Genomic DNA, 115,343 nt, shown 5'->3' on the forward strand with positions numbered 1-115,343 from the left:
TAATGACTTTCAGGTGAAGATCCGCGGCTTGCGTATCGAAATCGGCGAAATCGAGGCCGCCCTGGCTAAACACCCGGCGGTCCATGAAGCGGTGGTCACTGCTCGCGAAGACATACCCGGCGACAAACGTCTGGTGGCTTACTACACGCAGTCTGCCGAGCACACTGCTGTCGATCTCGAAACCCTGCGCGGTCACCTGCAGCAAGTGTTGCCGGAGTACATGGTTCCGGCCATTTATGTGCTGCTTGAAGCGATGCCACTGACCTCGAACGGCAAGCTGGATCGCAAGGCGCTGCCGGCACCCGACGGTGACGCGCTGATCAGCCGTGGCTACGAAGCCCCACAAGGCGAAATCGAGGAGCAGATCGCGGTAATCTGGCAAGACCTGCTGGGCGTCGAGCAGGTCGGGCGTCATGACCACTTCTTCGAACTCGGCGGCCACTCACTGCTGGCCGTCTCTCTGATCGACCGTCTGCGCAAGCAGGACCTGAATCTCAACGTAAACACCGTATTCACTGCGCCCAGCGTGCGTGAAATGGCCTTGGCCATCAGCCAGGAAAAACAAGCCCTGTTCCGGGCGCCGGCCAACCGCATTCCGGCCCATTGCACGCAGTTGACGCCAGACATGTTGCCGCTGGTGGAACTGAGCGTCGCTCAGATTGAACTGATCGCCTCCGCGGTTCCCGGCGGAGCCGCCAATATCCAGGACATCTACCCGCTGGCACCGCTGCAAGAAGGCATTCTGTTCCATTACCTGCTGAGTCTTGAACGCGACGCCTACCTGGTGCGCTCGACGATCGAGTTCGACAGCCGTGCGCGCCTTGACGCCTTTCTTGAGGGCCTGCAAACGGTTATCGACCGCCATGATGTCCTGCGCAGTTCAGTGCATTGGGTCGGCCTGCCGCAAGCGGTGCAAGTGGTGCACCGCCAGGCGCAATTGCCGATCCATACCCTCACCCTGAGGCCGGATGAAGACGCACTCAGCCAACTGGATCGTCTAAGTGATCCAGGTCGTCTGCGCCTTGATCTGCGACAGGCCCCGCTGCTGCTGGCCTACATTGCTCGCGACCCAGACTCGGAACGTTGGCTACTGGCGCTGATTGATCACCACATGATCAGCGACCATGTCACCCTGGAACTGATACTCGAAGAAATTCGCCTGTTGATGCGAGGCCAGAGCGCAGACCTGCTGCCACCGCAGCCTTATCGGGAGTTTGTCGCACAGACCCTCGCCAGCCCTTCAAGTGCCCACGAAGCTTACTTCACACGCCGCCTGGCTGATGTTGATTCACCCACCGCTCCGTTCGAACTGCTGGAAGTTCAGGGCGACGGCAATGACGTCGAAGAGTCCGAACTGGCATTGAGCAGTGACCTCTGCGCACGTATCCGGACTCAGGCCCGGGAGCGCGGCATGTCCCCGGCGGTGCTGTTCCATGTCGCCTGGGCTCAGGTGCTGGCACGTTGTACCGGTCGCGATGATGTGGTGTTCGGCACCGCGGTCACCGGCCGTCTGCAAGGTACGTTAGGCGCCGAGCGGGCCATGGGCATGTTCATGAACACCCTGCCGGTTCGCGTGCAACTGGCCACGCAAAGTGTCCAGGAACTGGTCATGGCCACCCACCGTGATCTCAGCGAGTTACTGAGCCACGAGCAGGCATCATTGGCCCTGGCCCAGCGCTGCAGTAGCGTGTCCACGGGTGTGCCGTTGTTCTCCAGCCTGCTCAACTACCGGCACCAGAACGAGGACAGCCAGTTGCAATGGCCGGGCCTGCGCCTGCTCGACAGCGCCGAGCGCACCAACTATCCGCTGTGCTTGTCGGTCAACGATTACGGCAGTGACCTGGGCCTGTTGATACACAGTGTGCAACCTGCGGATCCGCAACGCCTGTGCGCCATGATGCAGTGTGCGTTGGAGCAATTGACCGACGCGCTGGCGCACACACCACAGAAGGAAGTTACGCAGCTGGATGTGCTGCCCGCCGCCGAGCGCAACCTGCTGCTGGAGACCTTCAACCAGACCCGCCAGGACTACCCGACGGACCTGTGCATTCAGCACCTGTTCGAAGCACAGGTCCGCACGCAACCGGATGCCATCGCCGTGGCTTTCCAGGCGCAGCGCCTGAGCTATGCCGAACTGAACCGCCAGGCCAACCGTCTCGCTCATCACCTGATCGGCCTGGGCATTGTTCCGGATGATCGGGTGGCGATCTGCGTCGAACGCGGTGTGGAAATGATGGTCGGCCTGCTCGGTGTACTCAAGGCCGGTGCCGCTTATGTGCCGCTGGACCCGGCTTACCCTGCCGAGCGCCTGGCCTACATGATCGAAGACAGCCAGCCAGCGGCGTTACTGACCCAGCGTCACTTGCAGGAATATCTGCCGACCCTGACCTTGCCACTGGTGTTGCTCGACGATGATCAGCGCAAAACCTTTACCGAGCGTGACGATAACCCTGTGGTGGAAGCCCTTGGCGTGCGCAACCTGGCGTATGTGATCTACACCTCGGGCTCCACCGGTAATCCGAAGGGCGTGATGATCGAGCATCGCGGTCTGGTCAACTACAGCGTCGATGCTGCACGCCTGTTCGGCCTGTCCCAGAGCGACACCGTGCTGCAACAAAACACCCTGAACTTCGACCTGTCGGTGGAAGAAATCTTCCCGGCCTTGCTGGCGGGGGCCACCCTGACGCCGAGCCGCGAGATCTTCGGCAGCGAAGGGACTGAAAACCACGGGATTAATCCGACTGTCCTGCACTTGACCGCCGCACACTGGCATACGCTGGTGGCCGAGTGGCACAAGCAACCGCAGGTGGCGGCTCAGCGCCTGCAGCATGTGCGCCTGATCAACGTCACGGGTGACGCACTGTCGGCGCAGAAGCTCAAGCTCTGGGACGAGATGCGCCCTGCGCACACTCGCCTGATCAACACCTACGGGCCAACCGAAGCGACGGTATCCTGCACCGCGGCCTACGTCAGCCATGACGCCGTGGCCGGCAGCGAAGGCAGCGGCAACGCGACCATCGGCAAGCCGATGGCCAACACGCGCATCTACCTGCTTGATGCCCACCAGCAGCCGGTACCGTTTGGCGTGGCCGGCGAGATTTTCATCGGTGGCGACGGCGTGGCGCGGGGTTACCTGAACCTTGAAGAGGTCAACGCCGAGCGTTTCCTCACGGACCCGTTCAGCAGCAGCCCTGATGCCAGAATGTACAAAACCGGCGATCTGGCGCGCTACATGGTCGACGGCCGTATCGAGTACCTGGGTCGTAACGACTTCCAGGTCAAGGTTCGCGGTTTCCGCATCGAACTGGGTGAAATCGAAGCCCGCCTGGGCAATTGCGCCGGGGTCAAGGAAGCCGTGGTGGTCGCTCGGGAAGATAACCCGGGAGACAAGCGCCTGGTGGCCTATGTGGTTGCCGAGCCGCAAAGCCAGATCACAGCCGCTGACCTGCGCGCCGAACTGGCACCGCAACTGGCCGAGTACATGCTGCCAAGCGCGTTCGTGCTGCTTGATGAACTGCCGCTGACGCCGAACCGCAAGCTGGACCGCAATGCCTTGCCAGCCCCGGATGCTGATGCGCTGATCAGCCGTGGCTACGAAGCACCGCAAGGTGAAATCGAGGAAAAGATCGCGTTTATCTGGCAAGACCTGCTGGGCGTCGAGCAGGTCGGGCGTCATGACCATTTCTTCGAGCTCGGTGGCCACTCACTGCTGGCCGTCTCTCTGATCGAACGTCTGCGCAAGCAGGGCCTGAATCTCAACGTAAAGACTGTATTCACTGCGCCTACCGTGCGTGAAATGGCCTTGGCCATCAGTCAGGACAAACACGTTCTGTTCCAGGTACCCGCCAACCGCATTCCGGCCCATTGCACGCAATTGACGCCAGACATGTTGCCGCTGGTGGAACTGAGCGTCGATCAGATTGAACTGATCGCCTCCGCCGTTCCCGGCGGAGCCGCCAATATCCAGGACATCTACCCGCTGGCACCGCTTCAGGACGGCATCCTGTTCCATTACCTGCTGAATCGTGAGCGCGACGCCTACCTGATGCGCTCGATGATCGAGTTCGACAGCCGTGCGCGCCTTGACGCCTTTCTTGAGGGCCTGCAAACGGTTATCGACCGCCATGACATCCTGCGCAGCTCGGTGCATTGGATCGGCCTGCCGCAAGCGGTGCAAGTGGTGCACCGCCAGGCGCAATTGCCGGTCCATACCCTCACCCTGACGCCGGATGAAGACGCACTCAGTCAGATGGACCGGCTAAGTGATCCAGGTCGTCTGCGCCTTGATTTGCGACAGGCACCGCTGCTGCTGGCCTACATTGCTCGCGACCCAGACTCGGAACGTTGGCTACTGGCGCTGATTGATCACCACATGATCAGCGACCACGTCACCGTGGAACTCATACTCGAAGAAATTCGCCTGTTGATGCGAGGCCAGAGCGCAGACCTGCTGCCACCGCAGCCTTACCGGGATTTTGTCGCACAGACCCTCGCCAGCCCTTCAAGTGCCCACGAAGCTTACTTCACCCGCCGCCTGGCTGATGTTGATTCACCCACCGCTCCTTTCGAACTGCTGGAAGTTCAGGGCGACGGCAATGACGTCGAAGAGGCCAGACTGGCATTGAGCAGTGACCTCTGCACACGTATCCGGACTCAGGCCCGGGAGCGCGGCATGTCCCCGGCGGTTCTGTTCCATGTCGCCTGGGCTCAGGTGATGGCCCGTTGTACCGGTCGCGATGACGTGGTGTTCGGCACCGTGGTCACCGGCCGCCTGCAAGGTACGGCCGGCGCCGAGCGGGCCATGGGCATGTTCATGAACACCCTGCCGGTCCGCGTGCAACTGACCACACAAGGCGCCCAGGAACTGGTCATGGCCACACACCGTGATCTCAGCGAATTACTGAGCCACGAGCAGGCGTCACTGGCCCTGGCCCAACGTTGCAGTAGCGTGGCCACAGGGGTGCCGTTGTTCTCCAGCCTGCTCAATTACCGGCACCAGGGCGAGGACAGCCGGTTGCAATGGCCGGGCATGCGCCTGCTCGACGGCACCGAGCGGACCAACTATCCGCTGTGCTTGTCGGTCAACGATTACGGCAGTGAGCTCGACCTGATAATACACAGCATGCAGCCCGCAAATCCGCAACGCCTGTGCGCCATGATGCAGTGCGCGCTGGAGCAACTGACCGACGCGCTGGCGCACACACCGCAGATGGCCGTTACGCAGCTGGATGTGCTGCCTGCCGCCGAGCGCAACCTGCTGCTGGAGACCTTCAACCAGACGCGCCAGGACTACCCGACGGACCTGTGCATTCAGCACCTGTTCGAAGCACAGGTCCGCACACAACCTGATGCCATCGCCGTGGCTGTCCAGGGGCAGCGCCTGAGCTATGCCGACTTGAACCGTCAGGCCAACCGTCTCGCTCATCACCTGATCAGCCTGGGCATTGTTCCGGATGATCGGGTGGCGATCTGTGTCGAGCGTGGCGTGGAAATGATGATCGGCCTGCTCGGTGTGCTCAAGGCAGGGGCGGCTTATGTACCACTTGACCCGGCCTATCCGGCCGAGCGCCTGGCATACATGATCACCGACAGCCAGCCAGCGGCGTTGCTCACTCAGCGCGGCTTGCAGGAGCGCTTGCCCGCATTGTCCATGCCGCTGGTATTGCTCGATGACGAGCAATACCAGGGCTTGGCCGAGTGTGATGACAACCCGGTCGTACCGACCCTCGGCGTGCGCAACCTGGCGTATGTGATCTACACCTCGGGCTCCACCGGTAATCCGAAGGGCGTGATGATCGAGCATCGCGGCCTGGTCAACTACAGCGTCGATGCGGCGCGGTTGTTCGACCTGTCTCAGAGCGACACGGTGCTGCAGCAGAACACCCTGAACTTCGACCTGTCGGTGGAAGAGATCTTCCCGGCACTCCTGGCCGGCGCGACCCTGGCACCAAGCCGCGAGATCTTCGGCAGCGAAGGGACTGAAACCCATGGCATTCAACCCACCGTCCTGCACCTGACCACTGCGCACTGGCATACGCTGGTTGCCGAATGGCACAACCAGCCGCAGGCTGCTGAGCAACGTCTGCAGCATGTGCGTCTGATCAACGTCACAGGTGACGCATTGTCGGCGCAGAAGCTCAAGCTCTGGGACGAGGTGCGCCCGGCGCACACTCGTCTGATCAACACCTATGGGCCGACCGAAGCGACGGTGTCCTGCACTGCGGCCTACGTCAGCTACGACGCTGCGGCCGGCAGCGAAGGCAGCGGCAATGCGACCATCGGCAAGCCGATGGCCAACACGCGCATTTACCTGCTCGACGCTCATCAGCAGCCAGTGCCGTATGGCGTGGCCGGTGAAATCTACATTGGCGGCGACGGCGTGGCACGCGGTTACCTGAACCTTGAAGAGGTCAACGCCGAGCGCTTCCTCGCTGATCCGTTCAGCAAAAGCCCTGATGCCAGGATGTACAAAACCGGTGACCTGGCACGCTACATGGCTGACGGCCGGATCGAGTACCTGGGCCGTAACGATTTCCAAGTCAAGGTGCGCGGTTTCCGCATCGAACTGGGCGAAATCGAAGCCCGTCTCGGCAATTGCAAAGGGGTCAAGGAAGCGGTGGTGATCGCTCGGGAGGACAATCCCGGTGAAAAACGTCTCGTGGCCTATGTGGTTGCCCAGCCGCAAACCCAGATCACAGCCGCTGAACTGCGCGCCGAACTGGCACCGCAACTGGCCGAGTACATGCTGCCGAGCGCGTTCGTGCTGCTTGATGAACTGCCGTTGACGCCGAACCGCAAGCTCGACCGCAAGGCCTTGCCGGCTCCGGCTGACGATGCCTTTGCCAGCCGCGAGCACGTGGAGCCTCAAGGGGCTACCGAGATTGCGCTGGCGCAGATCTGGCAAAACCTGCTCGATCTGGAACGGGTGGGCCGTCATGATCAGTTCTTTGAACTGGGCGGCCACTCCTTGCTGGCGATGCGCCTGATTTCCCAGGTGCGTCATCAATTGGGCGTCGAACTTGGTCTGGCTGCACTGTTCGCCCATCCCGAACTGAGTGCCCTGGCCGTAGCCATCGCTCAGGCCGGACGCAGCAAATTGCCGGACATCGTACCGGTGGCACGCGATCAGGCGTGGCCATTGTCATTCGGCCAGCAACGTCTGTGGTTTCTCGCCCAGATGGAAGGCGCCAGCGCGGCCTACCACATACCTGCCGGCCTGAGCCTGCATGGCAACCTGAATCTCAAGGCATTGCAACGGGCGTTGGAGCGTATCGTGGCGCGCCACGAAGGTTTACGCACCACGTTCATGCAGGGCGATGACGGACAGCCGGTGCAACGCATCAGCCCGGCGGACACCGGTTTCAACCTGCAAATGCACGATCTGCAAGGGTTGGCGGATGCCGAGGAAAAACTTCAGGCACTGGCCAGCGAAGAGTCGCTGCAAAGCTTCGATCTGCAACAGGGCCCGTTGATTCGTGGCCGCCTGATTCGTATGGCCGAGGACCATCACGTATTGTTGCTGACCCTGCACCATATCGTTTCCGATGGCTGGTCGGTTGATGTGCTGACCCGCGAATTGTCCGCGCTCTATGCCGCATTCAGTCAGGACCAGGACGACCCGCTGGCGCCGCTGGAGCTGCAATACCTGGACTACGCCGTGTGGCAACGTCGCTGGCTGAGTGGCGATGTGCTGCAACAGCAAAGCAATTTCTGGCAGCAAACCCTGGCAGATGCTCCGGCGTTGTTGATGTTGCCCACCGACCGTGCGCGTCCGGCGCTGCAGGACTATGCCGGTGCAGCACTGCCCGTCGTGTTCGACAAAGACCTTACCCGAGGTCTCAAGGCATTGAGCCAACGCCGCGGCAGCACCCTGTTCATGACGGTCATGGCCGCGTGGGCCGGCCTGCTGGGACGCCTGGCTGGCCAGGATGATGTGGTCATCGGTACGCCAGTAGCCAACCGTACTCGCAGCGAAGTCGAAGGGCTGGTGGGCCTGTTCGTCAACACTCTGGCCATCCGCGTCGACCTCAGTGACAAGCCCACGGCAGAGACGCTGCTGGCGCGGGTCAAGCAGCAGACTCTCGATGCCCAGGCGCATCAGGACTTGCCGTTCGAACAAGTCGTGGAAGTCATCAATCCGCTACGCAGCCTGTCCCACAGCCCGATTTTCCAGGCCATGTTGTCGTGGGAAAACAACGAGGCGTCTGATCTGACGCTCGGCGACATGACTCTGAAAAGCATCGAATTGGCCGCTGATACTGCCCAATTCGACCTGACGCTGGACATGGCCGAGGTGGATGAGCAACTGGTCGGCACGCTGGAGTACGCCACAGCGTTGTTCGACGAGAGCACCATGCGGCGCTATCTGGGCTACTTCCAGCGTGTGCTGGAGGCCATGGTCGCCGACGACCAGCAGGTGCTGGAGCACGTAGCCTTGCTGGGTGCCGACGAACGTGAACATTTGCTGGCAGGCCTCAACGCAACAGAGGCGCCCTTCCCTCAGGATCGCACGATTCATCAGTTGTTCGAAGAAAGGGTTCAGGCGCAGCCCGACGCCATCGCCGTGGCCTTCGGGGCGCAGCGCTTGAGCTATGCCGAATTGAACCGTCAGGCCAACCGTGTGGCTCACCATCTGATCAGCCTGGGCATCAAACCGGATGATCGGGTGGCGATCTGCGTCGAGCGTGGCGTGGAAATGCTGATCGGCGTGCTCGGTGTGCTCAAGGCCGGTGCTGCTTATGTGCCACTGGATCCGGCTTACCCCGCCGAGCGTCTGGCCTACATGATTGAAGACAGTACGCCGTCGGCACTGTTGGCCCAGCGTGATGTGCAGGCGCATCTGCCGACGCTGGACTTGCCGCTGGTGCTGCTCGATGAGGATCAGCGCACCACCCTCTCCGAGCGTGGCGACAACCCGGTGGTGGAAACACTCGGTGCGCACAATCTGGCGTACGTGATCTACACCTCGGGCTCCACCGGCGTGCCGAAAGGCGTAATGGTCGAGCATCGCGGATTGTTCGCCGTCAGCGCGGCGTGGGAGCAACTGTACGCACTGCACGCGCCACTCAATCACTTGCAGATGGCCGGGTTTTCCTTCGATGTGTTCAGCGCCGACCTGATCCGCTCTCTGGCTTTCGGCGGCACACTGGTACTGTGCCCACGCGAGACATTGATGGACCCGCCTGCGCTTTACCGCCTGTTGAGCGAGGAGTCGATCGGATTTGCGGATTTCGTGCCAGCCGTACTCAACGCATTGCTGGGCTGGGTGGAAGAGACGGGGCACGACCTGTCGTTCATGCGCACAGTGGTCTGTGGTTCGGATATCTGGACCGCGCACAGCGCCCGGCAACTGCGCAAGCTTTGTGGCGATCACGTGCAGATCGTCCAGGCCTACGGTGTCACTGAAGCCAGTATCGACAGCACCTGCTTCGAGTTCGAGGCAACCAGCCAGGTCGACGGGGTCTTGCCGATTGGTCGGGCATTGGCCAATACGCGGATTTATCTGCTCGATGAGCTTGGCCAAGCGGTTCCGCCGGGTGTCGCGGGCGAGCTGTATATCGGCGGCGCGGGTATTGCTCGCGGCTATCTGAATTTGCCGCAACTGACTGCCGAACGCTTCATGGACAACCCCTTCGTGGCGGGCGAACGGCTGTACCGCAGCGGCGACATGGCGCGCTACCGGGCTGATGGCAATATCGAATTCCTCGGCCGCAACGACTCCCAGGCCAAGCTGCGTGGGTTGCGTCTGGAGCTGGGCGAAATCGAAGCACGCCTGGCCGAGGTTGCAGGTGTGCGCGAAAGCCTCGTCGTGATTCGCGAGGACAGCGGCGGCACGCCGAAACTGATCGCGTATTTTGTGGAATATGCCACTCGCGACGAGTCTGGCCCTGCCCTGACCCCGCGCGCGCTGCGCCAGCAACTGCAACTCAACCTGCCGGAATACATGATCCCGGCAGCGTTCGTGCGCATGGCCGCATTGCCGCTGAGCGCCAACGGCAAACTGGATCGAAGAGCGTTGCCCGAGCCGGATGCCGACGCCTTCGATCAGCATGATTTCGAAGCAGCCGATGGCCCGCTGGAGACGGCAATCGCCGCAATCTGGGCCGATGTGCTGGGCGTCGCACAAGTCGGCCGTCATGATGACTTTTTCGCGCTCGGCGGTCATTCATTGCTGGTCATGCGCGTACTGGCTCAGGTTCGTCAGCAATTGAATCTGGAGGTTTCACCGTCAGTGTTTTTCGCGGCACCGGTGCTGCGGCAGTTCGCCGAGCGGCTGGGCAACACGCAGGACAACGCTCGCGTGGCGATCAAGCCTGTGCAACGTTCGGGTGCGCTACCGCTGTCGTTTGCCCAACAGCGCCTATGGTTACTCGCGCAACTGGAAGGTGGCAGCGCCGCTTACCATATTCCGGCGGGACTGCGTCTGCGTGGCAACCTTGATCAGGCTTCGCTGCAACGCGCACTGGACCGTATCGTGGCCCGCCATGAGGCGCTGCGCACGACCTTTGTCCAAGAGCAGGGACAGCCTGCGGAGCAGCGTATCTCTGCCGCAGAAACAGGTTTCAGACTGCAACTGCAGGTACTGGCCGGGCAGACCGATGCCGAAGACAAGCTGCTCGCCATCGCGGCACAAGAGGCCAGCGAGCACTTCGACCTCGTCAATGGACCACTGGTGCGCGGGCGTCTGGTGCGCATGGCCGATGACGACCACGTGTTGCTGGTGACCATGCACCACATCGTCTCCGATGGCTGGTCAACCGGGGTGTTGAATCGCGAGCTGGGTGCCCTTTACGACGCCTTCCGCCAGGGTGCGGATGATCCACTGCCGGCCTTGCCAGTGCAATACGTCGACTACGCACTGTGGCAGCGTGACTGGTTGAGTGGCGACGTGCTGCAACAACAGCGTCAGTACTGGCAGCAGGCCCTGGCTGGTGCGCCGGCCTTGCTGACCCTGCCGACCGACCGACCACGTCCGGCGCAACAGGACTACAGCGGGCAGACGCTGGAACTGGTGCTCGATACACAATTGACCCGTGGCCTCAAGGCCTTGAACCAACGCCACGGCAGCAGTCTGTTCATGACCGTCATGGGCGCCTGGGCCGCGCTGTTGGGACGGCTGTCCGGTCAGGATGACGTGGTGATCGGTACGCCGGTGGCCAACCGTATGAGCGCCGAGGTGGAGAACCTGATTGGCTTCTTCGTCAACACCCTCGCTATACGGGTCGACCTCTCAGGCACGCCGAGCGTCGAAGCGCTGGTACGGCAAGTCAAACAGCGAACTCTGGCTGCCCAGGCAAATCAGGACCTGCCGTTCGAACAAGTGGTTGAAGTGGTTCAACCGCAACGCAGCCTGTCCCACAGCCCGATTTTTCAGGCCATGCTGTCATGGCAAAACAACGAGGACACCGCGCTGGTGCTTGGCGACCTGACCCTGCAAGGCGTCGCAGTGGCCGGTGATACGGCAAAGTTCGACTTGGCGCTGGACATCGGCGAGGTGGACGGGCAACTGATCGGCACGCTGGAGTACGCCACGGCACTGTTCGACGAAAGCACCATGCGTCGGTATCGAGGCTACTTCCTGCGCTTGTTGGAGGCTATGGCGGCCGATGATCAGCAAGTGCTGGAACAGGTACCGTTGCTCGACACTGCCGAGCGCGAGTACCTGCTGAAGGATATCAATGCCACAGAGCGCACCTACCCTGTCGGTCAGTTGATGCATCGCTTGTTCGAGGCCCATGCCGAAGCTGCACCGCAGGCAATTGCCGTCCGCCAGGGTGAGCAGACACTGACCTACGCTGAACTCGACAGCCGCGCCAATGCCCTGGCTCAGCACCTGCGCAAACACGGTGTGGGACCGGGAACCCGGGTGGCGATTCTGCTGGATCGTTCGGTGGAATTGCTGGCCAGCATGCTGGCCACCCTCAAATGCGGCGCGGCTTATCTGGCGCTGGATCGTCTGGCCCCTGAAGAGCGCCTGCGCTTCATGCTCGAGGACAGCGAAGCCATCATGCTGCTGAGCCGTAGCGACCTGACGGCACCTGACATGACGCCAAGGCTGGATCTGGACACACTGGAGCTGTCAGCGCTGAACCAAGAGCCAGTCGTGCCTGCAACTGAAGTCGCAGGCGAGACCCCCGCGTGCATCATCTACACCTCTGGCTCCACCGGTGTGCCCAAGGGCGTGATCGTGACCCACAACGGCATTGTGCGGCTGGTTCAGGACAACGGCTACTACGACTTCTCCGCCGAGGACCGTGTGGCGTTTTCGTCCAACCCGGCGTTCGACGCCAGCACTCCGGAAATCTGGGGTGCATTGCTCAATGGCTGCCAGTCGGTGATTATCGAGCCGCAGGTGCTGCTTGAGCCGGTGGCCTTCGCCGCCCTGCTCAAGCGCCATGGTGTAACAGCCATGATCAGCTCGACCGCCCTGTTCAACCTGTATGCCGGGTTGATTCCCGAGGCCCTGGCAGGCCTGCGTATGATCATGTGTGGCGGCGAGCGCGCTGATCCGGCCTCGTTCCGTCGGGTCCGGGAGCACTCCGCTCAGGTACGCCTGTTCAACGGCTATGGCCCGACCGAGGGCACCACCTGTGCCACCAGCTACGAAATCTTCGATGTACTGCCTGACACCCTCAGCCTGCCGATTGGCAAGCCCAACGCCAACGTGCGGGTCTATGTGCTTGACGCCCGGCGCGAGCCGGTGCCGATGGGCGTGGTCGGCGAGATCTATATCGGTGGCACAGGCGTCGCACTCGGCTACCTGAACCGCCCGGAGCTGACCGCTGAACGTTTCAGCGAAGACCCGTTCAGCCAGCAGGCCGGCGCGCGACTCTATCGCACCGGCGACCTGGCGCGCTGGTTGCCGGACGGTAACCTTGAATACCTGGCGCGTAACGATGGGCAGGTCAAGGTCCGCGGCTTCCGCGTCGAGCTTGGCGAAATCGAAAGCGTCCTGCATTTGTGCGACGGCGTTCGCAACTCCGTGGTGGTGGCGCATGAAGCCAGCCCGGGTGACACCCGTCTGGTGGCTTACTACACCGTGCATGCGGGCGTTGATGCACCTGATCCGGAGGATCTGCGTGCGCAATTGAGTGCCGATCTGGCGGAGTACATGGTTCCGAGTGTGTTCGTACGCCTGGATGCCTTGCCGCTGACGCTCAATGGCAAGGTTGATCAGAAGGCGTTACCGGTCCCCGACCTGAATGCGATGTTCGAGCGAACCTACGTTGCGCCGGAAGGTGCCACCGAACAGGCCCTGGCGGAAATATTCCAGGAACTGCTGGGCCTTGAACGCGTGGGTCGTCATGACGGCTTCTTCGAGCTTGGCGGTCATTCGCTGCTGGCTGCGCAACTGGTTTCCCGTGTGCGTCAGCAACTGAACGGTGACATGGCGCTGCGCCAGCTGTTCAATCACCCGACCGTGGCCGAGCTGGCGAAGGTGGTCGACGGCCTGCAAACGGTCGATTCCGACAGCATCGAACCCATCGAGCGTAACGCGCCGCTGGCACTGTCCTTTTCCCAGCAGCGTCTATGGTTCCTCGACAGGCTCGACCCTGGTGCCAGCAGTGCTTACCACATGCCGATGTCGCTGCTGCTGCGCGGCGAGCTGGATCACCGCGCGCTCAAGGCTGCGCTCGACCGTCTGGTTGCACGTCATGAAAGCCTGCGCACCACCTTCGAGCTGCACGGTGAACAGCCGGTGCAGGTCATCGCTGCGGCGGACAGCGGTTTCGCCCTGGCAGAAGACGACTTGCGCTCGCAGCCTTATGAACAGGCCAGCCTCAACGCTTCACGCATCGCCGACAGCGAGGCCGCTGCGCCGTTTGACCTGCGCCAGGGCCCGCTGATTCGCGGGCGTCTGCTGCGCCTGGCGGATGATGAGCACATGTTGCTGATCACCCAGCACCACATCATCTCCGACGGCTGGTCGGTGGGGGTGCTGATCAACGAGTTCACCGCCCTCTACCAGGCCTTCACTGAGCAGCGGTCGGACCCGCTGCCGGCCCTGTCAATCCAATACGCCGACTACGCCGCCTGGCAACGCCGCACCTTCACAGGCGAGCGCCTTGCCGAGCAGGCCGATTTCTGGCGTGAGCACCTGGGTGGCGCGCCGACGCTGCTGTCGCTGCCCACCGACCGGCCACGTCCGGCGGTGCAAAGCTACCGCGGCGGCGCTGTACCCGTGACGATCGACGCAGCGCTTCATCAGCGTCTGGAGCGCTTCTGCCAGGCCCATAACGTCACCTTGTTCATGGGCCTGCTCAGTGCCTGGTCGGTGCTTATGGCCCGTCTGGGCAACGAACGCGATGTGGTGATAGGTGTGCCGAGCGCCAACCGTGGCCGCACCGAAACCGAGAACCTGATCGGTTTCTTCGTCAACACCCTGGCCCTGCGCGTTGATCTGACGCAGAACCCGAGCGTGGCGCAACTGCTGGAACAGGTCCGCCAGACCACGCTGGCGGCCAATGAGCATCAGGACATTCCATTCGAGCAAGTGATCGAAGCCTTGCAGCCGCCACGCTCGATGAGTCATAGCCCGCTGTGTCAGGTCGCCCTGTCGCTGGATAACACCAGCATCGGCGGCGAGTTGAAGCTGCCGGGCCTTAGCCTGCACCCCGTGCTACAAGCCCATGAAACCGCGCAGTTCGACCTGATGCTGACCCTGGCTAGCGAAAACGGCGCCCTGAACGGGGTCATCGAATACGCCAGCGATCTCTTCGATCGCTCCACCGTCGAGCGTTTTGCCCAGCATTTCCATACGCTGCTGGAAGCGATGGTCGAGGATGTCGCGCAACCTGTGCTCGGCCTGCCGTTGCTCAGCCCGGCGCAGCGCCTGGCCTCGCCAGCGCTACTGCAGCCCAAGGCGGTATTCGCCTCGGGGCTGATGGTGCATCAGCGCTTTGAACAGTTCGCCGCCGCCCATCCGCAGAACATCGCGCTGGTCTTTGGCCGGCATGAGGTGAGCTACCAGGCGCTCAATCGCCGAGCCAACCGCCTGGCCCATGAACTACTCGCCCAAGGCGTGCGTCCCGATGACCGGGTGGCGATCCTCGCAGAGCGTGGTACGCAGATGATCTGCGCAGTGCTGGCCGTGCTCAAGTCCGGTGCGGCCTACGTACCGCTGGACCCGACTTACCCCACCGAGCGTCTCGGCTACCTGCTGACAGACAGTGCGCCGGTGGCGTTGCTGGCCCAGTCGGCCTGCCTTGACGTGCTGCCGGCACACAGCGTGCCGGTACTGACCCTCGGCGCGGACAACGACAGTGCCGATTTGGCAGATGAATCACTGGACCGCAACTCTGAGCCTGCTGCGCTGGGACTGTCTCGCGAGCATTTGGCGTATGTCATTTACACCTCAGGGTCGACAGGCCTGCCCAAAGGTGTGCTGGTCGAGCACGGCAACGTGGCACGCCTGTTCGACGCCACCGCCGGGCAATTCAACTTCGGGCATGAGGATGTCTGGACGCTGTTCCACTCCTTCGCCTTCGACTTCTCGGTCTGGGAAATCTGGGGCGCGCTGTGCTACGGCGGCAAACTGGTCATCGTCCCGAGTGAGGTGGCGCGTTCGCCGGATGACTTCTATGCGCTGGTCTGCGAGCAGCAGGTCACCGTTCTGAACCAGACGCCAAGCGCTTTCCGCCAGTTCATCCAGGCCCGCGAACGCAGCCCGCAGGAGCATGCGCTGCGTGAAGTGGTGTTCGGTGGTGAGGCTTTGGACTTCCGCAGCCTGCAGCCCTGGACCGCACGCACACCGCTGTCGCGTACCCGTCTGGTGAACATGTACGGGATCACGGAAATCACCGTGCATGCCACCTACTACCCGATCAGCCAGTCGGAAATCGACACCGCCATGCCAAGCCTGATCGGCCCGGCACTGGACGACCTGTGCCTGCGTATCCTCGATGACTATCAGCAGCCGGTACCGGTGGGCGTCAATGGCGAGATTTATATCGGCGGCGCCGGCGTTGCCCGGCATTACCTGAACCGCACGGAACTGAATGCCGAACGTTTTATTGCCGACCCGTATGCCATGCAAAACGGCGCTCGCCTCTATCGTACCGGTGACGTTGCGCACTACCGCAGCGACGGCGGTGTGGTCTACGTCGGCCGTAATGACTCGCAAATCAAGATTCGCGGCTTTCGTATCGAATTGGGCGAGATCGAGGCGCAATTGCTCGCCTGCCCGGAGGTCCGTGAAGCAATGGTTATCTTGCGTGAGGATCGCCCTGGCGACAAACGCCTGGTCGCCTACCTGATTGCCGAGGACGGCGCTGCTCCCGAGTCAGCGCTGCTGCGCAGCCAACTGGCCAGCGTGCTGGCCGAACACATGCTGCCCAGTGCCTTTGTGACCCTTGAAACCTGGCCATTGACCACCAACGGCAAGCTGGACCGTGCCGCCCTGCCCGCGCCGGACCAGTTCGCGACGGTGAGTCGTGACTACGAAGCACCGCTAGGCGCTATCGAAACGACCCTGGCCGCTGCCTGGCAGGAATTGCTCGGGGTTGAACGTGTCGGTCGTCAGGATCACTTCTTCGAACTGGGTGGTCACTCCTTCCTCGTCATCAGCCTGATCGAGCGCTTGCGTCAGATCGGCTTGTTGCTGGACGTGAGTACGGTGTTCTCGGCACCAACCCTGCAAGCCATGGCCGCGGTCCTGGCGGGCGGTACTGCGGCGGAACGGGTCGCCCCGGCGAACCTGATTCCCGTCGATTGCACGGCGCTGACCCCGGACATGCTGCCGTTGGTGAAACTGACCCGGCAGGAACTGGAGCATATCGTTGCCGATGTGCCAGGCGGCGTCGCCAATGTTCAGGATATCTATCCACTGTCATCGTTGCAGGAAGGCATCCTGTTTCACCATCTGTTGCAGTCAGAAGGCGACGCCTACCTGATGCGCACCCTAGCGACGTTCGACAGCCGTGCGTTGCTCGACAAATTCCTCGGCGCGCTGCAAGTGGTGATCAACCGCCACGACATCATGCGCAGCTCCCTGCGCTGGCAGGGTCTGCCGCAGCCGGTGCAGGTGGTGCATCGTCAGGCACAGTTGCCAGTCATTCAGCTCGACACCGCGCCGGGTGAAGACGCCTTGCAGATGCTGCGCGAACGCACCAATACCTACCATATGCGCCTGGACCTGCAACAGGCACCGCTGATAGCCGCGTATATCACTTACGATACCCGGCAGGAAAAGTGGCTGATGGCACTGCTGGACCATCACCTGATCAGTGACAACGTTACCCTGCGCCTGATCATGGGCGAGATCCAGGCAGTGATGGACGGACGCGCCGACGCCCTGCCGCCATCCCAGCCGTACCGCAACTTCATCGCCCGGGCCGCGTGTGTTTCCCAGGCCGAACATGAAGCCTACTTCCGTCAACTGCTGGGCGATGTCGATACCACCACTGCGCCCTACGGCGTGCTCGATGTGCGTGGCGGCGATGCAACAATCCTGCGTTCGGTGCAGGATCTGAGCGACGATCTCAGCGCGCGGATCCACAGCACCGCACGGGCCCAGGGCGTACCAACCTCGGTGCTGTTCCACGCGGCATGGGGGTTGGTGGTGGCCGCCACCAGCGGCCGTGACGACGGGATTTTCGGTACCGTGCTTTCGGGACGTTCCCAGGGCACCTCCGGCGCCAACCATGCGCTGGGGATGTTCATCAATACCTTGCCGATGCGTATTCGCCTGCAACAAAACAGCGTGCGCGATATCGTTCAGGATGCCTACCAACAGCTGAGCGGGCTGCTGACCCACGAGCAGGCGCCTCTGGCCCTGGCGCAGCGCTGCAGCGCAGTGGATGCATCGCTGCCGATGTTCACCGTGATCCTCAATTGCCGTCACGGTGATCTGGTGAACACTGCCGGGGAAAACATCGAGGACATGGGCGAGGAGCAGGAAGGTGTTCATTTCCTGGGCTCCGAAACCCGTACCAACTACCCGATCGAAATTGCCGTAGCCAATGAGGCCAATGGCTTTTCGCTGACCGCGCAGTCTATAGATGGCATCGATCCGCACCGGATTGCCGCCTACCTCGGTCAGGCGGTTGCCGAGCTGGTCAACGCCCTTGAGCAGGATCCGGCACGCCTGGCGAGCAGTCTTGAAGTGATTCCGCAAGCCGAGCGGCAGCTGCTGCTCAATGACTTCAACGACACCGCCAGCGACTTCGCACCGGCCGTGCCGATCCATGCCCTGTTCGAAGACCAGGTCCGCCGTAATCCTGATGCCGTAGCGCTGGTCTACGAAGACCGCCAACTGAGCTATCGCCAGCTCAACCGCCGCGCCAACCACGTGGCCCGGCAGTTGCTGCAACTCGGTGTGCAGCCGGACGAGCGCGTGGCCATCTGCGCCGAACGCAGCCTGGACATGATTGTCGGCCTGCTGGGCGTGCTCAAGTCCGGTGCCGCCTACGTGCCGATTGACCCTGCCCACCCTGCTGACCGTATGGCCTTCATGCTGCAGGACAGTCAGCCGCGCGCGCTGCTGACGCAGGGCGCGCTCAGCCTGCCGGTCGGCGACACGCCGTTGATGCTGCTGGACAGCGCTGAATCGCTGCTCGCGGCGGATGATCAGGCGTTCGACGCCAATCCCGTGGTCGACGGCCTGACGGCGGAAAACCTGGCCTACGTGATCTACACCTCAGGCTCGACCGGCCAGTCGAAAGGTGTCATGGTCGAGCACCGCTCGGTGTTCAACTTCTGGAACGTGCTGACCCGCACGACCCATCAGCATTGCCCGACACCGGCCACTGTGGCGCTGAATGCCGGCTTCTTCTTCGACATGTCGATCAAAGGCATCTCGCAATTGTTCTCTGGCCACAAGCTGGTGATCATCCCGCAACTGCTGCGTGCCAACGGCAGCGAACTGCTGGACTTCCTCGAAGCGCATCAGGTTCATGCCTTCGACTCCACCCCGTCGCAGCTCGACACCCTGCTCTCGGCCGGTCTGCTGGAACGCAGCAGCTATCAGCCGGTCAGCGTGCTGCTGGGTGGTGAGGCGATCAACGCCAGCACCTGGGAGAAACTGCGTAACTGCCCGACCATCCGCTTCTACAACATGTATGGCCCGACCGAGTGCACAGTGGACGCGACCATCGATCTGATCCGCGACCTGGGTGAAAAACCAAGCATCGGCCGGCCTATTGCCAACGTCCAGGTGCATGTTCTGGATGCGCGTGGCGAGCCGGCACCACTGGGCGTCGCCGGGGAAATTCATATCGGCGGTAGCGGTGTGGCCCGTGGCTACCTCAACCGTGACGAGCTGAGTGCCGAGCGTTTCATCGTTGACCCGTTCTCCGATGTCGCCAACGCCCGGCTTTACAAAACCGGCGACCTGGGTCGCTGGCTGGCAGACGGCACGCTGGAATACATGGGCCGCAACGACTTCCAGGTGAAGGTTCGCGGTTTCCGTATCGAGCTGGGTGAAATCGAAAACGTTCTGCTGGCCGTACCAGGCATCCGCGAGGTGGTGGTGATTGCCCGCAACGACAGCCAGGGTGATTCGGACAGCCAGCGCCTGGTCGCTTATGTCTGTGGTGAATCGGTGGCAGCCGAACACTTGCGCAGCGAATTGCTCAGGCATCTGCCGGAGTACATGGTGCCCAGCGCTTTCGTCCAGCTGGACGCCCTGCCGCTGACCGCCAACGGCAAACTCGACCGCCGTGCGCTGCCGGCCCCCGGTCAGGATGCGTTGGCCAGCAAGGTTTACGAGGCGCCGCAAGGCGAAACCGAAGAGGCCATCGCCGAGATATGGAAAGCCTTGTTGCATCTGGACCAGGTAGGTCGCAACGACGGCTTCCTTGAACTGGGTGGTCATTCGTTGCTCGCCGTGCAGTTGCTGTCGCGACTGCGGCGCAAACTTGGTACACGAATCACCTTGCGTGAACTCTTCGACGCCCCGACCGTGCGTGGCCTGGCTTCACTGGTCAACGCCGCAGCGCCAGGTGAAGCACAATCGATTCCGAGGGCCAATCGCTCTGGCCGTCTGCCGCTGTCCTTTTCCCAGCAGCGCTTGTGGTTCCTCGATCACCTGGATCACGCCGCGGGTGCGGCCTATCACTTGCCGATGGCGTTGCGCCTTACAGGGGCACTTGACACCGCTGCCCTGGAGGCAACGCTGGATCGCCTGGTTGCCCGCCACGAAACCCTGCGCACGCGTTTTGAACTGGTGGACGGTGAACCGGTGCAGAAGATCGCTCCGGCCGATAGCCGCTTTCCGTTGTTGAAACAGGATCTGCGCGACCTGTCCGGTGACGAGCGCACTTCGACCCTGGCCCGTCTGGGTCAGGAAAATGCCACGCAACTGTTCGATCTGACCAAGGGGCCGATGCTGCGCGGGCATTTGCTGCGGGTTGCGGATGCTGAGCATGTGCTGTTGATCACGTTGCATCACATCGTCTCCGACGGCTGGTCCAACAGCGTCCTTGCTCAGGAAGTGAGCGCGCTTTACGCCGCCTTCAGTCAAGGCCAGAAAGACCCGCTGCCCGCGCTGCCACTGCAATACGTGGACTACGCCGCCTGGCAACGGCAATCCCTCGACGGCCCCGCCCTGCAGGCCCAGATCGACTTCTGGCGCAAGCATCTGGAAGGTGCGCCGAGTGTGTTGAATCTGCCACTGGACCGTCCGCGCCCGGCCATCCAGAGCTATACCGGCGGGATGGTCGAGCATGTGTTTTCGCCAGCATTGAGTGCCGACTTGCGTGCCTTCAGCCAGGCTCAAGGCAGCACGCCGTTCATGGTTCTGCTGGCAGGATGGTCGATGCTCATGAGCCACCTGAGCGGGCAGACCGATGTGGTGGTAGGTACGCCTGTCGCTAACCGCCAGCATCCCGAGCTGGAGCCAATGATCGGCTTCTTTGCCAATACGCTGGCATTGCGTGTGGCAACCGACCGAGAGACGCGTTTGAACGACATGCTCGACCGGATCAAGAGCCTTACGCTGGCTGCCTACAATCATCAGGACTTGCCGTTCGAGCAAGTGGTGAGCGCCTTGCAGCCAACCCGCAACATGAGCCACAGCCCGTTGTTCCAGGTGATGTTGAGCCTGGATAATACGCCGCCTTCGCTGTTGCAATTACCTGACCTGGAAGTCGAGTTGCTGGACAGCGAGCATCACACCACTCAGTTCGACCTGTCGTTGTCACTGGTGGATTCCAGCGAAAGCCTGAGCGGCGGCCTGCAATACTCCAGCGACCTGTTCGACAAAACCACTGCGCAGGCCATCATGCAGCTGTTTGCAAGAGTTCTGGAGAACATGGTGAGCGACGCTCGGCAGTCGATTGGCCAAGTGCTGGACAACACGCCAGCGCTGCCGCGTTCGGCGCATACCGCGACTATCGCTGCGACGGTCGAAGACGAACAGCCTGAAGCCCTGCCTTACGAAGCGCCCGAAGGCGAGACCGAGATCGCCCTCGCCAACCTCTGGAAAGAGTTGCTCAAGCTGGAAAAGGTCAGTCGCCATGACGACTTCTTCAAGCTGGGCGGTATTTCGCTGATGGCGGTGCAAATGGCCTCGCGCCTGCGCAAGGTGCTCGGCAAACCGATCGCGGTCCGCGATCTGTTCATCGAGCCGACCATTGCCGGTTTTGCCAGAACCCTGGACGGCCAGGCACGCCCCGGCCAGCACAGCAACCTGGTGCCGGTCCGCCGCACTGGCTCGCAAAGACCGCTGTTTCTGGTGCACCCACTGGGCGGCGAAGTGCAGTACGTGCGCGATCTGGCCGCGGCAATCGACCCGCAGGTGCCGCTGTATGGCTTGGCCGCCAGTGGTCTGGCGGCTGGAGAGACGCCGCTGTTTGAGGTGCCGGCCATGGCTGCGCGTTACCTGGCGGCGATTCGCCAGGTACAACCGAAAGGGCCTTACCGGATCGGCGGCTGGTCTGCAGGTGGTCTTATCGCTTATGAAATGGCCCGCCAGCTGCAATCCAGCGGTGAAAAACTGGAGTTCCTGGGCATCATCGACACCTCCGCGCGTCTTGAGCAGCAAGCGCCGGAGGCATTGAGCGAAGGTCAATTCCTGATGGACTGGCTACCAGAGCAGCTCGACCCCGAAGTATTCCGGCAGCTCACCGAGCTGGCCGGCACGGATGCCATCGATGAAATGCTGGCACTGTGCATGGCACACCGCCTGCTCCCGGAGGAACTGCCACAGGACGTCGATGCCACCTTGTTACGCAGCCATCTTGCTGTGGCCCATGCAACCCATATCGCCATCGGTAACTATGTCAGCCCGCCTGCCCCACTTACGGTGACACTGTTTACCGCCAGTGCAGAGGAGCGCGACGATCCGCTGCTGGGCTGGACGGCCTTGCTCGATTCCCCGGTGAACGTTACTGAGCTTCCCGGCACCCACGAAACGCTGGTCAGGGCGCCTCAGGTCAGCGCACTGGGCCAGGCGATCTCCCGGGCGCTGAACAAGGAGCCCAACCAGGAGCCCCGCAGAGAAGAGGTTTTACGTTCGATAACCGCGCCAGCTGAGTAGTAACCGCCAGGTTGCGCAGGATGTCCCGGTATCCAGTGACAGACTTTTCCTGCGCAACTCAGCTTAATTGGAACCTAGAGCTGAATCGTTTTTTGTGAAGACTTTCATGCGTGATGCCGGATTCTAGTGATGTTAAGGCGCGAAGGATTTGAGCGTCCTGAGGGCGGAATTCACAGTCTGGTCGACAGAATTGCACGCAACTTCTGATCTTCAGGAATGGACATATGAACCGACAAGTGAATGCCAAAGATGAAGTGAAAACGCACATTTATCTGGAACTCGGGAAGCTGGTGTCTAGCGTCGGAGATGACATGTTTCTGAGCAACATGTACCAGTTAATCAATACATCGCTGGCTGTAAGCCGTGTGGAACTGAGCGAGTGGACCGTTGATGACAGTCAGGCGACGGTGACCGATGTACAGCTGCTGGGCTACGCGGGCGCTGAGTTGAATCCGCAGATGCAAACGGTGTGTCCGACCCGTGCCAGACACCGCAGCGACCATCCACTGGTCAAGCGCGTGCTGGAGGTAGACGACGACCTGCTGATTCACCTGAACGCCCGGATGAAAAACCAGCAAGGCAATGACTGTCTCGGAACCTCCCACCAGTGCAGCATGATTTCGCGCAAGGCCAATCGCTGTTGTGTGATCTCACTGCACCGTCCGCAAGCTGACAAGGATTACTCGTTGCAAGAGCTGTCTTTTTTGAAATACCTCTCGGAGGCCCTGTTGCCTTTGTCGGAACGGCATGCCCGCGTACATCGCCAATCCGGTATGAAAAACGCTGGTGGCATGCTGTCTCACGGCTCGGTTCCCATTGAGTACAAGTACCTGCAACGCGAGTTCAACGAACGCTTGCTTGCCTGCGACGTCTCGCTATCGGCACGCGAGAAGGAGGCCTGTCTGGAATTCCTCGCGGGCGGCACAGTCCCTGAGATCGCCGAAAAACTCTGCGTCAAGAGCAGTTCCATCGAAACCTACCTGAAACGTTCCGCCGCCAAGCTGGGCATCAGCGGTCGACATGGACTGGCCAAATGGATGATAGGCGCAGAATGAACAGATCAATTGGCCCCTGGCTGTTTACGGCACTGTCCTTGAGCGGCTGCTCGTTGATTCCGGACTATCAGCGCCCGGCGGCACCGGTTGCCGCGCACTACCCACAATCCTCAGCCTATGCGCCAGCACTCTCTGGTCCGCTGGCGGCGGACATGGGCTGGCGTGACCTGTTCCGCGACCCGACGCTGCAACAGCTTATCGAAAGCGCCCTGCTCAACAATCGTGACTTGCGCGTTGCAGCGCTCAACGTCGAGGCCTATCAAGCGCAATACCGCATTCAGCGCGCCGATCTGTTTCCCGCGATCAGCGCCACAGGCAGCGGTACCCGGCAACGCCAGCCCGCCAGTATCACGCAGACCGGCGGCCCGGTGACCAGCGGTACTTATTCGGCAACGCTGGGTATCAGCTCTTACGAGCTTGATTTGTTCGGACGCATACGCAGTCTCAGCGATCAGGCCTCGCTCACCTATTTGTCCAGCGAAGAGGCCCGGCGCAGCACCCAACTAAGCCTGGTGGCGAGTGTCGCCACTGCCTACCTGACCTGGCGTGCCGACCAGGAGCTATTGGCCTTGACTCAGGACACGCTGATGTCCTACGAAAAGAGCCTGAAGCTGACCACTCGCAGCCAGCAAGTCGGCGCTTCTTCGTCACTGGACCTGGCCCAGTCGCGCACATCGGTGGAGAGCGCACGGGCAAGTCTGGCGACGTTCCAGCGCCAGGCCGCTCAGGACCTCAATAACCTGACTTTACTGGTGGGCACGGAGGTTGCGGACAGCGCGCCCAGCCGTCCGTTGTCCTCCGAATGGCTCGCTGAAGTGCCGGCGGGGCTGCCTTCTGATCTGCTGCAACGACGCCCGGACATTCTTGAAGCCGAATACCAGTTGCAGTCGGCCAACGCCAGCATCGGTGCTGCGCGAGCGGCATTCTTCCCGAGCATTACCCTGACGGCCAACGCCGGTACATCCAGCACCGAACTGTCCGGCTTGTTCAAAGGCGGTTCGGGAGGCTGGGTGTTTTCACCGCAGATCGATATCCCGATTTTCAACGCCGGCAGTCTGCGAGCGAGCCTGGATTATTCGAAAATCCAGAAGGATATAAGCGTTTCTAAGTACGAAAAATCGATACAGACCGCCTTTCAGGAGGTCGCCGATGGTCTGGCAGCGCGTCAGACCTACAAGCATCAGCTGAAGGCGCAGAGCGATCTTGTACAGGCCAACCAGGAGTATTACCGCCTTGCCGAACGACGTTACCGCATTGGAGTCGACAGCAGCCTGACACTCCTCGACGCCCAACGCTCTTTATTCAGCGCTCAACAAACCCTGATCACCGACCGACTGTCGCAACTGACCGCCGAAGTCAATCTCTACAAGGCGCTGGGCGGCGGTTGGACAGAGCGTACATCAACACCTTTGTGAGGAACTGAAGATGGGCATATTCGAACCTGGAGCACATGTACGCCTTCGCTCGGGCGGCAGAATCATGGTGGTCAAGCATGAACCCGCGGTTACCCCGCTCCCGGACACTCTGCTCGTGCTGTGTGAGTACCGGTCAAAGAATCGCCTGGTGCAGGGCTTTTATTCGGAGCGGGATCTGATTCCTGCGCGCCGCGAGCCAATGCCCAATCATGGTTGAGAGCAACCCGGCCTGGCGGGTTGCGTCGCATCAGCAAGCACTTGCGCGCCGGTATTCAGTTCAGGCATTTCAGCCATGGCTGATACCGGCCCTCAATGGATCTGATCAAGCGCCCTGCAGGTAATTCAGTTTGCCATGCGGTACTTGATCGGACAGGTAAAACCTCAAGAGCCCGGGCCGGGGTACTCCAAAGCCCGGGACTGGCGTTGCTCATTACAACAAAACGCCAACGCCTTATTCGGGCGTTCCGGATATACCTACACCAACCTCCCCGGATTCCTCTTCAATACCCGAATCGCTGGATAGTTTTGGCGTGTGCGTCAGGTGCGGCTTTATGTCGTTGGCGGCCCATATGCGCTGGACGCTGGCTGGCGATATGCCGACCAGTTTCGCCATGCTTCTACAGCTCCATCGGGCGTGGCCGATACGCGGCTGGGTGACTTCATCAAGGGTTTGTTTCAAGGCTTCGGCTGGCAGGGATGCCTTGCGGCCTCGTCCAGGAAGATCCACCAGGCCTGACAGGCGTAGCTCTCGAAAACGCTTGCACCAGCGGGTGACTGAAACAACCGATAGCCCGGTCAACCTGGCAATCTCGGTACGAGAACAGCCTTGTGCAGCGAGCAAAATCACCTGCGCCCGGCGGCCTTCGCGAGGGCTGATCGTCGCTGACTTCAATCGTTGACTCAACTCGACTTGTTCCTCGTCACTGAGCACTATGTCTCGATAGCTCACGTGACGACTCCAACAGTGACTAACCACATAAGCACAATCAACGTTAGATACATATTTAAAAGGCGGCGCAGTGACGGAGCACTAACGGGGGGCTGCTCAGGTGAAAATCGTTGTTGCAGCGACATTATACAAAGCAATAATCGCGAACAGTCCGATGATCAGTGAAACCAATCGATTGACTCGATTGCCCGCTATTATCGACGGTAGTTTTCGACCAAAAATGGCACCCAGCGCAACCCATGTCATACCGACAGGAAGAACCACGAGGGAAAAAACTGTCATGAATGAAAGGTAGCTTTCCACGTGCAAAAACGTCCCTGCGGGGGCTATGAGTGTGGCGAAAAACAGCCCTTTCGGATTGTTGAGTGTTGCCAAAAACAACGCGGAGACCGAAATCGGAGAGGGCTTTCCGTCGGGGTCCTGGTGAATCGAAAACCACAGTTTCAGGGAAATGTAGAACAGGAACATCACGGCCAGAACCTTGGTCGTCACCACCACCCAACCATAGTGTTCGATCAGAGCATCAATGGATAACCCCCACGCGCTAATCTGAATCACATAAGCCGCCCATTCGGCAGCGACCAGCTTCAGCGAATACGTACTCAGGCCACGACTGATCCCGGACTGCAGCAGCAGCGAATTGGTCGGCCCCGGCACCAGCAGCACGGTGAGCATTGCAATTGCAACGTAATACATGGTCATGCCCTGTACTCCAAAATAGTTTTCCAATTCACCAGGTTTTCAAACATTAAAACGACAGGCGCATGGGCCAGCGCTTACACCTTCAGGAATTCCCTGAAGCGGGCACCGATTGTTAATCCGCTAGTGACCTTATTTCTAAACGTACGCCCATTTCATTGATCAGACGCTTGCAAGGTGTGCGTTATCGATTTGACGTCGGCTGAAAACTGTCCTTGATCGCTTATTGCCAATACATCCTCGTTCTACCCTTAAACACCTTCCACACCGCCCCGCTCTCCGATGACCACTCTGTCGCCGGCTTTAAGCCCCGAACGTATTTCGACCCTGACCTGGTTATTGATACCCGGCCCTACGTAGGCTGTTCTGATCTCGTTACCTTCACCCAGCACCCTTACACTGTAGGTGCCGTCGTCCCGCCGATCACCCAGTGCGGCGACAGGGATCGTTAATACGCCCTCCTTCGCCTCCAGCACAATTCGCACGTTAGCGGTCATGTTGATGTAGAAGCGGTTTTCAAGGTTGAGGACATCGAAAAGAGCGTTGTAGAAGACGGCTTTGCCGCTTTCGGCTGTTGCTCCGGTCTGGCTTGCAGCGTCCACAGGACCCGGCTCGATCGCCTTGAGGGTGGCGTTATAGCGTGTGTCAGGATCGCCCGGGATAGTGAAGTAAATCGCAAGACCGGGTTTGATCTTGAGCACGTCGGCTTCGGAAACCTGCGCCTTCACGGTCATGGTGTCGAGTTGCGCCATCTTCAGAATGACCGGTGCCGTCTGGTCTGCAATGACTGTCTGGCCCTCCTGAGTGACGATGGCGAGGACCTGACCATCCATTGGTGCGAAGATTCGTGTGTAGTCGAGTTTGATGCGTGCGGCTTCTTCCTGCACGCGGGCCGTGTGTAATTGTGCGGTGAGCGACACCAGGTTGGCGCGTTGGGTCTCCAGCTCGAATCGGGCCTTGTCCTGATCCGCTTTGGAAACCGCCGTCGTAGCGCCCAATTCCTGATATCTACGATCATTCGACTCGGCAAGTTTCAACCTGTGCAGTGTCGCGTCCCGCTCAGCCGTGAGTTGTTCGATCTTGACAACCGCCTGGCGCAGAGCATTTCTGGCGGGCAGTGGATCGATCTCTGCCAACAGCTGGTTTTTTTTGACCTGGTCACCTGGTTTGACTTTCAGGGACTGCAATTGCCCGGAAACCTGGGCGCCAACGTCCACTTGATTACGCCCCTGAAGCACACCCTGTGCGGATACGGCGTACTCAATGTCCGTAACTTCTGCTGCGGCTGATAGAAAGGCAGTCTCTTCTTCTCCGCTGGCGCCCTTATAGAAGGCATAGCCTGCCAGCGAAACCGTCAGATCGATCAGGACGATTCTCAAAAGGATTTTGCGGACATTCAATTTCCGGAAAAAGCCGACCATGCTCACGGTATTCCCCGCTCAATGGGCGTCCCGGATCTCGGATGAATCAACGGATCAACACTTAAATAAAGGGCGTACATGAGAGTCTCTACTTCGATACTACAGCTGTCCTGCGAGGCAGGCGTTCATCCTGCAGCCATGTACTAATGGAAACATCAGGGCCTGTGTGCGTCTGTCCCCGCATTCCGGGACATTGTCGCGGGGCGTCGCCGATTGCTCTATCCGGCTTTTCCGGATGGCGGCCTGGACGAGAACCGATTCCTGTGCGGGCACTGTGGACGGTGCCGCCGGACGGCTGTGTCTGAAACGCAAAAGCGAAATATATTTTGAGCACGCTACAGCGGCCGCGAGAGGCAATAGCGCAGGCGTGAAAACTTTATTTTCGAGACACCCGGCCCGTCATGTATGTCGCTGTAAACGTCGTGCCTGAGTAGTTGCACCGGTGATGTTTCGAAACGGCCAGCCGTAAAAGATCTTTTATTCTGAGACGTTGCACTGAATGTCCTCTTATGGTTTTTGCCAAGTACTAGGTGAACACAGTGGGCGCTGGCGAACCGGCCTGTAGCGAGACGTTTGTCCCCCTTTTCCCCTACAGACTGAGCAGGGTCCCTATGTGTAAATTCTTTAAGGCGCTAGTAATATTGTCCTACAATCAGACAGTATACTCATTACTAGGCAATAAGAGGGCTGCCCTGTATGCGAGGTTGCTTTTGGTTCGGCTGGAGACTAACGCCATGGGGGCAAATGTGTAATGGAAGCCAATCTACAAATGACGGGAAATCAGTCAGCGTATTTTTTGGAACTGGGGAAGTTAATCGCAAGTGTGGGTGATGCAGGATTCGCTGCGAACATGTATCAAATCATCGCGGCCACCGTCCCCATCGATTTCCTTGACCTGAGCGAATGGACGATCGACGAGAATGAAGGAAGCGTTATCAGCATCCAGCCTCTGGGGCAAGAGAACGCCGATCACAAACCGATGAGCCTGACTGTGTCGCAGAACCAGGAGATGCTGCTCGCTCGAATGCTCAATGTGGACGACTTTCTGCTCGTTCATCTGAAACCACTCTGCAGCGTTGGACAGGCCAGCTCTGGTTCGTCGGGTACGTATCACTGCAATCTCGTGTCGCGCAAGTCGAACAGGCGCTATGTCATTTCCTTGCACCGCGATCAGCACCAACGTGACTTTTCACTTCACGAATTATCGTTCTTGAAAAATTTTTCAGAGGCATTGCTGCCCCTGCTGGAGCGACATGCCCAGACGACCCGTACCTTGTGCAATGCGCACGCTGACAACGAAGCCATTACACAGGGCGGCCAGCAGCTTCACCGTGAATTCAACGAAAAGCTGAGCCAGTCGGAGGTCCGGTTGTCATTGCGTGAAAAAGAAATCTGCCTTGGCATTTTGGCGGGTGCGACGGTTCCAGAGCTGGCTGACAAGCTGCACGTCAAGAACAGCTCTATCGAGACCTACCTCAAGCGCGCCGGAGCGAAACTTGGCGTGAAGGGGCGACACGGTTTGGTCAAGTGGATGACAGGCGTATCTCAAATAGCGTGAGCCAGCCTCCACCGCAGAGCGTTGTTAGCCGTTCGATCGACTGGCGGCTGAAGTCAATCTGCACCAGGCGGTCGGCCCAGGCAGCTCCGAGACGACGCTACCCGGCCGCACTGTCAGCCAACGGGCCATCCATCGGCTAAACAGACTGAATCTACTGTTCTGCGGCAAACAGAATTAAACAATGGCTTGTAGAGAAACCAACATAAAATAAAATAGAAAACAAGCGCGTCCTGATGAAGGGTGTTATTGCTCGCATTTCCTATGCACTAACGCAAGGGCTTATTCACTTGCTATCCAGCCCAATAAATAGTAGGTCGCGACGCGCCGGGGCACTCACGCGCTTCTTCCCGATGCGCAGCACATCCAGTAATGCGACGCGGAATGACACGCAGCCCTATAGAAGCAGTAGTGTGAGATACCTCTCTTTTCGATTAATCTTTTTTCATTGCAATTCAGGCGTGAAACATGAACTATATGGTTAGTATTCGGTCATAACGGTCAGCGTAGCTTAATTCAAGCTTTTTGTGACCTATATGATCACCTTAATATAAAAAACGGTGCTGCACGACCCGTATCGCCACGCCCCGTGCGCATACGCCGACAACATGGATAGGGATAGGAGTTGATCGTCATGCCAACGTTACTGCCTGCTTTTACACCGCCACTTCAGGCTGCAGGGTGGCGCCCTCCAGGGCGACTGTCATCAGCCAGTCCGCTAGTTATCCAGAGTGATTCGCATTTCCCGGAGGCGTGCAGGAAATGCCAAACTCAATAAAAATCGATAAAAGTCGCCACTGTTAAACAGTGCAGTGTGTAGGGTTAGCGTTCTCGCTTTTCGTAACGCGCTTGACTTTTTATTATTGTACGCTCCTGGACACCGTTCCTATTTAACTTTCAACCTATTGCTGAACCTTTATAAACTTTGTATGACGATCTACATACAACCTGTTTGCCCACAGGACTCAAAGAATACAAAACACTTACTTATTCATCTGCTGAATCAAGGCTGCGCCTTGGCGTGTCTCTTTATAAACGGAAAAAGGAACCCCGATGAACATGCAACAGCTTTTCCCGCATCTCGGCAAAGTGATCTCCGGTATTGGAAGCCGTCAGTTCGCCCGCTTGCTCCACGAGATGATTACCGCTTCGCTGCCCGTGGATGCGACCCATGTCATTCAGGGACTCAGTCGATCTACGAATGAAGTAACCGGCACTCACGCCATCGGTGTCTTTGGTGGAAATCTGCACCAGGTGCTCAACCCAGGGATCGACAGCAGACGTCTGGAGCCTGTTCTGTTGAGCCCGACGGAGCTGGCAGACACTCGCGTCGACAGATCCATCAGGTTCGAGTCACCCGCCTACAACGCGCAGGAGAAGCCAGGTGAGCTGCACCCTCATGCATCTCTCCCCCAGGTACATCTCGCCTACCCGGGCAAGGGTGAATATGTACTGTCGGTTTATCGGTCACCCTCTGCCAAGGCATTCACCAGTCAGGAGCGCGCCCGTCTCAAGGACCTGTCCTGGGTCGTGTTGCCCATTGTGAAGCAGCATATCGCGACTGTGACGCCTACCCTTATTTCGACAATCCCCTCGCCTGTCACAAAAAGCCTGAAAAACAAAGATGCCATGGAAGGCCTGCGTCAGCGTTTCCTCGGTCGCCTCGAGGCCTCTGCACTGAGCCTGTCTTCGCGCGAAACCGAAGTGTGTGTCGGTCTGCTGGCCGGTCTCACAGTACCGCAACTGGCGGACAGGCTTGATTTGAAAGTCAGCACGGTGGAAAGCTACTTCAAACGCGCGGCGGTAAAAATGGGCATCGCCGGTCGCAGTGCGCTACTTCGCTGGTTGCATGCCGAGCATCACGTGCAGCACTCCATCCCTGTAGAGATGTTTCAGGCAGCTGTCTGAGCAGAAGGCGTCCAATTGCTGTTCCACGTTCGGGGATTCTCCCGCCATGCAGCGGTACGGTCTGTAGATCGGTTGATACCCGTCGCGACCGCGACCGCCGCGCCATCGGGCGTATGCCAGAGATCATCACCGCATCGCTCGACTGATCAACGTCGAGTGTAAACGACCACCCTGTTCAGGCATGTGCGCATCGCCATTCCTTGCGCCCATAAAAAAACCCGCCGAAGCGGGTCGTTTTTCTATCAATACCATTCCAACATCCTGTCAGTAGCCATCCCGGCAATGGTGATCATCCTTGACCTCCGAAGCGCCTCCTGCGCAACGGTTGATGGGTATAGATTGCTACTTCGCGAGCGAGTCGTACAGGGCTGATCCACTCCGGCTCGTGTAAGCCTTTCGCTATAGGTTCAACTACGGCGCGGTGACCTCACCCCTGTTCAAACTCGATCAATACCTTGCCGATGTGCTGCGCGGCAGCGAAATACGCGTAGGCCTCGGGGGCATCGGCGAATTTGAATGTCCTGGCGACTACCGTTGCAATTCCATTGGCCTCGATGGCTTGAATAAGAACTCAGCCAGCGCCACTCCGCCGGTCCCCAGACACAAAACGAGTTCAGCCGGTTTGACCTGGCTGACGCCCTCGCCTACCGCGATGACCTCACCCACGCTTTCGGACATGGGAATGCGCTCTGGTAATTGTCTGGGGCCGTATCTGCCACGCTGGATTTGAACATCCCGGATGATGAGGCTCACCAGGCGCGGCGCCACGATAGTCTGCCCCGGTCCGGCGATTGGCTCGGGCCGCGTGTTCTGCAGCGTGTCGCCTGCACGATACCTGCTCAGCGCTATCGATGTGGGTGCCTGCCGATATATCGACACGTTCAAGCATGGCTCGACAATCGCCGCTCATTACCAGAAACTTGGCAGCTCAGGTCTGCTTGTGTCGGAATTCTGCCTCGGTACGATGATCTTTGGCACCCCGGCCCGGCAATACGCTGCAGTACGAATAGTTCGACCTCATTACTGCCCGTGCCCCTCACGCAGTTATCCACTTCATCGATATCGCCAACGGAGCACGTTAATGTTTCACGTCATGTTCAGCATGCCCTGCCTGTACGTCATCGCCCGATTCCTATGGCCGATGCCCTGGGCGTTATCGGCGAAAATCGCCGTTGCGGTGCTGCTTGTCCTTGCCTCGCAATACCATCTGTATTGCCGGTTTTCCTCCGGCAGCGTGTTCTCGCCGGAGTTTCCACGCTACATCGTGATGCTGTTCAACTGGGCGTTCGGCGCGATCCTGTTGCTGGCGGTACTGCAAATCATTGTCGACATCGGCACATTGCTGACGATGCTGGTGCGCTGGCAGACGCTGAGCATTCCGGCCAATCTGCGGTACTTCATCGGTGTGGCAGCTCTGGTGCTGGCGGCAGTCGGTGTCCAGCAGGCCGTGCGCCTGCCGCCGGTGAAAGACATCCAGATCGCGATTAAAAACCTGCCTCCGCAATTCGACGGCTATAAAGTGTTGCAACTGACGGACATGCACATCAGTCGTCTGTTCGATGCGCCGTGGACGCGTGAGGTCGTCAAGCAATCAAATGCGCTGGGTGTCGATCTGATCGTCATCACCGGCGATCTCATTGACGGCTCGCTGAGCAACCGGAAGCAGGATATCGAGGCCCTGCGCGATTTGCGTGCGCCGGACGGCGTGTACGTCATTCCCGGCAATCATGAGTACTTTTTTGATAACCAGGCGTGGATGCAGCACTTCGTCTCTCTGGGCATGATCCCGCTCGCCAACAGCCACACGCTGATCGAGCACGACGGTGCGCGCATCGCTCTGGCCGGCGTCACTGATGTCACGGCGCCGAAAACCGGCTTCCCTGCGCCAGATCTGCAGAAAGCCATAGCAGGCATCGCGAAAGACACTCCGATCATCCTGCTCGACCATCAACCCAGAAACGCGGAGGAAACAGCGACCCACGGCGTAGCGCTGCAACTCTCCGGGCATACCCATGGCGGCATGATCTTTGGCCTTCACTGGCTGCTGGCCCTGGCCAACGGCGGATTTGTGTCGGGGCTTTATGAGGTGGGCGGGATGCAACTGTACGTCAACAACGGCACCGCACTCTGGCCGGGGTTTGCCATTCGTCTTGGCAAACCTTCGGAATTGACCCGGATCACGCTTCGGCGGGCGCTTTAGCGCCCCATCAGCGGGGCGCTAGCTTTATGCACTGAAGATTCGCTCCATCCGTTCACGCGCAGGTCCTGTGAGGCGCTTTATACCGAACAGTCGAGCAACCTCCAGGGCCTTGTCTTCGGCATCGACATTCGCCGCTGCAATGCTTAATTCTTCAGCAGCAACCTCTTCTATGGCTCGTGTGTCCTCGCTTGAGGCCGGAATCCGGTACGTCGTCCATCCGGCCACGTCGCCCTCCGCGTGCCAGACGAATACCTCGTCAAACCCCGCTTGCTGGACATAATGGTGCTGTTCCGCCAACTCCAGCACGCGGTCTCTGATAAGCCGCCCCGACCGTTGGAAACCATGTACACGCGCAATGCGCTGGACTAAAACTGCATCGAGAATCGGCGCTTCCTGGCGCAGCACCTCTTCAATGAGCTGGCGAAGTACCGGCGTGTAACCAGGCAGGTGAAACTGGTCGGCCTGGATCAATGGCGCAAGGGCAGAAAGGTCGGCTATGCGATAGATGCCCTTCTGCCCCCCTGCCTCAGGTGGAAGGCCATGAGACCGCGCTATGCGAATCTCACCCGTCTCCGCCGACAACTCACTGATTGGGGCAGCCAGTTCTTCAGATGACTCGCCACTGATGCGGGGACCGTTAGAAAAGTCTATGACGACAGGCTCGGCCGTTGGCGGCTCTGTTATCCGATGGTCCTCTGTTTCTGCCCGGGATTGCGCCAAAAGATCGTTCAACGCTGCGTTCAGCCTCTGCAATGCCCCTTCCTTGTCCACCCACCATTCCGTGGACCATAGCCGCACCAGACTCCAGCCGAGGCCACTGAGAATTGCTCCGCGGACCTTGTCCCGATCCCGGGCAGTGGCGGCGCTGTGATAGGTAGCGCCATCGCATTCGACGCCGGCCAGATAGTCACCCGGACGATCCGGATGGACAACTCCCAGATCAATGCGGAAACGAGAGACTCCGATCTGCGGAATCACTTGCCAACCGAGGCGCCGTAGCCCTTGAGCGACTGCTTCCTCGAACGGCGAGTCATAACCACCGACCGAGCCCTGTACCGCCTCGGCCAGGGCTTTTGGTCCGCGCTGGGCGAATTCTATGAAATGCTTCAGATCACGGACTGCACGGGCATTGGTCCGGTTCAGGTCGATCATTGACGGGTCAAAGGATGAGAACACCAGCATTTCCCGGCGAGACCGTGTGATGGCGACGTTCAGCCTGCGCCAGCCGCCGTCCTTGTTGAGGGGGCCGAAGTTCATGGACATGACCTGCGCACCCGGCTCGGTAGGACCGTAGCCTATCCCGAGCATGATCAGATCGCGCTCATCACCCTGGACTGTTTCCAGATTCTTGACGACCACCGGCTCGGTCTGTGTGTCCTGAAAAAACGGCTCGATCTGCGGGTATTGCTTGCGGGCGTTGTCCAACAGGTCATTGATCAGTTTTTGCTGGTCAGCGTTGAGCGTGATGATACCGATCGAGTGGCCAGCAGCCACGAACGCGGGATCGGTAAGGCGCTTGACTGTCTCGCTGACAATGGCTTCGGCTTCAGCCTGGTTGTAGCGCCCTTTGCCCTTTGCATAAACACCTTCAACCCGGCGCCACTCCACAGCACTTGCGCGGGTCTCTGCTGCCGGGAAGGTGATGAGATTACTGTCGTAGTAACGGTGATTGGAGAAGGCAATCAGGCTTTCGTGGCGACTCCGGTAGTGCCAGCTCAGACTGTGACTTGGCACCCCTGCTCCCAGGCACTCGTCCAGAATACTTTCCATGTCTTCAGCGGTATCGTCGTCGCTGGCATTCGGGCCACGGTTGAAAAAGTTCGTCGGCGGCATTTGACGCGGGTCGCCTGCGATAACGACTTGCCTGCCTCGAGCTATCGAACCGATCGCGTCCCATGGAGCGATCTGCGAAGCCTCGTCGAAAATGACCAGATCGAATGGCGGTTGATCAGCGGGCAGGAACTGCGCAATCGACAGCGGGCTCATCAGCATGCAAGGCGCCAGACGATTCAGCGCGTCGCCCATTTCAACAGCCAGTTGCCTGACAGGTTTGTGACGGCGGGACTTCTGCAATTCATGCTTGAGAATGGCAAAGCCGCTGCTCTTGGGTATGTCATTTTTGGAGGGGATCAGGCCACAGAGTTTCGCCCGGATATAACGCACTGTCAGCTTCGCCATTTCGTCGTCCAGGCGAACGAAAGCGCCGATGTCGCTCATGTGTTCGGCAGCCACGAAATTCCTCAACAGCGGTTCACCGTCTATGCCTTGCGTGGCGAACCAATGGGCATAGGCCGTGATGAAGGTTTCCTCGCTTGCAGCAGGTGACAGACTCCCTGCCTCGAGAGCACGGGCCAGACTTGCCAAACCAGCCTCACCTGCCTGCTCGCGAACCCGGCACCAATCGCACCATGCCTTGAGTTGCTCCTCCTGTTGCTGGATCGACAGCGAAGTAGCTCGCAACGCGCCAACGCTCGATTGTGTATCTGGACCGGCTGCAGACAATTCGGCAAACAGTCGAGCGGCGTCTTCGTAGCGAGACAAAGCCTGTTGCAAGGCTGATAACGCGACGCCGATTTGCCCGCCCGGCGCCAACATTTCATTGGCCTCAACGACCAGGCGTGCGACTGCGCTGCGCAATGAAACGAGGTGGTCCGGTGATTCGGCCAGGCCGCTCATCAGCCCGCGCAGGTTTTCGGCCAACGAGGCTGCACGAAATATCTGTGACACGTCACTGCTCAGGCCTTGCCAGCCCGGGATCGACTGCAGACCACCGGCCAATGTATCCAGTTCGTTCAGTTGCGCGTGCAGGCGCTCGAAAATCGCCAGGTCGCCAAGCGTGTCCGGCAGACCTGCTGCGCCACCTGAAGAGGCCAGTTTCTTCGCGACCTTTTTCTTGGCGAAAGTCGCCAGGAACCAGAACTTTCCTTCGGCATCTCGCCATTCGCTGCGCATCGCCTCAACGGGAATGCGACGACAGGCTTCGTCTGCATAATCCAGCGACAGACCTTCCTCAAGCTCTCGATAGCTTTCGATTAACTGGCACGCGCGCCGGGCTGCTGCGATACGCGCGACGGCATCGGGTGCAGAAGCAAATGAGAGGTTCAGTCCATAGGACTCCACGACCAGAGTCGCCAGTTCATCAAGATGCTGAACCTGCGCCACTTCAGCTACAGGCAAGTTCAGGTGCGTCAGGCCAAGAAGCTTTTCACTCGCCGCATTCAACGCGTCAAGGGCCTGCGGCAGCTCACGTGCGGCATTCGCAATGTGTGCCTGCCAGGCGTTCGACCACTGGGTCTGCGCCAAGGCGCCGAATTTGCCTGACAGATTACGTGCGGCATCACCGTTCAAGCCTAACCGACGCGACAGATCCAGCAACTGGCTGTACTCGTCAGCATCATGTTGCGTGCCTGATGGCCAGCTCAGCCTGGGTGTTTGAGGGCCATGATCACGCACCACACGACCAATCGCCTGATGTAGGGAGAGCCCGTTGCTCCAGCGTCGGTGCAGTACCTCGACCAGTTCGTTGAGTCGCGAACGCAGCGTCTGCAAACGAGTGGCTTCACGCTCCCATTCCTCGGCGCTCAATGCGTCGCTGACGTCCCAGGCGCGGTCCAACTGCTTCAGCACTTCAACTTTGGACGCCTTGCTTGAATGCAGCTCCAGGCAAAACTCGCCAAGCCCCTTCTCTGCCAGGCGACGGTAAACCACGTCCAGGGCTGCGCGCTTCTCTGCCACGAACAGTACGCGACGACCCAAGGCCAGATTGTGGGCAATCATGTTGGCAATGGTTTGCGACTTGCCGGTTCCCGGTGGCCCGTCCATGACAAAGCTGTGAGTACCGGCAGATGCCACCACGGCAGATAACTGCGAGGAGTCGGCGGGCAACGGAGCGAAAAGCATGGCGGGCGTTACTGACGAGTCCAGCTGCTCTGGTCTTGGAAACTCGTCTGAGCCGGAGAAGCCCTCATCTTCCTCAGAGGGGGCCAGCAAATGCTTGACCAAAGGGCTTTGCAGCAGCTGTGCTGCGTTGGCATTCAGGTCTTTCCACATCAGGTATTTGGCAAATGAGAAGGTGCCAAGAACGAGTTCGGTGCTCACCTCGAATCCTGGCACGTCACGCACTGCTCGCCGCACCATGTTCCATATGCCAGTCACATCAATGCCGCTTTCATCACTGGGTAGTTCGCCATCCAGCTCGGGAATCAGCAACTCGAAATCGTGCCGCAGCAATTCAAGCAGCGTAAGGTTGAAACGCGGTTCTTCATCAAGAAGACTGAGCGTCACCCCGGACAAGGCACTTTTACGTTCAAGTTTTACCGGCAGCAAAATCAGGGGTGCGGAGTAGGTTTTCGGGTCGTCGGCACTCTTCTTCCACTTGAGAAAGCCGATGGCCAGAAACAGCGTGTTTGCACCGCCCTCTTCCAGATCGCTACGCGCTTTGCGGAACAGATCGATCAGGGTTGCTTCAAGTTTTACCTTTTCCAGAGTAGCGAGCACTTCGCCGCGAGCCAGAGCCTGACGAGCAACTTCGTCGACCAGATTTTCATTATTCTGCTGCTCGTACAGGGCCACATCCCGGCCACTGCTTTTTAAGTCAGGTACTGACACGATGCGAATGCGCTGGCCACTGGAAAGCAGATCTTCAAGCACTGCCGGATCCGGGCATATCAGTCGCACGCCCTTTGCGCTGTCCGGAAGATGCAGGAGACGATTGCGAGTCGTCAGATCGAGGAGTTTACGTTGCCACAGCGTCAGTTTGCCGGCCGGACCTTCGCTGTCAGTATTAATTTCGACATCGAACCCCGGAAGCGCCGGAGCCTCCTCCAGCCCTTCAATAGTGGGTGGAGCATCGGCTGTCTCATCCGATCCCTCGGTGACTGAGACGAGCGCCATCGGACGAATCTTCTGCATCCGGGCACGGTGCAAATCGATGGCCATGATGAACTGCTCATCATCGAGCTGACGCTCGGCGGCTGTAATCGCCTGGGAAAAGCCCGGCGCAGGTGTTTGTGTAGAAAGGGTGGTTTCGAATACCACCATCTCCTTCAGATCCAGGCGTTTGCGTACTGCCGACGCCTCATCGGTCAACAATTGGGAAAACTCTTGAGGCTGCAACCAGACGCCTGCGAATGCGTGCCCCTTGGTCATGATAAGCAGGGCATTCAAGCCTGCCTGCTCCAACGCCGCCGCAAACAGCAATGCAGTGTCCAGACAGGTCGCTACGCCGTTTTCCAGAACCACACTCGGAGGCCGGACCTTCTGGCCCTGTTGCTCAAAGCTGGCCGGGGGCAATGCATAGCTCAACTGAAAGCTGCACACTGCGGACCAAATGGCAGAGGCAAGCTCCCAGGTTCGTGTGCGCGACTTGCTCTCATAGCCGTCAATGCCATCTTTCTTGCCCGCGCGCCGCAAAACCTGTGAGGCCGCTTTGAGTACGCGATCCACCGCGGGATCATTGGGCATGCAGAAAGCCGCAAGCAGCTCCGGCATGGCGCTCAAGCCGCCCCATTCTGTGCGCGCCAGCAGTTCTGTCGGGAAGCGCTGCTCGACGAGTACGTTGTCGCCCTGGGAAAGGCGCATCACCACGTCAGCGCTGAGGCTTTCAGTCAGCCCGGACAAATAACCTGCGTTAAGCTTGATATCACGCTCGGAAATGCTGAGGCGATCACCGGCATGAATGCGGTCTATACGCCAAGTGCGGCTCTCTACGAAATCCGGGTCGGTGCTTAAGGTCAGGGTCAGGTTTTCAAAACCGCTTTCTTCCTGGTTCCAGATACTCAATTCACGTACCAGCGGTACGGCGTTCTGGTGGGAGGCGAAACCGATCTTCCGGGCGATCAGCGCCTCAATCTTGATGTTCATTCACGGGCTCCTGCAGATGCGAGCGCTTGCCTTAGAGAGGCAGCCAAATGGGCATATAGTCCATGAGTCATCGACAATAAGGAATGCTTATATCTGAATCAGGCACCTCACCCGCATCAGGAACTCACATTGACGCTATCAGCGCCAATCCCGATCACAGTTCCTCGACGGCGCTGCAACTCGCTGCACTGGCAGAAAGCCGCAGGTTTTAGTGAGCGACAAGTATCAGAGAAACGCTTATCGCCTCCGGTGAATCTAAACTTCCGCATTGAAGTTCGAGAGCGCCGACTTGAAGCTCATGCCCCTTATTTTCCAGGAACCGCCAATGCCCTCACCGGCCCTTCGGAACCACTCATTGCCAGTAGCTCTTTCACCTGGGCCAACGGCAACGGTCGTCCGAACAGGTAGCCTTGGGCAAAGTCGCACTCATGGGTGGCCAGCCAGTCTGCGAGCCGTTCGTGCTCAACGCCCTCGGCGGTGATTTTCATGCGCAGGCTTTTACCCAGAGCGAGGATGGCCTTGACCATCTCGTTCTGGTTCTCAAGCGCCGTGTCGAAGAACGATCTGTCGATCTTGATCTTGTCGATGGCCAGCCTGGTCAGATGATAAAGACCTGAATAGCCGGTACCGAAATCGTCCAGAGCGACGCTCACGCCCATCGCGCGCAGACGCTCCAGATTCAGGCGGGCACTGTCGACATTGGCGACCAGTGCGTTTTCCGTCACTTCCACTTCCAGCCGACTCAGCGGAAATTTTCCTTCATTGGCCAGCTGTTCCAGCCAGTCAGGAAAGTCGGGGCTTTCGATCATCAGTGAGGTAACGTTGATCGCCAGCGTAAAGTCGCTTGGCCAATCGCGTGCCTGATCGAAGGCTTGAAGCAAAAGGGTCGCGGTGAGTGGCTTGATCAGCCCCAACTGTTCTGCCACGGGTATGAAGTCAAGCGGCAGGATGATCCCGCGCTCGGGATGCAGCCATCGCGCCAGCAGTTCGAACCCCGCCAGGCGTTGCTCGGGAAGGCTGACGATAGGCTGATAGAACGGTTGAATATCTTTCTCTTCGATAGCCAGGGTGAGTTCGCGCGCGAACTGCTCCTGCAGACGCTGCTCGCGCTCGAAGCTGACTTCATAGAAATGAAACCTGGCTCGGCCACCGGCTTTACCGCGGTACATGGCGCTGTCCGCACGTTGCAGCAAGAGGTCGGGGTCTGAGCCGTCCATTGGCGCAATGGCAATGCCGAGGGTCGCACTCAGGGCCACACGCGGCAGGCCAACGCTGGATGCTGCGATTTTGGCCAGAATGTTTTCAGCGAGCGGCGCCAGTTCGGCATGACTGAAGTCACCACTGACCGCCAGACCGAACTCGTCGCCGCCCAGTCGAGCCACGGAAGCCTGCCACCCGACAGTGGCGTCGCGCAGGCTTTCGGCAACGGCGCAAATAGCCGCGTCTCCTGCCGCATGCCCGTGGGTATCGTTGATCAGCTTGAATTTATCCAGGTCGATCAGAAAAACCGCCGTCTGTGTCGCTGGTTGCTGCAACCGCGCAACCAGTTGCTCGTGAAACACACGCCGATTGAGCAAGCCGGACAATGGATCGTGGCGGGCCAGAGATTCGCTGAGCGCCTGTGACTCGAGCAAGTCGTTGTAGCTGCTATGGAGTTGTTGCATCAGGCGTTTCAGAAGAATGAACGGTATAACCATCGATAACACGGCAAAGCCTGTCGAGGTCAATACAAAACGCCAACGCTCGGCATTTTCGAAGTCCTGGTCATAGGGCAAGCCCATTGCGGCCATGGCGAGGGATTCAAGTTCGAATTCCCACGCGATTGCCAACAGGAAAATAGAGAGCACATAAAACCACAATACGGTGTAAAGGTACTTACGAACCATGTGTGGGCTGCGCAGGAAAGTCATAGTTACAATGCTCGAAATGACGGCGGGTGCAACGGTTATAAGCAGCGTATCGGTAGCCGGCTATCAGTCTTGAGGCTGTAGCGTGGTGATTTCGATAGTGTTCGCCTTGCGCGAGTGCTGTCCCATGGATTTAATAAAACACACTCATTTAAAACGTCTATAAGCAGGTAGCGCTGCGACCATCAGTACACTTCCCTTCCTGTTTGACTGCGCAGTGAGTGACTCAGCGCAGAACACTTTTAGCGTCCCCTGAGTCACTCCGACTGCTCGCACTTAACTGGAGCGCTGGTCCACAAACCGGCTGACTGCCCGCACTACCGTGTTCGCGCCGTGCTGGATTTCCTGAATCACACGGTCTGCGTCATTGGCCAATACCAGTGCCTCGGACGCCTGTTCGGTGCTGCGCACAATCACGCCTACCGCGTCGGACGCCAGGCTTTGGTTGGTCTTCACGACGTTTACGATCTCTTCCGCCGCTTTTGTCGTGCGAGAGGCCAGTTGGCGTACCTCGTCGGCCACTACGGCGAAGCCCCTGCCCTGTTCGCCGGCCCTGGCGGCTTCAATCGCTGCGTTCAGCGCGAGCAGGTTGGTTTGTTCGGCAATGCCGCTGATGGTCTTGATGATTGTTCCAATCACCTGACTTTGCGAGTCCAGTGCTTCGATGCCTCGTGTGGCCTCTTCCATTGAAATGGTCAGCTGGCCGAGCATCTGCAGCGTGTCCTTGATAACTTTGCGGCCTTGCTGTGCGCTGCTGTCAGTATCGATAGAGGTTTGATAAGCCATTTCCGATGCTTCGGCGACGGCTTTCTCGCGCTCGACCTGTTCAGTGATCACAGTCGCGAACTTGGCAATTTTATAGAGTTTGCCGTTGGCGTCGGTAATCGGGTTGTAAGACGCCTCCAGCCATACATCACGACCGCCTTTGTCAATTCGACGGAAACGATCGACGATAAACTCACCCCGGCGCAGCCTTTCCCAGAATTGGGTATACGCGTCAGAGGCGGACTCTTCAGGCACACAGAACATCTTGTGATGCTTGCCTTTTATCTGATTCAGCTCGTAACCCATCGCCCTCAGAAAGTTGTCGTTGGCGCTGATGACAGTGCCATCGAGGGTGAAGTCGATAACAGCGGTGGAACGTTGCAGCGCATTGACCAGGGCCTCGTTCTCGCGCGAGGCTTCAATGGTTCGCGTCAGAACACTCGAGTACAGAGTGATCTGCTCGACGCCGCCGGTTTCATTTTTATAGGGTACGACGATGGTTCTCAGCCACACCCTCGATCCGGTCTTGCTGACCAGGCGCAACGTGCCGCTGAAATGCTTGCCGTCGCGAATCGCGGTCAATGCGCGCTTCTGGTGAACGTCACCGCTCAGTTCCGGCGGGCTCAGTTCAGACAGGCTGCGCCCGACGAGCTCTGCCTGTGCGTAGCTCATCTCCGTCTCGAACAACGCGTTGACGGTCTGTATTTTGCCCGTGCCATCCAGCACGACGGCGACTGTCTCCAGATTGAGGATTTGCCCTGCTTGCTCAAGCATGGCAAGGCGGCGCTCCAATGCCTTGTTGGTATTTTTCAAATGCGAATTGAACATTGCGGCTATCCGGGACAGTTTGGGTTTGCAATCTGCATCGGTCATGGAACCGCAATCTTGAGCGGTGCAATCGAACTTAATACGAAAATAGCCTGCCTGTTGTCTGATTGTGACTATAGGATCCAAAAGTTATAACTATTGATCAGTCGACAGTGGTTATATTCATGAATCACATCAAACGCGCTGTTTCAGGTTTCATTATCACTGTTGAGTTCTGCTGACCGTGTTCTCCCCATTCAGTCTGCCGAGAAACTCTTCCCTTCTTTTTCGGTCCGCACTCTCCTTGCCAAGCAATTCGGGCAACAGTTCGTTCGCCTGTTGCGGACTCAGAATAAATACCCCGTCATCATCCCCGACGGCGATATCTCCCGGCTTCACCTCCACGCCGCCTATATTGATCAATCCATTGAGCTCGCCGCTTTCCCCGAGACTGCGCGTCGTCATTGCGCTGATGCCACGGCTGAACACGGGCAGGCGATGTTCGCGCAAGGCGGCAACGTCGGTGACCGCGCCCGAGACGACGACGCCGCCAAGCCCCTTGATAAGCCCGGCCAGAGTGCGCAGTTCGCCCCAGCAGGCGCAATGCTCGTCGCCGACACATTCAATCACCAGTACATCGCCGGGCAGGCTGTTCAGCAGTGCATCGCGCAGAATGCTACCGTCGGGCAGCTGCAGTTTGACCGTGACAACGTTGCCGACCAGTCTGGCCCCCTCGAACAGCGGTCTGATCCCGCGCAGGTAACCCACGTCGGTCAGATGGCCAATGGTTGACGCGGCAATCTCACGGTATTGCTCTATGACGGCGTCGCTGAGTTGTTGCTGGCGGTGTGCAATCTGCTTGTTCATCGACATTTCTTGGGTCTCAGTAACGGACAGGTTGAGCAATACTCGACGGGGTTGCTGGCGTCGTAATAGAAGCAGCAGGTGCGCCGAAAACGGATGCTTTTGCCTTCGGCTTCCAGCACAACCGTCGGACGGCGGAAGTGTTTCAGCGGGTTGTAGGTCAGGCCGAACAGCGTGGGATCGGCCTGGTGCAGCAGCCAGTCGAAATCGGCTTCACAGCGCTGCCGGATCGCCGGGTCTTCAACCTTGTCCATGCGCTTGTCGTACAGCGAATACACGCGTACTGCGGTGTTTTCCCACAGAATGCGTCGGGAAATGCCAGTGACACGGTTGAAGGTTTCCCACAGCGGCTGAAGCAGGTCACGAAACAGCGTGGCAACGACAGCATCACGCCACGCCTCACGAGCGCCCGGTTCATAACCCACAGGCGTTGTATCGAGCAAAGGCATTGAAGAGGTCCAAAGGCCGTCATCGTGCGCGTATTCGACCACGCTGTTGTCCAGCGACAGGGCCAGGCCCTTGTCGTAGACCGACATCGCGTACAGGCAGGCACCGGTGCTCAGGAAGGAAAAGCGCTTGGCCAGCAACGATGCGGTGATTGCCTGGGTCGGAGAACCGATCACCGGCCCCAGCTCGCCAAGCAGTTGCTCGCAGACTGCGTCGTCCAGCAGCGCGCGGGCCGGCAGTGAGCGCGGATCGTGTTCACCTGCCGGCCTGAGTCGCAGCGCCCCGGACAGCAACGCCCATTCGGATTCGCTGAACGCCTGCGCCAGACTCATTGCGGCAGTTCCCGGCCAAAGGGAATGCACAACGGCGTACCAAAGAATGGATCGGCGATGATCCGGCAGTTGAGGCCGAAGACCTGCTTGACCAGCGCCTCGCTGAGGATATCCGCCGGACGCCCCTGGGCGAAGGCGCTGCGTTCGTGGACAGCGACCATATGATCGGCGTAACGGCAGGCCAGATTCAGGTCATGCAGGACCATCACGATGGTCTTGCCCTCTCGCCGATTCAGGTCGCGCAACAGGTCCAGCACTTCGATCTGATGAGCCAGATCGAGAAAGGTCGTCGGCTCGTCCAGCAATACAATGTCGGTATCCTGCGCCAGGGTCATGGCGATCCATGCCCGCTGACGCTGACCACCTGACAGGGCATCGACGGGTCTGTCAGCCAGTTCCTGCATGCCGGTCTGCGCCAGAGCCCGTGCGACCATGGCTTCATCCTCGGCGGACCATTGCTGCATCCAGTTCTGATAGGGATAACGCCCCAGCGCCACCAGTTGCCGCACGCTGATGCCTTCCGGTGCGCTGGGCATCTGCGGCAGAATCGCCAGTTCACGCGCGACGGTCGCAGTGGACTTCTGATGGATGTCGGCACCGTTGAGCACGACGGTGCCCTGCTGGGGTTTGAGCAGGCGCGCCAGGGATTTGAGCAAGGTGCTTTTGCCGCAACCGTTACTGCCGATCAGCACGGTCACCTGGCCTGCGGGTAACTGCAGATCAAGGCTGTCGATGATCACCTGCCGCTGGTAACTCAGGGTCAGGTCGTGGGTTGCGATTGACGCCATCCGTAATTCCTTAATGCCGCTGGTTGATCAATAGGTACAGAAAAAACGGTGTGCCCAGCACCGCGACAAAAATCCCTGCGGGCAGATCCAGCGGCAGGAACAGCGTGCGTCCGGCCAGATCGGCAAGCATCACCAGATTGGCACCGATCAACGCCGCCATCAGCGCTTGCCCCACGAACCCCGGCGGCATCAGGCGTTTGGCGATATGAGGCGCGATCAGCCCGACAAAGGCAATCGCCCCGCCCCACGCGACCGCCAGCCCGGCCAGCGCGACGCTCACCAGCAGCAAACCGGCGCGCAGCCATTGCACGCGCACGCCGATGCCCTGGGCCAGCGCGTCATCCAGTTGCTGCATGCGCACCTGACGGGCGAGCAGTGCCAGCAGCGGCAATGTCATAAGCAGCCAGCCGGCCAGCGCGCGGGGCTCTGGCCAACTGGCACCATACACGCTCCCGGTCAGCCAGACATAAGCCGACAAGGTGGTGGTCAACGGGCTGAACACCAGAATGAACGTGGTCACCGCAGCCAGCAGAGCCGACACCCCTACCCCGATCAACACCATGCGCAAGGGTGAAGCGCCCTGATTCCAGGCCAGCAGATAAATGACCAGTGCCGCGAGGCCTGCGCCGGAGATCGCCGCCAGGGGCAGAAACTGCGCGCCCAGTGCAGCCGAGAAGAATGACAGGTACAACACGGCGGCGGCGCTGGCACCGCTGGTGATGCCTAACAGATCAGGTGAGGCCAGCGGGTTGCGAATGATGCTTTGCAGGATCAGTCCGGACACCGCCAGGGCCGCGCCGACCAGGGCGGCCAGGGCCAGCCGGGGCATGCGCAGCTGTTCGACGATGAAGACCAGGCTGGCATCTGCCTGACCGGTAAAAACACTCAGCAGGGTCGCGGGCGACAGATTGATCTTGCCCACGGCCAACGAGCTCAGTATGACCAGCAGCGTCAGCGCCAGGCCCGAAAGCAAGCGCGTCAATGCGGTCAGGCTGAACTGCCGGGAAAAGCTCCGGTAGCGCACGGTGAAATGCTTATCCATAGCGCGCGCCCCGCCGAACCAGTGCAATGAAGAACGGCGCACCAAACAGAGCCGTCATCACACCCACCGGGACTTCCTGAGGGACAATCACGACTCGCGCCAGCGTGTCGGCCAGCAACAACAGCGTCGCGCCCAGCACTGCGCAGCCAGGCAGCAGCCAGCGATGGTCGATGGACAGCGTCTTGCGCACCATATGTGGCACCAGCAGACCTATGAAGCCGATACTGCCCGCCAGCGCCACGGCGCTGCCTGCCAGGGCAATGATTACCACGCTCATCATCAGCCGAATCAGCCCCGTACGCTGGCCCAGCGCCGTCGCGATGGCTTCCCCGGTGTTGAGCACGTTGACCTGCCCCGCCAGCACCAGCGCGCCGGCAAGCCCCATGACCACGCAGACCAGCAACGGCGCAGCGGTGCTCAGTTCGCGCTCCGACAGGGAACCGGCCAGCCAGAACAGCACAGTGTCCAGACCGTCCTGATTGACCACCAGCAAGGCCTGGCTGAACGCGGTGAACAAGGCGGTGATCGCTGCGCCGGCCAATACGATGCGCAATGGATTGAGGCTGCCCTGCCCCCGGTTGCCGATGACCCAGACAATCGTGCCCGCCACCGCAGCGCCGATGAACGCGCACCACAGCCACTGGCTCATGGACGACAGTGAAAGCAGCGACGAACAGGCGATGATGGCAAACGTCGCGCCGGCATTGATGCCGAACAGGCCAGGCGACGCCAGCGGATTGCGCGTCAGCGCCTGCATCAGTGCCCCGGCAACCGCCAGACTCGAGCCTACTGCGACGGCCATCAGGGTACGTGTCAGCCGTGTGTCGAGCAGCACGTGCTCGATAGCGCTCAGCGCATCGGGCTGCCAGACACTCCGCACGATGTCAGCGGGCGATATCCAGGTGGCCCCGGTGGCCAGACTCAATCCCATGCACGCTACCAGTATCAACAGCCCCAGGCCCAGTTTTGCCGCAGCCGTCATGAGGCGCTATCCGCCAGGGCCACGCGAGCGACCTCATCGAGCATGCGGTTGGCGCCCAGAATGCCGCCGGACAGGCTCCAGGCGACGGCGTCGACGCGCCATACCTGGCCATCCCGTGCTGCGCGCAACTGTTGCCAGAACGGGTTCTGTACCAGTTTGTCGTAGGTGTGCTGCGCGGCATTGCTGTCCGCACGCTGAAAGACGAAGAACAGGTCGGCATCGACCACAGGCAAACTCTCTTTACTGCTGAGTTTAAGGGAAACGCCGCTGGCTTCGCGGGCCGCGGGCGTCCAGGCAAAGCCCAGCTCACTGAGCACCGAGCCGGCAAAGCTGGCCGGCAGATAGCTACGGATATGGTCTTCGCGAATGTCGAGCACCGACACAGTGATCGGCCAGCGTCCGGCGAACTTCGCCTGCAACTGGCCGCGCACCGCTGCCACACGCTGTTGCCATTGCCCGAGCAGGTCCATGGCCAGTTGTTGACGTTGCAGGGCCACGCCCATCATTGCCAGGGTGCGCTTGAACTCGAACACCTCTTCGAGCATCAGCACCATGCCGATCTGCTCCAGCAACGGCGCGATGCGTTGATGACGAAAGCGTGAAGCGACGATCAGGTCCGGCTTGAGCAGCACGATATCTTCCAGGCTCGGCTGGGTTTCCAGACCCACATGCGGTACCGCTGCCAGCGCCGGGCGCAGGTAGCGATACATCGGTTTTTCGCTCCACGAATCCACCACGCCGCAAGGCGTAACGCCCAGGGCCACGGCAGTGTCGGACGCCCCCTGAAACAGGGTGACAACGCGCAGCGGCGCTGCCCGGGCAATGCCAGGCAGCGCCAGTAACCCCAGTGAAAGGCGCAACACTGTGCGCCGCGAAGGATGCAGGGTTCGGTCAGGTTGCACGGCGCAACCTGTGGAACGGGTTGACCACTTCGCCCTTGCCGAACGGCATGCTGCCCGGACCGCCCGCGCGCTCGATCATGGGCGTCAGCAGAAGTTTCTGCGGCCAGTTGGGGGCTTCGAACAGTTGTTGCCTGATCATGCCACGCGCCTCGTCGTCAAATTCGATGGTTGTGATCAGATTATCCAGAACATCGCGCAATACGGTCCACAGCGCAGTGACCGGTACGTCATACACTTGCGCCAGAGTATCCATGATTGCCCGCACGTTTACCTGAATACCCAGCGTCTGCAGCCAGAACAGCAAGTCCTCGGGGCGGTCATGATAAAGCGTATTGGCATGCCCTTTCTTGATTCGATACTCCGGGTCGTGCATGCCGTTGCGCTCCAGCCAGGGCACGAAAATACGCAACGAGTCGTGGTCACGCAACAGCAGCCCTTGCGCCTGTCCGGCTTTCCAGACCATGACCGCGTTCTGGCCATGCACTTCGCCGAGCATGCCCAGGCGGAACATGCGCAGGTTGATATCGAAAAAACTGTGGCTCAGTTCGCGAAACAGTGTCAGTACCGAAGCCTGATTGCGCGGCAGGTCGCGGTAGTCCATCCACTCATCGAAGAAATGCCGATTGCTCCCCGGTAGCGGTGTACCCAGTGCCGCCATGGGCAGCAGGCGGCACTCCGGATCATCGAGCAAGGCGGCCGGATAGCCGCGCACCATCGCCGAAAGATGCCGAGGCCCTTCGTCGAACAGCGTGGCTTGTGGCGGCATGAATGCCCACCATTTGCGTTCGTCGCACAGGTGTAGCGAACGGCTCAGAGTTTCATCCTTGTCGACCACCTGACGCAGCAGTTTCTCGCTTAGCCCGCCGTTGATCATTTTGACCGCTGGCAGATAGCGCGAAGCGCCGAGCGAATAAATCGCCATGGGCAGCTTCAGGTAGTCTGCGCTGTTGAAGCACGGTGTCATCGAACGCAGCGACGAAGTGGCATGGACCTGCGCCTGATTGAAATCAAGCCGCTGGCAATCGCCCTTGGCGAACGCGTCGCCCAGCTGGACCTGCAAGACATGCTCGAACTGCCACGGGTGAACCGGCAGCGCAACGTGGCTGCCGGCAATGCCGCGCGCCTGCATCTCCTGGTCAAGCTGCGCTTGCAGGTTCTCGGGCAGCAGATAGCGGGCCGGAAAGGATGCATTCAAATCCTCCACGCCGTCGCCGCATTGCAGCAAGGTCTTGTCGACAGCCACCCAGTTCAGCGCTACCGGCCGGGCGAACTCGGCCTGGTACTGTAAGTATTCCTGTTCGTTCAAGCCTTGTTTGGCCTTGGCCAGCGGGTGATACGGGCGATCACGCAGCGACGCCCACTGCTCCATGGTTCGGAAGAAGGTAGCGCCGTCCTGAGCCATCAGGTTCTGCTCGTCGACCTTGTGATCCAGCGACAGCGCGGTCTGCCAGACACTGATGCGCAACACTTCCAGAAACAGCGCGATACCCTTTTCGTGGTCCTGGCGCTCGCTGTCCTGAAGCAGCGTCGCCTTGCCGGCGAACACCCACTTCATGAAGTCTTCCGGTGACAACTGCGTCCAGCGCTCGTCCTGGCGGCCCAATACCGGCGTGCCGGGCACTTTTTCCCATTGCTGGGTGATACCGGCGCGCAACGCGATGCTGATGAAGCGTTGCTCCGAATCATCGCAGCACCACTCCCAGATTTGCTGCACGCTGCCCTGCTCTAACAATTGCGGAGCCTGTGGATGGCGCAGTTGCCATTGGCTGCTGTCCTGCAGGCGCAGTGGCTCGCGGCCAAAGAAATCTTCAGCCAGCAGGCAATCGACCAGATCCTGCATGACCAGGTCAGCGGCGAGTGAAGTGAAGTTCATGGGTTATTTTCCTTCTGCTGAATGTTGAGCCAGGCGGGCCTGAAGCGCGCGAAAGGCAATGCCGCGCTCATCCCCGAGGACAAAGGTGTTGACCCCGCGAGCCTGCCAGCGGGCAGCGTCTCCGGGTTGACGGGGGATCGCGCAATAGGCGACGCCCGCCGCGTGGGCGGCTTGCCAGGTCGCAAGCAACGCGTTTTGTACATCCGGCTGATCGATCTGCCAGGGCATGCCCAGTGACTGCGACAGGTCTGCCGCGCCTTCAAGAATCATGTCCAGACCCGGCACGCTGGCGATCTCGGCGGCACGCCGCACGCCTTCGGCGCTTTCGATCATCGCCACCACCATGATCTGTTGATTGGCGGCCTCCACATACTGCGCCAGGCTGTGCTTGCCGAACGAGCCGGGACGGCCGGCATTGAGGCTGCGGCGACCCAGCGGGTGGTACTTGCAGGCGGCAATCGCGTCCGCCAGTTGCTCGGGGCTCTCGATCATCGGCAAGACGATGCCCTGCGCGCCGCCATCGAGCAGGCGCAGCAGGGTTTTCGGGTTGAGATCGGCGACCCGCACCAGTGGTGTGAGGTCGTAGCTCTCTGCCACGCGGATCATGTTTTCCACGGTTTCCGGGTTGATCAGCACGTGTTCCATGTCGATGATCACGAAGTCGAACCCGGCCTCGGCGATCAGCTCGATGGCGGCCGGGGCCGGGATCGAACTGATCACCCCGTGTGCCGGCTGTCCGTCGGCAATCCTGCTTTTGAGCGTATTGGTCCTCAGCATCATTGCGGCCTGTAGGTGTGCAGTGGGTTAGGTACCGAGCGGAAGCGACGCTCGCCATCACCCAGCAAGCGGCGCTTGGTCAGTTCTTCCACTTCGTAAGATGGCGCAAACACGTCAAACAGCCCGAAACGGTCGCGATGCTGCGGGTGAGCACGCTGATAGTCGAGAATGACGTCGGCGGTCATCTGCCAGAACAGTGCCTCATCCAGCTGGTATTGCTGACGCAGGAAAATCGCCATTTCGGCCAGACAGATGAAGAAGAAACAGTCACAGGAGAAGTCGCGCACCGCGTTGACGTCGTCGGTGATGATGAACGAGTTGCGGTTGAGCTTTGCATGGCTGGCGGGCAGCGGCACCAGCTCCGGGCACAGTTCGGGACGCCCGAGATGCGCCGGTGAATAACGCACGCCGTCATGGAAGTCCTTGAGGGCGATGCGCTGCGGCCAGCCCTGCTTGACGATCAGCACGATGTTCTGGCCGTGGGACTCCATGCCGATGCCTTCGGCATAGAGCATGTGAATGATCGGCGGCACCGTGACCTGCAGCAGTTGCCGGGTCCATTCCTTGAGCCCGTACTGGTTGACCCACGCGTCGATGAACGGCGTCTGCTGGCCATCACCGTAACGGTTTTCCACATGGCTCAAGCCGTTGAACGGCACCGCCTGCTCGTCGTCCCGGAGGTACTGATGCAGGCTTTCCCGCCAGATGGCGCCCAGCGTGCCGTAGGTCTGCGCCGAACGCGATTCTGGCAGATGGCGGTAATCGAAACTCACCCCCGCTACCTCACCGAGAATCACGAAATTCAGCGCTTGAGCGGTGCTGTCGGTTGCGATCAGCTGGTGCAGCCAATCGGTGATGATCGGGCCGTTCAACACCGTGTGACGCGCCAGAATCCGCGTGCTGGAGGTGTTGGTCATGCTCATCGCCAGCTTGACGTATGGCCGCTGGGGCTGACTGGCGTTGGCCAGTGTGCGAATCGACTGCTGAGCCTTGTAGCTATCGGTCGAGGTGCCCAGATAAATCAGCTCGCCGCTGGCCAGTTCCGGGTAGAAGGTCGACACCGTGACGTTGTCCCACTGCCACGGATGCACCGGCATCAGTTGATAGTCGTCGATGGACTTGCCCCGCGCGGCCAGTTCTCGAGCTATTTCCTGCCAGCGTTGTGTGCCCAGCTCCTGACGGATGAACGCCTGAAAATCCATGCTCCGCGAATGGCCGACCGAGGCGCTCGATTTCGCCACGGCCAGCCAGACCACCGCGAAAGGCGTGGCAAATTCCGGCCCGTAGTGGCGGTTATCGGCCAGGGAAAAGCCGATTCGCGACTTGTAACACGGGTGGTAGCTGTGGGCATCCATGAAATGCTGCTCCAGCGCATCGACATCGAGCTGATGCGCTGGTCTTGCAGGCTGATAGCCCTGGGTGCGGGCCTGCAGGTCCTTGAGCTGGGTCTGCTCGATTTCCTGGATGAAGCGCGTCAGGTGCGGGCTGTCCTTGAACGGGCTGAGCAGCTCGGTCAACGCCAGATGCAGATCCGGCACGCTGCGTTCGCCGGCACTGTCCACCCGCTCAAGCGTGGCGTGATCGAGGCGGATCAGCTCAAAGCTGGTGCTCAGCAGGCCCTCGCAGCGGTATTCCACACCGCCACTCACGGCCACGGCAAAACGATGCCGATGATCATCCAGCGGCTCACAGCGGTAAGGCAGCGCCGCCTCGTACAGCAAGGTCTGCAGCAACTGGCCAATCACGCGGCGTTGCACTTGCTGATAGCGCTCGGCGCTGACGTCGGCCAGCCAGGCACCAGTACCAGCTGTTGTCGTTGTCGAAGAAGCGTTACGTTGCAGCGGTAAAGGGGTAGCCATGTTCATACCTCGAACGAAAAATTATCGGGGTTCGACCGCGTCGGGCTGGGCCTCGGCGCGCTCGTCGTTAAGGGGAAAACGCCAGGCACAGGGCAGTGCCAGCAGGATCAGCACGCCGGTGGCGATGAATACTTCGCTGATGGCCGAGGGCGTGGCGGCCGGGCCCGCGGTGTTGAGGCGGAACTCCAGCCACAGCGAGGCGATGACGATGGCCAGCGACGCGACCAGACGCCGGGAAATGTTGTTCATCGCGGCGCCCTGAGTGACCATCGGCTCTGGCAAGGCATTGAGCCCCGCCGTGGTCACCGGCATATAGGAGAGCCCGAGGCCGGCGCCACGAATCATCATCAGGACGAACACCACGCCGATCGCGGCGTCGGCCTTGAGCATGCCCAGCGCCAGGGTCGAAACGCCGGTCAGCAGCAGGCCGATGGCGACGACGGTGCGCGGGCCATGGCGATCCAGTGCCTTGCCGCCCCACTGCCCGAACAGGCTCGCGAAGCTGGCGGTACACAGCAGCGCCAGGCCGGTCCAGATCGGGTTGTAGCCCAGCACGTTCTGCACCAGCAGCGGCAGCAACACCAGGCACTCGAACATGCCGACCGATTGCACCACGGCGATGATCACGCTCAGACGATAACCGCGCAGGTTGAACAGACGCAGATTCAGCAGCGGAGCCTGGCGACTCAGCTCGACCCGGACGAATGCCACCAGACAGGCCAATGCGACCAGCACCATGGCCTGATTGACTGGATCGAGCAGCGCCTGAGCATGGTGCATGCGGCTGATGGCGATCATCAGCAAGCCGATGCCCGACGCCACCAGCAGGTAGCCGATCAAATCGAACGGCTTGCGCTCGGCGGGCTCGGCGTCCGGCAGCACGCCGACGCCCAGCAACAGCGCCAGCAGGCCGATGGGCACATTCATCAGGAACAGCGAGCGCCAGCTGAACCACTCCAGCATCAGGCTGCCGCACAGCGGACCGAGCGCCGGTGCGAGCATCACTGCTGCGCTCCAGAGCCCGGTCACCCTGCCCCGCTCGTGCTTTTCATACACCGAAAAGATGATCGCCAGCGACAAGGGGATCATCAGCCCGCTGGCAATGCCCTGCACCACCCGAGCGGTGATCACCAGCGCGATGGAGTCGGCCAGCGCGCCCAGCAGCGAGCCGCCAATGAACAGCGCCACACCCCACAGGTACAGGCGTTTGCGTCCGATGCGCTGACTGAGGAAGCTGGTCAGCGGCATGGTCATGCCCATGCTGGTCATGAATCCGGCGACGATCCAGGTGGCCAGCAGCGGCCCGATCCTGAACGCCTCCATGAAGGCAGGCAGCGCCGGGTTGAGCGAACTGTTGCTCAGACTGACCGTCAGCGTACCGAGCAGCACGTTGACCACTACCCAGCTACGTGGGACGTTGAAACTCATTGGCGAACCCGTTCGCCGTTGCGCACGAAGTGCTGTGACGGTCGTGGATGACAGAGAAAGTCGGCATGGGAAATGTTGTAGCCATACGCTCCCGCCAGCGGCAGAACCAGCAGGTCACCAATGCTCACGCCCTTGAGTGGCTGGCGGCGGCTCAATACGTCCTTGGGCGTGCACAGCTGGCCGACAATGGTATAAGCCTGTTCTGACGAGGCAGCTGACTGCGGCGTACTCGGCAGATGGATAACCGGATGGTCATGGCTTTGCGCAACCGGCAGGCGAAACTGGTGAGTTCCGCCTCGGCAGACCAGAAAATGCTCGCCGTGGCTGGTTTTGCTGTCCAGCACCTCGATGGCGTAATAGCCGCAATAGGCGCTGATGAAGCGTCCCGGCTCAAAGCGCAGGATCGGCGCGTCGTGCTGCTCGCCCAGGCGTTTTTCCAGATAACGGCACAGCCGCTGCCAGTCGAACTGCTGGCTGTTGAGGTAATCGACGCCAATACCGCCGCCGACGTTGAAATGGGTGAGCTGGCTCGGGTCGCGGGCTAAAGCCTTCCATTCCTGCCAGCGCTGCAGGTAGAAATCGAGCAACTGCTCATGACGTTCAACCGACATCTGATGCGACATGGCATGTACGTGAAAGCCCTTGAGCGTCAGGTGGCTGGCGTTGTCCACGCGTCTGACCGCCTCGGCCAGGTCGGCTTCGTCAATGCCGAACGGTGTCGCGGTCCCGGCCATCGCCAGCCGGCTCGACTGTGCAGCGGGCAGTTGCGGATTGATGCGCAGGAACACCGGCTGCACGCGCCCCGCCTGTTCTGCCAGCTGTTGCAGACGCGCGATTTCGTTGAGGCTCTCCAGGTGAATGGCTTCAACCTTGTTGAGCAACGCCGAGCGCAGATCGGAATCGAGTTTGCCTGGGCCCGAGAACACGTAGGGCTTGCGTGTCGGACAGGCCATCACCCGCTCGATCTCGCCCCCAGAGGAAATTTCAAAGCCACTGACCAGAGGGGCCAGGGTTTCCAGCATCAGCGCTTCGCTGTTGGCCTTGATCGCGTAATACAGCTCGACACCTGCGGGCAGCGCCGCCATGACTTCACTGACATGCTGCTGCAACGCGTCCAGATCGTAGAAGAAGGCCGCCAGCGGGTCGGTTTCCAGCGCCCGAGCCTCCTTGATGGCCGCCAGTACGGTCTCCGGCACCTTATGCATAACGTGCCTCCGTGGCCCACGGCGACGCAAGACGCACATAGTTGGCTTCGCGATCGGCCTTGGCGGCGAGCCGGACCTTGAGGTTGGTCTTGCAGGCAATCGACTGGCCTGCGATCAGCGCGTCCAGCTCGGGCGCAGGCAGCACCAGTTCGTCGCGGATACGCTGCAATTGCCGCTCGACGCGCTGCCACATCAGTGGTGCCAGGTGCGGGCGCTCCCAGCTCAAGGCCAGTACCGCCTCGGACAGGTTGTTGATCAGCAGGCAATAGGTAATGCGGTTCCAGCCCTGTTCGCGGCTGTAGAGCAACGACTGGCGAATTCTCGGGTGCAGCCCCACCTGAATCGCCTTGATGCCCAGCTCTTCGGTGAGCTTGACGCCTTCAAAGTCGCGCAACAGCAGTTGTTGCGGGCGTCCGTTGTCGTGAATCAGCACCGCATTCTGCAAATGCGGCTCCATCACGATGCCATGATTGAAGAACAACGCCATGACCGGGCTCAGCAGCAAGGCCTGATACTCATCGAACCAGTCCAGCAGGTGCTGGTCCTCGAGCTCTGCGCCATTGAAACGCTGGAGGAAGTCGTGCACCAATGGGCGTGAGCGCAGATCACGGGCGAACAGTGTGCCCGCCATCACGCTGCAATCTTCGCCGGAGCGGCGGCAGAAGTTTTCCCGCAGAATGGCGCCGGTCTGCTCGCGAAACCAGTGACCATCCGCCTCGCTCACGCCTTTGGGAGCCCAGCTCATCGAGCCGGGTTCAGCGACTGTGGACAGCCCGCCGAGGGTTTCCGGGCGGGTCTGCTGCAGGCGCTGAAACAGCTCGTCGATGATCAACGTGCTTTCCAGTTCATACCACGCGTTTTTCCTCACGCAGTTGGTGATGCGTACATTCAGCGAGCCCTTGATGAAGTAGTCGTGACCCTCGATGTACCAGGTGCGCATCGACGCCGTCGGGCTGGCCAGCAAGCCACTGGCACCCAGATCGGAGATGTCCCCCAACTCAAGCAGACGTTGCACGCGACGGTCCTGCATGAACAATTGCGCCTGTACCGGATGCATGCAGATCAGCGCGTGCCCGGGTCGGGCCCGCGATTGATCAGCGAAGCCTGACATCACCTCGGCTTCGCTCAAGCCATTGGAGGTGATTCGCAGCCCTTCCAGCGGCACTTCGAACAGGTGCAGCGCGGTCTGCGCCTGAAACTCCGGGGCGTAGGTCTCCTGCGCCAGATGCTCAGGCCACAGGCGCGCCTTGGGCGCCGGGTGATTGGGGTGGCCGAACCACAAACCCTGCTCACTGGCCAGATAGCCGCTGAGCGGCGCCGGGTGCTGGCCGGTCATGTTGTGGGCAACGATGGCGGCAGTCAGGTGCTGGCTTTGCAGGACCTGGTCCAGCAGTTCGTCATTGCTGGCACGGGTCATGTGCTCACAGGCGGTCAGCAGTTGCCGGGCGAATTCGGCAAACGCCAGGCAGCGCCAGGTGCCCTGCCCCTGACGTGCGTAGACATCGGAAAGGTAGCGATGGCTGCCCAGGTGGTCGCGGCGGTCCACCAGGACGAAGAACTGTTGCTGATTGGGCAGGCTGATGGTGAGCGGAATGCCCTTCCATTGCCCGCCATCCACGAAACTGCCAGGCGCTATGCCTTGCATGCCTTCAGGCCAGGTGTAATGCAGGCACTCTTCCGGCAGTGCGAATTCCTTGATCAGGCAATTGAGTAACGCGCGAGTGGTTGCCAACTCGCTCACCATGTTTGATAAGACGGTGCGATCGGTATTAGTCATGTCTGCTCCACAGTCGCCTTTACGCTGACCGTTTAAATGACGTCGCAACAAACGTTGATTTATCGCTTGCGGCACAACAGTCGAGCTGTCGAGGTGCGATAAGTTCGCCCAGCCAAACGTTGTGTGCGGTGTTGTTTCAATCGTGATATCAGTGTCACGATGCGGTGCTGTTGATGCCCTGCTTATTACATAACTTTCATTTACGTAGCTGGGACAGCGCAGCCTTCAGGGCCTGCTCAAAACGCTGGATGACCAACTGGCATTGCTCTTCAGTAATGATCAATGGCGGCAATAAGCGAATGACGTTGCCATTGCGACCACCGCGTTCAAGTAACAATCCCTGTTTGAAACAATGCTGCTGAATGGCAACCGCCAGATCCGGGTCCATCGGCAGGCTGCCGAGGCGGTCCGCCGCTTTGCGTTCATCGACAATCTCGATGCCCAGCATCAGGCCGCGGCCCCGCACATTGCCAATCGCCGGATAGCGTTGCTGCAACAGGCCGAGCTGTTCCTTGAGCCAGTCGCCACGTTTTGCGGCTTGGCCGGCAAGGTTCTGTCGTTGCAGCACTTCAAGGGTCGCCAGGCCGGTGGCCATGGCCATCTGATTGCCGCGAAAGGTGCCGGCATGGTTACCCGGAGACCAGGCGTCGAACTCGCGCTTGAAACCCAGCACGGCCAACGGCAGACCGCCGCCGACCGCCTTGGACATGACGATGACGTCAGGTTCGATCCCCGCATGTTCGAAGGCAAACATCTTGCCGGTACGGCCAAAGCCGGCCTGCACTTCATCCAGAATCAGCAGAATGCCGTGCTTGCGCGTGACTTCGCGAATCTGGCGCAGCCATGCTGCAGGTGCCGGATTGACACCGCCCTCGCCCTGCACCGCTTCCAGAATTACCGCCGCCGGCAGCGACACACCGCTTTCCACGTCCTCGATGAACTGGGTGAAGTAGTAACTCAGCGCTTCGGTCCCGGCCTCGCCGCCAATGCCCAGCGGGCAACGGTATTCATGGGGATACGGCAGGAACTGCACTCCGGGCATCAGATTAGCGACGGCGTTTTTTGGCGCAGTGTTGCCGGTCAGCGCCAGGGCTCCGTGGGTCATGCCGTGGTAGGCGCCGGAAAAGCTGATGATGTTATGGCGACCGGTGGCGGTCTTGGCCAGTTTGATCGCGGCTTCGACCGCGTCGGCCCCGGAAGGACCGCAAAATTGCAGGCAGTAATCGCGCCCCTGTCCTGGCAGCAGACTCAGCAGCGTTTCGCTGAAAGCGTCCTTGACCGCAGTGGTCAGATCAAGGGTGTGCATGGGCATGCCCGAGGTCAGAAAGCTGTCGAGACTGGCCATGATGGCTTCGTGATTGTGACCCAGTGCCAATGTTCCGGCTCCGGCCAGACAATCCAGGTACGTGGTGCCCTCGACATCCGTGACCCACACGCCATGTGCCTTGGCGATCGCCAATGGCAACTTGCGGGGGTAACTCCTTACATTCGATTCAAACTTGCTCTGCCTGTCCAGATAGTTGGCATTGGTTTTCTGCGACGTAGTAGAGTGCAATAAGCCATTATTCAACATCTGTAAGTCCTCGCTGGATTTCCGGATGCAAATTATTATCATTTACCTAAAAGTGCAACCCATTGTTGCGAAAAACAAGATGAAATTTAAATAAACTTTTTTGCGCGCCTGATAATGAATAAGGCACGCAGTTATACCGACAGGATTAATCGGTATAACTCAATGTGCCACTATTGAGCGTGGCCATTTGTTATTTTGGCGTTATGACAAAACAGCCTATCTAAATAACAAACTGCTGTGTCGCCGTGTTGAGGTTGATTATTTAATACTGCACACAGGTTATCCCTCGATGAGGACTGCCGGTCGTTCGCTATATACGTGACCCCCTTCCCTGGGCGTCACGTATCGACTCAGAAACCGATGGTGGCCGACAACAGATAGGTACGCGGTGTCGACAGAGTCAGCCCCGGCTCGCTGTCGTCCGACGCGCCGGCCGAACTCCAGTAGTACTTGTTCATCACGTTCTCGACATTGGCCCGCAGCGTGATGTCCTTCTGATCGACCTTAAAGGCATACCGCGCGCCTACGTCGAAACGCTCCGATGAATCGATGCTTTTGCTATTGGCCTGATCCAGATACTGCGAACCGGTGTAGATGCCCCGTCCGGTCAGGGTCAGGCCGTTGACGCCCGGGACGTCCCATTCGGCGCCCAGATTGACGTTGTACTTGGGGGTGGCCGGTGCGCGGTTGCCGTCGAATGTGCCGTTGACGGTATTGGTCAGTTCGCTGTCGATGTACATCACCCCGCCCAGCAGACGGAAACCCTTCATCGGCTCACCGAACATGGTCAGCTCGACACCGTCGTTACGGCGCTTGCCGTTCGGGCCGAATACACGCGAGGCGGTATTGGTCTCGTAGGCCGGTTGCTTGATACGGAATACGCTGGCGGTGAAGGCAAATGACCCCAGGTCATACTTGGCGCCGACCTCGACCTGACGACTGACGAACGGCGGGAAGATCTGGTCTTCGTTCACCGAGGTCGACGGAGCGATCTTGCCCTGGCTCAGGCCTTCCATGTAGTTGGCGTACACCGAAAAGTCGTCGGTCACCTTGTACAGAATGCCGCCTGACGGTGAGACCTTCTCCTCGTCGTAGGCGGTGTCGCCCTTCACGTCATCGGTCCAGTCATCAACCTTGACACGCTGCCAGCGGGCGCCGAGCGTCAGCAGCAGACGGTCCTCGAAAAATCCTAGCGTGTCAGTCAGCGCCACACCGCTGAAGCGGTTCTCGGTGTAAACCTTGGAGTCGGCGCGCGTCGGGTTCGAGGGTGTCGGCGTGTCGACCGGGTTGTAGAGGTTGCTCGGCGCTGCTGCGTAGCGCGCACCACCGTTTTCAAAGTCCATGTAGAAATAGCTGGCAGCCAGGTTGACCTCGTGGCTGACCGGCCCGGTGTTGAACCAGCTACGAGCGCCGGCAGTGGCGGTGCGCACATTTTCGTCACGGGTGAAATCGCGCGGCTGAACGCTGAAGTCACCTGCGTCGTTGGTGACCGATACCGCATGGCGCAGGAAGTCATGGTTACTTTTGCGCACGCCGACACCGCCATACAGCATGACCGAGTCGCTGAGGTCATATTCGGCATTCACTGCGCCGAAGGTATCCTTGGTACGCGCCTTGCTCCAGGACTGCGCATAGTTGTCGCGCACATCGTTGGCGTTGGGCACCTTAGCGTTGGCACCGACCTGCACGCGCTCCTGCGGAGCATCAGTGTCGCGTTCGGTGTGCCCGATGTCCGTCGACAGACGCAGGCGATCGCCGCGGAAATCCAGGCCCAAAACGGCCATGTCACGATCGACGCTCTGGTGATCCCATTCTGTGTCGCCGGACTGCTTCACGCCGTTGAAACGGATCCCGAACTTGTCGTCTTCGCCAAACCGACGGGCTACATCGACTGCAGCACCCACCTGCCCCTTGGAGGCATAGCTGGTGGTGAGCTCGGTGATCGGTTTATCCGTCGCGCGTTTGGGGACCACGTTGATGCCCCCGCCGACACTGCCTCGCGGCGAAATGCCGTTGATCAACTGGCTCGGCCCCTTGAGGATGTCCACCCGTTCGGCCATTTCCATGTCGATCGTGTAAGTGGGCAGGATGCCGTACAGGCCGTTGTAGGAAACGTCGCTGTTGAACAGGCTGAAGCCGCGAATGGTGAACTGCTCGTAGCGCCCGCCTGCGGGGTTGGTGGCGCGCACCGACGGGTCACTGGCGATCAGATCGCCAAGGGTTCGGGCCTGCTGGTTTTTCACCGCGTCCTTGGTGTAGGTGGTCATGCTGAATGGCGTTTCCATGAAGTCCCGCGAACCCAACATGCCTTGCGAGCCTTTGCGTGCCACCTGACCGCCCGCGTAATCCTGACCGTCCGTGACACCGCTGTCGCCAACGATCGACGTGGGGGCGAGTTGCAAACCTGCACTGGCGCTTTGAGGTGCCGGGATCAGCGTGTAAGCCTGCTCCCCGACGGGCATCAGTTGCAGGCCGGAACCTTGCAGCAGACGCGCAAACCCTTCCTCGACCGCGAACTCGCCGGACAACCCCGAACTGTTCCGGCCATTCACCAGTGCAGGGTCTACCGACAGATTGACCCCGGCCTGCCCGGCAAAACGGGTAAGCGCGGCGCTCAGACTGCCGGCCGGCACTTCATAGGCCCGTCTGCCCGATGTGTCGGCCCAACTGGTCGAGATGAACAACGGACTGGAACTCAACGTCAGCAACAGGCTGAACTGCAAAAGCGGACGCAAACGGTAGGAAGACACTGCGGACATAGAGGGAAGCTCTCGTATTTTTTGTGCACTTATCTGGAATGACCAGCGAGACCAAAAAAAGGGACAGCGCTACGCACTATTTTTTGTCGAAATATTTTTTCGAGGCACCAGGGTCACCCAGTAACGGGTGCGCATCTGCACGTCCACCGGCAGACTGGCCGCCAGCAAGGACAGCACGCGGTCGGTATTGTCGAGCCTGAAACTGCCGGTCACCCGAAGGTTTTCCAGCGCCGGCTCCCAGCGCAGCAGGCCCGGACGGTAGCGACCCAGCTCGCGCAGGAAATCACCCAGCGACTGGTTCTGCGCGGTCAGTACATCGTCGCGCCAGCCAGGCAGCAAGGCGTCGAAGGCGCTGACAGGACCGACTCCACTCTGCTTCAAACTGACCTGCTGCTGCGCATTCAAGGCCACTACAGGCCCGCGCAGGGGATAAAGCTGCACCGTGCCGCTGACGACCGAAACCCGGCAGTCGCTGTCATTGAGACGCACACAGACTTCGCTCCGACCAACCACGATGCGCCCGTAAGGACCGTGGATGGTCAGCGGCGCGCTGCCAGGCACCTTCAGGGCTATTTCGCCCCGTACAAGGGTGATTCGCCGGGCGCCCATATCGACGTTTACGGCGCTGTCGGTATTCAATTGCAACGTGCTGCCATCGGCCAGCGACAGACGCTTGTGCTCGCCGACGGCGGTTTGCAGGTCGGCACGCCAGACCTCCAGCGGCAACTGACGCCCCAGCAGCCAGACCGCGGGAACCAGTGCCACGGCGCCCAGCGCCCTTTTTAGCGTCGCGCGCCTGGCCTTGTCAGGGCGATCCAGCGTCGCCATGGCCAGGTTGGCAGGCAGACCGAAAAAACGTTGACGCAACTGCTGGGCCTTTTGCCAGGCGCGCTCATGACTGGCGGAGCTGTCACGCCAGTGTTGCAGCATGGCGTGATCTTCCTCGCTGGCACCGCCGGACTCGAGAAGCGCCAGCCACTGCGCCGCCTTGCGTACTACCTCGCGTTCTTCGTTCGAAGGTGCCGGGCGAATCACCAGTCCACCAACAGACAGTGCTCGTAAGCTTGCGCCATATAGCGTTTGACGGTGCGTTCGGAAACACTCAGGCGTTCAGCGATTTCCCGATAGCCCAGCCCCTCGAGCTGACTCCAGAGAAACGCCCGGCGCACCACTGCCGACAGGCCATCGAGCAGCTCGTCCAGCGCCTGCAGGGTTTCCAGCAGCAACCAGCGCTGCTCCGGCGACGGCACGCTTTCTTCAGGCAACTGCGCCAGCGCTTCCAGATAAGCCTGTTCAAGGCTGCGACGAGTGTAGAAATTACTGAGCAGGCGCTTGCCCACTGTCAGCAGATAGGCACGCGGCTCCTGCATATCGGCGATCTGCTGGGAGCTGGACAGCACGCGCAGAAACGTATCCTGACTCAGGTCCGCAGCATCCCAGGCATTGCCCATGCGTCTGCGCAGCCAGCTTTCCAGCCAGCCATGATGATCGCGGTACAGGGAATGCAAGGTCTGCTGTGATAGCGTCGCTGCGTCAGTCATGTCAAAAGCCTTGAGCGATGGGATGCGCCAAATGAGACTGATTCTAATTAGTGTTATATCCCGAGTCCACGCTCTTTTTTTTAAAAAGCCCATCGCCACTGCGTGAAATCGGGGCTGTCAGCCCGCAACACGTTGATCCGCGCAGCATCCGGGTGATTCACCCGGACGACAAATGAGCGCTGAAAAGGCGCCCTGCGTGTCCTGTTTGTATCCCTTGTGACGTAAAGTCGGATTGTGGCCGATTAGCAGACAGCCCTGACGCTTTATTCAGGTTTGCCACGGCTGGTGGCGTTGAGGATTTTTGCATGCGACTCGCTTTCTACCGAGGGCCAACGTTCACCCGACAGTTGCTTGAAGTCCTTGGGCCGCAATACGCACACGCCCTCTGGCCCATCGTCATCATGCAGCCCCTATAAAAAACACGCAGCCACAGGAGCAGCGTCATGAATCAACCCGCCACGGTTCCGCCAGATACGACGTTTCACGCGGCCAGGCTAACCGAGCTGCTCGAGGCGCAGCAGGCTGCATTCCGCGCTCAGGGCGCGCCTTCCTACGATCAACGAATCGCAAACCTCAACGCCGTTCTGCGCATGGTCAGCGATAATCAGGACAGGTTGCTCGAGGCGGTCAGCGCAGACTTCGGCAACCGCTCGTTCGACGAAACACGGCTCGGCGAATTGATGCCGGTGATCAATGGCATCAAGCACATCCGCTCGCACCTCAAGGCGTGGATGCGCCCCTCCCGGCGCAAGGCGGGTATTGTTTTCAGACCGGCCACGGCCCGGGTCGTGTATCAGCCGCTGGGCGTCGTCGGCATTCTGGCTCCGTGGAACTATCCGCTGACGCTGACGCTGGTGCCGTTGATAGAGGCGCTGGCTGCCGGCAATCGGGTGATGTCAAGCCTTCGGAGCTGACACCCCGGACTTGCGAGCTGCTCAGGCAGTTGCTGGGCGAAACCTTCCCTGCCGAGCAGGTAACAGTAGTCACTGGCGACGCCACGCTGGCGGGCCGGTTCAGTGAGCTGCCTTTTGACCATCTGCTGTTTACCGGCTCGACCCACGTGGGTCGCCAGGTCATGGCGGCGGCCGCGCGCAACCTGACACCGGTCACTCTGGAGCTGGGCGGCAAATCGCCGGTCGTGGTGTGCGACGACTTTTCGATCAGCAAAGCCGCGCGGATGATCGCTATCGGCAAACTGTTCAACGCCGGTCAGACCTGCGTAGCACCTGACTATGTCCTTGTCCCGCGCGAACACGTGGACAGCTTTGCCAGCGAGTGGCTGGCTGCAGCGGAAAAACTCTACCCGACCCTCGATGGCAATCCGGACTACACCTCGATTATTTCCCAGCGCCACTACGACCGGCTTATGGCGATGGCCAGTCAGGCCGTGGCAACGGGTGCCAAGGCATGGCAACACAATGCGCCTGCGACGGCGGGCGAACGCAAGATCGCACCGATGGCACTCACGCAGGTGTCCCTGAAAGCGGATGTCATGGGCGAAGAGATTTTCGGGCCGCTGCTGCCGATCCTCGCGTATGAGTCGCTGGATGAAGCCATCGCTTTTATCAACGCGCGTCCGGCACCGCTGGCCCTTTATTGCTTTTCCAACGATCAAACCTCTGTGGAGCGGGTGCTGAACCGCACGCAGTCCGGCGGCGTGACGATCAATGGCACCATGCTGCACGCGACGCAGGATGACCTGCCCTTTGGCGGTGTCGGCGACAGCGGCACCGGGGCCTATCACGGCTACGAAGGCTTCGTTCGTCTGTCCCACGCCCGCGGCGTTCTCAAGCTCGGACGTTTCAACATGTCCGACAAGGTCTCGGCACCTTACGGACGGCTTACGCGCCTGGTCACCCGGTTCATGATCGGAAAATAGACGCTTGCCAAACGCTATTTCCCCGCCATGTTGCAACTTTAGATGCACATGTGTGGGGATATTTTTATCTCTCTACTTCCCGTAACAACATCAGGCACCACGAGTTAACGCGGGTTCGCCCCACCATTTCTGCGACCTCCTTGCCCGCCGTCCGACCGATGACCATCACTCTTTCTGATAGTGAAGTATTTAGGTAACCTCAGGGCGATACGCTTTGCTGTACTTCACTGGAGATGCTCTAGCGGGCATCTAACGCTGTTTTCGTGGCGCAAACGCCAACAGCAGGTTGATGTGACCGCGCCATGCTTACAGCGTCTACACCATTGTCAGCAGTTTTAAACTCATGGATGACTACATGCCTAACACACTACTTCCGCAGATCGGCAGGGCCATAGCCAGCATCGGTAGCGGGAATTTTTCCAGCATGTTCCACAAGTTGATCGATACTCAGCTTGCGGTAGATGCCACGCACCTCTCCTCACTGCCACAGCCCTGGCAAACGCCACCCGCCTCTGCACCGACGGTCTTTAACGAGACGGTGACGTCATCACGGGGCACGCTGTTGCTCAGTGACTCGATTCATCTTTACCCTGATCAGGCCTCGGAAAGCTTTAGTTGTAAAATAACTGTATTTCGGGCGCTTCCCGCGCATGAATTTTCAGAAAAGGAACGCCGACAGCTGGGCGACATTTCCCCTCTGCTGTTTTCGATACTTGAAAAACATGTCAATGCCCTGCAATCGGCAATGCCCGGCATCGAGCATAAAAAGCCGGAAAGCATTGAAAAGCGCTTTCAGGAACGACTGCGTGAAACAGGGTTGACGTTGTCCGAACGCGAAACCCAAGTGTGCCTGGGGCTGCTCGCCGGCCATACCGCGCTTGAGCAGGCCGAGCGACTCGCACTCAAGGTCAATACCGTGGGCAGTTACCAGCGCCGCGCGGCGATCAAGCTGGGCATCAGCGGTCGCAATTCACTGATGCGCTGGATGTATGGCTCATCAGCGGGCGTTTTTTCAACCTGCTGACCGCCAGTTGATGCAAAGGACGGGGCGATACCGATCGCCCCTCCCGGATCCACCCTCACCGCCTCGGACGCAAGACCTCCTTGCGCCCGCAATCACGCTTTATCAATACCCACCAAGTCATTGCGTTTCCCCCACACCCACTGCCAATCCGTCGTACCACCAGGCTGCCAGGCTGTAGACGTCCGGCGCTTTCAGGACGCTGAAGTGGTTGCCCGGCCCTTGCCAGAGTGAAAGCTGCGGCAGCAAGTGCTGCCATTGGCTTGCGCAAGCGGCATGCTCAAGTTGATTGTCCAGCGCATCCAGTTGCGGGTCATTCACCAGGACCAGACTTGCCCTGCCGCTGTAGCCTCCCGGCTCAGGTCGATAGACCGTGCGCAAGGCGCTGGCAAACGTGCGGACAATCCCTTGCAGGGCCTGTGCCGCCAGGCGTGGCGGCAATAACCCGACGCGCACCATGGCCTGCTGAAGCAGGTGCATTTGCGTGACCGTATCGCTGTCGGCAAACGCCAGCGGGTCGAGCTCCAGGCTTCGTCCGCTGGACAACTGCAACGCCTCGACCAGGCGTTCCAGCACGGCGGTGGCGGTATAAGGTTTGCCGTCCAGGCCCTCGCCGCCAGGCGCCTCGCTGTCGATCAGGGTCAACGAGACAACCTCGCGGCCACGGGCCTGCAGTTTGACCGCCATGGCGTGCGCCGCCCAGCCGCCGAAAGAATGCCCGACCAGATGCAGCGGGCCTTTCGGATACAGCGCTTCGATGGCCTGCACATGGCTCTGCGCTGCCGCTTCCACCCGGCTGTGCGGAACACTGCGACCGTCCAGGCCGCGCGGTTGCAGGCCGTGGATCGGCCATTCCGGCCCCAGCGCCTCGGCCAGGCCAATGAAACTGGTGACGCTGTCACCGGCTCCGGGTACGCAAAACACGGGGGCATGCCCGTCACGCCCACTCTGGATGGCCAGCAGCGACTGATGAGCCGGCGTTGGCGGTGGCGTGGCAGGCGCGCTGTGCAACGCCTGAACGATGCTCAGACCAAGCACGGCCACGTGCGGTGCCTGCATCATCGTCATATGGTCCCCCGGGACATCGACGCACTGCAGTTGATTTCTGGAGAGAATCTCACCCCAGCCCAGAGTCGAACTGCTTGCGATCGGCGCCATTGGACGCTGTTCGGCGCGGAACAGGTGAATCGGCAGACTGAGCGGTTCCAGCTGGTAATGCGCCAGGGCCTGACCATGCGCCACTTCCCGGTCCAGGTAATGGTGCAATTGCTGATCGCTCGCCAGCGCCAGTTCCTCGTACAACAGGCCTTCGTCACGGCACAGTTGCAACAGCGTCGCGAAGTCCGGCAGCGGCGCTTGTTCGCTGAATGAGTTCAGACGTGCCAACTTCGCAGCGCCCTCACCTGCCTGGGCCTGCCAGTGCGCAGTGCAATGCGAGAGCAGTTGCCGCTCAAGCAAGTCAGGTCCTTGCCAGCGCGCCTTGCCCTGATCGGTCAGGCGTGGCACATAGCTGTCGATCAGGCCGAGGAATGTCACGGCCTCGTCCATGCCCAGCAGTTGAGTAGCCACTTCGTAGGCCAGAACCCCGCCAAACGACCAGCCGGCCAGTCGATACGGGCCGCGCGGCTGGACCTGACGAATGCGTTCCACCATCCGCGCAGCCAGGCACTCCATGGTGCGTAATTGCTGCTGCCCAAGGCCAATGCCCGGCAAGCCGTAAATCGGAAAGTCGCCCTGCAGATGTTGCCCAAGCACCGGAAAATAAGCATCCAGCCCGGTGAAGTCGTGAAGCAGAAACAACGGTGATTCGCTGCCACCGGCGCGCACTGTGATCACCTCGCGAGCCGCATCCGGCGACCCTGGACGCTGATCGAGCAATCCGGCCAGCGCTGCAACGCTAGGGTGCTGGAACAGCTCGGCCAGCGTCAGTGACACGCCGGCTTTTTGCAGCAGGCTGACCAGACGGATGGCCGACAGCGAATGGCCGCCCAGTTCGAAGAAGCTGTCGTGCCTGCCGATCTTCCCGACTTCAAGAACCTCGGCCCACAAGTCCGCCAGGCGCTCTTCCAGAGCCGTTGAAGGCGCCTGGTAAGCGAGGTTCGCCAGTGCGGCCAGATCCGGCGCAGGCAACGCCTTGCGGTCGACTTTGCCGTTCTGGGTCAATGGCAGCGCATCAAGGCCTACAAACACCGCAGGCACCATGTACTCCGGGAGTTGCCCCAACAGATGCGCACGCAAGGCGGCACTGTCGAGCGACGCGTTACGACGGGTGAAGTAACCCACCAGACGCAACGTGCCATCGTCCAGACGCTGGGTGGTCACGACTGCTTCGCCGACGCCTGGGCATTGCGCCAGGTGCTGTTCGATCTCGCCCGGCTCGATACGCACGCCACGGATCTTCACCTGATCATCGTTGCGGCCCAGGTATTCAAGCGTCCCGTCGGACAGCCAGCGCACCAGATCGCCGGAGCGATACATCCGTGCACCGGGCCTGTCGCTGAACGGATCGTCGAGGAAGCGTTCTGCGGTCAGGTCCGCACGGTTGAGATAGCCACGAGCCACGCCAGCGCCGCCGATGTACAACTCGCCGGGCACCCCGAGTGGCACGGGCTGGCCACGCGAATCCAGTACGTACAGTCGGGCATGGGTAACCGGCTTGCCGATGTGCAACACCTTGCCTGGCTGCATCCGGCCAGAGCTGGCCACCACCGTGGTCTCTGTCGGGCCGTAGTTGTTGACCACGGCAAAACCGGGATCACGGTTGAAATGACGCAAGCGATCACCGCCAATCAACAGGGTCTGCAGCGTCGGGTGGTGTAATTCACGGCTGAAGGCATATTCGGCCACCGGGGTCGGCAGAAACGCCACCTGCAGCGGCTGGGCCAGCCACCAGTCGAGCAGCACATCGAGCTGTTCGTTGCCAATCTCCGCAGGCGGCAGGTGCAGCACCGCACCGGCACACAGCGCAGGCCAGACTTCCCAGGCCATGGCGTCGAAACCGAACCCGGCAACGCTGGCGGTATGACTGCCGGCACGCAGGTTGAAGGCTTCACAGTGCCAATCCACCAGATTGTTCAGCGTGCGGTGCTCGACCATTACGCCCTTGGGCAGCCCGGTGGACCCCGAGGTGTAAATCACATAAGCCAGATGCTGCGTGGTCATTTCCGGCACGGACGGGTTGTCGGTGCGCTGTGACCAGTCCGGGCGATCAAGCGCGATCACCGGCACCTGCAGTTCGGGCAGACGTGTCAGCAGGTCGAATTGAGCCAACACCACCATGGGTGTGCTGTTCTCCAGCAGGTAGCTGATGCGTTCATCCGGATGGCCCGGATCGACCGGTACGTAGCACGCCCCGGCTTTGAGCACTGCCAGCAGACCTGTCAGGGTCTCCAGACCGCGCCGCGCGACCACCGCCACACGGTCGTCAGGACGCACGCCCAGCCCGATCAGGTGATGGGCCAATGCGTTGGCACGGGCATTCAACTCGGCGTAGCTCAAGTGCTGGTCGCCCGCCTTAGCAGCCAGTGCGTTCGGCTGGTCAAGCGCCTGCTGTTCGATACGTAGATGAACCGGCAGCGGGCACTCCGCCGTAAGGCGATCGGTATTGAAGCCATCGAGCAGTTCGGTTCGCTCGGTGCCGGGCAGAATATTCAGTGCCTGAATCGGTTCCGAAGGTGCCTGTTCAAGGGCGTCGACCAGCCCCTCCACGGCGCAGGCAAGATACGCACAAACACGTCGGGCATCGATGCCTGTCGAGGTCAATGCAGTCAGGTCGAACGCCTCGCCCAGATCATCGACGCTGAGCGTCAACGGATAGCTGCTGCGCTCGCCCGACTGCAACAGCTCAATGCCCTGCCAGGCTTTGCCGGCAGCCTCGTTTGCCTCACCGGGCACCGCGCTATGGCGGTAGTTCAACAGTGCACTGAACAACGGTGCGCCTGCAGGCAAGGCGCTGCAACGCTGCGCGATTGCCAGAGAAGCCTGTTCGTGGGCAAGCAATCCGGTCAGGCGGCGGTGAGTCTGGGACAGAGCATCGCGTGCACTCTGATCGGCCAGGTCGATGCGCAACGGCAAGGTGTTGATGAACACCCCGAGCGTGCGGTCGGCGCCCTCGCTGCCGTTCAGGCGACCCAGCAGTACGGTGCCGAACACCACGCTGTCACGCCCGGACAATCGGCCCAGTACCTGAGCCCAGGCCAGGTGCATCAGGCTGGCAGGACTGACACCCAGCTGCCGCACCTGATGACGCAACCGCCTGCTCAGGTCCGCATCCAGACGCAGTCGGGCCTCGCCTGCAACCTCCGGCCCTGGCAACCAGGTCTGGGCATACGCCAGGGTCGGCTCATCGAGATCGCCCAATTGCTCGCGGAAGAACGTTTCATGCGCATCGTCACCTGCCCCCAGCAAGGTCTGCGCGATGTAGTTGCGGTAAGGCACTGGCGCAGGCAGTTGCGCTGCCTGATCGAGCAGCACCGCCTGCAATTCCTGGCTCAGCAGGTCCAGGGCAACGTGGTCCATGATCAAGTGATGGAACAGCAGGACCGCGACGATACGCCCGTTGTCCGGGTCATCGGCGTGGATCAGCCGCAGCAGCGGTGCACGTACAAGTTCCAGCGGCTCGGGATTATCCAGCGCCGCCAACGGCACCTCGATCACCGGCAGATCCGCATGTCGCCAGACCACTTGCACCGGCGTTTCCAGACCTTCCCAGCACAGTGAAGTCCGCAACACGTCGTTGCGGGCGATGACCTGTTGCAGCGCCTGGCTGAAGGCCTCCAGTCGCGAGCGGTCGGCAAAGGCGAAGCGTGCCTGCAAACGATAGGGATCATCCTCGGCGGCGGACAGGTAGTGATAGAAAATACCCGCCTGCAAAGGCCCCAGCGGGTAAATGTCCTGAATATTGCTCGCACCGCCGGTCACGCTGGCGACAACGCGATCGATACCTGCCTGATCCAGTTTCACCAACGGCAACAGGTCCGGGGTGATTGATGTGCAATCGGTACCGATCAGGTTGGCCGGAATCTTCACCTGAGCGCCGCTGCCGACGGCACGCGCCAGGGCGGCCAGGGTCGGCTGGGCAAACAACACGCGAATATCGGCATCCATGCCACGGCGACGCATGCGTGCGATCAGAGTAACGGCGAGCAGCGAATGGCCGCCGAGTTCGAAGAAGTGATCGGTGCGCCCTACCTGCTCGACTTGCAGCAAATCGCTCCAGATGTCGGCCAGGGCCATTTCCAGCTCGCCTTGCGGCGGCTCGTATTCACGCCCTGGCATGGCGTCGCGATCCGGCACCGGCAAGGCACGTCGATCGACCTTGCCGTTAGCGGTCAATGGCCAGGCATCGAGGCGCACGAACGCACTCGGCACCATGTAGCCCGGCAGACGGTCCAGCAGGTCGGCACGTAGCCTGGCGATATCAAGGGCCGAGCGCGGGCCTTGCTCAATGAAGTACGCCACCAGACGTGACTGTCCAGGTTCGTCCTCGCGCGCCACCACCAGCGACTCCTCGATACCCGGCAACGAGGTCAGTTGCGCCTCGATTTCGCCCAGTTCGATGCGCATACCGCGGACTTTCACCTGATCGTCGTTACGTCCCAGGTAGTCCAGCGTGCCGTCGGCATTCCAGCGCGCCAGATCGCCGGTGCGGTACATGCGCGCCTGCGGGTTATCGCAGAACGGGTCACTGAGGAAGCGTTCGGCAGTGAGTTGCGGCTGATTCAGATAACCCCGCGCCACGCCTTCACCACCGATGTACAGCTCGCCGGCAACACCGGTCGGCACCAGTTGCTGCTGCTCATCCAGCAGGTACACGCGGGTGTTGGCGATCGGCTTGCCGATGTCGAGGCTGCCGTCAGGCAACAGACGACCGGAGGTCGCGACCACCGTGGTTTCGGTCGGGCCATAGTTGTTGATCACGGCAAAACCCGGCTCACGGTGGAACTGCCGCAGGCGATCGCCGCCGATCAGCAGCGTGTGCAGCGTCGGGTGGTAGAGCTCGCGGCTGAACGCATATTCGGCCACCGGTGTCGGCAAAAACGCCACCTGCAGGGGCTGCGCGAGCCACCAGTCGAGCAGCAGGTCGAGCTGTTCGTTGCTGATCTCCGCTGGCGGGATGTGCAGCGTTGCCCCCGCACACAGTGCCGGCCAGACTTCCCAGGCCATCGCGTCAAAACCGAAGCCGGCCACAGTGGCCGTATGGCTGCCGGCGTGCAAAGCGAACGCCTGGCAATGCCAATGGACGAGGTTGGCCAGCGTGCGGTGCTCGACCATCACGCCTTTCGGTTGTCCGGTTGAGCCGGAGGTGTAAATCACATACGCCAGATCGCCGGGCGTCTGGCCCGACACCAGCGGATTTGCCGGTTTTTCAGGCCATTGAGGTCGATCAAGCGCGAGCAACGGCACCTTCAGTGCAGGCAGGCGCGCCATGAAAGCCTGTTCAGCGAGCACCACTACTGGCGCGCTGTCGGCCAGCAGATAGTTTATGCGCTCATCGGGGTGCGCCGGATCCACCGGCACATAGCAGGCACCGGACTTGAGCACGGCCAGCAGGCTCACCAGCGTGTCCAGCCCACGGCGCGCGACGACCGCGACGCGATCATCCGGGCGCACGCCCAGGCTGATCAGATGATGGGCAAGGCTGTTGGCCTGACGGTTCATCTGTGCGTAGCTCAGTGACTGCTCGCCAACCCTGGCGGCAACGGCTTCGGGCATGCCTTCGGCGCGTGCTTCTATCAGGGCATGAATGGTCTGACCTTGCGGCAGGCTCACCGCGCTGGCGTTAAGAGTGTCGAGCAGATACTCGCGCTCCTGCAGGCCCACCAGCGGTATATCAGCGAGCACCACCTGCTGGTTATTCACCAGCGTGCGCAGCAACTGTTCGAAATAACCGCAATAGCGCTGCACCGTTGCCTCGTCGAACAGCGCAGTGGCGTAGTCCAGCGTACCGAACAAAGCATCACCCTGTTCGCCGAGGTTAAGCGACAGATCGAACTTGGAGACCTGACTCTGCTGCTCGACCGTCGCCAGCGACAGCCCGTCCATCTCCGGTAACGCAGTTTCCCCGGCCAGCCAGTTGAGCGTCGTCTGGAACAAAGGCCCGTGGGCGAGGCTGCGTGTCGGCCGGACGATTTCCACCACCTGCTCGAACGGCAGGTCCTGATGGTCCTGAGCCTCCAGGACCCGCGCCCTGACCTGTGCCAGCAGCGTATCACCGGTGGATGCCGATGCCGTGTCGATGCGTATGGCCAGCGTGTTGACGAACAGACCGATCAGCCCTTCCAGCTCGGCGCGACCACGGCCCGCGATCGGGCTGCCGACGACCACCTCGGCCTGACCTGAAAGCCGCGCCAGCAGTGCGCCCCACGCAGTCAGCAAGGTCATGTACAGCGTGACACCTTGCCGCTGAGCCAGCGCACGCAGGCCGGCAGTCAGTTGCCCATCCAGCCGTACGTTGAGGCTGGCACCGGCGAAATCCTGCTGCGCCGGACGCGGCCGGTCGGCTGGCAGGGTCAGCAGTGTCGGTGCGCCTTCCAGCGCCTGCCGCCAGTAGGCCGCCTGATGTTGCAGGCGCTCACCGCTCATCCAGCCCTGCTGCCAGACCGCATAGTCGGCGTATTGAATGCTCAGCGCTGGCAATGGATCGGCCTCGCCACGGCGCAGCGCCGGATACAACGCATGCAGTTCGCGGGTCAGCACGCCCATCGACCAGCCGTCGGAGACGATGTGGTGCACGGTCAGCAACAACACGTGCCGCGCGTCTTCCACCTGCAGCAGGCAGCCACGGATCAGCGGCCCCCGCGTCAGATCGAACGCTGCGGTGGCCTCTGCTGCGACGCGTTCGGCCAGGGTTTGCGGGTTTTGACGCAGGTCTTCGATGTGCAGGAACGACATGGCTGTCGGAGCTGTGAACACGACTTCAGCCCCCTCCTCGCGGGCAATGAAGCGGCTGCGCAGGGTTTCGTGGCGCTCGACGATCCGCCCAAGCGCGGCTGTCAACGCTGCCACATCCAGCGATCCTTGCAGACTGAGGGCCAGCGGGATGTTGTAAGCCTGATTGCCGCCCTCCATTTGTGCCAGAAACCACAAACGCTGCTGGGCAAACGACAGCGGTAGCGACTGATCACGCGGCGCAGGCAGGATCAACGACAGTTCACTGCGCCCCGCACCAGCCAGCGCACTGGCCACGGCTGCCAGTTCGCCCAGCGCGAAGAGTTCGCCCAATGGCAACTCCATGCCCATCTGCTGACGCACCTGCGACACCATGCGCATGGCCAGCAGGGAATGCCCGCCCAGATCGAAAAAGTGATCGTGACGACCGACCCGCTCGAGCTGCAGCACTTCAGCCCAGATCTGCGCCAGAGCGATTTCAATCTCGCCCTGCGGTGGCTCGTAGGCCAGCCCCAACAGCGACGAGTGATCCGGTTTGGGCAGCGCACGGCTGTCCAGCTTGCCGTTGGCTGTCAACGGCAAAGCGGTCAGCTCGACAAAGGCCCCAGGCACCATGTATTCCGGCAGGTTAGCCTGCAAGTGAGCACGCATTTGCTCGGGTGCAGGTGCCTCGGCGTCCAGGCGACTGGTGAAATAGGCAACCAGACGCACCTGCCCCGGCTCATCCTCGCGCGCCAGAACCACAGCCTCCCTGATACCCGGCAACTGGTGCAGGCAATTGACGATCTCGCCCAGCTCGATACGGAAACCGCGGATTTTCACTTGGTCATCGTTGCGTCCCAGACATTCCAGCTGACCGTCCTCCAGCCAGCGGCCCAGATCGCCGGTGCGGTACAGCAGCGCGCCGGGCTGATCGCTGAACGGGTCGGCAATAAACTTCTCTGCCGTCAGGTCCGGGCGATTCAGATAACCGAGCGCCACACCATCGCCGCCAATGTAAAGCTCGCCAATCGCCCCCAACGGTGTCAGGCGCTGATGAGCGTCGAGTACGTAGACCGTCGTGTTACCGATAGGTCTGCCGATCGGAACCGACTCGGCGTGATCGGCCAGCGCTCGGACTTCGCAGGCTGTCGCGAAGGTGGTCGTTTCCGTGGGGCCGTACGCGTTCAACAGGTGCAGGCCCGGAGCCTGGGCAAGCAGCGTGCGGAAGCTCGCCGGATCGGCGCGCTCACCGCCGGAAAGCAACAGCCGAAGACCGCTGAGTGCCTCGGGGATCAGTTGCACGTACTGATTGAACAGTGCGCTGGTCAAGAACAGCACGCTGACATTGCCGTGACGCAGGGCCGCGCTGAAACGCATCGGATCGATCAGCGTGGTGTGCTCGATCACCAGCAACTGTCCACCGTTGAGCAAGGCACCCCAGACTTCCATGGTGCTGGCATCGAACGCCGGGTTGGAGGCAAAAGCGATGCTGTCCTGCTCGTTGAAGTCGGCATAACCGTTGTTCAACACCAGCCTGGCAATGCCGCGATGGGCCACGCGTACGCCTTTCGGGGCCCCCGTTGAGCCGGAGGTGTACATGACGTAAGCCGCGGTGTCGGACGCCTGAGGCAGACCCGGATCATGCGCAGGCTGGTCGTCAAGGTTCAACTGGTCCAGATCGATGCGTTGCACCGTCGAGCCCAGCGAGGTAGCGCTCTGTGTCAGCACACATTTCGCCTGGCAATCATCGAGCATGTAATGCTGGCGTTCGGCAGGCGCATTGACGTCCAGTGGCACGTAGGTCGCTGCGCATTTGCCGATCGCCAACTGGCTGATCAGCAGTTCCAGTGAGCGCGGCAGCAGAATCGCCACATGCTCGTTGGGCCGCACACCTTGTCCCAGCAGGTAGTGAGCCAAGTGGTTGGCGCGTTCGTTCAACTCACCATAAGTGAGTGAGCGACGGCCATGCACGGCCGCCACTGCATGCGGATGCAGCGCGGCGCGACGCTCGAACAGACGGTGCACGGGCTGCCCGCGTGGGTAGTCACGCCGGGTATCGTTGAACGAGACCAACAGACGCTCGCGTTCTGCCTCCGGCAGCACCGATGATTCGATCAGCGCTGTTGCCGATTGCTGCTCCAGGGCCTGCACCAGATGGACAAGGGCTTGTTGCACGTAGGCGCAAATCCGTTGCGGATCAATACCCGGCGCAGCCTGGGCTGTCAGGCTGAAACTATCGCCGAAGTCATCGATACTCAAGGTCAGCGGGTAGTTACTGCGCTCCTCTGCGTGCACGACCTCAATCCCTTGCCATGCCGTGTTGTTCGCCTGGTCATCGACCTCAGGCACAGCGCTGTGGCGGTAATTGAGCAGCGTATTGAACAGTGGCGCGCCAGCCGGCAAGGCACTGCAGCGCTGGGTCAGAGCCAACTGAGCGTGCTCATGGGCGAGCATCCCGACCAGACGACCATGGAGGTCGAGCACTGCACTGCGCGCGCAATGCCCGACCAGATCCATGCGCAATGGCAAGGTATTGATGAACACCCCCAAGGCGCGCTCGCCCCCTTCACCGCCGCGCAGGCGTCCAAGCAGCACGGTGCCGAATACCACGCTGTCACGCCCGGACAACTGGCCCAGTACCTTCGCCCAGGCCAGGTGCATCAAGGTGGCGGCACTGACACTCAATTGTCTTGCCTGATCGCGGATCTGCCGGCACAGGTCGCGGTCCAGCGTGAGTCGGGCATCGCCAGGAATCTGCTCGGCGGATGCCATGGCCAGGCCGTAAGGCAAGGTCGGCTCATCGATATCGCCCAACTGCTCGCGGAAGAACGCTTCATGGGCGTCTTCGCCAGGCCCTTGCACAACGTGGGCGATGTAGTTTCGGTAAGGCACGGGCGCTGCAAGCTGAGCTTCGTTGTTCAGCAGGATGGCCTGCAACTCATGACTCAATACATCAAGGGCGATGTGGTCCATGATCACATGGTGGTAGCGCAGCACCGCTGCGATCCTTTGATTGGCCGGATCATGGGCATAGACCAGCTGCAGCAGCGGCGCCTGCGTCAGGTCCATGCGCGGCGCATTGAACAGGTCTTGCAAGGCTGTCTCTTCAACCCGCAGCGGCGCCTGACGCCAGACCACTTGTACCGGTGCTTGCAAACCTTCCCAGAACAACCCGGTGCGCAGAATATCGTTGCGCTCGATCACCCGCTGCAAGGCATGGCAAAAAGCCTCGAGACGCGAGGCGTCGGCGAAGGCGAACTGCGGCTGCAACAGATAAGGATCGCGGTCCCCGGCGGTCAGGTGGTGATAAAGAATACCGGTCTGCAACGGGCCCAGCGGGTAGATATCCTGCACATTCGCGGCACCGCCCGGCACCCGCGCCACGATACGCTCAATGGCGGGCTGATCCAGCGCCACCAGGGGCAGCAGTTCAGGGGTGATGCGCTGGCAGTGCGCATCGATCAGGTTGGCCGGCACATTGATTTCAGTGTCGCCACCGACAGCCTCGGCCAGCGCCGCCAGCGTTGGCTGGACAAACAGAACGCGAATGTCCGCACGCATGTCCAGACGACGCATACGCGCAATCAGGGTCACGGCCAGCAGCGAGTGGCCGCCCAGTTCAAAGAAATTATCCTGACGACCGACCTGCTCCACATGCAACAGCTCGGCCCACAAGCTTGCCAGAGCGATTTCGATCGGTCCTTGCGGCGCTTCATAGGCCCGGCTGGCGATGCTGTCGCGGTCCGGTGCCGGCAGGCTTTTGCGGTCCAGTTTGCCGTTCGCCGTCACCGGCAGGCTGGCCAGCCGTACATAGGCCGCAGGCACCATGTATTCGGGCAGCAGGCCCGACAGCCAGGCACGCAACTGTTCGATATCCAGCCCGGCTTTATCTTCAGCCGAGGTGTAATAGCCAACCAGTCGTTTGTCTCCCGGCACATCCTCGCGTGCCACTACCACGGCGTCGAGAACATCTGGATGATCATTGAGGCGCGCTGCGATTTCACCCAGTTCGATACGGAAACCGCGAATCTTGACCTGTTCGTCATTACGGCCCATGTATTCCAGGCTGCCATCGGCCAGCCAGCGGCCCAGGTCACCGGTACGGTACATCCGCGCATTCGGGGCGTGGCTGAACGGGTTGTCGAGAAAGCGTTCAGCCGTCAGTGCTTCACGGTGCAGGTAGCCCCGCGCCACACCGGCACCGCCGACATACAGCTCGCCAACCACGCCCATCGGCACCGGCTCGCCGCGGGCATCGAGAACATACAGCTGCAAATCGGGAATGCGCCTGCCAATCGGGCTGGCGCCGAGGCGCTGGGCGTCTCCGGGCTGCAACGGGTAATAGGTCACATGCACCGTGGTTTCGGTGATGCCGTACATGTTCACCAGTTGTGTGCCGGCATTCACCTGGCGGGCATACCACGGTTTGAGTATCACGGTGTCCAGTGCTTCACCGCCGAAGATCACCTTGCGCAACGAATGCGCCTGGCCGTTCTCGCCCTGTGCAGCAATCAGCTGACGAAACGCACTCGGCGTCTGGTTGAGCACCGTCACCCCGGTGCTGCACAGTAGTGCGTAGAAGTCTTCGGGCGAGCGGCTGACCAGTTGCGGCACGATCACCAAATGCCCGCCGTGCAGCAATGCACCCCAGATTTCCCAGACCGAGAAATCGAAGGCGAACGAATGGAACAGCGCCCAGACATCCTGCTGGTTGAAACCGAACCATTCTTCGGTGGCCGAGAATAGCCGCGCAACGTTGCGATGTTCGATCATCACGCCTTTGGGCTTGCCGGTAGACCCGGAGGTGTAGATCACATAAGCCAGGTTGCCGGGCGTTACCGGCACCTGCGGATTACAGACGGATTCGTCCTGCAAGTCGTCGTCGAGACAGATAACCGGCACTTGCGAGACTGGCAAGGTGCCCTGCACTGACCGCTGACTCAACAACGCTACCGGTGCGCTGTCGTCGAGGGTATAAGCCAGACGTTCAACAGGATAAGCCGGGTCCAGCGGCACGTAGGCGGCACCGGCCTTGAGAATCCCCAGCAGGCCGGCGATCATCTGCAGGCCGCGATGGGTGCAGATGGCGACCCGGTCGTCCGCACCGATGCCCATGCCAATCAGGCGATGCGCGATCCTGTTGGCCTGGGCGTTGAGTGTCGCGTAGCTCCACGACTCCTCTTCATAGCTGACGGCAATCGCATCCGGCGTGCGCTGCGCTTGCGCTTCGAACTGGCTGTGCAGCGTCTGTTCTTGCGGATAAACCGCATCAGGTGCATTGAACCCGTCGGTCAACTGCCGACGCTCGGCCTCCGACAACAGCGGAATGTGGCTCACCACCGTCTGGCTGTCAGCCACCATGGCCCGCAGTATCGCCTCCAGATAATTCAGGTGGCGCTCGATGGTGCCGTGGTCAAACAGCGCTGTGGCATATTCCACGATGCAGCGGAAATGATCAGGACCATCGCTGACGCTCAACGCCAGGTCGAATTTTGCGAATGCGGCCTGTTCATCCAGCGGTTCGAGCTGCATATCGCCCAGTTGCAATTCCAGCCCCTGGCTGCCGTCCCAGGTCAGTGATGCCTGGAATAGCGGGCTGTGCGCGAGGCTGCGCGGCGGCCGCAGACGCTCCACGACCTGTTCGAAAGGCAGGTCCTGATGATCCTGCGCTTCCACCACGCGGGCCTTGATGCGCTCCAGCAGCGTCACCACATCCGGCTCGCCCGACGTATCGACACGCACGGCCAGGGTATTGACGAACAGCCCGATCAAGCCTTCGATTTCGGCACGACGGCGGTTGGCAACCGGCATGCCGACGACCACCTCCTCCTGTCCGGACAGCCGCGCCAGCAATACGGCCCATGCGCCCATGAACAGCATGAACGGTGTCACCGACTGCGCCTGACAGAAGGCTCTGAGGTCGGTGCTCAGACGCGGATCGAGATCCAGCGCGACGCTGGCCCCGGTGTAATCCTGATGCGCAGGACGTGGACGGTCGGTGGGCAGGGTCAGCAATACCGGCGCTCCCGTCAGCGTCTGCTGCCAGTAATCGGCCTGATGACTCAATCGCTCGTCGTCCAGCCAGTTGCGTTGCCATACGGCGTAATCGCCATATTGCAGCGCCAGTGCGGGCAGCGGGTCCTCTTGCCCTTGACTGAATGCCTGGTAGAGCGCGGTCAGTTCGCGGGTCAGCACGCCCAGCGACCAACCGTCGGCAACGATGTGATGCACGGTCAGCAACAAGACGTGACGGTCTTCAGCCAGACACAGCAAACGGCCTCGGATCGGCAGGTCGTGCTGCAAGTCGAAGGGCTGCGCGGCCTCTTCCCTGATCACGGCCTGCAGCGCTTGTGGGTCCTGATCACGTAAGTCCTGCCAGCAGATGCGCGGCACTTCAGTCACAGGCGCGGCCTCTACCCAGGCATTGTCGTCCTCCTGACTGAAGCGGCTGCGCAGGCTGTCGTGGCGGGCCACAATGCGCTCCAGCGCACGCGTCAAGGCACGGCTGTCCAGTGGACCGCTCAATTTCAGGCCCAGCGAGATGTTGTAGGCGCTGTTGGCGTCTTCCATTTGCGCCATGAACCAGATGCGCTGCTGAGCGGAAGACAAGGGTAGCGGGCCGTTGCGTGGCTGCACGTCGATGGCCGGCAACTGACTGCGTGCGGCAGCGCTCAGGCAGTGTGCGACCGCGATCAGCGAACTGTCGGCAAACAGGTCGCCAAGGGCCAGTTCCAGTGCCAGGCGCTGACGCACCTGAGAAACCATACGCATTGCCAGCAACGAATGACCGCCCAGCTCGAAGAAACGATCATGACGCCCTACGCGCTCGACCTGCAGCAATTCGCTCCAGATCAGCGCCAGTGCGCTCTCCAGATCGCCTTGCGGGGCTTGGTATTCGCCGGTCGACAACGCGGTGCGATCGGGTACCGGCAAGGCACGGCGGTCGACCTTGCCGTTGGCCGTCAGCGGCCAGCTTTCCAGGCGTACCAATGCGCCAGGCACCATATAACCCGGCAGACGGGCCAGCAGCGCGGTACGCAATTGCTCCACGGTGCTGGAAGCAGCGCCTGCGCGTTCAGTGAAGTAACCCACCAGCCGCGGTTGCCCCGGTTCGTCCTCGCGAGCAAGCACCAGTGCTTCCTCGATACCCGGCAATTGGCTGAACTGGTTTTCGATCTCACCTAGCTCGATACGCACCCCGCGAATTTTCACCTGATCGTCGTTACGACCCAGGTATTCCAGGGTGCCATCGGCATTCCAGCGCGCCAGATCGCCGGTGCGGTACATGCGCGCCTGTGGTTGCCCGGCGAACGAGTCATGCACAAAGCGTTCTGCAGTCAGTTGCGGCTGATTCAGGTAACCGCGGGCCACACTGTCGCCACCGATATACAGCTCACCCGGCACCCCGAGCGGAACCAGCTGTTGGCGCTCATCAAGCAGATAAATCGACGTGTTGGCGACCGGCTTGCCGATATCCAGGCTGCCGTCGGGTAATAAACGACCGGAGGTGGCGACCACTGTGGCTTCGGTGGGGCCATAATTGTTAATCACCGCAAAGCCCGGATCGCGATGGAACTGGCGTAGCCGGTCACCGCCGATCAGCAGCGTGCGCAGGGTTGGATGACGCAGATTGCGACTGAAGGCGTATTCGGCCACCGGAGTGGGCAGAAAAGCAACCTGCAATGGCTGGGCGATCCACCAGTCAAGCAGTGCATCGAGCTGTTCATTGCCGATTTCGGCTGGTGGCAGGTGCAGCGTCGCCCCGGCGCACAAGGCCGGCCAGATTTCCCAGGCCATGGCGTCGAAACCGAAGCCCGCCACGCTGGCGGTATGACTGCCCGCACGCAGATCGAAGGCCTCACGGTGCCAGTCGATCAGATTGTTCAGCGTGCGGTGTTCGACCATTACGCCCTTGGGCTGGCCGGTCGAGCCCGAGGTGTAGATCACATAGGCGAGGTGGGTCGAATCGAGCGCGTCGATGTGAGGGTTGTCTTGCTGCTCTGGCCAGCTTGCCAGGTCCAGTTCGATCAGCGGTGTGTTCAATCCCGCCAAGCCCAACCCTTGCAGGCGTTCGACAAAGGCCGGTTGAGCCAACACCGCAACCGGCGCGCTGTCGCCGAGCAGATAGGCAATGCGCTCGTCCGGATGCGCCGGATCGACCGGTACATAGCCCGCACCGGCCTTGAGCACCGCCAGCAAGCCGACCAGCGTCTCCAGGCTGCGTCGTGCCACCACCGCCACGCGGTCATCGGGTTGTACGTCAAGACCGATCAAATGATGAGCGAGCGCATTGGCGCGCGCGTTCAGCTCGCGGTAGCTCAGGTGTTGTGCACCTACCTGTGCGGCAACAGCATCAGGCTGCTGCTCTGCCAGTTGCTCGATGCGCTGATGAATCGTCAGTCTGCGTTCGTAGTCGGCACGTCGGTCATTGAAGTCCAGCAGCAATCGCGCACGCTCGCTGGCGGGCACGATATCAAGCTGATCGACCGGCATCTGTGGCGTCTGCTCCAGCGCATCGACCACGCTTTCCATGGTCCATTGCATATAGGCGCAAATATTGTGCGGGTCGATGCCTGCGGTGGCCTGTGCCGTCAAGCCAAAGGCTTCGCCCAGATCATCGACGCTCAGCACCAGCGGATAATTGCTGCGCTCCTGAGCCTGCAGCACCTCAATGCCTTGCCATGTTTCACCGGACGCCTGCGCCGGCGCGCTGTGGCGGTAGTTGAGCAATGCGTTGAACAACGGCGTCGGCGCTTTTACCCCACTGCAGCGCTGCGCCAGTGCCAGCGGTGCGTGTTCGTGGCGCATCAGCGCGGTCAGGCGCTGGTGGGTGGCGCGCACTGCGGCTTGCACGCCCTGCTCGTCCAGATCGAGGCGCAGCGGCAAGGTGTTGATGAAGATACCCAGCGCCCGCTCTGTGGCTTCGGCACCCAGCAGGCGCCCCATCAGCACGGTGCCGAACACAACCCGCGACTGTCCGGCGAGGCCCGCCAGCACCCGTGCCCAGCCCAGGTGGAACAGGCTGGCGACACTGATGCCCAGGGTTCGCGACTGAGCGCGCAGGCGCTGACACAATTGCTGATCGAGGGTGATGCTGTGTTCTTCGATTGCATCGCCCTCACCGCTCAAATCCTGCAGACCGTAGGCCAGCGTCGGTTCGTCGAGATCACCCAGCATCTCGCGGAAAAACGCTTCATGCTGAGCCTCGCTGACACCCAGCAGCGCTTGCCCGACATAGTTGCGAAACGGTACCGGCACGCCCAGCATTTCGGCTTGTCCCGACAGACAGGCCTGGACCTCATGGCGCACGACCTCAAGAGCGCTATGGTCCATGGCAATGTGGTGGAACAGCAGCGTAGCCTCGACCCACTGGCCTGCTACGGGTGCATGGCAGACCAGGCGCATCAGCGGGGCCTGGCCCAGATCCATCGTCAGGTCTGCCGCGAGCGGCGAGCTGTCGACTTTCAGTTCAGCGTGGCGCCAGACCACCTGCACCGGGGTTTCCAGCCCCTTCCAGTGTACTGAGGTGCGCAGAATGTCATGCCGGGTGATGACGCTTTGCAGCGCCTCGGCGAACGCGTCCCGACGCGCCTGATCAGAAAAGGCGAATTGCACCTGCATGACATAGGGATCGCCTTGGGTGGCGCTGACGTGGTGATAAAGAATGCCTTGCTGCAGCGGCGCCAGCGGGTAGATGTCCTGGACATTCGCGGCACCTCCCGGTATCGCGTCCATCAACAGGTCGATAGCCGCCTGATCAAGCTTCACCAGCGTCAACATTTCAGGGGTGATTCGCTCGCAACCCTGCTCGATGCCGTTGTCTGGCAATGCCGGTGCACCACGCTTGCCGTTCTGATAATCGCCTTGTTCGATGAGCTCGATCAGCGCCGGCTTATGCTCACGCAGATGCTCCAGCAAGCCGTTATCGGTCAAGGCACGGCGATTGCCCTGCACCACCAGTTGACCGTCCTTGACCGTCAGGTGGATTTCGTGAGCTTTGAGTGTCGCCAAGAGTTCGTTGATGCTCACAGGGTAATCTCCATGTTCTCTGTGATGGCTGCGTAGCCCGCCAGCGTAGGTTGTTCGAAAAGCGCCCGGACGTCGGCCTCGATGCCTTCCTGGCGCAGGCGCGCACTCAGGCTCACCGCCAGCAGCGAATGACCGCCCAGCTCGAAAAAGTTGTCGTGACGGCCTACCTGCCCGACCCCGAGCAGTTCGCTCCAGAGCCTGGCCAGCAAGACTTCGGTTTCGCCTTGCGGTGCTTCATAAGGGCGGGTCAGGAGCGCATCCTGCCCGGGCGCAGGCAGCGCCTTGCGATCCAGCTTGCCGTTGGGGCTCAGCGGCATGGCGTCCAGATGCACGAACAGTGCGGGCACCATGTAATCCGGCAACTGCGCACGCAGCACTTCACGCAAGGTCTCGACCGGCAACTGTGTGCCGGTGTAATAGGCCACCAGCCGTTGCCCGCCCGGTTGCTCGTCGCGCACCAGCACGATGGCCTGTTCGATGCCCGGATGGCTGATCAGGCAGGCCTGAATATCGCCCGGTTCGATGCGTAATCCGTGGATCTTCACCTGATCGTCATTGCGGCCAAGGAACTTGAGGTTGCCGTCTGCCCGCTGGCGTACCAGATCACCACTGCGGTACAGGCGGTCGCCTGCTACGAAAGGGCTGTCGATAAAACGTTCGGCATCGGTCTTCGGCAGGTTCAGATAGCCACGCGTCACCCCGGCACCGCCGATATGCAGCTGGCCGATAACCCCCTGCGGTACGGGCTGGTCATAAGCGTCGAGCACATACAGCCGTGTGTTGCTGATCGGACGCCCGATAGGCAGGGCAGTGTCCGGCACGGCTTGGTCGGGTTGCAGCGTCCAGACACTGCAATCGACTGTGGTTTCGGTCGGGCCATACACGTTGTGCAGGCGCACCTCCGGCAAACGTTTGCGCAGCTGCGCCGCCATCTCCACGGTCAGCTCACCGCCCCCGCAGACAACGTCGGTCAAGCTGCTGCACGCGCTGCTCTGCGGCAGATCGAGGAACTGCTGTAACAGCGCAGGAACGAACTGCACCACGCTGACCTGGCGCTCCTGAATCACTTGCGCCAGGTAGGCAGGATCGCGCTGGCCGTCAGGGCGGGCCAGCACCAGTGGAATACCGCTGCTCAGGGGCCAGAAGATCTCCCAGACCGAGGCGTCGAAGCTGATCGGGGTCTTTTGCAGCAAGACCGTGCCCGAGGCAGGTGGGCACAACACCGAGCTCCACTGCACCAGGTTGCTGACATTACGGTGCTCGACCATCACCCCTTTCGGCGTGCCGGTGGAACCCGAGGTGTAAATCACATACGCCAGATGCTCTGCCGTCAGGCCGGGAACACGCGGATTCTGATCACGCTGCGCGTCCCAGGTCACGCTGTCCAGATCGATCCGCAGCGCGTGCTCGTCGTCGAGCAGATCACGGGTACTGCCCTGTACCAGCAAGGCGACCGGCGTGCTGTCCTTGACCATGTACTGCAAACGCTCGCGCGGGTAACCCGGATCCAGTGGTACGTAAGCGCCACCGGCCTTGAGGATCGCCAGCAGCCCGATCACCATCGACAGGCCGCGCTCGACACAGATCGCTACCCGTTGATCAGGCCGCACGCCCAGATCGATCAGGTGATGCGCCAGGCAGTTGGCCTGCTCGTTGAGCTGGCGATAGCTCAATTGCGCACGTCCGGCGCGCAGGGCAATTGCCTGCGGCGTGCGTACTGCCTGGGCTTCGAACAGTCCGTGCAGGGTTTGCTGAAGATCGTGATGGATCGCTGTGGCGTTGAAGTCGACCAGCGAACGCTGCCGCTCCTCAGCGCCGATTACCGACAGATGCTGCACCGGCAGATCCGGCTGGCCTTCAAGGGCGTCAAGCATGGCCGTCAGCGTCTGCTGCACATAAGCACAGATACGTTGCGCCCCTACCCGGGGTGGCACGGTAACGCTCAGGCGCAGGCTGTCGCCCAGGTCGTCGACGTTGAGGCTCAACGGGTAGTTGGTGTGCTTCTCGCTGGTCAGAATTTCCAGACCTTGCCACGCGTCGAGCTGCGCATCCTGGCGCGCCTGGCCTGCGGCGTGTCGATAGTTGAGAATTGCACTGAACAACGGCAATGGCGCTGCCACCCCGCTCCAGCGCTGTGCCTGAGCCAGGGATGCGTGCTCATGGCCAAGCAGTGCCGCCAGTCGGGCATGCGTGTCGCGTGCTCCGTCGCGTACGCTGATGTTGCCCAGATCGACCCGCAGCGGCAGCGTATTGATGAACATCCCCATGCCACGATCAGCACCCGCACCGCCCTGCAGGCGACCCAGCAGCACGGTGCCGAATACCACGCGGTCATTGCCGGTGGCCGCGCCCAGAACCCGCGCCCACGCCAGATGCAACAGGCTGGCGACGCTGACACCCAGTTGCCGCGCCTGAGTGCGCAGGCGCTGTAGCAACGCATCGGGCAGCATCTGCGGGGCTTCCTCGATGCAATGACCGTCACCCTGCACATCGCGCAGATCGAATGGCAATGTCGGCTCGTCTATATCGCCCAGTTGCTCGCGGAAATACGCCTCATGCTCCGCTTCGCTGACACCCAGACGCGCCTGGGCCACATAGTTGCGATACGGCACGGCGGGCTGCGTCGGACCCGGCTCGCCGCGCAGATGGGCGAGCATTTCCTCACGCATGACTTCCAGCGCAGTGGCGTCCACCACAATGTGATGGAACAGCAGCGTTGCCGACAGGCCAGGGCCGGTCGCGTCCGGGCAGTAGGCCAGACGGATCAGCGGCGCACAGCTCAAGTCCATGCGTGCCGAACCCGCCGGGGTGTCGATTTGCGCCATTGGCACACGCTCGACAAGCAGATCCGCCTGGCGCCAGACCACCTGTTGCGGCGTCTCCAGCCCATCCCAGACGATCGCCGTACGCAGACTGTCGTGCCGGGCGATGACTTCGCGCAAGGCAGCGGCCACCGCCTCAAGACGCTCCTGACTGTCGACGTTCATGCGCAATTGCAGCAAGTACGGGTCGCCCTGCTCGGCAGTCAGATGGTGATAGAGGATGCCTTCCTGCAGGGGCGCCAGCGGGTAGATTTCCTGAACATTGGCCGCGCCGCCAGGCACTGTGGCGACAATGCGCTCAATGGTCGTCTGGTCGAGCTGTGACAGGCTCAGCAGGTCCGGCGTGATGTATGTGCAGCCCGCCGGAACGCGATTGAGCGGCGTCGGGATTTCACGCCCTTTGCCCACCGATGCGGCCAGCGCGGCGACGGTCGGCTGACCGAGCAGGACGCGTACATCGACGCTGAGCCCGGCATTGCGCAGGCGCTCGACCAGACTGACCGCCAGCAGCGAATGGCCGCCCAGTTCAAAGAAGTTGTCATGCCGGCCGACTTTTTCCAGGCCAAGCACGTGCGCCCAGAGATCAGCCATGAGGATCTCTGTTTCACCCACGGGTGCCGCGTAGGCCTGGCTGGTCAGCGCTTCCAGCTCAGGGTCCGGCAAGGCCCGGCGGTCGAGCTTGCCATGGCTGGTCAGCGGCAGCGCGTCCAGGCGTGTGAAGGCCAGCGGCACCATGTGTGCGGGAAGACGTGCACGCAACGCCTCGCGCAGCGCTTCGGGTTCGACGGGCGCGCTTTCGGTGAACCAGGCCAGCAAACGTTCACCGCGCACCAGCACCACGGCGTCCTGCACCTCGGCCTGACTGGCCAGCGCCGTCTCGATTTCGCCCAGTTCGATGCGCATGCCGCGGATTTTCACCTGGTCGTCATTGCGTCCCAGGTAGTCGAGGCTGCCATCGGCATTCCAGCGCACCAGATCGCCACTGCGATACAGGCGCGCCTGCGTTGCGGCGCTGAACGGGTCGGCGATAAAACGCTCTTCGGTCATTTGCGGACGATTCAGATACCCACGGGCAACCCCCGCGCCACCGATATACAGCTCGCCGATGACACCCACCGGCACCGGCTGCAACTGCTCGTCCAGCACATACACGCGAGTGTTGGCGATCGGGCCGCCGATATGCAACGGCCCGCACGGCTGCACGGCACCAGAGGTCGCCACCACAGTGGTTTCAGTCGGGCCGTAGTTGTTGATCACGGCGAAGCCAGGGTCGCTGTCGAACTGACGCAAACGGTCGCCACCGATCAGCAGCGTGCGCAACGTCGGGTGCTGGCGCGGGCGTCTGAAGGCCTGTTCGGCCACCGGGGTCGGCAGGAAACCGACCTGAAGTGGCTGTTCCAGCCACCAGTCGAGCAACTCATCGACGTGCTCGTTGCCGACCTCGGCCGGTGGCAGATGCAGCACCGCACCGGCACACAGCGCTGGCCACACTTCCCAGGCCATCGCATCGAAGCCGAAACCGGCCACGCTCGCCGTATGACTGCCAGCCTGCAGAGCGAACGCCTGGCAATGCCAGTGCACCAGATTGACCAGCGTGCAGTGCTCGACCATGACGCCCTTGGGCTGGCCGGTGGAGCCGGAGGTGTAGATGACATAAGCCAGTTTTTGCGCATCAAGGCCCGCAACGCAGGGGTTATTGCCGGAAGAACCCAGCCAGTCCGCCTGCTCGATGTTCACCCGTTCAGTATCGCCGGCCAGATCGTGGGTCGAGTTTTCAGTCAGAACCACGCGAGGCGTACTGTCCTGCAGCAGGTAGGCAATACGCTCGGCCGGATAGACCGGGTCGACCGGCACGTAGGCCGCACCGGCCTTGAGCACCGCCAACATGGCAACCAGGCGTGCGGGACCACGGTGCAGGCACAGGGCGATGCGTTCATCGGTTTTGACGCCCAGGCCAATCAGATGATGGGCCAGGCGATTGGCGCGCTCGTTGAGCTGAGCGTAGGTCAGTACATGCCCCCCCTGAATCACCGCAGGGCTGTGCGGCTGGCTGGCAGCCTGCGCTTCGATCAACGCGTTGACGGTGCAGTCTTGCGGGAACGGCTGCTCGCTGCCGTTGAAATCGAGCAACAGATGGTTGCGCTCTGCCGCGTCAAGGATCGGAACGTTTTCCAGCCGCAGCGGCAGCGCCTGTTCCAGCGTGTCCAGCAGATGCTCCAGCGTGTTGAGCACCCAGCCAGTGATACGCTCGGCACCCATACCCTGCTGCGCCAGCATATGCAGGTCGAAACCTTCGCCCAGATCGTCCACACAAAGGGTCAGCGGATAGTTGCTGCGTACATCACCACCGAGCACCCGCACGCCTTGCCAGAGCCCCTCGCCGTCCTGCGGTTTTACCTCAGCGCTGTGACGATAATTGAGCAACGCACTGAACAGCGGTGAACCTGAAGCCACCGCGCTGCAACCCTGAGCGAGTACCAGCGAAGCCTGCTCGTGAGCGATCAACGCAGACAGCCTGGCGTGAACCGCCTTAACGGCTGAACGAGTGTCCAGCGCTGTATCCACGCGCAGCGGCAAGGTATTGATAAAAACACCGAGCGCCCGATCAGCGCCCTCACCGCCCATGCGTCCCAGCAACACAGTGCCGAACACCACGTCGCGACGATTGGCAAGTACGCCCAGAACCCGCGCCCATACAACGTGCATCAGACTTGCAGCGCTCACCCCGAGCAGGCGTGCCTGCTCGCGCAGCCGCAGGGCCAGTTCAGGGTCCAGAGCACGTCGCTCCTCTTCGATGTCACTGCCGCCGGCGTGCACGTCCTGTATGCCGAAAGGCAGGGTTGGCTCGTCGACGTCACCAAGCATTTCAGTGAAAAACGCTGTGTGGCTTGCCTCGTCATTGGCCAGGCGTACTTGCGCCACGTAATTGCGATACGGCACCGGCGTCTTCAGGTCATAGCGGTGACCGAAGAGCAACGCCTGCATCTCGCGGCTGACGATCTCCATCGCAGTGTTATCCAGCACCAGGTGATGAAAGAGCAGAATGGCAACGGTTTCGCGGCTCGACGATTGCTGGGCATGCACCAGACGCATCAAGGGAGCCTGAGTCAGATCCAGTCGATGATGACGGGCGTCGAACTGGCGTTGCAGGCGATCGATAACGGTCGATTCGGGGTCTTCGGCTTCGAACTCGATGGCCTGTACCGTCAGCTCGGCGTTACGCCAGACCACCTGTTGCGGGCTTTCCAGCCCTTGCCACACCACCGAGGTGCGCAGGATATCGTGGCGGTCGATGACTTCCTGCAAGGCTGCGGCCCAACTGTACAGGCGCTCTGGCGTGTCGAACGCCAGACGCCATTGCAGCAGATAGGGATCGCCCTGTTCTGCGGTCAGGTGGTGATAGAGAATGCCTTCCTGCAACGGTGCCAGCGGGTAGATCTCCTGCACATTGGCAGCACCACCCGGCACGCTGGCGACGATGCGATCAATGGCTGACTGTTCAAGCGACACCAGACTCAACATGCCCGGAGTGATCTGCTTGCAGCCTGCCGGAATAAGGTTTGCCGGCACCTTGAAGGTGCTGACGTCCGCCTGGCATGCCGCCAGAGCGGCCAGCGTCGGCTGGCTGAGCAGCACATGCACATCCGCCTTGAGTCCGGCCTTGCGCAGTTGCTCCACCAGATTGACGGCCAGCAGGGAATGGCCGCCCAGTTCGAAAAAGTTGTCGTGCCGCCCTACGCGCTGGATGCCCAGCACCTGCGCCCAGATGGCCGCCATGGCGATTTCCACTTCGCCCTGCGGTGCTTCATAAGCGTTGCCGAGCAGGTACGCCGGGTCCGGATCAGGCAGCGCACGGCGGTCAAGTTTGCCGTTGGCCGTCAATGGCAGCGACGCCAGCCGGGTAAAGGCGCGCGGCACCATGTAGCCCGGCAGGCGTGCGCGCATTGCCGGTGCCAGCGTGTCGATGTCGACCGTGGAGGTTTCAGTGAACCAGGCCAGCAGATGGAGCTCGCGAACCAGCACAACCGCGTCTTTCACGCCGTCCAGACTGGCCAGCACCGCCTCGATTTCGCCCAGCTCGATGCGCATGCCACGAATCTTCACCTGGTCGTCGTTACGGCCCAGGTAATCCAGGCTACCGTCGCGGTTCCAGCGCACCAGATCGCCACTGCGGTACATGCGCGCCTGCGGCATATCGCTGAACGGGTCGACAACAAAGCGCTCGTCGGTGAGTTGCGGCTGGTTCAGATAGCCCCGCGCAACACCCTCACCGCCAATGTAAAGCTCACCGGGAACACCGACGGGCATCGCTTGCAAGTGCTCATCGAGTACGTAAACACGGGTGTTGGCGATGGGGCCGCCAATGTGCAGCGAGCCGTTGGCCAGCACTTGACCGGAGGTAGCGACAACGGTGGTTTCGGTCGGACCATAGTTGTTGACCACGGCATAACGGCGGTTGTGAGTGAACTGCCGCAGGCGATCGCCGCCGATCAGCAGGGTGCGCAAGGTCGGATGGTCCTGGCTCTGGCTGAACGCATACTCGGCCACCGGGGTGGGCAGAAAGCTCACGTCCAGCGGTTGGGCGCGCCACCAGTCGAGCATGGCTTCAATGTCCTCGCCACTTTCCTTGACCGGCGCCACATGCAGGGTTGCACCAGCGCACAGGGTCGGCCAGACCTCCCAGGCCATCGCATCGAAACCGAAACCGGCCAGGCAGGAGGTATGACTGCCCGCCTTCACATCGAAAGCCTGGCAGTGCCAGTCAACCAGATTGGCCAGGGTTCGATGCTCCACCATCACGCCCTTGGGCTGGCCAGTGGAGCCGGATGTGTAAATGACGTAAACCAGATTGTCGCTGCCCAGCCCCGCTACCTGCGGATTTTTTTCGGCGCCCTGGCCGTCGATGCAGTGGTCCAGTTCGATCAGCGGCATTGCCAGCGGCGGCAGACGCTCGATCAGCGAAGACAGGGTCAGCACCACCACCGGCAAACTGTCACTGAGCAGATAGTGCAGGCGTTCGCGCGGGTGCGACGGATCGATGGGCACATAAGCCGCCCCCGCCTTGAGAATAGCCAGCAGCCCTACCAGGGTTTCCAGACCACGGCGCGAAACGATTGCCACGCGATCATCAGGGCGTACGCCCTGGTAGATCAGACGCTGAGCCAGCGCATTGGCCTGACAGTTCAGTTGCGCGTAGGTCAGGTGTTGCCCTTGAAAAATCGCCGCCACGGCATAGGGACGGGTACGGGCCTGTTGTTCGATGCGTCGATGAATCAGTTGCTCGTCGCCCGTAACGCGTTCAGTCTGGTTCCAGGCTGTTAGCTGCAATTGTTCGGCAGGTACTGACAGGTGAAAGTCCTGAATCTTCAGTGCCGGGTTTTCCAGCCCCTGCTCCAGAATGTGCAGCAAACGTCCGGCGATCGCCTGGGCCTCGTCATCTTCGATCCAGGCACGGTGGTGAACCAGGTGCAGTGAGGCTTCGTCGTTGCAACTGTTGCTGCGCAAGTGCACGGCCAGCGGCGTCGCCTCGTAGCCATTGGACACCTTTACAGTCTGCGCCTGCGCATCGGTGTAGCAGTAACCATGGTCTTCCAGCTCGTAGGACACCGACACTTCGAACAGTTGCGCCCTTCCCTCACGTGACAATTCGAGGCTGCGATTGAGCTCGCTCAAGGGGAAGCGCTGATGACGGAAGTCACGTTTCAGTGCGTCGCGCACTTCGACCACCAATGCACCAAAGTCCAGCCCTTCGTCGAAGGCCATGCGCACGGCACTGACCTGAGCGAAGTGACCCAGCGTCGCCTTGAAGCGCGCGCCACTGCGATTGAGCAGCGGCAGCCCGACAATCCACTCGTCACGTTGCGCAGTGCGCGTGAAATAGACATGCAGAACCGCCAGCAGTACATGAAACGCAGACGAGTTGTGACGCTCGGCAAATTGTTTCATGCGCGCATGCAAGGTACCAGGAAGCGGCTGCACCCAGGCGTGGGACGGCGCCGGGTCATTCGCTCGGCGGTTGTGATAGCGCGACACCAGCAACGGCTCCGGCAAATCACGGTATTTTTCCAGCCAATAAGCCCTGTCCAGCGAATAGCGTTGCGACGCCTGATAACGTGCATCGTCGGCAATGAAGTCGCTGTAGCCCGGTGCAACCAGTTCGAGGTCTTTACCTGCCATCAATGCGCTGTAAAGCTCGCCGAGGGACTTGAACAACAGTCCGAAACCCCAGCCATCGAGAATCAGATGGTGGGCCTGGCCTGCCAGCCAGTGGCGGTCATCAGCCAGACGGATCAGACAGAAGTCGAGCAACGGGCTGCCATCCAGCACGTACGGGCGGCGCATGTTGTCATTGATCAGCGCTCGCGCTGCCTGTTCCGGCTCGGGATAACCGCTGACGTCGTGCAACGGCAAGGACACCGGCAAGCAAGCCGCGTACGACTGAAGCGGCATGCCATCCGCTCCGGCACCGGGCATCAGGACCGTGCGCAGCACTTCATGTGCGCAAACCAGTTGCTCCAGCGCCTTGTGCAGCGTCACCGGGTCGACCGCTCCAGACAGTTGCAGGTAGCCGCCGATGTTATAAAGCGGGGAGTCACCGCGACTGATCTGATCAAGCCAGACGTCGCGCTGAGCAGCGGTCAATGGGTAGGTTGCGGCGCTGGTGGCGAGCATGGCTCAAGGTCCTTCTTGGCGGGTAGGCAGCGGATTAAGCACTGCCGTCCCACCTGTGTATGGCCCCTTTAACCCGGACAGTGCCGTACGGCCAAATGCCACCGCAGATACACTTTCAGCGGATTGCAATCCTGTCCCTGTTTTTTGTTACAGACGCAGGATGAAAGGTTAGGCTGAATACCCGGAGACCAAGTGCCATCATCAGGCTTATCAGTAAGTGCAATCAGTAGTTGCCGCGCAGCAGTCGACATGGTCCGTTTTGCGCGGTCGGAATCAGGAAAGCTCAAGATGAACACGGCGCAACATTTCGAGTACCACGACGACCCACGCTTCTATCTGCAACTGGCCAAGCTGGTGTCCAGTACGGGCGACGAGACCTTTGCCGGGCACATGCTGCAATTGGTGGATTCGCTGGTGCCCATTCACGGGCTTGGCCTCAGTGAATGGACGCTGGACCTGCGCGAGAGCAGCATCAGTCGTATCAATCCGCTGGGCAGCGCGGGCCTGAAGCATGACCCTCCCGGCAGCGAGGCCATCGACCATCCTCTGCTATCCAGCATTCTGCACATGCAGGACCCGTTGTTGATTCAGCTCAAGACTCCGCTGAGCGCGCAACACCCTCAGCACAACACCCACCAGTGCAATCTGGTGTCCAGCCACGGTGAACGTCGGCTGATCATCTGTTTTTATCGACTGACCGCGTTGCGGGCGTTTTCCCTGACAGAGTTGTCCTTGCTCAAGAGCCTCTCCGACACGCTGTTGCCGCTGGTCGAGCACCACGCGCAGAGCCTTGCTCAGTCCAGCCACAATGCCACGCGCCTCGAGCCGGAGCCGGGCTCGCTGGATCAGGCCTTCAGTGGCAGGCTCGCACAGGGCTCGGTGACACTGTCAGCACGCGAACAGGAAGTCTGCCTGGGCCTGCTGACCGGCGGCACCGTGGCTGAAATGGCGCAGCGCCTCAAGGTCAAGAACAGTTCGGTGGAAACCTACCTCAAACGCGCCACCGCCAAGCTGGGCGTCAGCGGACGACATGGCCTGGCGCGCTGGATGGCAGGTGATTGAAGCGCCTGTGCCCTGGTGAATGAACTGCAGCGATACGCGCCAAGAAAAAGGGCCACTAAAGGCCCTCTCGCACAGACGCTTCTGCGTTCAATCAACCCGGAAGGCAATCACGCTGTCGCCCAATGTCGTACCAAGCGATCCGTGACCGCCGGCAGCAATGACCACGTACTGCTTGCCGTCGTTGCCGGTATACGTCGAAGGAATGGATTGACCACCCGCGGGCAACTCATATTCCCAGAGCATTTCGCCGTTATTGACGTCATAGGCACGGAAAAAGTTATCCGCCGTCGCGCCGTGAAAGGCCAATCCGCCTGCCGTCACCATCGGACCGCCATGGGCGACCATGCCCATGGGAAAACCGACCGGAAAACGTTCCTGCATGAAGCTGGTCTTGAGGTTTTTGGTGGTGCCGACCCGGCGCATCCATTGGGTCTTGCCAGTTGTCAGATCGACCCCGGCCATGGTCCCCCACGGTGGCGCTGTGCACGGAATGCCAAGGCTCGAGGCGAATCTGGAAATACGGATGGCATAGTCACCGTCGAAGTTCTCGTTCCAGTAGGGCTTGCCCTCCTGAGTGAACAGGCGTTTTTCCCGGGCCTGCGCGGGGCGCTTGATCAGGTTGTAGACATACGCCAGGCGCACCGGTGCGGCGATCAGCAACTGGCGGTCAGGGTCCACGGCCACCGAACCCCAGTTGAACACGCCTATGTTGCCGGGATAGATCAGCGATCCCGACTCGGTGGCCGGTGTCCAAGGGTTACCGTCATAACGAAGGGTGTTGTACGCGATCCGGCAAGCCATCTGGTCAAAAGGCGTAACGCCCCACATGGACTTCTCGGTCAACACCGGCGGGATGAAGTTAAGTCGCGAGACCGGCTGGGTGGGTGCAAAGCGCTCGCCTTCAACACCGCCCGCGGTGCGCACACTGACCTGATCGACAGGCACGATCGGCTCGCCCGTCAGTCGGTCAAGCACAAAGATGTTGCCTACTTTGGTCGGCAACACCAGGGCAGGCTGGCGGCTACCGTCTTTTCCCAGATCCAGCAGTGAGGGCTGCGATGGGTTGTCGCGATCCCAAAGGTCATTGTTCGAGGTCTGGAATTTCCAGCGCAGCGCGCCGCTCTTCAGGTCGAGAGCCACCAGTGCATCGCGAAACTTCTCGGTGTTGCTGTCGGGGTTACGCCGGGTGCCGGTTTCGTCGGGCGAAGCGTTGCCAAACGGGACGTACACCAGACCGTTTTTGACATCGGAGCTCAGGGTCGCCCAAGCGACCGGCGTATCTTGCGGATAGTTCTGGTCAGCCGCTATCGGCTGGGTGTTGTCCGGGTTTTGCGGATCGAAGTTCCATACCAGCCGGCCGGTGATGACGTCGTAGGCGCGAATCACCCCGGACGGGTTGCCGTCGTTATAACCGTTATCCATGATCGAGCTGCCGATCACGATCAGTTCGCCGGCAATCAGTGGCGCGGAGGTCTGCATCAGCGCGTGCGGGCGGATCGTGCCCATGTTGACGCTCAAGTCGATCACCCCGCCGCTGCCGAAGTCGCTGCACAGGTTGCCGGTGTCAGCATCAAGCGCTACCAGCCTGGCATCTGCAGTCGCGGTGATGATGCGTTTGGCACATTGAGCCGGCTGTTGTGGCTGACCCGCAGAGCTGGAGGCCGCTGAATAATAGCTGACGCCACGGCAGGTCTGGTGCTGCTGCAAATACGAGCGTTTTTTCTCGGGGGTGTATTTCCACGCCAGTTGCCCGGTCTGCGGGTTCAGTGCATGCACTTCGTTATGAGGCGTGCACACGTACACCCGGTCGTTGATCTTGAGGGGCGTCGCTTCAAAGGTGTACTCGCCAGCGTCCTTGTCCTCATCACGCAGGTCGCCGGTGTGGTATTCCCAGGCCACCGACAGTTTGCCGACGTTGTCCGGGGTGATCTGATCGAGGCTGGAAAAGCGCTGGCCCGCGTTGCTACCGCCATATGCAGCCCAGTCACTGCCTGCCGACTCGGCGCTGCGGGCGGTCGCCACGCTGTCGATCCGCCCTTGCTGCGGGTACGGATCGTGAAACATCAGCGCAATCACGATCAGCAGCATTACGCCAAGCGTACCGCCCAGCAACGGATGAAAACGACGCTTATCGGTGCTCGATCGCGCTTGATAAAGCGGCCGCACGACCCAGGGCATGGCCAGCCACAGGCCGATCAGTGCAAACAGATCGCCACGAGGAATCCACTGCCATTTATCCAGGCCGGCTTCATAGATGATCCAGAGCAGAATCCCCCACATCATCACCGCATACAGGGTAAGTGCCGACTTTCTTTTCAGGAATACCAGGGTTGCTGTGGCCAGCAAACCCAGGGCGATCATCGAGTAGGCCGGTGAACCGCCGGCAGCCACCAGTTGCGCACCCATGAACAGCAGAATGAGGCTGAGTATAGCGATGACGATACCGGTCACTTTGAGAATCATCTTCCTTGCCCTTTATTGTTATCCAGTCTTGCGCCGCGACGCCTTCGACCACGGATTTAGCCCGTAGTGTCAGTTTTTGCGTGTCGCGTCATCCAGGGCAAGGATGGTGTGGGCGTTGGTGACGGTGGTTGCCAGGGTGTTGATCACGCCTGAGCGCAAGGCACCCAGCGTGGCGGCCGCCTTGGTGTTTTCACTGGCGATGGCCACTACATCCGGGATACGAAACAATTCCTGCACGGTAAGACCGATCACCCTGCCCTGTATGGCATTGACCGCAGGCTGGCCATGAATGTCGATGAAGTCATAGCCCATCATGTCACCCACCGTGCCGGACAGCCTGGCCTGGGCGATTTCCTGCGGGGAGAACCAGCCCATGCGCACCATGTTGCTGTTCTCGCTCATGTCACCGATGCCGATCAGCGCCATGTCGGCACGCCGCGCGCGGTCAAGCGTCGAGCGCACGGTGTCGTTGCTGATCAGAATACTGCGCAGTTCAGGGTTGGCGACCAGCGCCGGGGCGTACAGGCTTTCGCTTTCACCACCAAAACGCAGCGCCAGACGGCGGCAGATGTGGTCGGGGTTCATGTACTCGCCCGCCTTCAGCGAACCGCCGATTGCGCAGACAAATGTGCAGTTGCGCGTCACCGGCAGGAACACATTGTCCGCAACCGCACCCACATTGCGGCCCATGCCCACGGCGACGATCATGCCGTCGCCCAGGGTCTTGTTCAGGTAATTGGCAACCAGGCTGGCGACCGCCGAGCGCTGGGTATCCGGGTCGCTGTGGTCGACTGCAATCAACGCCCTGTCCAGCTGAAAGCGCTCGACGAGCGCCAGTTCCAGCTCGTTGTTCATCGCCGGGTGCTGCAGCACCCGTACTTCGACAATCCCTTCATCGCGTGCGCGTTTGAGCAGTCGGCTGACTTTTGCGCGCGACAGGTCGAAGCGTTTGGCGATGGCTTCCTGAGTGACGTTCTCAAGGTAATAGAGCATCGCGACTTCAGTCATCAGATCGATGTCGCTGGCCATGCGCTGGGTACTGTCACTCATGTGGACGGGCTTCCGTTTCGGCGTCAAAGGCACATTCTCCCTACTCCCGCCCTGTCCCGTCCACTGACTATTGATGCCCGTCACGCTCTATCGCGTTGATGCGCTCGACCTTGGCGCCGGAGCGCGCGGCTTCGAACTCCGACTCCAGGAACGATTTGACGATGCTTTTCGCCAGTTCCGTGCCGATCACCCGTGCACCGATGGAAAGAATTTGCGCATCGTTGCTCTTGCGTGCCCGCTCGGCCGAATAGGTATCGTGGGCCTGGGCCGCACGAATGCCGAAGACCTTGTTGGCGGAGATGGCCATGCCTATTCCGGTCCCGCAGACCAGCACGCCAAGCCGCTGCTGTCCGGCGTTGATCGCTGTGGCCACGGCCAGGGCGATGTCCGGGTAAAGCACCGGTGCCGCGGAATGAGTACCGAAATCGGTCACCGGATAACCCAGCGACTCGATATGGCGCTTCAATAATTCCTTGAGTTCATAACCCGCTTCATCACATCCGATAGCCACCGGGAAAGGTGTGTTCATGGCATCAGGCTCCACTGCCGGGGGTCTTATTATTTGACCAAATGTTCAATCGGTGAAATTCCGATCAGCCATTTCTGAAACATTAGCCGGGTTCTGTCAAGCAAGTTTTCCAGTGAATACTGAACCAAAGCTCAGAACGACCGCAGGGCAGGCTCCAGCGCGACACTCCAAAACTTTTATAGGAAACAGATTGACTGATCAGAATTTCATTTGATACACATATGCTCACTGAGCAACGCATCAGCACCTAATAAGAATTCACAGCACGAGGACACGCCAATGGCCAAGCCATTACTGCTCCAGGCTGAACACGTCACCAAGGCTTACGCTGGCATCCCCGCCCTGCGTGACGGGCGTCTCTCGTTACGAGCCGGGAGCGTGCACGCTCTGTGCGGCGGCAATGGCGCGGGCAAGTCCACTTTCCTGAGCATTCTGATGGGCATCACCCAGCGCGATGCGGGGACCATCCTGCTCAACGGCGAGCCGGTGCAGTTCAGTCGTCCCGGCGATGCCCTGGCAGCCGGCATTGCGATGATCACCCAAGAGCTGGAACCCATCCCCTTCATGACCGTCGCCGAGAACATCTGGCTGGGCCGCGAGCCACGTCGGGCCGGGTGCATTGTCGACAGCAAGGAACTGAACCGACGCACCCGGGCACTGCTGGACGAGCTGGAATTCGATGTCGACGCCACCAGCCCCATGCATTTGCTGAGCGTGGCGCAGATACAACTGGTGGAAATCGCCAAGGCCTTTAGCCATGACTGTTCGGTAATGATCATGGACGAGCCCACTTCGGCCATCGGCGAGCGTGAGGCACAAACCCTGTTCAAAGCCATCCGCCGGCTTGCTGCCCGGGGTGCGGGCATCATCTACGTCTCCCACCGCCTCAGCGAGCTGGCGCAGATTGCCGACGATTACAGCATCTTCCGCGATGGCGCCTTTGTCGAAAGCGGACGTATGGCCGATATCGACCGGGCACACCTGGTACGCGGCATCGTCGGCCAGGAGTTACAGCGTATCGATCATAAGGTAGGTCGCGAATGCGCCGCCGAATGCTGCCTTAATGTCGAAGGCCTGAGTCGCACCGGCGAATTCGAAGACATCAGCCTGCACGTGCGTCACGGTGAAATTCTCGGCATCTATGGACTGATGGGCTCGGGTCGCAGCGAGTTTCTCAACTGCCTGTATGGCTTGACCATACCGGATTCAGGCAGCGTCACCCTGCAAGGCAAGCTGCTGCCGGTCGGCCTGCCCAAAGCGACTATTCGCGCGGGCGTCTCACTGGTCACCGAAGACCGCAAGGACAGCGGCCTGGTACTTAATGGCAGCATCCTGTCCAACATCGCACTGTCGGCCTACCGGCAGTTGTCGAACTGGTCGCTGATCGATGCCCGCAAGGAGCACAAACTGGCCGAAGACATGGTCAAGCGCCTGCAGATCAAGACGACTTCTCTGGATCTGCCCGTCGCGTCGATGAGCGGTGGCAACCAACAGAAGGTCGTCCTCGCCAAATGCCTGTCGACCGAGCCGGTGTGCCTGCTCTGCGACGAACCGACCCGGGGCATCGACGAAGGCGCCAAGCAGGAAATCTATCACCTGCTGGATCAGTTCGTACGCGCTGGCGGAGCCGCCATCGTGGTCTCTTCGGAAGCGCCGGAACTGTTGCGCCTGAGTGACCGAATCGCCGTGTTCAAGGGTGGCAGGCTGGTGACCATCAGCAGCGATGCCGATCTTTCCCAGGAAGTCCTGTTGAGTCTTGCCTCATGAATGCAAAAACCATTATCGCCCCAGCTTCCACGTCTCCACGCAGCCGCCTGCGCCTGTCTCTCGACCGTTTCGGTCTGCCGTTGGTGTTTATTCTGTTGTGCCTGGTACTGGCTTTTGCCAGCGAATATTTCATGACCTGGCGCAACTGGATGGACATCCTGCGCCAGACCTCGATCAACGGCATTCTCGCGGTCGGCATGACCTACGTGATCCTGACCAAGGGCATCGACCTTTCCGTCGGCTCGATTCTGGCGTTCGCCGGATTGTGCAGCGCACTGGTCGCGACCCAGGGCTATGGCCTGCTGGCGGCGGTCAGCGCAGGCATGTTTGCCGGCGCCATGCTCGGCGTAGTCAATGGCTTCATGGTCGCCAATCTTTCGATTCCACCGTTTGTGGCCACCCTGGGCATGCTCAGTATCGCCCGCGGCATGACCTTCATCCTCAACGACGGCAGCCCGGTGACCGACCTGCCCGAAGAATACCTGGCGCTGGGCATCGGCCGGATCGGCCCGATTGGTGTGCCGATCATTATCTTCGCGGTGGTCGCGCTGATTTTCTGGATGGTACTGCGCTACACCACCTACGGCCGTTACGTGTACGCCGTCGGCGGCAACGAAAAGAGCGCACGCACCTCCGGTATCGGTGTGCGCAAGGTGATGTTTTCGGTGTACGTGGTTTCCGGGCTGCTCGCCGGACTGGCAGGCGTAGTGCTGTCCGCCAGAACCACCTCCGCCCTGCCCCAGGCCGGCATGTCCTACGAACTGGACGCCATCGCAGCAGTGGTCATCGGCGGCACCAGCCTGTCGGGCGGTACTGGCAGCATCGTTGGCACACTGTTTGGCGCACTGCTGATCGGCGTGATCAACAACGGCCTGAACCTGCTCGGCGTGTCCTCCTATTACCAGCAGGTCGCCAAGGGCCTGATCATCGTGTTCGCAGTGTTGATTGATGTGTGGCGCAAGAAAAAACGCTAGACCGGCATGAACGACTGACTACAACAATAACGAGGTTCTCATCATGAAATTCGGTACATCCCTGGCCGCTGTCGCGGCGTTCTCCCTGCTCGCCAGCAGTATCTCCATGGCCGCCGATGGCAAGACCTACAAGATCGGCGCGGCGGTGTATGGCCTCAAGGGGCAGTTCATGCAGAACTGGGTGCGTGAGCTCAAGGAGCATCCGGCGGTCAAGGACGGCACCGTGAAAATCACCGTGTTCGACGGTAACTACGATGCGCTGACCCAGAACAATCAGATAGAGACCATGATCACCCAGCATTACGACGCGATCATTTTCGTGCCCATCGACACCAAGGCCGGTGTCGGCACGGTGGCCAGGGCGATGGAAAACGACATTCCGGTGATCGCATCGAACACCCGGGTTGCCGGCAACAAGGTGCCTTACGTCGGCAACGATGATGTCGAGGGCGGACGGCTGCAGGCGCAGGCAATGGTCGACAAGCTCAAGGGCAAAGGCAATATGGTGATCATCCAGGGACCGATTGGCCAGTCGGCGCAAATTGATCGGGAAAAAGGCGAACTGGAAGTCCTGAGCAAACACCCGGACATCAAGATCATTGAGAAGAAGACCGCCAACTGGTCCCGCGCCGAAGCCCAGACGCTGACTGAAGACTGGCTCAATGCGCATCAGAACGGCGGCATCTCCGGGATCATTTCGCAGAACGACGATATGGCTCTCGGTGCCCTGCAAGCGGTGAAATCGCGCAACCTGAAGCCTGCCGATTTGCCGATCACCTCCATCGATGGCATGCCTGACGCCATTCAGGCGGCGAAGAAAAACGAAATCACGACCTTTCTGCAGGACGCCCAGGCCCAGTCCCAGGGTGCCCTTGATGTCGCCCTTCGCACCCTGGCCGGCAAGGATTACAAGCCGCAGTCGGTGATCTGGGAGCGCTACGCCAAGGACGTCAAGTGGGGCGACGGCACCGACAAGAACTACATCCTGCCCTGGGTGCCGGTCACCGATGCCAACGCCGATGCGCTGTACAAGCAGGTCAGCGGCGGCAAGTAACCGGTCTGAGATTCCCGCTTCTGCCCGAAGGGCGTGGGAGCGAACCGGGCGACGCTTCGCTTGTTCGCGAAGACAGTATTTCAAACGACGCATTTTCGGCGGTCATACCGGCCTCTTCGCGAACAAGTTCGCTCCCACGGCCTTCGGCCAGAATCAAAAGCTAACGTGTTTGAATCTTCAAAAAAACAGCGCTACAGGAGTCATCTTCATGTCTGAATTCTGGAACAAGGCGTTCGATCTCAATGGCCGTTGTGCGGTCATCACCGGCGGAGCAGCCGGGATTGGCCTTGCCTGTGCCAGCCTGCTGGTCGCGCGCGGCGCGCGGGTCGCACTGCTGGACCGTGACCCGGCAGTGGCCGAGGTTGCCGCCGGCCTGGGCAGCGAGCACATCGGTATTGCGGTCGACCTGCGCCGGGTCGACCAGGTCAACAGCACCATCGACAGCGTCTTCGAGCATTTCAAACGCATCGACTATCTGGTCAACAGTGCTGGCGTTGCCGTGCTGGACAAGGCCGTCGACGTCAGCGAAGAGGCCTGGGACACAACGCTGGAGATCAACCTCAAGGCCAGTTTCTTCGTCGCCCAGGCCTGCGCGCGACACATGCTCGGTCAAGGCAGCGGACGCATCGTCAATCTTGCCTCTCAGGCGGCGGTCATTGGCCTGGACAGGCACGTCGCCTACTGCGCGAGCAAGGCCGCAGTGGTCGGCATGACCAAAGTGCTGGCCATGGAGTGGGCACCACACATCAACGTCAACGCCATCTCGCCCACCATCGTCGAGACCGCGCTGGGCAAAAAGGCCTGGGCGGGCGAAGTCGGAGAACGGGCCAAAACGCAGATCCCGGCAGGCCGCTTCGCCCAGCCGGAGGAAATAGCCGGGCTGGCCCTGTACCTGCTCAGCGACGCCGCCAGCATGATCACCGGCGAAAACGTAGTGATCGACGGCGGCTACAGCATCCAGTAATTCATTTTCTGTCGTGAGGATCATCGTCATGTCCACCGTCACCGAACGCACTGCCGAACAACTTTCACCGGTCATCCCGAAAACCATGCAGGCCGTGGTCTGCCACGGTCCGGAAGACTACCGGCTGGAAACCGTGGATGTGCCGACCCCCGGTCCCGATGAAATCCTCACCAAGGTCGAGCTGTGTGGCATCTGCATGGGCGACATCAAGACCTATCGCGGCGCCCCCTCGTTCTGGGGCGATGCCGAGCAGCCTCGCTACGTCAAACCACCGATGATTCCCGGCCATGAATTCGTCTGTCGCGTGGTGGCGCTCGGCCCTGGCGCCGAAAAGCGTGGCGTGCAGATCGGCGACCGGGTGATCTCCGAGCAGATCGTGCCGTGCTGGGGCTGCCGCTTCTGTAACCACGGACAGTACTGGATGTGCCAGAAGCACGACCTTTACGGCTTTCAGAACAACGTGCAGGGCGCCATGGCCCAGTACATGATTTTTACCAGGGAAGGCATCATTCACAAGGTGCCCGACTCGATTGCCCCGGACGAAGCCATCCTCATCGAACCGCTGGCCTGCTCGTTGCACGCAGCCGAACGGGCCGATGTCGATTTTGACGACATTGTGGTCGTCGCCGGTGCCGGCACACTGGGCCTTGGGATCATTGGCGCGGTGCGCATGCGTAACCCGAAAAAACTCATCGTTCTCGACATGAAGCCCGAGCGCGCCGCCCTCGCCCTGCGCATGGGCGCCGATGAGGTGTGGAACCCGGCCGAGGTCGACGTGCTGGCAAAGATCCGCGAGATAACCGACGGCTACGGTTGCGACATCTATATAGAAGCCACCGGACACCACAAGGCGGTCAACCAAGGCCTGGCGATGCTGCGCAAACTCGGACGCTTTGTGGAGTTCAGCGTATTCAACGATGAGGCCACGGTGGACTGGTCGATCATCGGTGACCGCAAGGAGCTGGACGTGCTCGGTTCTCACCTCGGCCCTTACATGTACCCGCGCGCCATCGACTTTATCGGCAACCGCAAGATCGACATGCGCGACGTCGTCACGCACAAATTTCCCCTGGCGCAGTTCAAGGAGGCGTTTGCCGTCATGGAACGCGGTGATAAATCATTGAAGGTGGTTCTGGAACCCTGATCCGCCCGATCCTTATAAAAAGAACACAGGAAATCGCGTTATGAACCGAGTGATAAACGATCCGGACCAGGTGGTCGAGGACATGCTGCGCGGCATTCTGGTAGCGCACCCCGAGCTGTCGCAAAGTGAAGGTAACCCGCGGGTCATCAGCAAAACCCGTCCCTCTGATCAAGGACGCGTCGGTATCGTTACCGGCGGCGGCTCGGGTCATGAACCGGCCTTTCTTGGCTATGTCGGCCCTGGGCTGGTGGATGCGGTAGCGGTCGGCGAGATTTTTTCCTCGCCTACGGCCAAGAGCTTTTTCGACGCCTTCCGCGCGGCCGATCACGGTGCGGGCATCGCCTGCCTGTACGGCAACTACGCGGGCGACAACATGAACGTGAAGCTGGCGATGAAAATGGCCGCCAGCAAAGACCTGCAAGTGCGTACCGTGGTGGCCAACGACGATGTGGCCTCGGCACCGAAATCCGATATCGCCAAGCGACGCGGAGTGGCCGGGGAAATTTTCATGTGGAAGATCGGCGGCGCTGCGGCCGCAAACGGTTACGATCTGGACGGCGTGATCCGCGTCGCGCAGAAGGCCGTGGATCAATGCCGATCCATCGGTATCGGCCTGACGCCCTGCACCATCGCGGCGGTCGGCAAGCCCAACTTTCAGATCCCCGACGGCAAAATGGAGCTGGGCATCGGCCACCATGGCGAACCGGGTATCGAAGTCATCGACATCGAGCCTGCAGCGGCCATGGCCGAGCGCATGCTGGAGCCGATCCTGGCCGACCGGGATTTCAGCGTGGACGACAGCGTAGTCGTGCTGGTTTCAGGCCTCGGTGCCACGCCGGTGATGGAACTCTACGTGTTCTACGCCGAAGTGGAGCGCCTGCTCAAGGCCAGGGGCCTGAAAATCCATCGTTGCTACGTGGGCAATTACTTCACGTCGCTGGAGATGATGGGGGTAACCCTGACGCTGCTGGGCCTGGACGCCGAACTGAAAACCCTGATCGACCACCCTTGCCGGTCCATCGGCATGACCCAGGCGGAGTAAACCATGAGCGAGCAATTCTCTACGCATCTCCCTGCACAACAGGGCACTCCTATCGTTGCCGACCTGGTGAGCGTGATCGTCGCCAACCGCGAATACCTCAGCGAAGTGGATGGCGCGATCGGTGACGGCGACCATGGCATCAACATGGCCAAGGGCTTCGCCCACTGCGGTCGTACCATCGAAGGCCGCCAACTGAGCCTCGCCGAAGCGCTGGACGAACTGACCCTGAGCCTGATGGAAGGCATCGGCGGCTCCATGGGCCCGCTGTACGGCAGTCTGTTCATCGGCATGGCCGATCAGGTGCGCGGCTGCGAACAGATCGACGCCGCGGCCTTCGCCAGCCTGCTGCGCGGCGGCCTCACCTCACTGCAGGACATCACCGAAGCCGGGGTCGGCGACAAATGCTTGATGGATACCTTGATTCCGGCCGTCGAAGCCTTCGAGCAGGCCCACGCCCGGGGTGAATCGTTCAGCGCAGCGCTCGATGCGATGAAAAGCGCCGCATCACAAGGGCGCGACTCCACCCGTGATCTGGTGGCGAAGATAGGCCGGGCGAGTCGCCTCGGCGAACGGTCGCTCGGCGTACTGGATGCAGGCGCGGTGTCGTGCTGCCTGATACTGACGCAACTGGCGGATTCGGTGCAGCCGAGGCTGAGATGAGCAAAAGCCGAAGTTCATGAATATGATTCATGAGTCTATCCCGATAATGCTCCATTGTTGAAAAAATGACAGGCCTATAAGGTGATCCGGACATCACGAAGCTGATCTGCAGATGCGGATTCGCTCGAGTTTCACCGAGGAACTGGTCATGCAAAACCCGAAAAAAATCATCGTAGTCATCGGTGCAGGCTCCATAGGGCAAGCCATCGCCCGCCGTGTCAGCGCGGGCAGGCACGTATTGCTCGCCGACCTGCGTCAGGACAACGCCGATGCGGCGGCCAAGGCGCTGGCCACCACATCGGTGGATGCACTACTTGCGCTGCCCATGCTGCACGAAACGCATATCACCGATCCCCTGCACGCTTATCAGTTGTCCAAGCGCGGCAACGCGTTACGCGTCATGGCCGAGGCAGTGCGCTGGGGCAAGTTACTCGCTGTTATTAGCCGCGTGGTAGTCGCCATCCGAGACCGGTTCCATCCAGTCAACCACCTCGCCGTCCAGCACCTCGGCAATAGCGATGTGGGTCATGGCCGTCGTTGCGGTTGCGCCATGCCAATGCTTGACGTTGGGCGCAATCCACACGGTATCGCCGGGCTTGATGGTGCGAACCGGCTGGCCTTTTTCCTGCACCAGGCCGGCGCCTGACGTGACAATCAGCGTCTGGCCCAGGGGATGGGTATGCCAGGCAGTGCGTGCGCCCGGTTCGAACGTCACCGTGGCTCCGCTTATTCTCGCGTCTTCCGAGCCCTTGAATGGCGCGTCGATGCGCACGGTACCGGTGAAATAATCGGTCGGGCCGCTGGCGGAAGGCTGTGAGCCGCTGGAATTGATGACAATCATGGGAATCCTTGAGCGTTATTGGAAGTCACTCCAATCTACCCGCCGAGAACTATTGCGACTATCGGCTACAATTCGAAAATACTTATCGACAGGGCTCATCAATGCTTCGGGAAAACGCCGCTGATCTGCTTGCCTTCCTCGCAGTCGCCAAAGAGCGAAGCTTTACCAAGGCAGCTGCCAGACTGGGTGTTTCACAATCAGCACTGAGTCACACCGTTCGCAGCCTGGAAGCGCGCCTTGGCCTGCGCCTGCTGACACGCACCACGCGCAGCGTATCGCCCACAGAGGCTGGCGAACGCCTGATCCAGAAAGTCGGCCCGCATTTCGATGAAATCGAAATCGAGCTGGCAGGACTGAGCGACCTGCGCGACACCCCTGCCGGCAAGATCCGCATCAATGCGATGGATCACTCGCTTGACCTCATCATCCGGCCAGTACTCAAGACCTTCTTGCACAAATACCCGGACATCAGTGTCGAGGTATGTTGCGACTACAGCTTTGTCGACATCGCCGCCGAAGGGTTCGATGCGGGCGTGCGTCTGGGTGAAGCCGTGGCGGACGGAATGATCGCCACCCGCATAGGCCCGGACATGCGTCTGTCGGTGGTCGGTTCTCCAGCCTACTTCGAAGGCCGCACGAAACCCGAGACGCCCAGAGACCTGACCGCGCACCGCTGCAACAATCTGCGCCTGCCTACCAATGGCGGCCTGTATGCCTGGGAGTTCGCCAAAGACAGCGAAACCCTGAACGTCCGCGTCACAGGCCAAGTCACGTTCAATGGTGTCTATCCGCTTCTGGACGCGGCGCTCGACGGCTTCGGGCTGAGTTACATTCCGCACGATCTGGTTGCCGAACATATCGAAGCCGGACGTCTGATTCAGGTGCTGGAAGACTGGTCACCGACCTTTGCCGGCTTCCACCTCTACTACCCGAGCAGACGCCAGGCATCGCCCGCGGTTGCTCTGTTACTGGAAGCATTGCGTTACCGGTGATGGATCAAACGACCAAAACGCGCAGCTCCGTAGCAACCGCTCACTGCACTTGCGCACGCAATCTGGCGGGCTCGCCGTTCTTCTCGGCGTAATGACGCGCGCGGCGCAAGACATGCTGGGTGGCTCTGCGCGCTTCCTCCTTATTGAGCTCTACATGCGCTTCCAGCAATTGCTGAGCCTGTCGCGGCCGACGTTGCAGGAGGGCCTTTAAAATACTGCCATGCTCTTCGTACGTTGCATCGATTCTGGAGGCGCTGAATTCGAGACGCCGGATGGTCCGGGTCTTTTCGGTGACTTCGTAATGCAGCCTGGCCATTTCCCGGTTGCCCACCGCCTCGACCAACGCGCAATGGAAGCGTTCGCCCAGCCCGGCGAGGATATCGGTGTCTCTCAATCGCTCGTTTTTCGGCACCAGCCAGGTGCGTATGAGTTCGTCGATCAGCGGCTCGACGCTCAGGTCCATCAAACCCAGCCTGGCGAGCGCCGCCAGCTCGAGCACCACCCGAACGTCATACAGCTCCTCGAAGTGATGAGGGTCGAAGGGCCGCACCTGCCAGCCGCTTCGGTAATAAACCTCCACGTACCCTTCCTGCTCCAGCCGGAACAATGCCTGCCTGACCGGTGTACGACTGGCCTGAACACGCTCGGCTATTTCACCTTCAGTAAATCGTTCGCCGGGTAATAAACGAAACTCGGAAATGTCTTCTTTGATCCGGGCGTAAATCCGCTCGGATAGCGTTTCCGGGCGTTCTTTCAACTTTTTGGCGCATGCTGTCTGCATTGATGATTCGTCCTTGTAATCCAGTTACTTAACCTTGGCGCAGATGACCTGCGGCACTGCCGGACATCCACCAGCGTGGAAAATCTGCAATCCCTTCAATCACCGCATCCACGTTTTGCCGATGGGCCTCGAACAGCCTCGGGTCATATTTTCCGGTACGCACCAGCAGGCTGCTGGCACCGACCGCTTTCGCCCCTGCGCAGTCAGTCAGAACGTCGTCGCCCACTACCAGAGTGCGGCTGGCGCTAGTGTCGAGTTTGCGCAAGGCAGCCTCGAAAAACGTCGGCGACGGCTTGCCCATGACCAGGGCCTGTACCTGTGCTGCGGCCTCGAGCCCGACGATGAAGGCGCCGCAATCGAGACGCTCCCCGTCACGATCGAACCAGAACAGGTTTTTTTGCAGCGCAATGAGGCGAGCACCGCCTCGCAACATACGGAAACAGCGATTCAGCGTGGCGTAGTCAAAGGCTTCGCCGATATCGCTGATGACCACTACGTCCGGGGTCGTATCGTCTGTAGCGATGCCACTGAACGCCGGCCGTATCGAATCGGGTACCAGCAGATGGCACTTGAGGTGCGGATGTTGCTGCAAATAGCCCAGACAGGCCGTGGTGGCGGTCTGGATTTCGTCGGGGACGACCTCGATTCCGGCGCGACAAAGCTCCTCTGCCAGCTCCTCGGGCATCTTCGCCGTGGTGTTGGTCAGCAATTGCAGCCTCAAACCCTGGGAACGCGCGAAGCTCAATGCATCGGCTGCGCCCGGCAGAGGCTGCCCCTTGAGCAGGAGTGTGCCGTCAATATCGAAAAGCAGGCTGTCGAAACGCATGGATAAGCTCCCTGTGACTGAAATTATCGAGTCAGGTGTCAGAATGTGGCTGTCAGCCAATGGCGAATCGCGGGCAATGTCACTTCAGCGTCGGCAGGACGTGGCAAGGGCGTGCTGCTGGCGTCCAGCAATACGCCACGCAACCACGGGTCAGTGGCACATACCGTGTGGTCGCCACCTTTTCGGCTGACGCGAACGGCGTGTTCTGAACGAGTGGCCAGCAGTCGCGTGCCTCGCGGAGCCTGCCAGTAGCAGCCGCCCGTCCAGCCTTCGGCAAAGACCTGCCCGCCGGCGCACTCGAACATCGTCCACTCATCTCGAAACGGCTGTGCGAGGCTTTTGCGCCAGGCCTCGGTCACTGAGCCAGGGTCGTGTCCGGACAGCGCCAGTCGCGCCGTGTTGAACAGCACCAGACCGTTGTCGGCCGGATGAAAGAGCGCCGCGCTTTTGTGCATATCCGGCACGCCTGATGCGTCATAGACCAGCCAGCCCTGCTGCTCGAAAAAACTGTTGGGGTAAAGATCGTGATGGACAGGTGCCATGCCGTGATCCGAGTGAGCGACGCAGCGTACCTCGCCACCGGCGGCATCGACGCAGCGCAGGATCAGCTCATCGACCCACCCCGCTATCTCGTCGAACAGGCGTTGTCCGACCGCCTGCATCAATTCGCTGGCCCAGTCTGGCGCGAGGTACTTGAGCAAATGATGTGACAGCAGATCCACCACCGGGTAATAACCGATGACACGCTGTGCATCACCGGCCCTGACTGCGCCGACAATGTCGTCGCAAAAGCTTTCATGCATCTCGCGCATCAGTTCCAGCAGCAGCCATTCCGCAGCGCCCTGCCCGCCCTCATCCAGCCGCTTGCCCAACTGTCCGGTGCGATACAGCACCGTCAGGTCATTGGCCACGTAAGCCTTGCCGGCGTCGCCCTGCAGATCAAGCGCCTGGACCTCACGGTAACCGAAGCTGATCACACAAACACGGTTTTCGATGTGCACCGCACGCAGTGCAATCGCCTTGCACACATTGCCTGGGGCCTGCCCCGACAACGGCACGTGCACCGTGCTGCCCAGCGGCAACCGGCACGCAGCACGGCCATGGTCTTCTGGCCAGTCGAGCACAGCGCCGTCCTGTTGCAGACTGACCCTGGCAAGCACATTCAGGGCCTCGATACGCAGCCAGCCACCGTTTTCAATGACCTCAGGGCGCAGCGAAAAACCCTGATAGACACAGCTTTGCCCAAGCAATGCGTCACCCAGCCTGTCGGGCTGGACAAAGGGCACGGCACACAGGCGAAAAGTGATGCCCTGGCGCGCCCATTCATCCCAGACCATATCGATGTGGCGCGGCCAGACCTCAAAAGCATCCGCCACCGCCAGGCAGTCCTGCGGCGTTGGCGCAGGGACGAGATAGCCCGTCAAGCCGTGCTCGCTGACCGGTGCGCCGCTGAAGATCGACAACAGTGATGGCGGCGTCTGGCAATTGGGTGAAAGTGGCAGCAAGGGGTAACACGGCCACTGCGCCGAGGGCCGTCCAGGCTGTCCTGCCCGGTAACGCTTGACCAGCTCCCACGACAACCCGTCGATCAACAGCCAGACCAGCGGATCAGCGCCCTTCATGAAGCGATCCGGCGTTGAGAGTCGTCCAACGCCCACCGGGCCACTACAGCGACACGCTGCTTCAACTGCTCGAGCGAGCCGCTGTTGGGCAGCACGTAATCCGCTTCGATCCGACGCATCTGCAGATCCAGTGCGCTGTTTTCCACCACGCTGATGTCGCCTCGTTGTCCAAGACGCGTTTGTCTCACGGATGAATCGGCAAGCACCTTGATCACCTGAAAGCCTTGCGCCTGAAGGTACGGCCAGTCAACGGTGTCGTCGCGCAGGTCATCATTGATGACCACTTGCGCGCAGGATCGGGCCAATCGTCGGGCGAAGTTCGTGACCAGCGACTGGCTGTCCAGATCCCTCAGCTCGCGTGCGATGCACTCCAGCAAACGCTGATTCTGGCTGCCGCTCGCCACTTGCACCCCGGCCTGCTCATAAAACATGCCTTGCAACTCATACAGGGGCTGAGCGAGCTTGATGACCTCGACCGGCAGCCCGGCTGTTTCAAAATACTCACGCAGCAACCCGGCGGTTGTACTCTTCCCGGAACCGCTGGGGGCCACCAGCGCCAGACGCAATTGGTTAGCGTGGTTCATAGGATCTCCTTATCAGGCGCTGATCAGCTCGCGCGCCACGCCCACGCGGCTTTGCCACTGCACACCGAGCAGCCCACGGACAATTTGCGGCGGCACGCTGTCGGTCAGCGAACCGGCATCCAGCAAGCCGTGCCAGGTCGAGGTAACGAAACGATGCGGCCACTCGAACAGTGTGGGTGAGTGGATCTGGTCCAGAATCGCATCGCGGCCCATTGCATCGACCCGCAATTTGCCCCGCGCCGACACGTTGGGCAGGATGACGGTCTCCAGCCATCCACAGCCCTCCGGGCTGGCCTTGAGTGCGGCGCGCATGGCTTCGGGCTTGCACAGGCGTTTTTCGGTATGCGCTATCGACAGATCATCGGCCACCGCTGCCAGATCGAGTCGCTTTGCCAGTTCTGGATGTGTACGTAATGTGCCGACACCGACATGCGGATAATCCGGCCAGCCGCGGGCGCGAATCCGACCGTCGACGCTGTCCAGCAGCAGCTTGTCCCCGGAAAAGTACAGGTACTCATCGGACAGCACCAGGTCGAGCATGGTGGTGGTCTTGCCTGCCCCCTTTGCACCGCCGATGGCAACAATCCCGCCGTCCGGCCCGACCACCGCCGAGGCATGCATGATCACACTGCCTTTGGCCTGTTCGACCAGCAGCCCGTAATAACGCACCAGCTCGATCAAGTGGATGAATGCATTTTCGTCGCCATGAAAATCAACCGTGTGACGCGCTCGGTCAATCCGGTAACCGACCCGCGTATCGGCATCCCAGGCGTAGTCCAGCCCTGTCTCCGGGTCATGGCCACGCAATACCCGCAGGGTAAAGCCGGGAGCGTAGGTTTCACGGATGATGTCGGGCGTCACACAGAGGCTCATCCACGCCGCGTTGAACGACGCGCTGTCGTGCAGCCGCAGCCTCAGGTCGACGGCTGTCTGGCCGTCGTCGTCCACTTCGGCAAAGTAAGGCGCAAGGAACACCCGCAGCCGCTGGGCCAGTGCCGAGCCCGAGGTCTGATCGTCCAGTTCAAATCGATAGCGTCCATTGCAAAGATAACGGCTCATGAGTGCAGGCTCTCCGGGCGGGTGATGAAAGGCGATGACGAATGCAGAAAGGCAAAACGGTCAGTCAGGGGCCAGCACTCCTGGCGACGTTCGCTCAGAAATGCCTGCAGATGCTCCATCAGCCTGCGCAGATCGGCATTGATCGACTGAGGGTCTATCGCGCCCCGGCACTTGAGAAAACGCACCTCACCACGCGTCGTACTCCCCGCCTGCGAATCGAGCGGCATGCAGGTCTCGAAGGTGATCGCGAAGAGGTTGCCGCTGTCCACGGATTCGCAAGGGGCACTGAACGCGTAACGTCGGTATTCGCCAAGCGCCTGCAACGTGCTGTCAATGTTCATGGCCATGGCCTCCAGCGTCGGGGAGCCCAGCGACAGGTGCCTTACGGTGCCGGACAGGCTGCCCGGCGCACTGCGAAACAGCTGCACGATGGGTTCATTGACCGCCAGCTTGCGTTTGCGGCTGCAGTGCTCGACCCATACATAACCACCATCTTCCGCCCTGGCGGCGGTGACCTGGTGGTCCCAGACCTGAAATTCGTCACCGCACTGACTGGTGAACGGCGCCATTACCGGGCTGAAACTGGCGTCGAACCAGGCCTCGCCGAGCATTCGCGCATGGCAATCAGGTGCCAGCTCGAAGGACTCGACGTAGGTCTGTTCGCTGGTGGCGTAGCGACATTCCCAATTGTTGATCGCCAGATGGTTGCGCTCGAACGCATTGCGCAGCGCGATCAACAGGTTTTGCGGGACGGCAGGCTGCTCGATTTCGAGGGGCGGCTGTACGAACAGCGAACGATGCACATCAATGCGATTGAGCAAATGGCTGATATGCACCCGGTCCGCCTGCAAGCGGATGATCGCCAGCGGGATGGCGGCACCGGACAGGTTGTGGCAGCTTTCGTCGCCCAGCGCGCCGTGCGAATCCTCAAGGAGCATCGCCCCGTCGGCATCCCAGCGTGCCAGTACCCGGTGGCGGCCTCGCAGGTCAGCGACGGCGGTCAGTTCACCCAGCAACGCCGTGTCCGCAGCAATGGCATACAACCTGTGGTCATCGCTGCCGAACGGCTCCTGATGACGGATTTTCCAGCTACCAAACACAATAGCCGTCTGCGTGGTCGTGGATTGCGACATGCTCATCTCCCCGGCAAAGTGAATTCAGAGCCGACTCGCCTCACGGGCAAAGTCGAGTTTCGAATAGAGATCCTGCTGAAACGGCGGGTGCCGCTCCGCCAGAAAGTCGCGCATCACGTGGGAGACGGTTTCAAAGTCTTCCTCCACCTCGCGCAGCGTGTGCAGGGTCCTGCTACGGCAATATTCGACTTCGACCTGGGCGAACTCCGCACTCCCGTCGACCATGCGACAGACATCGAAGTACGCCCCGAAACCATTACCGGTCCTCAGCGATTCGAAATTGATGTCGATCCGGGTGCGCCTGAACGGCTTGAGCCGACGCAGGTTGGCCGAGGTCATCGAGCGGGCGTGAGTTTCGATGTCGGCAAACGCCACCGGCTGATCGGTGTTGAAGTCCTCGCGGCGCAATTCCGCGTTCTCGAGAAACCATTTGCGCTTGACCGCCATCAGCCCGTCGGCCTGGGGAATGAACGAGATATAACCGGTTTCCAGAGGGTCGCCAGTCACTTCGAAGATATGCGATTCATAGTCGTAGGTTTGAAAGTCACGGTCGATTTCCAGCACCAGGTCCTTGAAAGCGCCTTCTCCGAACGCCTTGTGCATCGCGGTGGACAATTGCCACATGTCAGGTATCTGAAACGAGGTGAATTTGCGCTCCAGCTCCATTTCCGGACGCCAGCGCACATACCAGCAGTCATCGCTAAGCATCGGTTGCGAAACGGCCACACGCGCAGCAGCGGATCTGGCCAAACGCTGCCAGGCCCTCCAGGAAGCACGTTCGACCGGTTCGACATCCATCAAGTGCAGGAACAAGGCCCCGGCTTCGCCCTCATGGACATAGTGATAAACGCTGCATTTATCGGGGTGATGCATCACCGCCAGGGTGGCCATCAAGGCCTGATCGGAGGGTCGACGATTGAGCGTCGGATCCAGCATATGCATGCGCGAACGACTGTCCTGGGTGCGCTTGCGTTGCCCGGCATTGAACACCTGAAAATCGAAGTCCTTCATGGGCATCGGCACATGGGTGTGATGGGCATTGGAAAGCCACTGCGCATGCAACGTACCGCTGGGGATGAACAGACCGTTGTCCGAGTGACGGGCTCGCGCTGCCTCTGTGTCGACAATGGCAACCAGCGCAGAATCGAGGCTGCCGTTGAGGGTGTGCGGATCGAAAAACAGCAGTGAAATATCCGTAGTCATTGTAGCTCCCGTACTTCGTTGACCGCGTGAGGCAGCGCCTTCGGGCTGTGGCTGAAAGTGATCCGTTGCCCGGCAAGCCCCTGCTGATACAGCGCCTCGGACTCCACGGCGGGAATGCCGTGTTCACGC

General features: G+C 60.7%; 53 protein-coding genes and 4 pseudogenes (1 of these 57 running past the window's edge). 18 read left to right on the forward strand and 39 right to left on the reverse strand.

Annotated elements, in window-relative coordinates; all coding sequences use genetic code 11:
• The 3 genes from syrE to adeC all read left to right on the forward strand — a co-directional run.
• Positions 1–22,477: syringomycin E biosynthesis non-ribosomal peptide synthetase SyrE (syrE, locus tag KBY08_RS09110; protein ID WP_263870057.1), on the forward strand; the 22,477-nt coding region annotated here is incomplete at its 5' end.
• 224 nt (positions 22,478–22,701) lie between these two features.
• Entirely contained in the window at positions 22,702–23,532 is an 831-nt protein-coding gene (locus KBY08_RS09115) for a helix-turn-helix transcriptional regulator (protein WP_111522167.1), read from the forward strand.
• The gene (adeC, locus tag KBY08_RS09120; RefSeq protein ID WP_111522168.1) at positions 23,529–24,947 is read left to right on the forward strand and encodes an AdeC/AdeK/OprM family multidrug efflux complex outer membrane factor; all 1,419 of its coding nucleotides are present in this window, start codon (positions 23,529–23,531) and stop codon (positions 24,945–24,947) included. Before KBY08_RS09115 ends, adeC begins: the two co-directional genes overlap by 4 nt.
• A 278-nt stretch (positions 24,948–25,225) precedes the next feature.
• Here adeC and KBY08_RS09130 read toward each other — a convergent pair.
• The 3 genes and pseudogenes from KBY08_RS09130 to KBY08_RS09140 all read right to left on the reverse strand — a co-directional run.
• Positions 25,226–25,896, reverse strand: a pseudogene (locus KBY08_RS09130) (helix-turn-helix domain-containing protein); the annotation flags it as partial.
• Between the two features lie 96 nt (positions 25,897–25,992).
• Entirely contained in the window at positions 25,993–26,598 is a 606-nt protein-coding gene (locus KBY08_RS09135) for a LysE family translocator (protein ID WP_024641217.1), read from the reverse strand.
• A 248-nt stretch (positions 26,599–26,846) separates the two neighbouring features.
• Positions 26,847–28,022, reverse strand: coding sequence for an efflux RND transporter periplasmic adaptor subunit (locus tag KBY08_RS09140; protein ID WP_024641218.1), 1,176 nt, complete (start codon positions 28,020–28,022; stop codon positions 26,847–26,849).
• A 763-nt stretch (positions 28,023–28,785) separates the two neighbouring features.
• On the opposite strand from KBY08_RS09140, the gene KBY08_RS09145 reads away from it, so the two are divergent.
• Positions 28,786–29,574, forward strand: a complete 789-nt coding sequence (locus KBY08_RS09145) for a helix-turn-helix transcriptional regulator (protein WP_024638706.1) — start codon at positions 28,786–28,788, stop codon at positions 29,572–29,574.
• 1,050 nt (positions 29,575–30,624) lie between these two features.
• The gene (locus tag KBY08_RS09150; RefSeq protein ID WP_110392563.1) at positions 30,625–31,479 is read left to right on the forward strand and encodes a helix-turn-helix transcriptional regulator; all 855 of its coding nucleotides are present in this window, start codon (positions 30,625–30,627) and stop codon (positions 31,477–31,479) included.
• Positions 31,480–31,906: 427 nt separating this feature from the next.
• Here KBY08_RS09150 and KBY08_RS26730 read toward each other — a convergent pair whose 3' ends face one another.
• Both KBY08_RS26730 and KBY08_RS26735 read right to left on the reverse strand, forming a co-directional pair.
• Positions 31,907–32,044, reverse strand: coding sequence for a zinc-binding dehydrogenase (locus KBY08_RS26730; RefSeq protein WP_225651143.1), 138 nt, complete (start codon positions 32,042–32,044; stop codon positions 31,907–31,909).
• On the reverse strand, positions 32,008–32,358 hold the full coding sequence (locus tag KBY08_RS26735) for an alcohol dehydrogenase catalytic domain-containing protein (RefSeq protein WP_371834292.1): 351 nt from the start codon (positions 32,356–32,358) through the stop codon (positions 32,008–32,010). The genes KBY08_RS26730 and KBY08_RS26735 overlap by 37 nt, the downstream gene beginning before the upstream one ends.
• 202 nt (positions 32,359–32,560) lie before the next feature.
• Between KBY08_RS26735 and KBY08_RS09160 the strand changes: the two genes are divergently transcribed.
• The gene (locus tag KBY08_RS09160) at positions 32,561–33,679 is read left to right on the forward strand and encodes a metallophosphoesterase (RefSeq protein ID WP_111522169.1); all 1,119 of its coding nucleotides are present in this window, start codon (positions 32,561–32,563) and stop codon (positions 33,677–33,679) included.
• Positions 33,680–33,703: 24 nt separating this feature from the next.
• On the opposite strand, the gene KBY08_RS09165 is transcribed toward KBY08_RS09160, so the two are convergent.
• The 20 genes and pseudogenes from KBY08_RS09165 to KBY08_RS09255 all read right to left on the reverse strand — a co-directional run bounded on the left by KBY08_RS09165 (position 33,704) and on the right by KBY08_RS09255 (position 63,169).
• Positions 33,704–39,541, reverse strand: coding sequence for a DUF3320 domain-containing protein (locus tag KBY08_RS09165; RefSeq protein ID WP_111522170.1), 5,838 nt, complete (start codon positions 39,539–39,541; stop codon positions 33,704–33,706).
• Between the two features lie 305 nt (positions 39,542–39,846).
• On the reverse strand, positions 39,847–41,451 hold the full coding sequence (locus KBY08_RS09170) for a putative bifunctional diguanylate cyclase/phosphodiesterase (RefSeq protein WP_011267806.1): 1,605 nt from the start codon (positions 41,449–41,451) through the stop codon (positions 39,847–39,849).
• A gap of 273 nt (positions 41,452–41,724) precedes the next feature.
• Complete coding sequence (locus KBY08_RS26740) at positions 41,725–42,234, reverse strand: methyl-accepting chemotaxis protein (RefSeq protein ID WP_226489189.1); 510 nt, start codon at positions 42,232–42,234, stop codon at positions 41,725–41,727.
• Between the two features lie 30 nt (positions 42,235–42,264).
• A pseudogene (locus KBY08_RS26745) lies at positions 42,265–43,086 on the reverse strand (PAS domain-containing protein); the annotation flags it as partial.
• A 156-nt stretch (positions 43,087–43,242) separates the two neighbouring features.
• Entirely contained in the window at positions 43,243–43,893 is a 651-nt protein-coding gene (locus KBY08_RS09180; protein WP_162496667.1) for an RraA family protein, read from the reverse strand.
• Entirely contained in the window at positions 43,884–44,663 is a 780-nt protein-coding gene (locus KBY08_RS09185; RefSeq protein ID WP_054092174.1) for an IucA/IucC family C-terminal-domain containing protein, read from the reverse strand. The genes KBY08_RS09180 and KBY08_RS09185 overlap by 10 nt, the downstream gene beginning before the upstream one ends.
• Positions 44,660–45,451, reverse strand: a complete 792-nt coding sequence (locus KBY08_RS09190) for an ABC transporter ATP-binding protein (protein ID WP_024641224.1) — start codon at positions 45,449–45,451, stop codon at positions 44,660–44,662. Before KBY08_RS09190 ends, KBY08_RS09185 begins: the two co-directional genes overlap by 4 nt.
• A 10-nt stretch (positions 45,452–45,461) precedes the next feature.
• A complete protein-coding gene (locus KBY08_RS09195) occupies positions 45,462–46,493 on the reverse strand; it encodes a FecCD family ABC transporter permease (RefSeq protein ID WP_103378042.1) in 1,032 nt (343 codons plus the stop codon).
• The gene (locus KBY08_RS09200; protein ID WP_024641226.1) at positions 46,486–47,475 is read right to left on the reverse strand and encodes a FecCD family ABC transporter permease; all 990 of its coding nucleotides are present in this window, start codon (positions 47,473–47,475) and stop codon (positions 46,486–46,488) included. Before KBY08_RS09200 ends, KBY08_RS09195 begins: the two co-directional genes overlap by 8 nt.
• Positions 47,472–48,377: an ABC transporter substrate-binding protein gene (locus KBY08_RS09205; protein WP_024641227.1), complete on the reverse strand. Its 906-nt coding sequence runs from the start codon at positions 48,375–48,377 to the stop codon at positions 47,472–47,474. The genes KBY08_RS09200 and KBY08_RS09205 overlap by 4 nt, the downstream gene beginning before the upstream one ends.
• Positions 48,367–50,250 (reverse strand): IucA/IucC family protein, encoded by a 1,884-nt coding sequence (locus tag KBY08_RS09210; RefSeq protein WP_111522172.1) that lies wholly within the window; start codon positions 50,248–50,250, stop codon positions 48,367–48,369. The genes KBY08_RS09205 and KBY08_RS09210 overlap by 11 nt, the downstream gene beginning before the upstream one ends.
• A 3-nt stretch (positions 50,251–50,253) precedes the next feature.
• A complete protein-coding gene (locus KBY08_RS09215) occupies positions 50,254–51,027 on the reverse strand; it encodes an HpcH/HpaI aldolase family protein (RefSeq protein ID WP_024651021.1) in 774 nt (257 codons plus the stop codon).
• Complete coding sequence (locus KBY08_RS09220; protein WP_024660577.1) at positions 51,027–52,886, reverse strand: IucA/IucC family protein; 1,860 nt, start codon at positions 52,884–52,886, stop codon at positions 51,027–51,029. The genes KBY08_RS09215 and KBY08_RS09220 overlap by 1 nt, the downstream gene beginning before the upstream one ends.
• A gap of 21 nt (positions 52,887–52,907) precedes the next feature.
• Positions 52,908–54,314 carry a DHA2 family efflux MFS transporter permease subunit gene (locus tag KBY08_RS09225; RefSeq protein ID WP_011267796.1) on the reverse strand — a complete coding sequence of 469 codons (1,407 nt, stop codon included), beginning with the start codon at positions 54,312–54,314 and terminating at the stop codon, positions 52,908–52,910.
• Positions 54,311–55,519: a type III PLP-dependent enzyme gene (locus tag KBY08_RS09230; protein WP_104653155.1), complete on the reverse strand. Its 1,209-nt coding sequence runs from the start codon at positions 55,517–55,519 to the stop codon at positions 54,311–54,313. The genes KBY08_RS09225 and KBY08_RS09230 overlap by 4 nt, the downstream gene beginning before the upstream one ends.
• Positions 55,512–57,296: an IucA/IucC family protein gene (locus KBY08_RS09235; RefSeq protein WP_011267794.1), complete on the reverse strand. Its 1,785-nt coding sequence runs from the start codon at positions 57,294–57,296 to the stop codon at positions 55,512–55,514. Before KBY08_RS09235 ends, KBY08_RS09230 begins: the two co-directional genes overlap by 8 nt.
• A gap of 196 nt (positions 57,297–57,492) precedes the next feature.
• On the reverse strand, positions 57,493–58,869 hold the full coding sequence (locus tag KBY08_RS09240) for a diaminobutyrate--2-oxoglutarate transaminase (protein WP_104684181.1): 1,377 nt from the start codon (positions 58,867–58,869) through the stop codon (positions 57,493–57,495).
• Positions 58,870–59,219: 350 nt separating this feature from the next.
• Positions 59,220–61,628, reverse strand: a complete 2,409-nt coding sequence (locus tag KBY08_RS09245; RefSeq protein ID WP_111522174.1) for a TonB-dependent receptor — start codon at positions 61,626–61,628, stop codon at positions 59,220–59,222.
• Positions 61,629–61,697: 69 nt separating this feature from the next.
• Entirely contained in the window at positions 61,698–62,663 is a 966-nt protein-coding gene (locus KBY08_RS09250) for a FecR domain-containing protein (RefSeq protein WP_011267791.1), read from the reverse strand.
• On the reverse strand, positions 62,660–63,169 hold the full coding sequence (locus KBY08_RS09255) for a sigma-70 family RNA polymerase sigma factor (RefSeq protein ID WP_003406891.1): 510 nt from the start codon (positions 63,167–63,169) through the stop codon (positions 62,660–62,662). Before KBY08_RS09255 ends, KBY08_RS09250 begins: the two co-directional genes overlap by 4 nt.
• Positions 63,170–63,612: 443 nt before the next feature.
• Here KBY08_RS09255 and KBY08_RS09260 point away from each other — a divergent pair.
• Positions 63,613–65,048 (forward strand): annotated as a pseudogene (locus KBY08_RS09260) (coniferyl aldehyde dehydrogenase).
• Positions 65,049–65,403: 355 nt separating this feature from the next.
• Positions 65,404–66,072 (forward strand): helix-turn-helix transcriptional regulator, encoded by a 669-nt coding sequence (locus KBY08_RS09265; protein WP_024638725.1) that lies wholly within the window; start codon positions 65,404–65,406, stop codon positions 66,070–66,072.
• A 117-nt stretch (positions 66,073–66,189) separates the two neighbouring features.
• Here KBY08_RS09265 and KBY08_RS09270 read toward each other — a convergent pair whose 3' ends face one another.
• Both KBY08_RS09270 and KBY08_RS09275 read right to left on the reverse strand, forming a co-directional pair.
• Positions 66,190–83,970: a non-ribosomal peptide synthetase gene (locus KBY08_RS09270; protein ID WP_111522175.1), complete on the reverse strand. Its 17,781-nt coding sequence runs from the start codon at positions 83,968–83,970 to the stop codon at positions 66,190–66,192.
• Positions 83,967–93,464, reverse strand: coding sequence for a non-ribosomal peptide synthetase (locus KBY08_RS09275; protein ID WP_111522176.1), 9,498 nt, complete (start codon positions 93,462–93,464; stop codon positions 83,967–83,969). The genes KBY08_RS09270 and KBY08_RS09275 overlap by 4 nt, the downstream gene beginning before the upstream one ends.
• Before the next feature lie 288 nt (positions 93,465–93,752).
• Between KBY08_RS09275 and KBY08_RS09280 the strand changes: the two genes are divergently transcribed.
• Positions 93,753–94,526 carry a helix-turn-helix transcriptional regulator gene (locus KBY08_RS09280; protein ID WP_024641576.1) on the forward strand — a complete coding sequence of 258 codons (774 nt, stop codon included), beginning with the start codon at positions 93,753–93,755 and terminating at the stop codon, positions 94,524–94,526.
• 87 nt (positions 94,527–94,613) lie between these two features.
• Here the strand turns inward: KBY08_RS09280 and KBY08_RS09285 are convergent, their stop codons facing one another.
• The 3 genes from KBY08_RS09285 to rpiB form a co-directional block, all read right to left on the reverse strand.
• A complete protein-coding gene (locus tag KBY08_RS09285; protein ID WP_024641577.1) occupies positions 94,614–96,989 on the reverse strand; it encodes a glucose/quinate/shikimate family membrane-bound PQQ-dependent dehydrogenase in 2,376 nt (791 codons plus the stop codon).
• Positions 96,990–97,058: 69 nt separating this feature from the next.
• The gene (locus KBY08_RS09290; RefSeq protein WP_003369595.1) at positions 97,059–98,039 is read right to left on the reverse strand and encodes a sugar-binding transcriptional regulator; all 981 of its coding nucleotides are present in this window, start codon (positions 98,037–98,039) and stop codon (positions 97,059–97,061) included.
• A gap of 67 nt (positions 98,040–98,106) precedes the next feature.
• Positions 98,107–98,568, reverse strand: coding sequence for a ribose 5-phosphate isomerase B (rpiB, locus tag KBY08_RS09295; RefSeq protein ID WP_003402606.1), 462 nt, complete (start codon positions 98,566–98,568; stop codon positions 98,107–98,109).
• A gap of 279 nt (positions 98,569–98,847) precedes the next feature.
• Between rpiB and KBY08_RS09300 the strand changes: the two genes are divergently transcribed.
• The 8 genes and pseudogenes from KBY08_RS09300 to KBY08_RS09335 form a co-directional block, all read left to right on the forward strand.
• Positions 98,848–100,335 carry a sugar ABC transporter ATP-binding protein gene (locus tag KBY08_RS09300; protein ID WP_011267784.1) on the forward strand — a complete coding sequence of 496 codons (1,488 nt, stop codon included), beginning with the start codon at positions 98,848–98,850 and terminating at the stop codon, positions 100,333–100,335.
• Positions 100,332–101,309, forward strand: coding sequence for an ABC transporter permease (locus KBY08_RS09305; RefSeq protein WP_003317694.1), 978 nt, complete (start codon positions 100,332–100,334; stop codon positions 101,307–101,309). Before KBY08_RS09300 ends, KBY08_RS09305 begins: the two co-directional genes overlap by 4 nt.
• A gap of 43 nt (positions 101,310–101,352) precedes the next feature.
• Complete coding sequence (locus KBY08_RS09310) at positions 101,353–102,363, forward strand: substrate-binding domain-containing protein (protein ID WP_111522178.1); 1,011 nt, start codon at positions 101,353–101,355, stop codon at positions 102,361–102,363.
• A gap of 208 nt (positions 102,364–102,571) precedes the next feature.
• A complete protein-coding gene (locus tag KBY08_RS09315) occupies positions 102,572–103,327 on the forward strand; it encodes an SDR family oxidoreductase (RefSeq protein WP_003402614.1) in 756 nt (251 codons plus the stop codon).
• A gap of 28 nt (positions 103,328–103,355) precedes the next feature.
• On the forward strand, positions 103,356–104,471 hold the full coding sequence (locus KBY08_RS09320; RefSeq protein ID WP_003402615.1) for an erythritol/L-threitol dehydrogenase: 1,116 nt from the start codon (positions 103,356–103,358) through the stop codon (positions 104,469–104,471).
• 40 nt (positions 104,472–104,511) lie between these two features.
• Positions 104,512–105,513 carry a dihydroxyacetone kinase subunit DhaK gene (locus KBY08_RS09325; RefSeq protein WP_011267781.1) on the forward strand — a complete coding sequence of 334 codons (1,002 nt, stop codon included), beginning with the start codon at positions 104,512–104,514 and terminating at the stop codon, positions 105,511–105,513.
• Positions 105,514–105,516: 3 nt separating this feature from the next.
• On the forward strand, positions 105,517–106,173 hold the full coding sequence (gene dhaL, locus KBY08_RS09330) for a dihydroxyacetone kinase subunit DhaL (RefSeq protein ID WP_024641580.1): 657 nt from the start codon (positions 105,517–105,519) through the stop codon (positions 106,171–106,173).
• 148 nt (positions 106,174–106,321) lie between these two features.
• A pseudogene (locus KBY08_RS09335) lies at positions 106,322–106,624 on the forward strand (3-hydroxyacyl-CoA dehydrogenase NAD-binding domain-containing protein); the annotation flags it as partial.
• Here KBY08_RS09335 and KBY08_RS09340 read toward each other — a convergent pair.
• Positions 106,601–107,014 (reverse strand): cupin domain-containing protein, encoded by a 414-nt coding sequence (locus tag KBY08_RS09340; RefSeq protein ID WP_003402624.1) that lies wholly within the window; start codon positions 107,012–107,014, stop codon positions 106,601–106,603. The pseudogene KBY08_RS09335 and the gene KBY08_RS09340 overlap by 24 nt on opposite strands.
• Before the next feature lie 101 nt (positions 107,015–107,115).
• Between KBY08_RS09340 and KBY08_RS09345 the strand changes: the two genes are divergently transcribed.
• Positions 107,116–108,006, forward strand: coding sequence for a LysR family transcriptional regulator (locus KBY08_RS09345; RefSeq protein WP_225651121.1), 891 nt, complete (start codon positions 107,116–107,118; stop codon positions 108,004–108,006).
• A gap of 40 nt (positions 108,007–108,046) precedes the next feature.
• Here the strand turns inward: KBY08_RS09345 and KBY08_RS09350 are convergent, their stop codons facing one another.
• The 8 genes in view from KBY08_RS09350 to KBY08_RS09385 are tightly spaced (at most 38 nt apart) and all read right to left on the reverse strand, a layout consistent with a single transcriptional unit that may run on beyond the window.
• Positions 108,047–108,787, reverse strand: coding sequence for a GntR family transcriptional regulator (locus KBY08_RS09350; protein WP_011267779.1), 741 nt, complete (start codon positions 108,785–108,787; stop codon positions 108,047–108,049).
• Positions 108,788–108,815: 28 nt separating this feature from the next.
• Positions 108,816–109,613 carry a TIGR01458 family HAD-type hydrolase gene (locus KBY08_RS09355; RefSeq protein ID WP_058398620.1) on the reverse strand — a complete coding sequence of 266 codons (798 nt, stop codon included), beginning with the start codon at positions 109,611–109,613 and terminating at the stop codon, positions 108,816–108,818.
• Positions 109,614–109,651: 38 nt separating this feature from the next.
• Positions 109,652–111,235: a hypothetical protein gene (locus KBY08_RS09360; protein ID WP_058822915.1), complete on the reverse strand. Its 1,584-nt coding sequence runs from the start codon at positions 111,233–111,235 to the stop codon at positions 109,652–109,654.
• Positions 111,232–111,819 (reverse strand): hypothetical protein, encoded by a 588-nt coding sequence (locus tag KBY08_RS09365; RefSeq protein WP_024641584.1) that lies wholly within the window; start codon positions 111,817–111,819, stop codon positions 111,232–111,234. Before KBY08_RS09365 ends, KBY08_RS09360 begins: the two co-directional genes overlap by 4 nt.
• Positions 111,820–111,831: 12 nt before the next feature.
• Complete coding sequence (locus tag KBY08_RS09370) at positions 111,832–112,878, reverse strand: hypothetical protein (RefSeq protein ID WP_032656018.1); 1,047 nt, start codon at positions 112,876–112,878, stop codon at positions 111,832–111,834.
• Positions 112,875–114,011: a hypothetical protein gene (locus tag KBY08_RS09375; protein ID WP_003402637.1), complete on the reverse strand. Its 1,137-nt coding sequence runs from the start codon at positions 114,009–114,011 to the stop codon at positions 112,875–112,877. The genes KBY08_RS09370 and KBY08_RS09375 overlap by 4 nt, the downstream gene beginning before the upstream one ends.
• A 24-nt stretch (positions 114,012–114,035) precedes the next feature.
• The gene (locus tag KBY08_RS09380; RefSeq protein ID WP_003402639.1) at positions 114,036–115,214 is read right to left on the reverse strand and encodes a hypothetical protein; all 1,179 of its coding nucleotides are present in this window, start codon (positions 115,212–115,214) and stop codon (positions 114,036–114,038) included.
• Positions 115,211–115,343, reverse strand: the final stretch of a protein-coding gene (locus tag KBY08_RS09385) for a PEP/pyruvate-binding domain-containing protein (protein ID WP_003402640.1). It continues 1,763 nt past the right edge of the window; only the last 133 of its 1,896 coding nucleotides appear in the window; the start codon falls outside the window, past its right edge; its stop codon occupies positions 115,211–115,213. Before KBY08_RS09385 ends, KBY08_RS09380 begins: the two co-directional genes overlap by 4 nt.

The organism is Pseudomonas sp. P135 (assembly GCF_020312125.1).
Lineage (GTDB): Bacteria > Pseudomonadota > Gammaproteobacteria > Pseudomonadales > Pseudomonadaceae > Aquipseudomonas > Aquipseudomonas fragariae.

Bases quoted from the DNA above. Each gene is read 5' to 3' on its own strand.
- KBY08_RS09115 (WP_111522167.1), top strand. From the start codon at position 22,702: ATGAACCGACAAGTGAATGCCAAAGATGAAGTGAAAACGCACATTTAT.
- adeC (WP_111522168.1), top strand. From the start codon at position 23,529: ATGAACAGATCAATTGGCCCCTGGCTGTTTACGGCACTGTCCTTGAGC.
- KBY08_RS09135 (WP_024641217.1), bottom strand. From the start codon at position 26,598: ATGACCATGTATTACGTTGCAATTGCAATGCTCACCGTGCTGCTGGTG.
- KBY08_RS09145 (WP_024638706.1), top strand. From the start codon at position 28,786: ATGACGGGAAATCAGTCAGCGTATTTTTTGGAACTGGGGAAGTTAATC.
- KBY08_RS09150 (WP_110392563.1), top strand. From the start codon at position 30,625: ATGAACATGCAACAGCTTTTCCCGCATCTCGGCAAAGTGATCTCCGGT.
- KBY08_RS09160 (WP_111522169.1), top strand. From the start codon at position 32,561: ATGTTTCACGTCATGTTCAGCATGCCCTGCCTGTACGTCATCGCCCGA.
- KBY08_RS09165 (WP_111522170.1), bottom strand. From the start codon at position 39,541: ATGAACATCAAGATTGAGGCGCTGATCGCCCGGAAGATCGGTTTCGCC.
- KBY08_RS09170 (WP_011267806.1), bottom strand. From the start codon at position 41,451: ATGACTTTCCTGCGCAGCCCACACATGGTTCGTAAGTACCTTTACACC.
- KBY08_RS26740 (WP_226489189.1), bottom strand. From the start codon at position 42,234: ATGGCTTATCAAACCTCTATCGATACTGACAGCAGCGCACAGCAAGGC.
- KBY08_RS09180 (WP_162496667.1), bottom strand. From the start codon at position 43,893: ATGTCGATGAACAAGCAGATTGCACACCGCCAGCAACAACTCAGCGAC.
- KBY08_RS09185 (WP_054092174.1), bottom strand. From the start codon at position 44,663: ATGAGTCTGGCGCAGGCGTTCAGCGAATCCGAATGGGCGTTGCTGTCC.
- KBY08_RS09190 (WP_024641224.1), bottom strand. From the start codon at position 45,451: ATGGCGTCAATCGCAACCCACGACCTGACCCTGAGTTACCAGCGGCAG.
- KBY08_RS09195 (WP_103378042.1), bottom strand. From the start codon at position 46,493: ATGGATAAGCATTTCACCGTGCGCTACCGGAGCTTTTCCCGGCAGTTC.
- KBY08_RS09200 (WP_024641226.1), bottom strand. From the start codon at position 47,475: ATGACGGCTGCGGCAAAACTGGGCCTGGGGCTGTTGATACTGGTAGCG.
- KBY08_RS09210 (WP_111522172.1), bottom strand. From the start codon at position 50,250: ATGAACTTCACTTCACTCGCCGCTGACCTGGTCATGCAGGATCTGGTC.
- KBY08_RS09215 (WP_024651021.1), bottom strand. From the start codon at position 51,027: ATGCTGAGGACCAATACGCTCAAAAGCAGGATTGCCGACGGACAGCCG.
- KBY08_RS09220 (WP_024660577.1), bottom strand. From the start codon at position 52,886: ATGGCTACCCCTTTACCGCTGCAACGTAACGCTTCTTCGACAACGACA.
- KBY08_RS09225 (WP_011267796.1), bottom strand. From the start codon at position 54,314: ATGAGTTTCAACGTCCCACGTAGCTGGGTAGTGGTCAACGTGCTGCTC.
- KBY08_RS09230 (WP_104653155.1), bottom strand. From the start codon at position 55,519: ATGCATAAGGTGCCGGAGACCGTACTGGCGGCCATCAAGGAGGCTCGG.
- KBY08_RS09235 (WP_011267794.1), bottom strand. From the start codon at position 57,296: ATGACTAATACCGATCGCACCGTCTTATCAAACATGGTGAGCGAGTTG.
- KBY08_RS09240 (WP_104684181.1), bottom strand. From the start codon at position 58,869: ATGTTGAATAATGGCTTATTGCACTCTACTACGTCGCAGAAAACCAAT.
- KBY08_RS09245 (WP_111522174.1), bottom strand. From the start codon at position 61,628: ATGTCCGCAGTGTCTTCCTACCGTTTGCGTCCGCTTTTGCAGTTCAGC.
- KBY08_RS09255 (WP_003406891.1), bottom strand. From the start codon at position 63,169: ATGACTGACGCAGCGACGCTATCACAGCAGACCTTGCATTCCCTGTAC.
- KBY08_RS09265 (WP_024638725.1), top strand. From the start codon at position 65,404: ATGCCTAACACACTACTTCCGCAGATCGGCAGGGCCATAGCCAGCATC.
- KBY08_RS09275 (WP_111522176.1), bottom strand. From the start codon at position 93,464: ATGCTCGCCACCAGCGCCGCAACCTACCCATTGACCGCTGCTCAGCGC.
- KBY08_RS09280 (WP_024641576.1), top strand. From the start codon at position 93,753: ATGAACACGGCGCAACATTTCGAGTACCACGACGACCCACGCTTCTAT.
- KBY08_RS09285 (WP_024641577.1), bottom strand. From the start codon at position 96,989: ATGATTCTCAAAGTGACCGGTATCGTCATCGCTATACTCAGCCTCATT.
- KBY08_RS09290 (WP_003369595.1), bottom strand. From the start codon at position 98,039: ATGAGTGACAGTACCCAGCGCATGGCCAGCGACATCGATCTGATGACT.
- rpiB (WP_003402606.1), bottom strand. From the start codon at position 98,568: ATGAACACACCTTTCCCGGTGGCTATCGGATGTGATGAAGCGGGTTAT.
- KBY08_RS09300 (WP_011267784.1), top strand. From the start codon at position 98,848: ATGGCCAAGCCATTACTGCTCCAGGCTGAACACGTCACCAAGGCTTAC.
- KBY08_RS09305 (WP_003317694.1), top strand. From the start codon at position 100,332: ATGAATGCAAAAACCATTATCGCCCCAGCTTCCACGTCTCCACGCAGC.
- KBY08_RS09310 (WP_111522178.1), top strand. From the start codon at position 101,353: ATGAAATTCGGTACATCCCTGGCCGCTGTCGCGGCGTTCTCCCTGCTC.
- KBY08_RS09315 (WP_003402614.1), top strand. From the start codon at position 102,572: ATGTCTGAATTCTGGAACAAGGCGTTCGATCTCAATGGCCGTTGTGCG.
- KBY08_RS09320 (WP_003402615.1), top strand. From the start codon at position 103,356: ATGTCCACCGTCACCGAACGCACTGCCGAACAACTTTCACCGGTCATC.
- KBY08_RS09325 (WP_011267781.1), top strand. From the start codon at position 104,512: ATGAACCGAGTGATAAACGATCCGGACCAGGTGGTCGAGGACATGCTG.
- dhaL (WP_024641580.1), top strand. From the start codon at position 105,517: ATGAGCGAGCAATTCTCTACGCATCTCCCTGCACAACAGGGCACTCCT.
- KBY08_RS09340 (WP_003402624.1), bottom strand. From the start codon at position 107,014: ATGATTGTCATCAATTCCAGCGGCTCACAGCCTTCCGCCAGCGGCCCG.
- KBY08_RS09345 (WP_225651121.1), top strand. From the start codon at position 107,116: ATGCTTCGGGAAAACGCCGCTGATCTGCTTGCCTTCCTCGCAGTCGCC.
- KBY08_RS09350 (WP_011267779.1), bottom strand. From the start codon at position 108,787: ATGCAGACAGCATGCGCCAAAAAGTTGAAAGAACGCCCGGAAACGCTA.
- KBY08_RS09355 (WP_058398620.1), bottom strand. From the start codon at position 109,613: ATGCGTTTCGACAGCCTGCTTTTCGATATTGACGGCACACTCCTGCTC.
- KBY08_RS09360 (WP_058822915.1), bottom strand. From the start codon at position 111,235: ATGAAGGGCGCTGATCCGCTGGTCTGGCTGTTGATCGACGGGTTGTCG.
- KBY08_RS09365 (WP_024641584.1), bottom strand. From the start codon at position 111,819: ATGAACCACGCTAACCAATTGCGTCTGGCGCTGGTGGCCCCCAGCGGT.
- KBY08_RS09370 (WP_032656018.1), bottom strand. From the start codon at position 112,878: ATGAGCCGTTATCTTTGCAATGGACGCTATCGATTTGAACTGGACGAT.
- KBY08_RS09375 (WP_003402637.1), bottom strand. From the start codon at position 114,011: ATGTCGCAATCCACGACCACGCAGACGGCTATTGTGTTTGGTAGCTGG.
- KBY08_RS09380 (WP_003402639.1), bottom strand. From the start codon at position 115,214: ATGACTACGGATATTTCACTGCTGTTTTTCGATCCGCACACCCTCAAC.